The sequence below is a fragment of the Variovorax ureilyticus genome, assembly GCF_037889935.1.
Lineage (GTDB): Bacteria > Pseudomonadota > Gammaproteobacteria > Burkholderiales > Burkholderiaceae_C > Variovorax > Variovorax ureilyticus.
This window is the reverse complement of the sequence record NZ_JBBKZU010000012.1, coordinates 56,838-172,180: the sequence shown is the minus strand read 5'-3', so window position 1 is coordinate 172,180 and position 115,343 is coordinate 56,838. Positions and strand designations below refer to the sequence as shown.

The 115,343-nt window shown below is 61.2% G+C and carries 92 protein-coding genes and 6 pseudogenes (2 of these 98 cut by a window edge); 70 read left to right on the top strand and 28 right to left on the bottom strand.

The features are described from left to right. Positions 1 to 455 (bottom strand): annotated as a pseudogene (locus tag WKW77_RS24930) (ArsA-related P-loop ATPase) (its annotated part extends 445 nt beyond the left edge of the window); the annotation flags it as partial. A 294-nt stretch (positions 456 to 749) separates the two neighbouring features. Here WKW77_RS24930 and WKW77_RS24925 point away from each other — a divergent pair. The 5 genes from WKW77_RS24925 to WKW77_RS24905 all read left to right on the top strand — a co-directional run bounded on the left by WKW77_RS24925 (position 750) and on the right by WKW77_RS24905 (position 4,829). Continuing rightward, the gene (locus WKW77_RS24925; protein WP_340359579.1) at positions 750 to 1,310 is read left to right on the top strand and encodes a VOC family protein; all 561 of its coding nucleotides are present in this window, start codon (positions 750 to 752) and stop codon (positions 1,308 to 1,310) included. A 42-nt stretch (positions 1,311 to 1,352) separates the two neighbouring features. After that, the gene (locus WKW77_RS24920; protein WP_340359578.1) at positions 1,353 to 2,201 is read left to right on the top strand and encodes a fumarylacetoacetate hydrolase family protein; all 849 of its coding nucleotides are present in this window, start codon (positions 1,353 to 1,355) and stop codon (positions 2,199 to 2,201) included. Between the two features lie 49 nt (positions 2,202 to 2,250). Continuing rightward, a complete protein-coding gene (locus WKW77_RS24915; protein WP_340359577.1) occupies positions 2,251 to 3,219 on the top strand; it encodes a Bug family tripartite tricarboxylate transporter substrate binding protein in 969 nt (322 codons plus the stop codon). A gap of 21 nt (positions 3,220 to 3,240) precedes the next feature. Then, positions 3,241 to 4,023: an SDR family NAD(P)-dependent oxidoreductase gene (locus tag WKW77_RS24910; protein WP_340359576.1), complete on the top strand. Its 783-nt coding sequence runs from the start codon at positions 3,241 to 3,243 to the stop codon at positions 4,021 to 4,023. 71 nt (positions 4,024 to 4,094) lie between these two features. Next, on the top strand, positions 4,095 to 4,829 hold the full coding sequence (locus tag WKW77_RS24905) for an IclR family transcriptional regulator (protein ID WP_340359575.1): 735 nt from the start codon (positions 4,095 to 4,097) through the stop codon (positions 4,827 to 4,829). A 247-nt stretch (positions 4,830 to 5,076) separates the two neighbouring features. Here the strand turns inward: WKW77_RS24905 and WKW77_RS24900 are convergent. Next, a pseudogene (locus tag WKW77_RS24900) lies at positions 5,077 to 5,493 on the bottom strand (IS630 family transposase); the annotation flags it as partial. A gap of 82 nt (positions 5,494 to 5,575) precedes the next feature. Between WKW77_RS24900 and WKW77_RS24895 the strand changes: the two are divergent. Beyond that, positions 5,576 to 6,022 (top strand): annotated as a pseudogene (locus tag WKW77_RS24895) (transposase); the annotation flags it as partial. A 57-nt stretch (positions 6,023 to 6,079) separates the two neighbouring features. On the opposite strand, the gene WKW77_RS24890 reads toward WKW77_RS24895, so the two are convergent. Then, on the bottom strand, positions 6,080 to 6,301 hold the full coding sequence (locus WKW77_RS24890) for a hypothetical protein (RefSeq protein WP_340359574.1): 222 nt from the start codon (positions 6,299 to 6,301) through the stop codon (positions 6,080 to 6,082). Between the two features lie 525 nt (positions 6,302 to 6,826). On the opposite strand from WKW77_RS24890, the pseudogene WKW77_RS35040 reads away from it, so the two are divergent. The 6 genes and pseudogenes from WKW77_RS35040 to WKW77_RS24860 all read left to right on the top strand — a co-directional run. Next, positions 6,827 to 6,988: pseudogene (locus WKW77_RS35040) on the top strand (transposase); the annotation flags it as partial. Between the two features lie 109 nt (positions 6,989 to 7,097). After that, positions 7,098 to 10,361 carry a hypothetical protein gene (locus tag WKW77_RS24880; protein ID WP_422823268.1) on the top strand — a complete coding sequence of 1,088 codons (3,264 nt, stop codon included), beginning with the start codon at positions 7,098 to 7,100 and terminating at the stop codon, positions 10,359 to 10,361. 12 nt (positions 10,362 to 10,373) lie between these two features. Beyond that, positions 10,374 to 11,195 carry a hypothetical protein gene (locus WKW77_RS24875; RefSeq protein WP_340359571.1) on the top strand — a complete coding sequence of 274 codons (822 nt, stop codon included), beginning with the start codon at positions 10,374 to 10,376 and terminating at the stop codon, positions 11,193 to 11,195. A gap of 1,022 nt (positions 11,196 to 12,217) precedes the next feature. Further along, positions 12,218 to 12,940: a hypothetical protein gene (locus WKW77_RS24870; RefSeq protein ID WP_340359570.1), complete on the top strand. Its 723-nt coding sequence runs from the start codon at positions 12,218 to 12,220 to the stop codon at positions 12,938 to 12,940. Positions 12,941 to 13,020: 80 nt separating this feature from the next. Further along, entirely contained in the window at positions 13,021 to 14,313 is a 1,293-nt protein-coding gene (locus WKW77_RS24865; protein WP_340359569.1) for a hypothetical protein, read from the top strand. A gap of 110 nt (positions 14,314 to 14,423) precedes the next feature. Beyond that, entirely contained in the window at positions 14,424 to 14,717 is a 294-nt protein-coding gene (locus WKW77_RS24860) for a hypothetical protein (RefSeq protein WP_340359568.1), read from the top strand. 374 nt (positions 14,718 to 15,091) lie between these two features. Here WKW77_RS24860 and WKW77_RS24855 read toward each other — a convergent pair whose 3' ends face one another. From WKW77_RS24855 to WKW77_RS24845, 3 genes are read right to left on the bottom strand one after another with little or no spacing between them, the layout of a single operon-like run. Then, positions 15,092 to 16,057 carry a Bug family tripartite tricarboxylate transporter substrate binding protein gene (locus WKW77_RS24855; RefSeq protein WP_340359567.1) on the bottom strand — a complete coding sequence of 322 codons (966 nt, stop codon included), beginning with the start codon at positions 16,055 to 16,057 and terminating at the stop codon, positions 15,092 to 15,094. Continuing rightward, positions 16,058 to 17,458: a sensor histidine kinase gene (locus tag WKW77_RS24850; protein ID WP_340359566.1), complete on the bottom strand. Its 1,401-nt coding sequence runs from the start codon at positions 17,456 to 17,458 to the stop codon at positions 16,058 to 16,060. Continuing rightward, the gene (locus WKW77_RS24845; RefSeq protein ID WP_340359565.1) at positions 17,439 to 18,104 is read right to left on the bottom strand and encodes a response regulator; all 666 of its coding nucleotides are present in this window, start codon (positions 18,102 to 18,104) and stop codon (positions 17,439 to 17,441) included. The genes WKW77_RS24850 and WKW77_RS24845 overlap by 20 nt, the downstream gene beginning before the upstream one ends. Positions 18,105 to 18,279: 175 nt before the next feature. Between WKW77_RS24845 and WKW77_RS24840 the strand changes: the two genes are divergently transcribed. The 5 genes and pseudogenes from WKW77_RS24840 to WKW77_RS35035 all read left to right on the top strand — a co-directional run bounded on the left by WKW77_RS24840 (position 18,280) and on the right by WKW77_RS35035 (position 23,085). Beyond that, the gene (locus WKW77_RS24840) at positions 18,280 to 19,464 is read left to right on the top strand and encodes an MBL fold metallo-hydrolase (protein ID WP_340359564.1); all 1,185 of its coding nucleotides are present in this window, start codon (positions 18,280 to 18,282) and stop codon (positions 19,462 to 19,464) included. Between the two features lies 1 nt (position 19,465). Next, a complete protein-coding gene (locus WKW77_RS24835) occupies positions 19,466 to 20,476 on the top strand; it encodes a type 2 periplasmic-binding domain-containing protein (RefSeq protein ID WP_340359563.1) in 1,011 nt (336 codons plus the stop codon). Between the two features lie 93 nt (positions 20,477 to 20,569). Then, positions 20,570 to 21,553 (top strand): Bug family tripartite tricarboxylate transporter substrate binding protein, encoded by a 984-nt coding sequence (locus tag WKW77_RS24830; RefSeq protein ID WP_340359562.1) that lies wholly within the window; start codon positions 20,570 to 20,572, stop codon positions 21,551 to 21,553. Positions 21,554 to 22,128: 575 nt separating this feature from the next. Continuing rightward, positions 22,129 to 22,617 (top strand): annotated as a pseudogene (gene istA, locus WKW77_RS24825) (IS21 family transposase); the annotation flags it as partial. Between the two features lie 204 nt (positions 22,618 to 22,821). Then, positions 22,822 to 23,085, top strand: coding sequence for a hypothetical protein (locus WKW77_RS35035; RefSeq protein WP_422823262.1), 264 nt, complete (start codon positions 22,822 to 22,824; stop codon positions 23,083 to 23,085). A gap of 84 nt (positions 23,086 to 23,169) precedes the next feature. On the opposite strand, the gene WKW77_RS24815 is transcribed toward WKW77_RS35035, so the two are convergent. The 4 genes from WKW77_RS24815 to WKW77_RS24800 all read right to left on the bottom strand — a co-directional run bounded on the left by WKW77_RS24815 (position 23,170) and on the right by WKW77_RS24800 (position 28,228). Continuing rightward, a complete protein-coding gene (locus WKW77_RS24815) occupies positions 23,170 to 24,330 on the bottom strand; it encodes a M20 aminoacylase family protein (RefSeq protein WP_340359561.1) in 1,161 nt (386 codons plus the stop codon). A gap of 2 nt (positions 24,331 to 24,332) precedes the next feature. Next, positions 24,333 to 25,691, bottom strand: a complete 1,359-nt coding sequence (locus WKW77_RS24810) for a DUF3100 domain-containing protein (RefSeq protein WP_340359560.1) — start codon at positions 25,689 to 25,691, stop codon at positions 24,333 to 24,335. Between the two features lie 66 nt (positions 25,692 to 25,757). Beyond that, on the bottom strand, positions 25,758 to 27,290 hold the full coding sequence (locus tag WKW77_RS24805; protein ID WP_340359559.1) for an aldehyde dehydrogenase family protein: 1,533 nt from the start codon (positions 27,288 to 27,290) through the stop codon (positions 25,758 to 25,760). 17 nt (positions 27,291 to 27,307) lie between these two features. Continuing rightward, on the bottom strand, positions 27,308 to 28,228 hold the full coding sequence (locus WKW77_RS24800) for an NAD(P)-dependent oxidoreductase (protein ID WP_340359558.1): 921 nt from the start codon (positions 28,226 to 28,228) through the stop codon (positions 27,308 to 27,310). A gap of 99 nt (positions 28,229 to 28,327) precedes the next feature. On the opposite strand from WKW77_RS24800, the gene WKW77_RS24795 reads away from it, so the two are divergent. Beyond that, positions 28,328 to 29,284: a LysR family transcriptional regulator gene (locus WKW77_RS24795; RefSeq protein ID WP_340359557.1), complete on the top strand. Its 957-nt coding sequence runs from the start codon at positions 28,328 to 28,330 to the stop codon at positions 29,282 to 29,284. Between the two features lie 11 nt (positions 29,285 to 29,295). Here the strand turns inward: WKW77_RS24795 and WKW77_RS24790 are convergent, their stop codons facing one another. Next, entirely contained in the window at positions 29,296 to 30,204 is a 909-nt protein-coding gene (locus WKW77_RS24790) for a LysR family transcriptional regulator (RefSeq protein WP_340359556.1), read from the bottom strand. Between the two features lie 115 nt (positions 30,205 to 30,319). On the opposite strand from WKW77_RS24790, the gene WKW77_RS24785 reads away from it, so the two are divergent. The 8 genes from WKW77_RS24785 (at position 30,320) to tsaC (ending at position 38,390) form a co-directional block, all read left to right on the top strand. After that, positions 30,320 to 31,360 (top strand): transporter substrate-binding domain-containing protein, encoded by a 1,041-nt coding sequence (locus tag WKW77_RS24785; protein WP_340359555.1) that lies wholly within the window; start codon positions 30,320 to 30,322, stop codon positions 31,358 to 31,360. A 15-nt stretch (positions 31,361 to 31,375) separates the two neighbouring features. Beyond that, on the top strand, positions 31,376 to 32,611 hold the full coding sequence (locus tag WKW77_RS24780) for an ABC transporter permease subunit (RefSeq protein ID WP_340359554.1): 1,236 nt from the start codon (positions 31,376 to 31,378) through the stop codon (positions 32,609 to 32,611). A gap of 62 nt (positions 32,612 to 32,673) precedes the next feature. Further along, positions 32,674 to 33,744 (top strand): amino acid ABC transporter permease, encoded by a 1,071-nt coding sequence (locus WKW77_RS24775; protein ID WP_340359553.1) that lies wholly within the window; start codon positions 32,674 to 32,676, stop codon positions 33,742 to 33,744. Between the two features lie 21 nt (positions 33,745 to 33,765). Next, a complete protein-coding gene (locus WKW77_RS24770) occupies positions 33,766 to 34,524 on the top strand; it encodes an amino acid ABC transporter ATP-binding protein (RefSeq protein WP_340359552.1) in 759 nt (252 codons plus the stop codon). 24 nt (positions 34,525 to 34,548) lie between these two features. Then, entirely contained in the window at positions 34,549 to 35,370 is an 822-nt protein-coding gene (gene epsC, locus WKW77_RS24765; protein WP_340359551.1) for a serine O-acetyltransferase EpsC, read from the top strand. A gap of 11 nt (positions 35,371 to 35,381) precedes the next feature. Then, entirely contained in the window at positions 35,382 to 36,272 is an 891-nt protein-coding gene (locus tag WKW77_RS24760; RefSeq protein ID WP_340359550.1) for a VOC family protein, read from the top strand. Between the two features lie 170 nt (positions 36,273 to 36,442). Then, positions 36,443 to 37,807: an L-serine ammonia-lyase gene (locus tag WKW77_RS24755; protein ID WP_340359549.1), complete on the top strand. Its 1,365-nt coding sequence runs from the start codon at positions 36,443 to 36,445 to the stop codon at positions 37,805 to 37,807. A gap of 7 nt (positions 37,808 to 37,814) precedes the next feature. Then, entirely contained in the window at positions 37,815 to 38,390 is a 576-nt protein-coding gene (gene tsaC, locus WKW77_RS35030; protein ID WP_422823261.1) for an L-threonylcarbamoyladenylate synthase type 1 TsaC, read from the top strand. Positions 38,391 to 38,491: 101 nt separating this feature from the next. Here the strand turns inward: tsaC and WKW77_RS24750 are convergent, their stop codons facing one another. Then, positions 38,492 to 39,514 (bottom strand): alpha/beta fold hydrolase, encoded by a 1,023-nt coding sequence (locus WKW77_RS24750; protein WP_340359548.1) that lies wholly within the window; start codon positions 39,512 to 39,514, stop codon positions 38,492 to 38,494. Further along, on the bottom strand, positions 39,507 to 40,502 hold the full coding sequence (locus WKW77_RS24745; protein ID WP_340359547.1) for a Bug family tripartite tricarboxylate transporter substrate binding protein: 996 nt from the start codon (positions 40,500 to 40,502) through the stop codon (positions 39,507 to 39,509). The genes WKW77_RS24750 and WKW77_RS24745 overlap by 8 nt, the downstream gene beginning before the upstream one ends. Positions 40,503 to 40,671: 169 nt before the next feature. On the opposite strand from WKW77_RS24745, the gene WKW77_RS24740 reads away from it, so the two are divergent. Both WKW77_RS24740 and WKW77_RS24735 read left to right on the top strand, forming a co-directional pair. Then, on the top strand, positions 40,672 to 41,634 hold the full coding sequence (locus WKW77_RS24740; RefSeq protein ID WP_340359546.1) for a LysR family transcriptional regulator: 963 nt from the start codon (positions 40,672 to 40,674) through the stop codon (positions 41,632 to 41,634). A 372-nt stretch (positions 41,635 to 42,006) separates the two neighbouring features. Next, positions 42,007 to 42,930, top strand: coding sequence for a LysR family transcriptional regulator (locus WKW77_RS24735; protein ID WP_340359545.1), 924 nt, complete (start codon positions 42,007 to 42,009; stop codon positions 42,928 to 42,930). Between the two features lie 615 nt (positions 42,931 to 43,545). Here WKW77_RS24735 and WKW77_RS24730 read toward each other — a convergent pair. The 8 genes from WKW77_RS24730 to WKW77_RS24695 all read right to left on the bottom strand — a co-directional run bounded on the left by WKW77_RS24730 (position 43,546) and on the right by WKW77_RS24695 (position 51,719). Next, on the bottom strand, positions 43,546 to 44,580 hold the full coding sequence (locus WKW77_RS24730) for a hypothetical protein (RefSeq protein WP_340359544.1): 1,035 nt from the start codon (positions 44,578 to 44,580) through the stop codon (positions 43,546 to 43,548). 22 nt (positions 44,581 to 44,602) lie between these two features. After that, on the bottom strand, positions 44,603 to 45,715 hold the full coding sequence (locus WKW77_RS24725; RefSeq protein WP_340359543.1) for a branched-chain amino acid ABC transporter permease: 1,113 nt from the start codon (positions 45,713 to 45,715) through the stop codon (positions 44,603 to 44,605). Beyond that, a complete protein-coding gene (locus WKW77_RS24720) occupies positions 45,712 to 46,602 on the bottom strand; it encodes a branched-chain amino acid ABC transporter permease (protein ID WP_340359542.1) in 891 nt (296 codons plus the stop codon). The genes WKW77_RS24725 and WKW77_RS24720 overlap by 4 nt, the downstream gene beginning before the upstream one ends. Beyond that, on the bottom strand, positions 46,599 to 47,324 hold the full coding sequence (locus WKW77_RS24715; RefSeq protein WP_340359541.1) for an ABC transporter ATP-binding protein: 726 nt from the start codon (positions 47,322 to 47,324) through the stop codon (positions 46,599 to 46,601). Before WKW77_RS24715 ends, WKW77_RS24720 begins: the two co-directional genes overlap by 4 nt. Then, complete coding sequence (locus tag WKW77_RS24710; protein ID WP_340359540.1) at positions 47,321 to 47,992, bottom strand: ABC transporter ATP-binding protein; 672 nt, start codon at positions 47,990 to 47,992, stop codon at positions 47,321 to 47,323. The genes WKW77_RS24715 and WKW77_RS24710 overlap by 4 nt, the downstream gene beginning before the upstream one ends. 84 nt (positions 47,993 to 48,076) lie before the next feature. After that, positions 48,077 to 49,384 carry an ABC transporter substrate-binding protein gene (locus tag WKW77_RS24705; RefSeq protein WP_340359539.1) on the bottom strand — a complete coding sequence of 436 codons (1,308 nt, stop codon included), beginning with the start codon at positions 49,382 to 49,384 and terminating at the stop codon, positions 48,077 to 48,079. Positions 49,385 to 49,480: 96 nt separating this feature from the next. After that, positions 49,481 to 50,932, bottom strand: a complete 1,452-nt coding sequence (locus WKW77_RS24700; protein ID WP_340359538.1) for an aldehyde dehydrogenase family protein — start codon at positions 50,930 to 50,932, stop codon at positions 49,481 to 49,483. A 13-nt stretch (positions 50,933 to 50,945) separates the two neighbouring features. Next, complete coding sequence (locus WKW77_RS24695; protein ID WP_340359537.1) at positions 50,946 to 51,719, bottom strand: coniferyl-alcohol dehydrogenase; 774 nt, start codon at positions 51,717 to 51,719, stop codon at positions 50,946 to 50,948. Positions 51,720 to 51,923: 204 nt separating this feature from the next. Between WKW77_RS24695 and WKW77_RS24690 the strand changes: the two genes are divergently transcribed. Beyond that, on the top strand, positions 51,924 to 53,726 hold the full coding sequence (locus WKW77_RS24690) for a sigma 54-interacting transcriptional regulator (RefSeq protein WP_340359536.1): 1,803 nt from the start codon (positions 51,924 to 51,926) through the stop codon (positions 53,724 to 53,726). A 75-nt stretch (positions 53,727 to 53,801) separates the two neighbouring features. On the opposite strand, the gene WKW77_RS35025 is transcribed toward WKW77_RS24690, so the two are convergent. Further along, the gene (locus WKW77_RS35025; protein ID WP_422823267.1) at positions 53,802 to 54,170 is read right to left on the bottom strand and encodes a helix-turn-helix transcriptional regulator; all 369 of its coding nucleotides are present in this window, start codon (positions 54,168 to 54,170) and stop codon (positions 53,802 to 53,804) included. A 264-nt stretch (positions 54,171 to 54,434) separates the two neighbouring features. Here WKW77_RS35025 and WKW77_RS24685 point away from each other — a divergent pair, with 264 nt between their 5' ends. From WKW77_RS24685 to WKW77_RS24675, 3 genes are all read left to right on the top strand, one after another. After that, the gene (locus tag WKW77_RS24685; protein WP_340359535.1) at positions 54,435 to 54,689 is read left to right on the top strand and encodes a hypothetical protein; all 255 of its coding nucleotides are present in this window, start codon (positions 54,435 to 54,437) and stop codon (positions 54,687 to 54,689) included. 109 nt (positions 54,690 to 54,798) lie between these two features. Continuing rightward, complete coding sequence (locus WKW77_RS24680; protein ID WP_340359534.1) at positions 54,799 to 55,671, top strand: nuclear transport factor 2 family protein; 873 nt, start codon at positions 54,799 to 54,801, stop codon at positions 55,669 to 55,671. 16 nt (positions 55,672 to 55,687) lie between these two features. Further along, a complete protein-coding gene (locus WKW77_RS24675; RefSeq protein WP_340359533.1) occupies positions 55,688 to 56,068 on the top strand; it encodes an antibiotic biosynthesis monooxygenase family protein in 381 nt (126 codons plus the stop codon). Positions 56,069 to 56,242: 174 nt separating this feature from the next. Here the strand turns inward: WKW77_RS24675 and WKW77_RS24670 are convergent, their stop codons facing one another. Continuing rightward, positions 56,243 to 56,632 (bottom strand): nuclear transport factor 2 family protein, encoded by a 390-nt coding sequence (locus WKW77_RS24670; RefSeq protein ID WP_340359532.1) that lies wholly within the window; start codon positions 56,630 to 56,632, stop codon positions 56,243 to 56,245. Between the two features lie 424 nt (positions 56,633 to 57,056). On the opposite strand from WKW77_RS24670, the gene WKW77_RS24665 reads away from it, so the two are divergent. The 23 genes and pseudogenes from WKW77_RS24665 (at position 57,057) to WKW77_RS24555 (ending at position 85,147) form a co-directional block, all read left to right on the top strand. Continuing rightward, positions 57,057 to 58,799, top strand: coding sequence for a tannase/feruloyl esterase family alpha/beta hydrolase (locus tag WKW77_RS24665; RefSeq protein ID WP_340359531.1), 1,743 nt, complete (start codon positions 57,057 to 57,059; stop codon positions 58,797 to 58,799). Positions 58,800 to 59,238: 439 nt separating this feature from the next. Beyond that, positions 59,239 to 60,549 (top strand): MFS transporter, encoded by a 1,311-nt coding sequence (locus tag WKW77_RS24660; protein ID WP_340359530.1) that lies wholly within the window; start codon positions 59,239 to 59,241, stop codon positions 60,547 to 60,549. A 275-nt stretch (positions 60,550 to 60,824) separates the two neighbouring features. Beyond that, positions 60,825 to 64,385, top strand: a complete 3,561-nt coding sequence (locus tag WKW77_RS24655; protein ID WP_340359529.1) for an indolepyruvate ferredoxin oxidoreductase family protein — start codon at positions 60,825 to 60,827, stop codon at positions 64,383 to 64,385. A gap of 118 nt (positions 64,386 to 64,503) precedes the next feature. Then, positions 64,504 to 65,253 carry an electron transfer flavoprotein subunit beta/FixA family protein gene (locus WKW77_RS24650; RefSeq protein ID WP_340359528.1) on the top strand — a complete coding sequence of 250 codons (750 nt, stop codon included), beginning with the start codon at positions 64,504 to 64,506 and terminating at the stop codon, positions 65,251 to 65,253. 11 nt (positions 65,254 to 65,264) lie between these two features. Continuing rightward, complete coding sequence (locus tag WKW77_RS24645; protein WP_340359527.1) at positions 65,265 to 66,197, top strand: electron transfer flavoprotein subunit alpha/FixB family protein; 933 nt, start codon at positions 65,265 to 65,267, stop codon at positions 66,195 to 66,197. A 418-nt stretch (positions 66,198 to 66,615) separates the two neighbouring features. Then, a complete protein-coding gene (ilvD, locus tag WKW77_RS24640) occupies positions 66,616 to 68,319 on the top strand; it encodes a dihydroxy-acid dehydratase (protein ID WP_340359526.1) in 1,704 nt (567 codons plus the stop codon). Positions 68,320 to 68,346: 27 nt separating this feature from the next. Next, positions 68,347 to 69,240 (top strand): LysR family transcriptional regulator, encoded by an 894-nt coding sequence (locus tag WKW77_RS24635; protein WP_340359525.1) that lies wholly within the window; start codon positions 68,347 to 68,349, stop codon positions 69,238 to 69,240. Positions 69,241 to 69,483: 243 nt separating this feature from the next. Further along, entirely contained in the window at positions 69,484 to 71,004 is a 1,521-nt protein-coding gene (locus WKW77_RS24630; protein WP_340359524.1) for a CoA-acylating methylmalonate-semialdehyde dehydrogenase, read from the top strand. A 10-nt stretch (positions 71,005 to 71,014) separates the two neighbouring features. Further along, entirely contained in the window at positions 71,015 to 72,175 is a 1,161-nt protein-coding gene (locus WKW77_RS24625; RefSeq protein WP_340359523.1) for an acyl-CoA dehydrogenase family protein, read from the top strand. A 36-nt stretch (positions 72,176 to 72,211) separates the two neighbouring features. Beyond that, positions 72,212 to 73,111 (top strand): 3-hydroxyisobutyrate dehydrogenase, encoded by a 900-nt coding sequence (mmsB, locus tag WKW77_RS24620; RefSeq protein ID WP_340359522.1) that lies wholly within the window; start codon positions 72,212 to 72,214, stop codon positions 73,109 to 73,111. Between the two features lie 103 nt (positions 73,112 to 73,214). Further along, positions 73,215 to 73,997, top strand: a complete 783-nt coding sequence (locus WKW77_RS24615) for an enoyl-CoA hydratase (protein ID WP_340359641.1) — start codon at positions 73,215 to 73,217, stop codon at positions 73,995 to 73,997. Between the two features lie 18 nt (positions 73,998 to 74,015). Beyond that, positions 74,016 to 75,122 (top strand): enoyl-CoA hydratase/isomerase family protein, encoded by a 1,107-nt coding sequence (locus WKW77_RS24610; RefSeq protein WP_340359521.1) that lies wholly within the window; start codon positions 74,016 to 74,018, stop codon positions 75,120 to 75,122. Between the two features lie 15 nt (positions 75,123 to 75,137). Beyond that, positions 75,138 to 76,715, top strand: coding sequence for a PHA/PHB synthase family protein (locus tag WKW77_RS24605; RefSeq protein ID WP_340359520.1), 1,578 nt, complete (start codon positions 75,138 to 75,140; stop codon positions 76,713 to 76,715). A gap of 5 nt (positions 76,716 to 76,720) precedes the next feature. Then, on the top strand, positions 76,721 to 77,767 hold the full coding sequence (locus WKW77_RS24600) for an alpha/beta hydrolase (protein ID WP_340359519.1): 1,047 nt from the start codon (positions 76,721 to 76,723) through the stop codon (positions 77,765 to 77,767). 325 nt (positions 77,768 to 78,092) lie between these two features. Continuing rightward, positions 78,093 to 78,482: a hypothetical protein gene (locus WKW77_RS24595; protein WP_340359518.1), complete on the top strand. Its 390-nt coding sequence runs from the start codon at positions 78,093 to 78,095 to the stop codon at positions 78,480 to 78,482. Between the two features lie 135 nt (positions 78,483 to 78,617). Further along, positions 78,618 to 79,376 (top strand): 3-hydroxyacyl-CoA dehydrogenase, encoded by a 759-nt coding sequence (locus tag WKW77_RS24590; RefSeq protein WP_340359517.1) that lies wholly within the window; start codon positions 78,618 to 78,620, stop codon positions 79,374 to 79,376. A 35-nt stretch (positions 79,377 to 79,411) separates the two neighbouring features. Further along, the gene (locus WKW77_RS24585) at positions 79,412 to 80,596 is read left to right on the top strand and encodes an acetyl-CoA C-acyltransferase (RefSeq protein ID WP_340359516.1); all 1,185 of its coding nucleotides are present in this window, start codon (positions 79,412 to 79,414) and stop codon (positions 80,594 to 80,596) included. 3 nt (positions 80,597 to 80,599) lie between these two features. After that, on the top strand, positions 80,600 to 81,736 hold the full coding sequence (locus WKW77_RS24580) for an acyl-CoA dehydrogenase family protein (protein ID WP_340359515.1): 1,137 nt from the start codon (positions 80,600 to 80,602) through the stop codon (positions 81,734 to 81,736). A gap of 388 nt (positions 81,737 to 82,124) precedes the next feature. Further along, on the top strand, positions 82,125 to 82,700 hold the full coding sequence (locus WKW77_RS24575; protein ID WP_340359514.1) for a biotin transporter BioY: 576 nt from the start codon (positions 82,125 to 82,127) through the stop codon (positions 82,698 to 82,700). After that, positions 82,585 to 83,619 (top strand): annotated as a pseudogene (locus tag WKW77_RS24570) (AMP-binding protein); the annotation flags it as partial. The gene WKW77_RS24575 and the pseudogene WKW77_RS24570, both read left to right, overlap by 116 nt. Before the next feature lie 130 nt (positions 83,620 to 83,749). After that, a complete protein-coding gene (locus tag WKW77_RS24565) occupies positions 83,750 to 84,235 on the top strand; it encodes an AMP-binding enzyme (RefSeq protein ID WP_340359513.1) in 486 nt (161 codons plus the stop codon). Then, positions 84,217 to 84,399 (top strand): aminotransferase class IV, encoded by a 183-nt coding sequence (locus WKW77_RS24560; RefSeq protein WP_340359512.1) that lies wholly within the window; start codon positions 84,217 to 84,219, stop codon positions 84,397 to 84,399. The genes WKW77_RS24565 and WKW77_RS24560 overlap by 19 nt, the downstream gene beginning before the upstream one ends. Positions 84,400 to 84,730: 331 nt before the next feature. Continuing rightward, positions 84,731 to 85,147, top strand: a complete 417-nt coding sequence (locus tag WKW77_RS24555) for a hypothetical protein (protein WP_340359511.1) — start codon at positions 84,731 to 84,733, stop codon at positions 85,145 to 85,147. A gap of 564 nt (positions 85,148 to 85,711) precedes the next feature. On the opposite strand, the gene WKW77_RS24550 is transcribed toward WKW77_RS24555, so the two are convergent. Beyond that, entirely contained in the window at positions 85,712 to 86,002 is a 291-nt protein-coding gene (locus WKW77_RS24550) for a hypothetical protein (protein WP_340359510.1), read from the bottom strand. A 403-nt stretch (positions 86,003 to 86,405) separates the two neighbouring features. On the opposite strand from WKW77_RS24550, the gene WKW77_RS24545 reads away from it, so the two are divergent. Beyond that, positions 86,406 to 86,906: an H-NS family nucleoid-associated regulatory protein gene (locus WKW77_RS24545; RefSeq protein WP_340359509.1), complete on the top strand. Its 501-nt coding sequence runs from the start codon at positions 86,406 to 86,408 to the stop codon at positions 86,904 to 86,906. A gap of 287 nt (positions 86,907 to 87,193) precedes the next feature. On the opposite strand, the gene WKW77_RS24540 is transcribed toward WKW77_RS24545, so the two are convergent. Further along, positions 87,194 to 89,017, bottom strand: a complete 1,824-nt coding sequence (locus WKW77_RS24540; protein WP_340359508.1) for a TniQ family protein — start codon at positions 89,015 to 89,017, stop codon at positions 87,194 to 87,196. 223 nt (positions 89,018 to 89,240) lie between these two features. Further along, positions 89,241 to 89,522, bottom strand: a complete 282-nt coding sequence (locus WKW77_RS24535; protein ID WP_340359507.1) for a helix-turn-helix domain-containing protein — start codon at positions 89,520 to 89,522, stop codon at positions 89,241 to 89,243. 303 nt (positions 89,523 to 89,825) lie between these two features. On the opposite strand from WKW77_RS24535, the gene WKW77_RS24530 reads away from it, so the two are divergent. The 7 genes from WKW77_RS24530 to WKW77_RS24500 all read left to right on the top strand — a co-directional run bounded on the left by WKW77_RS24530 (position 89,826) and on the right by WKW77_RS24500 (position 94,890). Further along, positions 89,826 to 90,335: a hypothetical protein gene (locus tag WKW77_RS24530; protein WP_340359506.1), complete on the top strand. Its 510-nt coding sequence runs from the start codon at positions 89,826 to 89,828 to the stop codon at positions 90,333 to 90,335. After that, positions 90,332 to 91,600, top strand: a complete 1,269-nt coding sequence (locus WKW77_RS24525; RefSeq protein WP_340359505.1) for an AAA family ATPase — start codon at positions 90,332 to 90,334, stop codon at positions 91,598 to 91,600. Before WKW77_RS24530 ends, WKW77_RS24525 begins: the two co-directional genes overlap by 4 nt. 101 nt (positions 91,601 to 91,701) lie before the next feature. After that, positions 91,702 to 92,220 (top strand): hypothetical protein, encoded by a 519-nt coding sequence (locus WKW77_RS24520; protein ID WP_340359504.1) that lies wholly within the window; start codon positions 91,702 to 91,704, stop codon positions 92,218 to 92,220. Positions 92,221 to 92,298: 78 nt separating this feature from the next. After that, complete coding sequence (locus tag WKW77_RS24515; RefSeq protein ID WP_340359503.1) at positions 92,299 to 92,709, top strand: hypothetical protein; 411 nt, start codon at positions 92,299 to 92,301, stop codon at positions 92,707 to 92,709. 7 nt (positions 92,710 to 92,716) lie between these two features. Then, a complete protein-coding gene (locus WKW77_RS24510) occupies positions 92,717 to 93,547 on the top strand; it encodes a metallophosphoesterase (RefSeq protein ID WP_340359502.1) in 831 nt (276 codons plus the stop codon). Between the two features lie 3 nt (positions 93,548 to 93,550). After that, complete coding sequence (locus WKW77_RS24505; RefSeq protein ID WP_340359501.1) at positions 93,551 to 94,381, top strand: metallophosphoesterase; 831 nt, start codon at positions 93,551 to 93,553, stop codon at positions 94,379 to 94,381. A 47-nt stretch (positions 94,382 to 94,428) separates the two neighbouring features. Further along, complete coding sequence (locus WKW77_RS24500) at positions 94,429 to 94,890, top strand: hypothetical protein (RefSeq protein WP_340359500.1); 462 nt, start codon at positions 94,429 to 94,431, stop codon at positions 94,888 to 94,890. 685 nt (positions 94,891 to 95,575) lie between these two features. Here the strand turns inward: WKW77_RS24500 and WKW77_RS24495 are convergent. Together WKW77_RS24495 and WKW77_RS24490 are read right to left on the bottom strand one after the other, a co-directional pair. Continuing rightward, a complete protein-coding gene (locus WKW77_RS24495; protein ID WP_340359499.1) occupies positions 95,576 to 95,995 on the bottom strand; it encodes a helix-turn-helix domain-containing protein in 420 nt (139 codons plus the stop codon). Between the two features lie 130 nt (positions 95,996 to 96,125). Further along, positions 96,126 to 97,484, bottom strand: coding sequence for a hypothetical protein (locus WKW77_RS24490; protein WP_340359498.1), 1,359 nt, complete (start codon positions 97,482 to 97,484; stop codon positions 96,126 to 96,128). Positions 97,485 to 97,777: 293 nt separating this feature from the next. On the opposite strand from WKW77_RS24490, the gene WKW77_RS24485 reads away from it, so the two are divergent. From WKW77_RS24485 to WKW77_RS24455, 7 genes are all read left to right on the top strand, one after another. Next, positions 97,778 to 99,238, top strand: a complete 1,461-nt coding sequence (locus WKW77_RS24485; protein ID WP_340359497.1) for an SMEK domain-containing protein — start codon at positions 97,778 to 97,780, stop codon at positions 99,236 to 99,238. 203 nt (positions 99,239 to 99,441) lie between these two features. Further along, positions 99,442 to 100,656 (top strand): argonaute/piwi family protein, encoded by a 1,215-nt coding sequence (locus WKW77_RS24480; RefSeq protein ID WP_340359496.1) that lies wholly within the window; start codon positions 99,442 to 99,444, stop codon positions 100,654 to 100,656. A gap of 569 nt (positions 100,657 to 101,225) precedes the next feature. Further along, the gene (locus WKW77_RS24475; RefSeq protein WP_422823266.1) at positions 101,226 to 103,454 is read left to right on the top strand and encodes a type I secretion system permease/ATPase; all 2,229 of its coding nucleotides are present in this window, start codon (positions 101,226 to 101,228) and stop codon (positions 103,452 to 103,454) included. Then, the gene (locus tag WKW77_RS24470; RefSeq protein WP_340359495.1) at positions 103,451 to 104,935 is read left to right on the top strand and encodes an HlyD family type I secretion periplasmic adaptor subunit; all 1,485 of its coding nucleotides are present in this window, start codon (positions 103,451 to 103,453) and stop codon (positions 104,933 to 104,935) included. The genes WKW77_RS24475 and WKW77_RS24470 overlap by 4 nt, the downstream gene beginning before the upstream one ends. 19 nt (positions 104,936 to 104,954) lie before the next feature. After that, entirely contained in the window at positions 104,955 to 105,407 is a 453-nt protein-coding gene (locus WKW77_RS24465; RefSeq protein WP_340359494.1) for a hypothetical protein, read from the top strand. An 11-nt stretch (positions 105,408 to 105,418) separates the two neighbouring features. Then, positions 105,419 to 114,829 (top strand): calcium-binding protein, encoded by a 9,411-nt coding sequence (locus WKW77_RS24460; RefSeq protein WP_340359493.1) that lies wholly within the window; start codon positions 105,419 to 105,421, stop codon positions 114,827 to 114,829. Positions 114,830 to 114,893: 64 nt separating this feature from the next. Further along, positions 114,894 to 115,343, top strand: the 5' end (the start) of a protein-coding gene (locus WKW77_RS24455) for a glycosyltransferase family 4 protein (RefSeq protein ID WP_340359640.1). The gene runs 801 nt beyond the window's last position; 450 of the gene's 1,251 nt are visible here — the first part of the coding sequence; its start codon is at positions 114,894 to 114,896; the stop codon falls past the right edge of the window.

The window sequence follows — 115,343 nt, the reverse complement described above, 5'->3', positions numbered from 1 at the left end:
CGGTGGTAGGCGCCTGTGGCATCCATCAGCAGCAGGGAATGTCCGGTCGGCGCGGTGTCCAGCACCACGAAGGCGGTTCGCGCTTCGCCGACGATGCGCGAGAAGGCATGGAAGACGGCCACTTCTTCGGTGCACGGCGACCGGAGGTCTTCGAGCAAGAGGGCTTGCTGCTGTGCATCGAGACCGGGCGACCTGGTCGCCATGATCTTGTCGACATAGCGCTGGGTTTCGGCTTTTGGGTCGATGCGGTCCACACGCAAGCCCGCCACCTCGCCTTCCAGCGTTGCCGAAAGATGAGCCGCTGGATCAGTCGTGCTCAGGTGAACAGACTTGCCGCGTTGGATCAGGCCAAGGGCCAACGCGGCGGCCACGGTGGTCTTGCCGACGCCGCCCTTGCCCATCACCATGATCAGCCCGCGGTCCGCCGCGGCGAGTTCGTCCGCCAGGGCGTCCAAGCCGCGCAATGAGGCCTTGTCTTCGGGTGTCGCGGTCTCGCCAGACGGGTTCGGGGCGACTCCTTCCAATGGGGCTGGATGGCCGTTGTTGTGCTGGCAACCGAGTCGGCCGTGTTGGCACTGGCGCTGCGCGTTGTGAAGGTTTCTGCGCTCCGGTTGCCGTAGGAGGCGGGGCAACGGGCTGATTACTGGGCGATAGAGATCTTTGTTTTTGCTTATTTTGCAAAAACATAAATTCCTGCGGATGCTGGTGCCTATAATCGCATATGTTTTGCACATATTGCGAAAATTGACATGCACCAACAGACGCGATCGACGGATTTGACGTTCAGCCATCTGGGCTTGTTCGTCAGCGACCTGGCTGCCATGACGCGCTTCTACAGGGAGGCGCTGCAGTTCACCGTGACCGACGAGGGTGACCTGGGCAGCGTCCAGCTCGTCTTCCTGAGCCGCGATCCGGCAGAGCACCATCAACTTGTACTTGCCAGCGGCCGGCCGGCGGACTTGACGTTCAACCCAGTCAACCAGGTGTCCTTCCGTGTGCCCGACCTCGCGCAGCTGCGCCGCTTCCATGCGCGACTGATCCAGGCCGGCGCAGTCGACGTCGCGCTGGTGACCCACGGCAACGCGATCTCCATCTACTGCCGCGATCCCGAGGGATACCGGCTGGAGATCTTCATGGACACACCCTGGTATTGCGACCAGCCGCTTCGAGAACCCATCGACTTCGCGCGCTCCGACGAAGAACTGATGGCGCAGGCCGAGGCCATCGCCCGGCGTTTCCCCAAATTCATGCCACGCGCCGAGTGGCAGGCGCAGATCGCCGAGCGCATGCGCGCCGACCAAGCTGCTTGAGCGCGGGCCGCTTTCCATCTCATCAACATAAAGGCTTCTCTTGTGAAACTGATTTCCTTCCTGCTCCATGGCAAGCCCACCTTCGGAGCCGCCACCGATGGCAAGGTCCTGGACCTGGGTCCGCATTTCGCCGGCCGTGCCGCCGACCTTCGCGCGCTGATCGCAGCGGACTTGCTGCAGGAAGCGGACTCCTTTGCCAAGTCGCAGGCAGCCACGCTGCCCTTGTCGGATCTGGAGCTGCTGCCCGTCATTCCCAATCCCGGCAAGATCGTTTGCGTGGGCCTGAACTACGGCGAGCATGTTCGCGAGACCGGCCGCGAAGTCACCGAGAAGCCCGCTCTCTTCCTGCGTGTGGCCGACTCGCAGGTGGCGCACGGGCAAGACATCGTGCTGCCGCCCGAGTCGGGCCGGCTCGACTACGAGGGCGAGATCGCCATCGTCATCGGCAAAGGCGGGCGGCGCATCTCGCAGGCCGATGCCTGGGAGCACATCGCCGGCTACGCCTGCTACAACGACGGCAGCATCCGCGACTGGCAGACCGCCACCACGCAATGGACGGCGGGCAAGAACTTCTGGCGCACCGGCGGCTTCGGCCCCTGGATGGTCACGCGCGACGTGATCGCCGACGACAAGGTCATGACGCTGGTCACGCGCCTCAACGGCCAGGAGATGCAGCGCACCACCACCGACAAGATGATCCACAGCATCCCGGCCCAGATCGCGCACATCTCGGCCTTCACGCCGCTCGAACCCGGCGACGTGATCGTCACCGGCACGCCCGGCGGCGTGGGCGCCAAGCGCAATCCGCCGGTATGGATGAAGGCCGGCGACGTGGTGGAGATCGAGGTCGACGCCATCGGCGTGCTGCGCAACGGCGTGCGCGCCGAGTAAGCGCACCTCGCTGCTATCCCATTACCTTGACTAGAACCAGGAGACTCACATGAATTCCATGATCCGTCGCATCCTTGCCGCGACCATCGCGCTCGCCGCCAGCCTTGCGCAGGCGCAGAACTACCCGACCAAGCCCATCACCCTGGTGGTGCCGTATGCCGCCGGTGGCCTGACCGACCAGCTCGCCCGAGAGGTGGGCGTGTACATGAGCGACGTACTCAAGCAGCCCGTGGTGGTCGACAACCGCCCGGGCGGCGCCGCGCAGATCGCCGTGAACTTCATCAAGCAGCAGCCTGCCGACGGCTACGCCGTACTCGTTGGCGACGTGCCCTCTCTTGCCACCAACGTGGGTCTGTTCAAGAAGCTCTCCTACGACCCGCGCAAGGACCTGCAGGCGGTGACGCAGCTGGTCGTCTCGCCGGCGCTGGTGGTGGTGCCCACCAGCAGCCCCTACAAGACCTTTGAAGAGTTGGTGAATGGCGCGCGCACGAAGCCGGGCGGACTGACCTATGCCTCGCAGGGCGTCGGCACGGGCGGGCAGCTGTTCGGCACGCTGCTGTCCAAGCAGATCGGCGCGACCATGGCGCACGCCGCCTATCGCGGGTCCATGCCCGGCCTTGCCGATGTCATGAGCGGCCAGGTGGACTTCATGTACGACGCGGTGCCGACCAGTGGAGCTTTCGTCAAGAGCGGCAAAGTGCGCGCACTGGCCATTGGTTCCCCGCAGCGATCGACGCAGTTCCCGCAGGTGCCGACGCTCAAGGAACTGGGCTATGAAGCCATCGTTCCTACCTTCTGGTGGGGCGTGGCAGTGAAGGCCGGCACGCCGCCGCAAATCGTGGAGCGGCTCCAGAACGTCATCAACGACGCGATGCATTCGCCAGCCATTGCCGCGAAGTTCACGGAGCAGGGCGTGATCATCCAGACCTCCTCATCGAAGGCCTTCGGCGCCTACATCGACAGCGAGATCAACCGTTGGACCAAAGTCATGCACGAAGCGGGCATGCAAGCAGACTGACCGATCGACAAGAGGCAAGACATGAACCGTTTTGAAAACCAGGTGGCGCTCATTTCCGGCGGCCTCGGCGCCATGGGCATGGCCATTGCCCGCCGGCTGATCTCCGAAGGAGCTTGCGTCGTGCTGGGCGACCTTGCGCAGGACAGTGCCTCGAAGATCGCCGAGGTCTTTCCCGAGGTGCCGCGCCCCGATGTGGTCGCGCTCGATGTCAGCGATGCCGCCAGCTGGACGGCGGCGGTGGACCATGTCCTGAAGACGCACGGGCGCCTGGACGTGCTGGTGAACAACGCCGGCGTGGTGTCCACGCAATCCGTCGCCTTCGATGCCATCGACCTCGACGAATGGCGCCGTGTCTTCAGGATCAACGTCGACGGCAGCCTGCTGGGCATTCAAGCGGCCATGCGGGTGATGAAGGCGCCGCAGGGGCGTGGCGGCGCCATCGTCAACATGGGTTCGATTGCCGGCTATGTGGGTTCGAAGGAGGGCGGCACCTACGGATCGTCCAAGGCCGCCGTTCGCAACATGACGCAGCAGGCGGCCATCAGTGCCGCACGCAACGGCTACAACGTGCGGGTGAACGCTGTGCACCCGGGGTACGTCTGGACGCCGCTGATCGAGCGCAAGCTCATCGACCAGTTCGGCACCGAGGAAAAGGCCAAGGCCGCGGTCCGCGCGATGAATCCGATGAACCAGATCGTGGAGGCCGAGGACGTCGCGGCCGCCGTGGCCTTCCTGGCTTCGCCCGACGCGAAGATGATCACGGGCGCAGACCTCGTCATTGATGGCGGACGCTTAATTCAGTGAGAATCCGGCACTTGCCGAACCCGGCGGCTTGCCTTGCCCGAGCCGCATCCAAACCTTAGGAACTCCGCCACGTGTCCAGCCTGAATCGAATGCTTGCCGTTCTCGATCTCTTTTCGGGCGACAAGCGGGCCTGGACGGCGGAAGAGATGGCCGAGAAGCTGGGCTACACGCTGGCGACCGTCTATCGCTACGTGCGCGAGCTCAGCGACGCGGGCCTCCTGCGCGGTGACAGCGGTGCGACCTTCGTGCTCGGCCCCCGCATCATCGAGTTGGACTACCAGTTGCGCGTGGGCGACCCGCTGATCGGCGCGGCCCGTTCGCCCATGGGCAAGCTGGCGGCCACGACCGGTTGCGACGTGGTGCTGGCCACCGAATATGCGGGGCACATCGTGACGATCCACCACGAAACCGGCTCGGAGCCCATCAGCGCCAGCTACAGTCGCGGCCGGCGCATGCCCCTCTTCCGCGGCGCAACCTCGCTGGGGTTGCTTTCTGCCCTGCCGCGCCAGCGCCTGCGCAAGCTCCATGAGGCCGAGGAGGGCGCCCCCGATTGGGACGCTCTGCTCGAGCGCATCAAGAAGATCCGCCGCGATGGGTACGCCGTCACCATCGCCGAACTCGATCCGGATCTGGTCGGCATCGCGATCCCGCTCGTGAGCAACGAGCACCGTGTCGTCGCGTCGCTGGGCTTCATCATGTCGAAGGCGCGCTACTCGCTGACTGACGTGGGCCAGTCGGTTTCCATGCTCGAGAACTGCGCGCATGACATCCTTGCGCGGCTGGGCGCCAGGGTCACGCCCGCATAGGCAGGTTGCGGGCGAGGGGGCTGACGAATTCCGCTTTTCTGCAACTTGCCGGAATACATTCGCGCCCAGTGCCGTGCCAAGCACCGCCAGATGGGGCCCAGCTGAATGGCCTGCAGGAGTCCGGCGGGCGCGATGCGCAAACCCAAGGCCTTCGCGGGCATCGGCGCGACCATCCACATCGCGATCGAGCAGTTCAAGTCGCTGGCGGGTACCGATCTAGTTGTTGAGTTTCACTAGTCGACTGAACTCAGAAGAATTGGTGATGTCGGCGTTGGGGATTGTCGTACTTCCACTTCAGCGGCTTGGGGTCCTTGTTGTGCTGACGGATGTATCGCATGAGCTTCTTGTCCAGATCCTTGAGCGAGGTGAAGATGCCGCGGCTGATGACGTCACGCTGGATGCGCGAGAACCAGTTCTCGACCTGGTTGAGCCACGACGAGTAGGTGGGCGTGTAGTGGATCCGTACGTTCTCGTGTTCAGCCAGGAAGGCTTCGACCAGCTCGGTCTTGTGGCTGCTGACGTTGTCGCAGATGACGTGGATCTCGCGGCCTTGCGGCTGAGTGCCGACCACGTCGCCGAGGAAGCTGACGAACTGCCCGCTGGTGTGGCGCGGGGCGGTCATGCCAAGGACTTCGCCGGTGGCGGTGTTCAGGGCGGCGAACAAACATGTAGGAACTTAGGGATGGTGTTCAAAACACTGCCCCGCCATGTGCGGTGACGGCATGAGCAGACAAGACAATATCGGTATGAAGCAGCAAGACCTCGGCCTCAATCTGAGCACGCGACGCACGCGCAAGGCGGTGTTTCTCGATGAGATGGAGCGGGTGGTCCCGTGGCGCGATTTGGTGGCGTTGAGTGCCGTGCACGCACCCAAGAAGTCCACGGGCCGACCGCCGTTTGCTGTGGAGACGATGCTGCGCATTCACTTTTTGCAGCAATGGTTTGGCTTGAGCGACCTGGCCATGGAGGAGGCACTGTTTGAAGTCTCTCTCTACCGCGACTTTGCCGGGCTGGGCAACGTCGAACGCATTCCCGACCGCGTGAGCATCCTGCGCTTTCGCCATCTGCTCGAGGCGCACGACTTGGGCCCACAAATCCTGGCCACGGTCAACGCCACGCTGGCGGCCAAGGGACTGATGCTCAAGAGCGGCACCGTGCTCGATGCCACCTTGATTGCCGCTCCCAGCATCACCTTCGTTTGATTCATGCCGGGCACTATGCTCCGGAGTGGAGCTTGAGGCATTCGATGGCTAGGAGGCAGCCTTCCGCGCCTTCCGGCGGATAGCCTCCCGATAGAGCACAGCGCCAATCTCCCCTAGGACCTTCCAGTCGTCCTCAGTGAGGTGATCTCGTGCCAGATCCATCCACGTTGCCAGCTGGGCGATCGCGTCGTCCAAACCCGCATCGCTTCGCCGCATGTCCAGCATGAGCGAGTGCAGCTCAAAGATGCTGATGTTGCGGTGCGTCTCCATGTCCCCGACTCTGTTCCGCTCGTGAGCTTGAGGCATCCTGAATCACATCCAAGACCGGCCCGCCTGCTCTCAGCGCTCATCCCACTATCAGGCGCAATGCCACGACGAGAAAGACGCCCGCGATTACGAATTTGCTGATCCAGGGACTGCGCTTTTCCTCTCGCTGATGCGTGAGGTCTGCGCGATTGAGTGCTACGAAGCTGCTGAAGGTCTGGGTGTCGGTAGATCGGCTCATGTAAACAATTGTGTCTAAAAGACCGCAGGTCTCGAAGGAACAAATACACACCTTAGTTCTCAACCCAGAAAGAACCCGCACGAAGTGGGTTCAAAAGCAGCCCTGACTTGGAGGGAGAAGAGGAGAGGGACTCCGGGCCGGCGTTGGAGGGTGGTCGCACCGCCTGAACTAACTCTGAATGACCCTGCTTAGTCATCCAGTGTCTGACGTCTCCCCCTAATTCCGGACTTTTCAAAACTGGAGGTAAGGTGGCTTTTTCGGCCGGCCCGTGAGGGCAGGAAGGAGAAGCGATGAAGAGATCGAGATTCAGCGAGGAGCAGATCGCCTACGCGCTGCGGTTGGCCGAGTCGGGCACGCCGGTAGTCGATGTGTGCCGCCAGATCGGCGTGTCCGAAGCGACCTACTACACGTGGAAGAAGAAGTTCGGTGACCTAGGGGTACCCCAGCATCGCAGCACGCAGGCGCGCCGGCGGCACCTGGTACTCAGCGGCCGAGTCGTTCATCGAGTGGCCACCCCTCGGCCCGCGCGTCGAAGTGCTGCCGGAACCTTCGAGCGACCTGTTGAGTGCGCTCATGCTCAAGGGGGTGCCCCAGGCCATCGGGCTGTGCATGTTCAGGGAGCCCGCGCCCGAAGACAACGACCTGAAAATCATCCCTCTGACGTGGCGTTTTGCGCTGAAGTCAGGTGCAGGGGCATGGGAACTCACAGAAACCCATGAGGGGCCCCGGCTCGTGTTCAGCGGAGAGGTCGAAAAGGCCGCCGGGACGCTGCGCGAGGCATTGCGCCGCCTCGAGGCGGTCCCCCTGCAGAATAAGGGCGGCCGGGGCATTCCAGCGAGCAGTCTGCGCCGGTGGCGCTTGAAGTTGACCGCGTACTTCGTCCAGAAAACGGAAAAGGCAGTCAAGCAGGTCGAGTTGGCGAGTCCGGAGGTTGCGCTGGACTACGACCGCTGCCTGCATCCTTTGCTCGAATCGATCATCGTGCGCATGCGCCGGTACGGCGCGGCGGACAAGGAGGTGCTTCTCGATGCCGACCGGCGCCCACCGCCCGTGCTCAAGGCGAAGACGGCCGACGAGTTCCGCGCAGCCACCGACGACAAGCTCGATCCCTTCGGCTGGCTGATGCTCGACCGCCTGGGGCTTGGCGTGACGCTGCGGCTGTTCGATCCTTTGAGCGACACGTACCTCGATCACCGGGGGTTGCGCGCCCAGTTCACGAAGGCCGTGAACGAGCTTCGGCACGAGGAGACGCATGCGGATGCGCTCCGGCACCTCACTGTCGACTGGTTGCTTCGGCCGGGGCAGTTGCTGCGCGTCGAGCCATTCGCGGCGCGCCCCGGCGCGGACGGGTTTCCTAATTACGAGGACGAGGGCCCTTGGTTGCAAGACGCATCGCTTTCGATGCTGCACATCTCGGTGCGCCCGCGCATCAAGAAGCGATACGCCTACCGCGTGAAGGCCTTCGTTCCGGGCGCGGTGACCGGGGTCGGAGACCCGGTCCAGTGCGACGCCATGCGCCCCGAGGACAGCGCCGCGACGCCGATCGCCAGCACGGCCGACCTGGACAAGCTGGTGAAGGACTCGTCGTGGCAATCCCGCACAGCGAAGGGCGAGTGCATCGTGTTCATGCGGTACACGAACACCCTGAGCGGACTCGACGGCGAGGACCTGGCCCCGGGAGTGTGCGGGGATGAGGCCGGCGATGCGTTCGGACGCTTTCCAGTGGCCGGCTGGGGCGCGGACGACGATGAAGTCGACGGGCAATTCAAGCGCTTCTGGCTGCTGCTGTCGAACAGCATCAAATTCGAAGATGACGTCGAGAAGGCCAAGCAGGAGAAGGCGTTCGCAACCGCCTGGCTCAACTACAACCAGCGCTTCTTCGAACATTCTTCCGCCGCACCCTCGGACGGTCAGGTCACCTATGCCTATGCGGCGACGGAGTCGACGCAACCGGTCCTGGTCGCTCCCGATGTCTACGGACGAGCCACGGTGACCCTGCCGGAGGCGGACGGATACGCGCACCAGTTCGCCTATGTCGTGCGGCCGCAATGGCGTTACCGGGCCGTCCTCGAGACGGCAGGGTACGCAGTGCAAGCGCAGCAGGCGAGCCCGGCCGGCGTCGCCGTGGCGGCGGTCTCGCCTCCGTACGTGATCGGCACGGTCGCGCGCACGGCGCCCGTCGTGCCACCGGCGCTGATATCCCTCGGTCGCATCGGCGACCGGGTTTGGTGGAAACAAGGCAAGGACCTCATCGAGGTTCGTCGGGGCGAGGACGAACCGCCGGGTGCGCTCCGCCTGGGCAGCGATGCAGGCCTGAGCGCGGCGCTCCTTCTGCCGCATCACCCCGAGCGGCGGCTCGCGCGCGCCAATGTTCCCGCCCAGCGCAATCTCTCGCATGCGGGCGAGCTGTACACGCAAGTGAGCATGCTGGTCGACCCTGGCTGGTGCGAAGCAATCCTGGGCAAGGTGCCAGCGGAGCCGCCCGTGCGCGTGCAGGCCAACGTGGGGGACGACCAGGCCAGCGCCGAAGAGCTCGATACGCTCGCCGATCCCCTGCTGCCGTTCGAGCGCACGCGCCTGCGCCTCGTGAGCTTCCAGCCACACTGGTACCGCAACGTGGCCGTCGTTGCCGCGGCTTCGGGCACCGAGGTCTCCGTCCCAGCCGTGGGATATCTCCCGCAAGCCGCATCGCGTCTCGTACTGATCGACCGCAAGACGAAGACACAGTCGCTCGTCAAGGATCACCCCTGGCGTGGCCGCACGGTCGTCGATGCGAGCGGCGAAACAGACGTGGGCCTGGAGACGCTCGACCCCACCCCGCACGCCGCCATCACGTTGGCGATCCCGCTGCTGCGCTACCGCGACACGACCGACGACATCACGGCGAGCCTCTGGGAGGGCGACATTGCGACGGTGCCCGATCCCGGCGTCTCCTACCAGATCGACCTCATTGCGCCGGCGCGGCCGGGTGAGCCGCGCGAATCCGTGACGCCGATCGCACGGATCGTTCGCGAAGAAGTCAGCAAGGGCGATTTCTTCCGCATCCTGCCGATCTCGCGCGATTGGCAACTCACGTGCGAGATGACCGTCGCCGATGCCGACCGCGCACTGAAGGTGACGCTGTCACCGCTGGGTCGACCACTTCGTTCGACTTTCGGCAACGTCGATTTCCCGGGCGTCGAACACGATGCGGACGGCGCGCTTCGAGCACCCGGCGGCTGGTCAATCGCGTGGCTGTCGCGCCTTCTCGAGGCACTCGGAGGGGACGCCCTGGAGACTGCCGTGGACTACTGGCGTGACATCGAGCATGACGGCGTCGGCGTTGCGGACGACGAGACGGGCTTCTACGAGGCGCTGCCGGCGGCCTCGGTCGCCGCCATGAAGCTCACCCGCCCGACGACGCCGCAAGAGTGGACTCGACTGAAGGACACGCTCGCGCATTGGCAGTTGGTGAACGGCGACGATGCGCCAGGGATCAGGATCGCCAACCTAGTATTGCAGAAGCTGGCGCGAGTGTTCGATGATGAATGGCCGCTCCCGCAGGACGACTTCCTTCTGGAGATTCCATGGCTGACGACGATGGACGCGCCCGACCCGGTGGTCGTTCCATTGACGATGCTCACCGCGCCGCGCTTTCTTCTGCCCGAGCTGATGACGCGCGAAGACTTCGAGACCTTGACGCGCGACGCGCCCGACATGCTTGCACGCGCCGAGCAGCTCTGGAAAACGCAGAAGCAGCACGCGATGGGCGCACACCGCGTTGTCGTCACGGCGCAGCGCGGCGATGCCGTCCCGCTGAGGATGCTGCCGCTTCAACTTGTCTGACCGGGAGGCGACATGGCGATCGACATCTCGAAAAAGACTCAACTCGGCGCCGTCACGATTGTCGGCGGGCAGTTGAAGGAAACAGTGTTGTGGAGCCTCGAGGCAAGAGCGCGCCGCGTCCTGCCCGGAGAGCACAAGTTCGACGGTGCCACGCCGGGCTCGCATGGCCTTCGCAGCACATGGATCCGTGCGATGCCGCGCGGCCTGAAGGACATCGGCAGCGGCAAGGATCTCGCGTACCTCGATCCTGTGGTCGAAGAGGCGTTTGTGTCCGCCAGGAGAACGAATCAGGAGGTTGACTTCGAGATCGCGGGGGCAGCGCTCAAGGGATCGCTGCGCGGCGAGCAGCTCGCAGAACTGTCGGCGCAGCTCCCACATCCCCTGGCCTATCCGCGCGGCATCGATGTGCCGCCGTACGTCCTCGAGCAGGGGGCGCTGCGCCTAGAAGACGGCGCATTGGGGGGCCTCTTTGAAGGACGGCAGACGATCAGCGGGCCGGTCTTTCTTGAGCCGGGCGGCGTCGTGTTCACGTTGGACATCCCCGGCATGGACTTGCAGGGAGGATTGACGGGTGCAGCGCGCGCGCCCGACATCCGCACGATAGTCAAGCTGCAAGATACCGGGGGCGGCAAGCTCGTGCTCGAACTGCTCGACGATGCGCAGTCCTCCGACGGCGCAGCGCAATGGTGTGATTGGCTCGCCAAGCTGGGCGAGGTGCTGGCGGCGTCGCGCCGGACGGCATGGCTGCGCTCGGACCTCTTCCTCGGGCGTGCACGAACGAAAGAAGCAAGGGCTGAGCAACTGCCGCGGTTACCTCACGCTCGTGATCGATGACCTTGAGGATCATCATCTCTAGACGGCTTTCGTACCAGATTTGCTGGTCGGTCTGTGCCATCCAAAAGTAGCCCGGAATGTTCTTCTGCGAGCGATGCGCCCCTGGGGAGCGAACGCTCAGGAGCTTGCTTAGATCGATATGGCTCAAGACATCGATCTCTGCTCTGTCGACTGGCTCCTCGTTCTCCAAGATGAACGAGACACGAAGTTCGTCCATGAGACTCCCTTTGCCGCATGCAGGCCTAACGCGCAAGTCCAGATGCACTCACAGGCGTGAATTCGGAGCGGGAGCGCCAAGTGTGCAAATGCACGGTGGGGTGCCCACTGAAAAGTAGCCAATGGCTACTGAAGTCTCACTGAAGTTTAGGATGAGTCACTGAAAACTTCAATAAGTTCCTACAACGACGCGCTGTAGGAACTCAACGAAGATTTCAGTAGCTCCCTAGGAGCGCGCGCCAACTTGCAGGCTACTTTTCAGTGGTTTCGCTCAACGAAGATTTCAGTTTCCTACGGGGGCTTGCGCCGCTCCGTCAAAGCGCCTTGAGGCGTGGCAGGCGCGCCGCATGACGCAGGTTCAGTTTCGGGTTGAGACTGGCTGCGGAAGTTGTAGCCGGCAGATTCTTGCGACCGCTTCAGCGCGAGTAGCGGAAGAAGCATGCGAGGTCGGCCGCGTCCGAACGGACAAACCTATAGTGCTTGGCTCAATCCGACTTGTCGGTGCTCGCCATTGCCGTGTTGATCACTTGCGAGTGGCCGAGGTTAGAAAAGGCCCGTTTGCAGCGGCTCGCCTTGCCTTGGACGGCTGACGCAACGCTCCAAAAGGCGCGCTGCGCTCGCATCTCGCATTCCCCCTTTCCCCTGCGCATGCGGGCGCACGCGCCTCGCTGAGGCTCGGTGCCTGCGCTTGCATGGGCTTTGCGTCCCTGAATATGCGGGCGCAGCGCGGACGCAAACCATCGATGCGGGCGCAATGTCAGGCGCTTGCGGCTACATTCCACCAATCCCCTCTTGGAGCTTCATTCGTGCCTGACAAATCAGCTATGGACTGGCTGACGTTTATCTCCACCATGACCGCTGCTCTCGCTTGGCCCCTTGTCATAGGGGTAATCGCGGTAGCGTTTCGGGCGGAAATTCGAAACTTGGTGTCCGGCATGAAAAAGCTCAAGCTCGGCCCGGTGGAAGCCGAAATGTTTGAACGAGAAGCGCGTGAAGTGAGAAAGCTTGCGCAAGCGCTGCCACCTCGCGAACAAGTTCGCGAAGCGCAACCCGCTACTTCAGTTCAGCGCACACCTGACGGTAGGCACGAACTACCCAACATAGGAAGAGTGCCGCCGCGCGTCACAAAACGTGAATTCGACATCGACGAATTCCTGCTCGGTTTTCTGAACAATTCGGGCCATCCGGGTTCTCCCCGCTCGGCGATTGTCAACGTCTGGAGCGCGCTCGAAGACGCAATCCGTTCTCTGGCAGAACAGGTGGGCTCGCCCCCTGAAGCTAGCGTTGGCGTGATGCTGCTCGACTTGGAACGGCGCCGGGCGTTGTCAGGGGAGGAGATTGCCTTAGTAAGAAAGCTCTACGACCTTCGGGACGAAGCGCTCCAAACTGCAGCCAAAGTCATCACGGATGACGCTGCGCTTGATTACGTGGTCGCTGCCAGCACCATCCTAAGGAGGACAGGGCTGTCTGATAAACCCGGTCGGTCGGAGAACATTCGCAGTGTTCCGCTTGGTGTCAACGTTCGCTGAGGCCACACACTCGCTGAGCGAGCAGCGCGCGGGGATTTGGTCAATAGTGAGCATTCGGACGAGCTTTCTGAACTGAATATATGGGTCCCATCGCGCTCTTCGACAAGTCTTTCTTACAGGCATTGTCAGTGGATGAATCGGTTTGGTTCGATCACTTTTTCTATCCAAATGTGTGCCCGCTTTTCTACGTCGAGACTCTTGCCGACCTGACGAAAACGTCTGCAGGGCGATCCGGACGAGATGGTGCGGACGAGGTGCGAATCATTGCGGATAAAACTCCGACGTTGTCCGGAGCGCCGTGCGTTCATCATCGGGAACTCGCCTTGTCAAATTTGATGGGTCAGCGAATCCCAATGAACGGGCAGATTCCGATGGCTGGCGGTAGGCCCGTTCGCTCCCCCGACGGGAAAAAGGGAGTTGTCTTCGACCAATCACCGGAAGCCAAGGCGTTTGGTCGCTGGCAAGAAGGCGCGTTTCAAGAGGTCGAGAAACAATTCGCGCACGATTGGCGGCAAATGTTGACCGAGTTGGATCTCCCCGCGGTCGCTAACCGCATTAAGGCGCTGGGCATTGATTCAAAGCTATGCAAGACAGTTGATGACGCACATGCGATCGCCATCAAGCTCGTGAGGGAGAGATCCAAGCCGCACGAGCAAATGGCGCTTCTGTTCGCCTTCTTGGATGTACCTCGCGAGTATCACACCGACATAATTCGAAGGTGGTCCATCGATCAATACAGACCGCTCGCCGATTACGCCCCGTATGCGGCGCATGTGCTCTGCGTTGAGTTGTTCTTTCAGATTGCCCTTGGCGCCAACCTGATTTCTGCAGAGCGTGCGTCGAACAGAGTCGACATCGCGTACCTCTTCTACTTGCCATTCAGCATGGTGTTCGTGTCCGGTGACAGACTGCACCGCCTTTGCGCTCGCCCTTTTCTCAAATCCACTCAGGACTTCGTCTGGGCTCAAGACCTTAAAGCAGAACTTGGCCGTCAGAATGCAGAGTTTGGAAAGTTTCCGGTTGAGGAACGTGAGAAGGGGTTGATGAAATTCGCTCGCGCGCCGATTGGCTCGGAGGACGACCTGCTTCTCAAGCTCTGGGATCGCCACACGCCAGGTTGGCGCATGCAACATGCGGCGCCTGTGCCACTCTCGTCTGAATCTGAGCGGAAGATTGTCGAGCAGCTTGGCGATCTCACTTCGTTGCCCACTGATCCGACTCAGGTGACTGGCGACGGCGACGGCGACGTAGGGCCGTCAGAACTGGACCAAATGGCAATATCGCGCTTGGTGCCTAAGAAGAAGGGAAGTTGGTGGCTGCTTCCGAAGGACTTGGATGACAGGAAGCCGAATGCACCTGGCAGCTCGACATAGCCTCATACCTGTTCTGGCAAGGCTGCAGCCTGGCTCGTAGTACAGCCCCGGGGGGCAGGCCGCGAGCGTTAACCCCCGAATGGTCATCTATACAACCCCAGAAGGACGACATGAGCCCGCAGACGGAAGAGTCTCGTGAACGCAAGTACGCGGCACTGCTCGCGGAATTGCATGGAGAGTCGGAGCGTGCGTGCGCTATTGTGGGCGCAGCGTGGGTCTCGGACCCTCGAGAGGCATTCATGCGAGGCTGCGCAACGCTCAGCAACGACTTCGAGATGATACTTTTCATGAGCGGCGGCAAGGTTTCCAAAGGCGGCAAGGTCCCCGATAGCGGCCGCGTCTTTGCCGAGGGCGTCGACTTCGGCAATCCCCCTGCTACGCCAACAAGTGCACGCGTGTCCTGAACGAAGCACGCAGCGACTGAAAGAGAGTACAAAGGCAAGCCCGCAGTGCTGGAAACGCTGCGGGGCCTGCTCTTCATCAACGTGAAAGGAGCACGCGTTGCGATGCTCAGTAGGGAACTGCGGCACGGTAGGGTGCCGATCGCGAAACCCGTTCGGGGCGGCTGGGATGCGGCATGGCGCTGCAACCGGCACCAATGTGGCGTCTTGAAAGGTTGGCGTGGACTGCGGGAACGACCGTAGAGTGCAAGCTTTCGGACACTCCCACTGACCTGGCTAAACGACCGCTACCGCTGCGAGCCGGGCAGGGCGATCCGCCTGGTCAGTGCCCAAAGCAGCCGTCGCGCTCCAACCGCTTACGCACATCCCCAAGAACGCTACACAACGCGCAGCGACAGGCTGCGCGCGAGCTCGCGGAAGCGGCTCACCTGGGCTTCGACGTACGGCTCGATGTCCGGCGAGACGAGCGGGTGCGGCTCAAGGCCGTAGGAAGCGAGCAACTGCAGGAAGCGGGGACGGCGCAGCAGCGTGCGGAACTCGCGCGCCCACGCCGCGAACTCGCGTTCGCGAACACCCGGCCCCATGTAGAAGCCGCGCACGGTCGGCCAGACCAGGTCGACGCCTTGCTCCCGCGCCGTGGGCACGGACGCCAACTTCCCGGAAACGCGTTGCGGTGCCAGGACGGCAAGCACGCGGATGCCACCTGCAGGCACGGCCTGCAGCGCTTCGAGCATGTCGCCACAAAATACGTCCACGTGGCCGTCGCGCAGCGCGTCCAGCGCCTGGCCGCCGCCCTCGAAGGCGACGAAGCGCATGCCCCGGTGGTCCGCCCCGGCGGCCCGCACGAGCAAGGCCGCCTTGATCCAGTCCTGGCTGCCGACGGTGCCGCCTGCGGCGAACACCGCCGCCGCAGGATTGCGTGCAAGCGCACGCGTCAGTTCCGGCAGCGTGCGGAATCGGGACTCGCTCGGCACGGCGATGGTGCCGAATTCGGAACCGACCGTCGCAAGCCAGCGCACGTCGTGCACGTGGTGCGGCCCGAACTTGCCTTGGGCGAGGTTGACGAGGGAGCCTGTGGAAAACGCGACAAACTGGTGCGGATCGCTCCACTGCTCGCGCACGGCGTGGTCGAAGGCCACCGCACCGATACCGCCGGGGATGTAGCGGATGTCCACCTGGCCCGGCGCCTCCGTGAGGTCACTGCGGAAGATGTCGCGCAGCAGGTGGCAGCTGAGGTCGAAGCCGCCGCCCGGCTTGGCAGGGGCCATGCACGTGATGGGAATCGGGGCTGCGCGCGCGGCCATCGGGACGGCGGGAAGCGCCAGGAAAAGACGACGTCGCATTCAAGCCTCCTGCCCATGATGCGGTGGCACCGGCCACCAGATGGATGCACGCAAGCCGCGGCGGCACGGCCCCGCCTGCAGGCGCAAGCCGCCACCGTGCCGCGTGGCGATGGAGCGCGCGATCGCCAGCCCGAGACCCGATCCTCCGTCTCGGCTGCTCCTGAGGAACCGCGCACCGGCCGACGCGGCGACTTCCGCCGGCAGGCCCGGCCCCGTGTCCTCCACGACGACCGTCCATATGCGCGCATCAGCGGAAGCTGCGAGCGTCACGCTGCCGGCAGCCGTGTAGGCGATGGCATTCGCCACTAGGTTGACCACCGCTTCTCGCAACAGCTCGGGATCGCCCCACGCACGCGGCGCCTCTTCCTCCATGCCCAGGTCCAAGCCCTTCGCGCGCGCTGCCGGCAGGAACTCCCGCACCACGCCGGCCAGAAGTTCGTGCAATTCGATCCACTGCGGCTGCAGCGACGCTGCGTCGCTGCGCCCGAGACTGAGCAGCTGGGTCGTGCTGCGTGTAGCGCGTTGCAGCTCCGTCGCGAGCGCGGCGACGGCATCCCGCATCCGCGCTGGCTCGCCGACTCGCGCAGCATATTCCACCTGCACCCGCAGGGTCGTGAGGTGGGTGCGCAACTGGTGCGATGCATCGTCGAGGAAGTTGCGTTGATGCACCGCGAGATCATGCGCGCGCAGCATATGCGTGTTCATGGCCTCCGCCAGCGGGCGCACGTCGGCCGGCAGATCGTCGAGCGGGATCGGGGCCATGTCCGAGCCGGAGCGCGCCGAGAGCTCGCGCGACACTGCGGTGAGGGGTCGAAGTACGAACATGATGGCTCCTGCGGCGCACAGGACGGTCAGTGCGAGGAAGCCCATGCTGGACTCCGCCGTTTGCGTGAGCAGCACCCTCTTGAATTCGCGGCGCGCCTGCGTAGTCTCCGCGACCTGGATGATCACCGCATCGGTCGACGAGCCGGTCGAGCCCCGCGGTAGGTTGCGCATGTAGGCGGCTACGCGCACCGCATTGCCGAAGTAGGTGCCGTCGTAGAACTGCGGCACGCCCAGGCGAAGCGGCGCGGGCGGCTGCGGCAGGTCGGCGCTCCCGAGTTCCACCAGCCCGTCGGCCGTCGCGATGCGGTAGTAGACGGGACCGCTCGCGGTGAGCTCGAAGAACTCGAACAGGCGGTACGGCAGCTCAACCGAGAGGCCGCCCGACTGCGTCGAGACACTCGCGTCCACCGACTTCAAGGCCCCGAGCAGCGAGCGGTCGTAGGCGTTGTCCGCGGCCCGCTGCACGTCGCGCGCGGCCACCTTCAATTCGGCCAGGGTCAGCACGAGCAACGAAGGCACCAGCAGCAGCAACAGCGCCTGCGCGAGACGCAGCCGCCTAAGCCGCTTCCAGCGCATAGCCGAGGCCGCGGATGGTGGTGATGCGCACGCGCGCGCCGTCGAGGCGCTTGCGCAGGCGGTGCACGATCACTTCCACTGCTTCCGGATGGATGTCCTTCTCGTCGGAGACGACCCGCTCCAGGATCTGCTGCTTGGACATGGGCTCGCCGGCGTGCTGCAACAGCACGCGCAGCACGGCGGATTCGCGCGGCGTCAGGTTCAGCGCGTCGCCGCTGATCGCGAAGCGCTGGATGCCCAGGTCGTAAGAGAGCGGACCGCACGTGAGCCGCGCGGCTTCCGCACCGCGCGCGCGCCGCAGCAGGGCATGCAGGCGCACATCCAGTTCTTCCAGATCGAAGGGCTTGCCCAGGAAATCGTCCGCGCCCGAATGAAAGGCTCGCACCTTCTCCGCGAGGAAGTCCCGCGCGGTGAGTACGAGCACCGGTGTGTTTGCGTCCTGATCGCGCAGCACCTTGAGCAGCTCCTGGCCGTCCTGGTCCGGCAGCCCGAGGTCCAGCACGATGACGTCGTGCGTGCCGCGCCCGATGGACGCCAAGGCGCTGCGGGCGTTGTCCACCCAGTCCACGAGGATGCCGGCGTTGTCCAGCGCACGGCACAGCCATGTGCCGAGGCTTTGTTGGTCTTCGACGAGGAGGATGCGCATGCGGGACGGATTTTCGCTGACGCCACCCTAGCGGACGCTTCCTTTCAGCGCGCTTTCATCGGCAAAGACCCGCCGCCGGTGCCGCTTACCCGGGTTTGTCCCGATCACGGTGAAAGCAGATTGAAAGCGCCTGTTTCCTATCGTCCGCGGCTTTCAACACGCACTAGGAGACATCATGCACTCGCGCCCCAAAGTCGCTTTCACGCTCACCGCCACGGCGCTTTCCGCAGCCATCGCCCTCTCGGCCTGTGGTGGCGGCAGTGACGGCCTCACCCCGGCGCCGGCCCCGGCGTCGGCTCCTGCCCCGGCCCCGGCCCCGGCCCCTGCGCCCCCGCCTGACCCGCTTGCGAAGGCGCCTGATGCGGTGCGCATGACCTGGTTCGGCATCACCAACTGGCACTACCAGATCGGCGACCTCGGCGTGATGCTGGATGGCGAGGTGTCGTTCCCGGGCCGCAACCCCGATCCGACGATGGTGGGCAAGGCCTACGCCGCCCTGCAGAAGCACGGCACGGTGGACGTCCTGCTCGTCGGCCACGTGCATCCGGATCACTCGGTGAGCATGCCGGAGTGGGGCAAGCAGACGGGCAAACACATCTATGCACCCAAGCCGGTATGCGACGCGGCGGTCGCCTACGGGCTGCCCACCGACCAGTGCACCGCGATCAACGGCGGCGAGACCTTCCAGCTCAATGATTTCGTGACGATGCGCGTGGTCCGCTGGGTGCACAGCGTCAGCTGCGGCGTGTTCGACCAGGGCACGGACAACGCAAATGGTGGGGGCCCCTCGACCTATGGCTTCCTCTTCACCGTGCAGACCAAGGACAAGAGCAAGCAACTGACCTGGTTCGTCCACGACAGCGGCGCCGGCGGCGCGGAACTCGTGACCAACCGGATCGCGGGCGGCGTGGATTACGGCGCGCCCCTGAGCAACCTCGCCAAGGCCATGAAGGACGCGAAGCTGGATTCCTTCGAGCTGTGGGTGCCGGGTCCCGAGTCGCGCACAGTGGGACAGGCCCGCGTCATCGTCCCGGCGTTCAGCCCCAAGTATTTCATCCCGCACCACATCGACGAGCGCCCTTCTTCCACTGGTCCGTTCAACCTGCTCACCGGGCCGCAGTACCTGTACGACAAGGCCGACTTCCCGAAGCTGACCGCCTTCCTGGCCGCCAACAACATCCCGGAGTTCATCCCCGTCGGCTACATGGACGCCTGGACCTACGACACAAGCGGCGTGAATGCCATCGACAACGCCGACACCAAGGCGCTGCTGGGCCTGCCCGCCAGCGGCCCCGGGCCAATGGCCCTGGGGCCGAACCCGCGCGTCGGCACGGGCACCCTCGAGTGCACGGAAGACTGACGTGCTGCGCAAGAGAATTTGCAGCGGTGTCCTCGCCCTCGCGGGGACCGCGGCCAGCATCGCCGGGGCGCCCGCGCCGGCGCCCGCCCTGCTCGTCGTCGGATTGCCGGCGAATGCGGCTCCAAGCCTGGAGCATGCGCTGCAGGCCTGGTGCGCGCGGCTCACCGCAGACTCGCAAGGGCAACTGGCATGCCGCCCCGGCTTTTTGCGGCTCGCTTCCGGTAGCGGCTTGCCGGAAGCGCAGTCCGGACAGGTCGACCTTGCGGTCATCCAGCATTCGCACGAACCGCAACGCTTCGCCGCCAGCGGCATCGGTGACCAGCCTTTCCTGGGGCGATTTGCCGAGACCACGTCGGTGGCGTACCAGCGACTCTACGAGCGCTCGCCGGCCATGGCGAAGGAGCATCGCGGCACGAAGGTGCTGGCCATGTTCGTTGCCCCACCGGGCCTGCTGGTGACGCCGAAGGCACGCATCCGCCACTTGGAAGAACTCGCGCGCGCGGCGACACCCTCCGGCGAGCCCACCGCGGCATCCGCGTCCGTGCAGCTGGAAACTGCGATCGGCAATCTGCGCACGCCCGGTGCCGCATCGCGTTCGCAGTGGGCACTGGCCCGCCTTTCGGACCCTCCGCAGCCCGTGGAGCAGCGCTCCGTGCTCATGGTGCCCGGCGGCATCTTCAACACGAGCTACGCGCTTGCGGTGAACGACGCGCGCTGGAAATCGCTGGGCGCTGCGCAGCAGGCCGTGCTCGCGTCCCGCACCGCCGTCGACACGGCCGCCGCCCTGGGGCGGGACCTGGATGCGGCGGAGTGGAAGGCCAGCGGCAAGGCGCGCATCGCCGGCACGGCGTTCTTTGCGCCCCAGCCGGACCTGGAGGCTCAGTTCAAGCGCGCATTGCATCCTGGCGAGATGCGCTGGAGCCGCGAAGCAGCGCATGCGGGCCTGCGCGAGCCGTTGGCCATGCTGGCTGGCCTGCGCGCTGACATCCTCAAGCAGGAACTGAAGGAATAAGGCCGTTTGAAAGCGTGTTGAAAGCGCGATTGCGTCAATCTTCCCGGACCCGGCCCTCCGGCCGCAAGACGAACCATGGAGACCACCAGAAGCATGACTACCGCATCCCCCTTCTCGCGCCGCAAGGCGCTTGCCGTTGCCGCCGCATTGCTCGCCACCGTGCACGCTGCGCCTTCATTCGCCGCCGATGCCTGGCCGGCGCGTCCCATCCACTTCGTGGTTCCTTTCGGCCCGGGCGGCGCGAATGACCTGCTGGCGCGCGCAGCCGCCGACGGCGCGTCCAAGATCCTCGGACAGCCCATCGTGGTGGACAACAAGCCGGGTGCCGGCACCATCATCGGTACCGACATCGCCGCGAAGGCGGCACCGGACGGCTACACCTTCCTGATCAGCTCCGCCGGCGTGATCTCGAACAGCATGATCCGCAAGGTGCCCTACAAGGACGTCGACTTGGTGCCCGTGGCCATGATCGGCCTGGCGCCCTCGGTCATCATCGTGCCCGCGAACTCGCCGTACAAGGATCTGAAGGAGTTCGTCGCAGCGTCCAAGGGCGGCAAGGGCCTGCACTGGAGCACCGCGGGCGTCGGCAGCACGCCGCACTTCGTTGAGGGCATGATCACCACGGAATACGGTGCGAAGCTTGATGTCGTGCCGTACAAGAGTGGAAACGAGTCCGTGGCTGCCGTGCTGGGCAACCAGGTCGACGCCACCTCGGAAGCTAGCATCGTGGTGCTGCCGCAGCTCAAGGCCGGCAAGCTCAAGGCGCTGGCCACCACCTGGACCAAGCGCATCCCAGCTTACCCGAACCTGCCCACCGCCATCGAGCAGGGCTTCAACAACGTGGAGATCGCGCACTGGGCCGGCGTGCATGCGCCGGCCGGCACGCCGGTGGACGTCCAGGACAAGATGGCCGCTGCGGTCGACAAGGCGATGAAGGACCCCGTGGTGGTCGAGAAGCTGCGCGGCCTGGGCATCGAGCCGATCGGCGGCACCCGCGCTTCCTTCATCAAGTTCACGGAGGAAGAACGCGCGCGCCTGGGCAAGGTGGTCAAGGCCACCGGCATGAAGGACGATTGAGCGAGAGGGCGCGCTTTCGGCTCCCTGCGTCCTCAACCCGCCTCTGCCGGCGCCACCCGCGCGCCTTCGCGTTCGGACATGAGCAGTTGTCTCGGCCCGGATCGAAGAATCTAGGTCAAGCAATCGAACCGCCCGTAGTGCGAAGGCGCTGCCGATGCGGTCGTGGCCAAGTGGACCTTGGCGTACATCAAGTTGAACAACTAGTGCCTCCTGACCATTCGACAGGGCAGCGGAAGCGGACCTAGAGCCCATCCCGATCGAACGTCGAGTTGTTAGTATCCGGACGCTTTCTGGCCCATTGAAAGTCGATGCCCTGAAGACGATCTTTGCGGCCGAGATCAGTCGGCTTTCGCTGCACTGCTGCCAAGACGGCCTCTTTCTGCGGCACCGAGGCCGCGGCGTTTCTCGCCGCATTCGTCGAGGACATGACGTGCTCGGGGTTCGTCGCGCAAGCGATGCAGTGGCATCGCATCGCCGGCGCGGAATTAAAGACTGGCTGCCCCTGCCGCCAAATTCAAGGCCGACCTGCGCGTCGCTGACCGCAGGACTTCGGCCAGTCGCCCACAGCGCTTCGCTACAGCGCTGTCACCGACTACATCCGGCGCTGGCGGGTGGAGTCGGCAGCGAGTCCGGCCAAGGCGTTCGTTCCGATGAGCTTCGAGTTGGGCGAGGCCTTCCAGTTCGACTGAAATGTCGAAGCCGTGGTCGTCGGTGGCGTGTTCTACTACGTGCAAGTGGCGCACCTGAAACTGTGCGCCAGTCGAGCCTTCCGGCTGGTGGCCGACCCCAGCCAGGGCCACGAGATGCTGTTCGATGCCCACACTCGCTCGTTCCAGGCGCTCTGCGGCGTCACCCGGCGCGCCATCTACGACAACATGCGCACCGCCGCGGACAAGGTGCAGCGCGGCAAGCAGTGCACCGTCAACGCTCGGATCGCTGCCATGTGCAGCCACTACCTGTTCGACCCCGACTTCTGCAACGTCGCCTCCGGCTGGGAGAAGGGCGTGGTCGAGAAGAACGTGCAGGACAGGCGCAGGCGCATCTGGATCGAAGCCGCTAACCGAGCTACAGGTACGGGCATCGATCCTCAACAGGTTCACTAGTCTGGGAACGCCTGAGACTGTGCGCGTGGCATAGCTGCGTCTGGGGTAAGGGGAGGCTCGCCCTGAATTCGGGTTATGCAACAGCGCCGTGTCGACCGGTCGCACAGGGCCTGAAAGGCGATCGAGCCGCGGTCGCGAATCGCCTGCTCCAGATCGTGTGCGGCAATGACCATACGTTCCAGAACAAACGGCACGGTGTTTTCTACCGTCGGTGAAGCGGTCGAGAACGTACCGTGCGGTTTGCAACAGGGCGCTGAAGCGCTACGCCGTCAACAGTTCGCGTGCTTCGCGCTTTCCGATGAAGGAGGCGATGCGTTTGTCCAGGGTATCGAGTGTGTCGCGCGGAAAAACAGCGGCAACGGGTTTGCCGGTCGCGATCGCGTCTTCGATCAGCTTGATGGAGCATGGATCCTCTGCGAGATCCCGTAGCGGGCCGGAATGCGGACTTTCAGAGCCTGAAAGAGCAACCAATTTGACCCAGCCGAGCCTGCGCGGGTCACCCTTATGCGCCGGTCAGCCGCGGGGTAGCTCTTGCCGTGCTAAAGCGACCCAGTACGACGCACCAATAACGAGGGTCTCGTCATTGAAGTCGTAGTGGGGATTGTGCAGTGCCGCGGACGGGCTCGTGCCGTCTGCGCCCAGCCAAATGTAGGCCCCTGGCTTCGATTGAAGCATGAATGCGAAGTCCTCCGATGCCATGGAGGGCCTGCACCCGATCTGCACACCCGATTCGCCTGCGACCAATCGAGCTGCGGCGATGGCTCGGTCAGTTTCGCTATGGGTGTTCACGGTTGGCGGATATCGCCGGGTGTACTCGACACTGGCGGTCGCTCCGTTTGAATCCACGATGCCTCTCACGATTGAGCGGATAGCCGCTTCAATCCTGTCTTGAATCATTGGGTCGAAACACCTTGCGGTGCCCCGAATCGTGACGGCGTCCGGGATGACATTCCATGCGTCGCCACCATGAATCTGAGTCACGCTCACGACCGCAGCATCCATGGCGCTGAGCGTCCGGCTCGGAATGGTCTGTAGTGCCAACGTGATTTGAGCGACCGATATGAAGGGGTCAATGCCACGCTCGGGCATTGCGGCGTGCGAACCCCGTCCAGTGATGCAAATCTCAAACGTATCGAGCGCCGCCATCATGGGGCCGTGGTTGATGGCGAACTGTCCTGCAGGAAGGCCAGGCCAGTTGTGCATTCCATAGACGGCCTGAACAGGGAATCGGTCGAACAGCCCGTCGTTGACCATTGCACGTCCGCCGCCCTCGTTCTCTTCCGCAGGCTGGAAGACAAAGTGCACCGTGCCGCGAAGCTGCGGGTCACGCGCAAGCGCCTTCGCCGCACCAAGCAGAATTGAGGTATGGCCATCATGCCCGCATGCATGCATGGTTCCCTGTGTAGTCGATGCATGCCCGAACGTGTTGGCTTCGTGAACGGGAAGCGCATCCATGTCAGCGCGCAGAGCGATGGCGGGGCCCTCTCCCGAGACGAGCGTCGCTACGATCCCGGTCTTCCCGAGCCCACGTGTGACCACTAGGCCTGCTTCTTCAAGCTCCTTGGCCACCAGATCGGCCGTTCGATGCTCACAGAATGCCAACTCAGGATGGGCGTGAAGGTCTCGCCTCCAGCGAACCATGTCGTGAGCGATATCCGAATCGATAGCCGTCATTTTCAACCGCCGAGGGGATGATGCATGAAGAACTGCGCGATGATGGCCGCGCCGATAAAGGTGCCAAAGTTGGCCGCGAAGGACACCACGACGATTCTCCAGCCCAAACGGCGGAAGGCAGGAACATCCTTTGCAATCGACAGGCCTGCGAATGCAAGCAGAGGCGTGGACAGGGCAAGGAAGTTGATTTTCCCCGTCATTCCAGCGATTGCTGCCGAGCCAGGGAAGGCTGGGAACGTGAACGCCATGCCGACCAGCGAAACCCAGACGACTGCCGGTAAATTTCTTGAAGTGAGCCGGTAGAGGCTGTAGCCGATGATGACGACGCCAACGATGATGGCCATGCCGCCAAGGACCGCCGGGTCGAACGGTGATGTCTTGTAGGTAATCCAGTTTCCGGCAAAGGCGAAGCAGCCAACCAGAATCCAAGTGCAGACGAGTGCCGGCCAGCTCAGCGACGCCGCAGATTCATGCACGTCGCCAGCGATACGAGGTTCATCGTCGATGGTAGCTGCGCTGCGCCGTCCGATGAGAGGCTCCAGCTTGCCGTACGCCCAGATGGTGAAAGGAAGCGATAGAAAGAGCGTGAAGTACGTTCCAATGGTGGTCGTGATGAGGTTGCTCGCCGCTGCAAACGTCGCGACATCCTTGGCCACTTCGGGCGTCTGCTGGGCAGCGATAGAGCCCGCAGCGGCGGCCATCATGCTTCCCGACCCGACGCCAGCGCCCATCGCAAGCGCAAGTGGGTTGAATATGCCCGTGCTCGTGACCAGGCCAGCCACGATGGCGATGAAGACCGCGCCGAAGACCGTTCCCGTCAGATATTCCGCAAGGACACCTTGACCTTCAGGCGATTGCATCCCGTACTTTTCGCCGATGATGGCGAGGCTTGGCTCGCGCCCGACGGAGAACGTTGCACCGATCGCTTGACGCTTGATGCCCAGAAGCAGGGCGATGGGCAGGCCGAAGACCATGGTTCCGAAGAAGTGGCCGAACTCCTGGAAAACCAAGCCGAAGCCAGAGGCAGCGAGCTTCGGCAGCGACCCACCAACCAACAGTGCCAGCTTGGCGATGAACATCAATAGCGCCGGCTGTAGGATGGCCGCTGCGGTCTTTTGCAGCTCAACCCCTACTGAGAGACCAGGGGGGAGCCGTTTGCTCGCCAACCCGATCGCCGCTCCCATTAGGAGAGCCCACAGCAGCGGCAGCAGAACAATCTTTGCCGAGCCCAAAGGAATGTTCACGTTGCCAATGAACTCGGCGACAAGCACGAGCACAAAGGCGAAGACGAATAGTTTTGCCGTTCCGCTCGATTCAGTGGTGGGGGGTGAAATCGCGGCCGCAGAAGCAGTCGATGCCATTGAACTCTCCGGTGTTTTAGCAGATTGAACGGAGCCGCAGACTAGGCGCGGCTCCCGGAAGGCGAACTACTTGCTCGCGTCGAGGCTGGGCGCATACCCAAAGGCCTGCACGGGCTTCGCCGCTGTCTCGACCCAGACGCTCTTCACCTGGGTGTATTCGTGCAAGGACTCGATGCCAGAAGAGCGACCGTAGCCGCTGGCGTCATAGCCGCCAAACGGGGACGCAACGTTGATGACCTTGTACATGTTGACCCAGAAGGTGCCCGCCTTCACCTGTGCGGCTACACGATAGGCCCGCCCGATGTCGGAGGTCCACACAGCGCCGGCCAGGCCGAAGTCGCTGTCGTTGGCGATTGCGATGGCGTCCTCTTCGGTGTCGAATGGAATGGCCACCACAACGGGGCCAAAGATTTCGGTTTGCGCCACCGACATCTTGTTGTGGACGTTCTTGAGGATGGTGGGCCGCACCCAGTATCCGTTGTCAGTGGGCTCGCCGTTGGAGCCCTCTACAACTTCGGCCCCCTCCTTTACGCCGGCGCGAATCATTCCCAGCACGTGCTCGTACTGCTTCGAGTTCTGGATGGGACCCACCTCGGTTTCGGCGGCGGTCGGCTCGCCGACGCGGATTTGCTTGGCGCCATCGGCGACCATCTTGACGAACTTGTCATAGATGCTGCGCTGGACGAGTAGGCGAGAGCCGGCTACGCAGCTCTGGCCGGCGTTGCCGAAGATGGCGGCCTGCGCGCCGATCGCGGCACGCTCGAGGTTGGCGTCCTCGAACACGATGTTGGCGGACTTCCCGCCCAGCTCGAGCACGCAGGGGATGCCGCGTTGCGCGGAAGCCGCTGCGATCTTGCCGCCCGTCGCTGGGGAACCGACGAACACGACCTTCTTGACCGCGCGATGCATCAAGGCTTGCTGTCCGGTGGTGTGACCGTAGCCGACCAGCACGTTGAGAACGCCCTTCGGGATGCCGGCCGTCTCAATGAGGGAGGCGACCGCCAGCGAGCTGAGCGGGGTGAGCTCTGACGGCTTGAGAAGCACCGAGTTGCCCATGCAGATGGCCGGCGTGACATTCCAGCCGCACGTATTCAAAGGCGCGTTCCAGGGCGTGATTTCCAGGAGAACGCCGCAGGGCTCCCGGCGGGTGAAGTTCAGATGGCCGCTCGGAACCGGGATGACATTGCCGTAGACCTTGTCGGTCCACCCAGCGTAGTACTCGAACATCTCGGCCACGCGCAGCGCCTCACCGCGACAGTCGCGAATGGGCTTGCCGGCAGAAATCGACTCGAGCAGCGCGAGCGCCTCGAGGTTTTCACGAAGGATGCGCCCTGCGTTGTGCATGAGGCGGCCGCGCTCGGCATGGCTGAGCGCCGCCCAGGCCTTCTGCCCTTGAATTGCCGCTTCAGCAGCCTGGGCGACGACCTTTTCCCCTGCGTCCTTGTACGTCAGGAATTCCTTGCCGGTCGCCGGGTTGATGAGGCTGATGTCGGCGCCATCGCCCAGCAGAATCTCTCCGCCAACGTAGGAGCCGATCTTCCCGTCGGGGAAGAAGGGTGCGTATGCGGCTAGAAGCTGTTCCGTTGCGTTGCTGTTCATGTTGTCTCTTCCTTGTTTCAGGCAGCAGCCTTGGACTCACGGGTACCCAGCTCGACGATTCGGTTGAAGTCTTCGGCGTCGCCAATGGTTTGGCTGCTCTCTGCCCAGAGCTCGGCGACTCGCTTGGTGAGTGGCAGGTCCAGGCCGACGGCCGAGGTGAGTTCTTGCGAGAGGCGCACGTCCTTGCGCATGAGCTTCATCGTGAAGCCCGAGTCGAACTTGCCGTTCATGACCCACGTCGGGAAGCTGTGCTCGGTGACGAAGCTGCGCCCGGAGCCGGCATTGATGCCTTGCAGAAGACGCTCGACTGGCACGCCTGCCGCCGCGGCCATGCGGGTCACTTCACCAGCGACGAGGAGGTGCGAGGCGGTGAAGAGGTTGTTGGCAATCTTGGCGACATGGCCCGCGCCGACGCCGCCAATATGAACGCGCTTGGCGCTCATCGCCTTGAGGACAGGCTCTGCTTCCGCAAAGTCTTCGTCGGATGCGCCGATGACCATCGCCATGGTGCCGGTGATGGCACCCTTCGGGCCGCCGCTGACCGGCGCGTCCATCATCCGCATGCCGACAGCATGCAGTTGCTTGGCGAGAGCGCGCGTTGTGTCAGGGTGGGAGGTCGAGGTATCGACCACGATGACGCCTTTCTTCGCGTTCTCGATGATGCCGCCCTTGCCTGCGACCACTTCAGAAACGATGGCCGCGGTGGGCAGGGAAAGGACGACCAGTTCGACCTTTGCCATGACTTCAGCGACGGTATCGACCACCGTGACGCCTTCCGCTGCAAGCGACGCGCGGGTCTCGCTCGATGCATCCGTTCCCACGACTTCGTAGCCGCCACGCTGAAGGGAGAGCGCCATTCCGCGCCCCATGTTGCCCAGTCCAATCACGCCAATGGTCTTCATAAAGATGTCTTCCAAATTTGGTTGTGTGGGCGTCATGTGGCGCCCCGGAGCGGATGTTCCGTCGGCCGAGCGTGTACAACAATGTCAACATCAGTAGAATTTCGTTGACTACAGAGCAACACTCGGAGCGACGAAATGCCGGCACTGGGCAGCGGATTCATCGATGACAGGCGGGTTCGCTACCTCTACGAGGCGTCCACTTCCGGATCTGTCCGGGCGGCGGCTGACAAGCTGGACATGAATCCCTCCGTGGTCAGCAGGCAGATCTCGCAGCTCGAAGACGACCTTGCGGTTCCGCTCCTTGAGCGCATGGGGCGCGGTGTCCGCCCGACAGAGGCCGGCCAGATGCTTTGCGAGTACTACCGTCAGCATCGTGCGCACCAGGACGACCTCATCGTGAAGCTCCAGGAACTGCGCGGACTGGCCCGGGGCCACATCGACATCGTGCTCGGCGAAGGCTTCGTGAGCGACCTCATGGATGAGCCCCTCCAGGCATTCTGGCGGCGCTATCCGATGCTGACGGTGAGCCTGAGTCTCGCGGGCACGAATGACGTGCTTCGACGTGTTGCCGAGGATGACGCGCAGATCGGACTCGTCTACAACCCTCCCGTAAGTGCCGGTATCCGCTCGAGGGCGGCCATTCGTCAGCCCATGTGCGCCATCGTGGCTCCGGGCCATGCATTGACGAAGATGGAAAGGCAACCACTCCTCAAGCACATCGCGGAGCACCCCGTGGCCCTCATGCATGGCTCGTATGGGACCCGGCAGATCGTGGTCCTGGCGGAACAGATGGAGAAGGTTCACCTCGCACCGAAGCTGACGACGGACTCGATTTCCATCGTCAAGCATTTCTGCAAGGCAAAGTTAGGTGTGGGGTTGCTGCCAGCGTTCTCGGTGTCCCAGGAAGTTCAGGCGGGGGAACTCATCGCCATTCCCATCGACAACGCCATACTTTCCCGGGCCGAGGCGCACATCGTAACGCGCCTGGGGCGCAGCCTTTCTGCCGCAGCAAACCAGCTTCTGATCCAGCTGACAACCACCATGACGGCCTTCCGCAAGGACGACAAGCCAGCGTCCAAGTCGAAGCGATAGAACGCGGACAACTAGTCGCGATTCGTCTGAACCCCTTTGGAGCTCAGAAGCCTTTCGACGAACAACTGGACCGCAGGGTTTTTACGGTCTCCGCGACGGTAGGCCAATGAGATTCGGCGGCTCACTTCGGGCCGCAGCTTGACCGCTACCGTGCCGGGAATCGGGTGTGCCAACCGCAGGCCCGGGATCACGGAGATGGAGCATCCACCTTGGACCATTGCCCCGATGATTTCAAATCCTCGGCATTCGGCGTTGACGCGGGGTTCGTAGCCGGCCCTGCGGCACAGATTGGCGACGAACTCCGCGTAGAAACTGGACGCTGAGTCCAGAGCCCACTTCTCATCCTTGAGCTCGGCAACCGAGACCGTTGACTTGCCGGACAGGCGGTGGCCCCTTGGTAGGAGCGCGTACAGCATGTCGTTGACAACATGAACCTGTTCAACGGATCTTTCCTTGTGATTGAGCTGGATGGTGAGGTCGTCGACGAAGGCGATGTCTGCCCCCCAGGAGCCAAGCGCCGCCAGTCCATCGGCGGGCTCCATCTCCTCAAGCAGGACGTCGAGGTAGGGATAGTCCGCGGACAGCGACTCGATAACCGAGGGGAGAAGGGCGGCGGCGACCGTCGGGAACGTCGCCACGCGCAGCTTGCCCGCCACCTGCTTCTTGAGCAAAGCCAGGTCGGATTTCGCCTCGTCAAGCACGGTCAGCATCCGCTCGGTGTGCTCGACCAGCACTTCCCCGGCGACGGTCAGACGGACCCCTCGACCCTGCCGCTCGGTCAGGGCCAGGCCGACCTCTTCCTCGAGCTGAGCGAGCTGCTGAGAGACCGCCGAGGGGGTCAGATGGAGCGCCTGCGCCACTGCGGCCATCGTTTGGCGGCTGGACAGCTCTCGAAGAGCGCGTAGTCGAGCCAGGTCCATGGGCAACTCCTATTCGTCAATCTGCCTAATGTATATCTTAAAAATTGATCAGTAGACCTGAATCAAACGCGTTCCTACGATGCGCCTGTCTTTTCAACCTGTGCAAGAGGAACCCATGAAGTCACTAGTCAAAGCCGGCTGCCTTGCGGCCATCGCACAAGCATGCTTGGCCTTTGCGCCGGCGCACGCGGCCACGTCACTGCTCGACACCGTTAAGCAGCGGGGTGTCCTCAACTGCGGCACGGACAACGCCGCGCCCGGCTTCGGCTACCTGAACACGAAGACGGGGGAGATGGAGGGGCTCGACGTTGATCTGTGCCGCGCCGTCGCGGCCGCGGTCCTGGGCGATGCCAAGAAGGTCAAGTTCGTGACCGTCACGGACAAGAGCCGCTTCAACGCTGTGCAGACGAACCAGGTCGATGTCGTGTTCGCTCATACGACGGTCAAGCCTGCACGCGAGTCGGCCATCACCGTCGACTTCCTTCCCATCTATTTCTACGACGGGAACGCGGTCATGGTGAAGGGCAACAAGTTCAAGAGCGTGAAGGAGCTCAAGGGCGGCACGATCTGCACCACGCAAGGGTCGGCCACCGAGCAGACGCTCTCGGGGTACTTCAAGGCCCAAGGTTGGGGCAACACGACCAAGGTTCTGACGTTCGAGAACCTCGAAAAGCTGTTCGCGGCCATGGATTCCGGACGCTGCATCGGCATGAGCACCGACCGTTCTGCTCTCACCTCATGGCGCGCAAACGCCCCCAAGCCTGACGATTACTACATCCTGCCCGAGTCGCTGGACAAGTCGCCGTTTGCCGGCTTCGTCGTGGCGAACGACTCGCGTTGGCGCAATGCGCTCCGGTGGGTCACGTACGCGCTCTTCCAGGCCGAGGAAAGCAAGATCGGCTCGGCGGACGTCGCGAAGGCAGCTGCGTCCGAGGACCCGTTCGTTCGCAAGTTCCTCGGTGTGGACGGCAGCTTTGGACCCGACTTCGGGCTGCCGGCGGACTTCGTTTCGAAGGCCATCACCCAGGTCGGCAACTTCGGCGAAATCTACGAGCGCAACCTGGGGCCAAAGACCCCGAATCGAGTGGACCGCAAGGGCACCCTGAACGCGCCCTGGACCGAAGGCGGAGCCCTGTATTCGCCCCCGTGGATCTGACGTCGAGCTAGATACGTGCGCGGACTGCGTCCGCGCGACCAACCGAAGAGCCCCATGGACCAAATCGCAATGCCGCCTATCTCCACGGTCGAGCCGCCAGGCCCACCGCAGTTCAATGTGCGTCGGCTCACCTCATGGCTGAGGCAGGTCGCCGTTGTCGCAGCAGCTCTCGCCGTCCTGGCCTGGCTGGCCATCAGCATCAGAGCCGGGCTGGCGCGAAACGGGATCTCCTTCAACATGGGATTCCTCTTCGGCGCGGCGAACTTCGACATCGCCGAAGGCTGGGTCGTGACGCGCGACGGGATACGGGAGTTCGTTGCCAGCGACACGAACGCCGAGGCGCTTCTGGCCGGTTTCATTAACACGGTCAAGACCTCTCTGGTCTCGATCGCGCTTGCAACCGCGCTCGGCGTCATTCTCGGGGTGGCGCGTATCTCGCGAAACTGGCTCGTGCGACAGCTCAGCTTCGGCTTGGTCGAACTGGTTCGCAACACGCCGCTGCTGATCCAACTGGTGTTCTGGTACTTTGCCGTCATCCTGAAGATGCCTGCGCTGACCGAAGCGTCCCACTGGTTCGGGCTCTTCATCTTCAGCCAGCAGGGAATCTACATTCCTGGGCTCCAAGCGACCGGAGCCGGCTCGATCTGGTCGGTCTGGTGCCTGTTGCTGTGCGTGCTGATGGTCATCAGGGCAGCTTCCGCGAGCAGCGCACGCCATCGTCTCTTCTTGGCGATACCTGCTGTCGCACTGCTTGCGGCGACCTTTGCGCTCGGGTTCCCCTTCAAGCTGGAGTCTCCCGAAGCCTCAGGGGCCGGCGTCACGGGCGGCGTGGCGATGAGCCCTGAGTTCGCTGCGCTCCTGCTCGCGCTGAGCATCTACACCGCTGCGTTCATCGCCGAAATCGTCAGAGGCGCCATCCTGGCGTTGCCGCGCGGCCAGTGGGAGGCCGCCTCAGCGCTTGGCATGCCGCGCGGGCGCGTCCTGGCCGACGTCGTCCTGCCCCAGGTCTATCGGGTGGTGCTTCCGGCCTTCGCGAATCAGTACATCAGTCTCGCGAAGACGACCTCGCTGGGAATTGCGGTGGGTTTCCCGGACCTCTTCAACGTCTACGGAACAGTGGCGAACCAGTCAGGCCGAAACCTCGAAGGGGTCATCGTGGTGATGTTGGCCTATCTGGCGCTGAGCTGGGCCATCAGCGGTGCCGTCAATGTTCTCAACGCCCGTCTGCTTCGCAAGGGAGGTGCCAAATGACTGCCAACGCATCCGTGGTCAGGTGGGCGCGCCGAAACCTCTTCGCAGGACCCACGGACTCCGTGTTCACCGTCCTGCTGCTGCCAGCCTGCGTGTGGGCCGCCTACTCGCTGATGCACTGGGCACTCGCTACAGCAGACTGGACCGCCGTCACCTCGAACATCAAGGTGATGATGGTCGGAACCTTTCCCGTAGAAATGCTGGGTCGTGCATGGGGTTGGGTCATGAGCCTGAGCTTTCTCGCCGGTGCGACCATGGGCACCGTTGTGACCGCTCGGAAGCGCCTCATGGTTGCATGCGCAGTGACGCTCGCCGTCTGTGCGGTCTTCGCGGCCCAGATGAACGGCACCACACCAGTAAACATCGTGGCATGCGCTGCGCTGGCTGTTGGGGGGCTGTGGCTTACGTCGCGCGTTCCCGCGCTGCGGAAGTGGCTCGGCCTAGTGTGGTTCATCGAATTGATGACGACAGGTGTTCTGCTCCTGCCTGCAGGCTTCGACAAGCTGGGCGGCCTGATGCTTGGAGTCCTCATGACGCTTCTTGCGTCTGCACTGAGCATCCCACTGGGCTTCCTCCTCGCATTCGGTCGACGCAGCAAAATGGCTGGACTACGGGTGATATGCGTCGGATACATCGAGGTGATGCGCTCGCTGCCCCTCATCCTCATCGTGTACTGGATTTGGATTGTCACCCCGTTGGTCGCTCCGAGCTTCTCAGTCCCCGATGCACTGCGCGGTCTGCTCGGCTTCTCGCTGTTCTTTGCCGCATACGTTGCGGAGTACGTCCGAAGCGGCTTCCAGGCAGTGCCGAAGGGGCAGACCGAAGCTGCAGCATCTCTCGGAATGACACAGGGGCAAATCAACCGGGACATCGTTCTTCCACAGGCCCTCCGCGTAGTGACGCCGGCCCTCGTGGGTAACGTCTTGGATATCTTCAACAACGTCCCACTGCTTTTCATCATCGGGTTGACCGAATTCCTCCGAGCCGGGCAGATGGTTCTTGCCAACCCGCAGTCAGCCAGCAAGACGTACGAAATCTACGCCTTCATGTTCATTGTCTACCTCGGTGCCGCGTCCCTCATCACCTATGGCGCGCGCCGGCTTGAAGCACGGATGGCCACAGGCCATCGCTAGTCAACGATTGGGTCCACTGCCATGAACAGCATTGTCACTATCCAAGGTGTCGAAAAGTCCTTCGGCCCCGTTCAGGTTCTCAAGAGCGTCGACCTCTCCGTCACTCGAGGTGAGGTGGTCGTGATCATCGGGGCCAGCGGCTCCGGAAAGTCAACGCTCATTCGCTGCGTAAACGGACTGGAGGCATTCCAGAAAGGGCGAATCGTTGTTGACGGCCGCGAACTGCCATGCGAAGAGGACCGCGAACTGGGCGACGAGCGAATGCTAGGCGAGGTGCGAAAGGGCGTCGGCATGGTCTTCCAGCAGTTCAACCTGTTTCCTCACAAGACGGTTCTGGAAAACATCACCCTGGCCCCGATGCGAGTTCGTCGGAAAAGTCAGTCCGATGCTGAGGTATTCGGCATGAAGCTCCTGGAGCGAGTGGGCCTCAAGGACCATGCTGCCAAGTATCCGGGTCAGTTGTCAGGTGGGCAGCAACAACGCGTGGCTATCGCTCGAGCGCTCGCCATGGAGCCCCACGTAATGCTGTTCGACGAACCGACCTCGGCTCTTGACCCTGAGATGGTAGGGGAGGTTCTCGACGTCATGCGCGAGCTGGCGGCCGACGGCATGACCATGATGATTGTCACGCACGAGATGGGCTTTGCGAGAGAGGTCGCCAACCGGGTCGTGTTCATCGAGCGTGGTCGCGTACTCGAAGAGGGAACTCCGGGCCAAATCTTCGACAGCCCGCGCGAAGAGCGAACTCGTGCCTTCCTTTCCCGTGTGCTCAAGCACTAAGCACCTCAAGAATCACTACTCAAGATGACTGTCACACAGAATCAGCAACGCGACCCAGAGATGCAAGCAACTCTGTGGCGCACTCTCACCGACCAGGCGGAGACGCTCGCAACCACGTCGCCGGCGCTTGGCCCGTACATCCGAAGTTCTGTGCTCCAGCGAGAAGGCTTCGCCGATTGTTTGGCGCATGTGCTTGGCAGTGCACTGGTGCACGCTGCTCCTCCGGAAGTGGACTTGGCACCTGAGCTTTTGAAGCTCTACGCGCACAACCCGGGCGTAGTGGATGCGGCAGCAGAGGATCTGGTTAAGCTCGACGCCGTCAATCCCGCCTGCCCAGACCTCCTCACCGGTTTGCTGAGCTTCCGCGGCTTCCAGGCGCTCCAGGTGTACCGCCTTGCCCACGCCATGTGGCAGTCTGGGGAGAAGCAGTTCGGCGCCCTCGTTCAGAACTGGGGCGCGTTGAAGTATGCGATTGATATCCACCCAGGCGCCCGCATTGGGCGACGCGTGTTCATCGACCATGGCATTGGCTTGGTCGTTGGCGAGACGTCGGTGATTGAAGATGACGTCAACATATGGCACGGGGTCACGCTAGGTAGCACATTGACGGAAAGCGGAGACCGTCATCCGAAGATTCGTCGAGGCGCCACGATTTGCGCTGGTGCGACCATCCTCGGGAACATCGAGGTTGGTGAATTTGCGCTTGTCGCCGCAGACACCGTCGTTCTGAAGAACGTCCCAGCACGAACCGTGGTCGTGGGTGTGCCAGGAAGGCTGGCGGGCCCGGTGCCTGGCCGGCTCGACGCGATCGATGAAGCCGTGAAGCGACTAGCTACCACCGCATAGGAACTCTACTCATGCCCAATCAAACCTTTGGTATCGACCATCCCGTGGTCACGGTTCGCGACTTCGACAAGACGCGCGAGCAATTCAAGAAGCTGGGCTTTGCACCCAACCCTGTCGGGTATCACCCGTGGGGTACCGTGATGTCGCTGCTCATGTTCCGCGACAACTTCATCGAAATCATTGCCGTGCACGATGCCTCGAAGTTTGGAACGAACTCGGTAAACGGCTTTTGCTACGGGCGAAACGTTGGGCAGTTCACAGACCGTGTGGAAGGGCTGGGCTTGGTGGCTCTTCATAGCAAGGATGCGCGAACTGACCACGCGGCGCTGACCTCACGAGGCCTGAAGAGCCAGGGGTTGATTGACTTTCGGCGCGACATGAAGAAGCCCGACGGGTCGCCCGATGTCGCCATCGTCTCTCTCGGGCTGTTCCTCAATGAGGAGCAACGTGACGTTTCCAACTTCATTTGCCACCAGCATCGGCCTGAGCTCATCTGGGTGAAGGAGTGGATGAAGCATCCCAATGGCGTCAACGCAGTCGTCGCCGTTACCTACATTGCCAAGGAGCCGATGGACCTCGCGGCGCGCTACCGCGCCTTCTACGGCGATGCGGGCGTGAAGACTCTGGATGGGACGGTCGAAGCAGACAGTGGCTTTGGCGTCATCCGGATTCTGACCCCCCACGCGGTGGCGGAACGGTTAGGCCCGATACCCTTGCCGGATTGGAAGGGTGACACGAGTCCTCACGGCATCGCATTGAGCGTCTCGACTCCGGACTTCGACAAGCTGCCTGGAATTTGGGACCGAAGCGGCATCCAGTATCGCAGGAGCCCCGTTGGAACTTACCTGATTTCACCCGAACAATGCGGGAACGTCATCATGGAGTTCGTTCGTGCAAAGTGACGACGGGGTCGTGTTCAAGCGCCTTGCCACGCCGTAGAGAGAGGGCCTGTTGGACTTGGGATTGTTTGGTCCGTTGCTCCGCAAGCAACGGAGCAGTACTTCCTGTCACCTTGCTGCATTGAGTCGGCATTGGCAACATTGCCGGATAGTAACTTCGAGGAAGCCTGGCTGTGTCTCTAAGCGTATTCGACATCTTCAAGATTGGCATCGGACCTTCCAGTTCCCATACGGTTGGCCCGATGCGAGCGGCTCGCATGTTTGCTGAAAAACTTGCGACCGGGGGACTGCTAGCTAAAACCAGGCGGATTCGTAGCGAACTGTACGGTTCCCTGGGCGCAACGGGCAAGGGGCATGGTTCGGACAAGGCGACCATTCTGGGGTTGTGCGGTCACGACCCTGAATCGATCGACGTCGACGCGGTCCAAAAAATCCTCGATCAGGTCCGGTCGAGCAATTCAATATTGGTCGCAGGAAGCCACCGCATCGACTTTCACGAAAAGTCCGACATCTGCTTCTTCGCCAGCAAGAATCTGCCCCTTCATGTGAATGGCCTTCGGTTCATTGCACTCGACGACAAGGAAGTCGAACTTGATGTCCAGATCTACTATTCGATTGGCGGTGGCTTCGTCATCGACGAGTGTGGGGTCCGCGACGCCACCGCTGAAGACAAATCAGCTCCCATTCCTTTCAGCACCGGCGAGGATTTGCTTGAGGCCACCAAACGGCTCGACTGCAGCATCGCGGATGTGATGCGAGGCAATGAACGCAGTCTTAGACCATACGAAGAGACCGCGGCTGGACTACTCAAGATTTGGGGCGTGATGCAGTCGTGCATCGAGCGTGGCTGCAAGACCGATGGGGTGCTGCCAGGCGGCTTCAAGGTTCGCCGCCGCGCACCTGAACTGAATCGAACTCTCAGAGGGACATCCGACAGTGATCCGTTCGTGCTCATGGACTGGGTGAATCTGTTCGCACTGGCCGTCAACGAAGAAAATGCAGCGGGCGGCCGGGTCGTGACTGCTCCAACGAATGGCGCCGCGGGTATTGTTCCCGCTGTGTTGAGCTATCACATGCGCTTCAATCCATCTGCAACAGACAAGTCTGTGGAGGACTTTCTGTTGACCGCGGGAGCGATAGCCATTCTGTACAAGAAGAACGCCTCCATATCGGGGGCAGAGGTGGGTTGCCAGGGCGAAGTCGGAGTTGCCTGCTCGATGGCTGCCGGTGCTCTCTGCGCCGTCATGGGCGGCACACCTGAGCAGGTTGAGAATGCTGCGGAAATCGGCATGGAGCACCATCTCGGGCTCACCTGCGACCCGGTTGGAGGGCTCGTGCAGATTCCTTGCATCGAGCGAAACGCGCTGGCCTCCGTAAAGGCCATAAATGCTGCCCGCATGGCCTTGCGCGGTGATGGCTCACACCACGTCAGCCTCGACAAGGTCATCAAGACGATGCGCGAGACCGGGGCGGACATGATGACGAAGTACAAGGAGACTGCTCGGGGTGGTCTTGCTGTGAATATCGTTGCCTGCTAGGTTTCCTGTGATTCAACCCGCCGGCCTGTTGACCATCCAGGGTGCTGCCGCTGTGATACGCGGCGGCGGTGTAGTCGCCTATCCAACCGAGGGAGTCTTTGGACTTGGGTGTGACCCGATGAATGCGGCCGCCGTTCGACGCGTCGCGGACGTCAAGCAGCGCTCGGACGCGCAAGGATTCGTCCTGATATCGAGCTCACTCGGGCAACTCGAACGGTGGGTGGACTTGGGTTTGCTCAGCGAGGTTGCGCGAAAGGCGATTCTCGAGTCGTGGCCTGGCCCGATCACCTGGGTTGTGCCCGCCAAGCGAGGAGCTAAGCTACCCGCCTCAGGCGGGAGAACGGGAATTGCCGTTCGTGTCACAGCACATCGCGTCGCGTCTCGATTGTGCGAGGCAGTGGGCGGACCCATTGTGTCGACGAGTGCGAATCCCCACGGAGCTCCGCCGGCGCGCAGTTTGACGGACGTACTCGCGTACTTTCCGTCGGGCCTATTGGATGGGGTGGTCAACGGCAAGGTTGGCATCAATGCGGGGCCTTGCCAAATTCGAGATGCACTCACCCTCGCAGTCCTAAGATGGTAGGAAGAGCCTGAGTCATACGGACTGTGTGGCGTCCGCGATCGCCGCTACGAGAAGACGACGAATCAAGCCGAGGCGGCGCGGCCAGTTCGTCAACTCTCGGTTTAGGCGAGGAATTCCCGCAGTTCCCGGTCCCACAACTGCCAGTCCAGTCCGCTCGCAAGATGACCATACCGGCTTGGAATCTTGACGAACCTCACATTCACGTCTGCTGCTTTCAACTGATGCACCAATTCTGGCCCCCGGGACGCGGGGAAGATGCGGTCGTTGTCGCATAACGCGAGAAGCACCCTTGCTTTGATGCGGCTCAATTGATCAGAAACTCCGTAGTCGCCGATAGCCTGCCCGAGACTGACCAGCGACCACGGGTGGAATCCTTCGGCCCATTGGTGGGCGAGTTCATTTAGGCGCGCATCTACGTCTTCGTCTGAAAGACCTTGGTCGCGCAGCGCCTCATCCATGCAGTATTCGCGGAGTGTGTGAAGCCGCAATTGAACCAGCCACGGAACAATCGCGCCTTTCCCTGGGCGACCGCCGTCCCAGCCAGGCTCGGCACGAATCTTCTCAGCAAACGCACCACGTTCAGTCGTGCCCTGTCGAGCAGGACTCTCAAAGCCAGAAACCGCCACCACCAGCCGGTCGGTCCAGTCGGGATACTGTACCCCCCACTGAAAAGCCTGGATGCCCCCCATGGACGGCCCCGCTATCGCATAGAGGCTCGTCACTCCCATTGACTCCAAGAACACCCGCTGCAGGCGAACCGTGTCCGTGATCGTGACGCGCGGGAAGGAGTCGCCGTATGCCGCGCCGGTCGTCGGATCGATGCTGGCGGGGCCGGACGAGCCATAGCATGAACCAAGTGCATTTGTAGACACGACGAAAAAGCGATCGGTATCGATGGCTCGACCTGGACCGACCAGTTCCGACCATGAACCCTCGGCGGCCAGACTGCCTGGCATCACAAAATGGTGCCCAGTCGTATAGCCGTGCGTCACGAGCACCACATTGCTGCCGTCCGCGGCAAGTTCGCCCGTGTGGATGTAGGCGAGCTCCGCCTCCGGCAACTTCCCGCCCTTGCTCAAGACCAGGTCAGTGGTGCGAAAGGTTCCGGCGATCCACTTAGTCATTCGAAATTCCCAGCTTGCTGATCCAAGGCTTCCAGAAGGCTATGTCTTCTTGCAGGACGCGTTCATATTCAGCCGCATCAATGAAACGCGGCGTGAACAACGCGTTTCGCAGCGACTGTTGGAACTCCGGTGTTTCCAGACAGGACTTGGTCCATCCTTCTACCGCAGAAACGACTTCCTTGGGGCTGCCTGCTCTGGTAGCTATGCCAAGCCATCCGTAGCGCACGAAGGATTCATCGCCAAGAACCTCGACAACGGTCGGAGTATTGGGAAACTGAGGCAATCTCTGCTTCGTGAACACCATGATCGGCACCAATTTGCCCGACTCGACAAACTGAGTGACCGAACCGGCGACAAATATCATGGCTGGAATCTGACCGCCCACTAGCGCCGTGATTCCATTGGGCTCGGAAGATTGCGGTACGAGCGTCGCTTTGATTCCAAGCTTCTCGGCGAGCGCAGCGCTCATGAGGTGAGCTGGAGCTGCGATGGCGGGTATCCCGAGGTCAATACCGGAGGCGCTGGCCTTGGCGAAGGCCTGCAGATCTTTGACGCTGCGGATGCCCGATTGCGTGCTAGCCACCATCACAAATGGCGTGGTTCCGAAAATGGCCGCACCCGTAAAGTCCTTCTGCGAGTCGTACGGCTGCTTCTTGAATATGAATGGGGTGATCGACATCTGCGACATGCCTGCGATGAACAGGCTGTACCCATCGTTGGGCTGCTGCTTCATAACGCTCGCAGCGATGACGCCATTGGCACCTGGCCGGTTCTGCAGCACAAAGGGCTGGCCGGCAAGTGTTTGCTTTGACGCGCACTCCATCCAGGCCCGCGTTGCCACATCAGTACTTCCCCCGATCGGCAAAGGGCTGATCAGTTGCACAGGCTTTGAAGGGTATTTTTCGGCAACGGCCGAGGCTGAGAACGCGAGTGTTAAGCAGGCAACTGCGGCGGATGCAATCACCTGCGCCATGCTTAGACGGGTCATGTATTGTCTCCGGATGCCCTTGAAGGCTGATGTTGATGTATCCCAGAGGCTATCCAGATCGTCCGCCTGGCGCCAATACCGAATTCCGAAGGCAGCATAGCCGCGAGCTATCGCGCTCGCGCGCGGGTGTACGATGCCGCTTCGCGTGGTATGCAGGAAAGCCGGCCAAATGGAACTCAGACAACTTCGCTACTTCGTGAAGATCGCCGACATGGGGAGCATGTCCCGCGCGGCGCTCGCTCTGCATATCTCCCAGCCGTCGCTGAGCCAGCAGATCTCCCAGCTCGAAGATGAGATGGGTAAGCCGCTGCTGATTCGGTTGCCAACCGGTGTGCGAATGACCGTGGAGGGCGAGGTTTTCTATCGTCAGGCCTTGCAGATCCTCCGCCAGGTCGACGAAGTTCGCGCCGCCGTGACGGCTGCCAATGAACACCTCACGGGCCGAGTCACCATCGCGATGGCGCACACTCAAACTGCGCAGTACGCGCTCCCGCTGATACTTGAGGCGCGCAAGACGTACCCGCAGATCGATTTGGAAGTTTTTGACAACACCAGTAGCGACTTACTGCATGGCGTAGCCAGCGGCCGCCGGGACCTTGGCCTGCTCATCAATGAGGATGATGCGGCCCTTCTCGACTCCGAGCCTGTCCTTGAGGAAGAGATCCTTCTCATATCGCATCCCAGCCAAGTCCCGGCATCCTCGCCGGTCCTGCGCTCTGAGCTCGCGACCTTGACACTCGCCGTTCCTGCGCCGGAGCAGGTCTCGCGTGCACAGATCGAAGCGATTGGGGGAGTGCCCGCAGAAGGTGGTCTGAAGCTTGAAATTCCAAAGAATTGGATCGTGGCCAACTCCGCGGCCATCGTCCGGCAGGCGGTGTTACGCGGTGTCGCACACGCTTTTCAACCTTGGGGTGCCGTACGCGACGAGCTGACGCAGGGCCTCATCTGCGCGACGCCTATCTTGCCGCGCTTTGTGCGAACTGTGTACCTGAGTTCCGCTCGCGGCGCCAATGCATCCGAAGCGACGCGCGCGATTCGTCAATTGCTCATGGCTGTCGTTCAGGAACAGATTGACAAGGGTTTTTCGAGAGCCCGCTACCTCAGTCGTCCCTGCACTCCACCTGGCACTTGACGATGACTCGCTTCCCGTGCTCAGAGTGGCCCGCGGCAGCACCAGCGTCGGCGGCGATCGTATTCGGCTGCCGGAAGTAAAAAATTGATGATCAAAGCTTGACGACAGTCTCAGCTGTCGACCAAGGGTTAGCCCGGGCGGTGCGCGCTAAGTCGTTGTCACGCAACAGATCGAGGAGATCACATCGCCTGGCATTGCTGTTGCGATGTAGTTGGCAGATCCCTCAGTTCACTTCTGCAACGCATATGGCTCATTTCGGCCTGGGCGGTGCATCGTACTTGTGAGGTCGTTCGGCCGCGCGGAGAGACTCACCAGCGCTGCCGGAAGATGTGGCTCGTCGCCGTGCAACGAAGTTCTCCGGATTCAGATCAGATGGAAATCAAGCAACTACGCTACTTTGTCAAGATCGCTGATCTGCGAAGCATTTCCAAGGCGTCGAAGGCGCTCTATATTGCGCAGCCGTCGTTGAGTCAGCAAGTTGCGAACCTGGAATATGAATTGGGTCATCCGCTCCTGACGCGGTTGCCAACCGGAGTGCTTCTTACCGAGCACGGTCGGATCCTCTACGAGCACGCCCAACGCGTCTTGCGTCAGGTCGAGGACATTCCTACGGCACTAAGGACGTGCTCGGGAGGCCTGGTCGGAACCGTGGTCCTCGGATTGCCGCAGAGCAGTGCGGCTGGGTATGCGCTTCCTCTAATCGAAGAAGCCCAGCGACGATTTCCCGAAGTTACGCTGGAGATATTCGATGAGGTAGCCGGGTACATCCCCGGAGAGATAGACTGCGGGCGATTCGATTTCGGGATCGTGACAAATGACGAGGACGCCGGCATGCTCGAGTCTGCTCCCCTTGTAGACGAGGAGCTGTTTCTCGTTTCCCGACCGGATATGGCACCACTCACACCAACGATCACTGCTACGCAGTTGTCGAAGCTCAGGCTATTCTTGCCTAGCGTTGGCCAAGGATCCCGGGCTCTGGTGGATGCATTCTTGAAGCAGCAGGACACCGAACTTCCTCGTCTTCCAGTGCTCGTGAACTCTGTCAACACTATGCGACGGGCGATGCTCGCTGGCATCGCTCATTCCATTATGCCGTGGTCGGCATTGTCCGAAGAAGCCAGGTCGAATGTGTTTACTCTGACGCCGATGGAACCTTCGCTCGTGCGACGCATCTACATATCGAGGCCACGGAATTCTGCGCTGTCTAAAGCGGCTCAGGCGATATACCAACTGTTGATCGAAACCGCACGTGGCGAAGTGACAAGCGGTCGCTGGCGCGGCGTCGAATTGGTGTAATGCCGAGCCCTGTGTTCGACGAATCAGGTCCGGCGGCTTTGTCTCCTTGAGCGATCGAAATTAAGCATCATGGTGCGACGTAGGAGGAAGATAAGTAGGGCCACGCTCGCCAGACTCACCACCAAAGTGAAACCAAGGCTCGAATCCTCGTTCTTCGGGGCTGAAACCTTGACAGTGTGAGACTCACTTGAACCTGACCCTTCTCCGAAAGGGCTATAGATCGCTGATCCAGATCCAGCACTACTCTCGTCTATCACTGCAATTGGACTGTGGACCACCTCACTATCGATCGCGGAACTGCTGCCGATTTGGATAGACGTAATGCTGGCCCGTGGCTCCTCAGCCTGAGCGACCGACGCCGCGCAGAGGAAGATCAAGGGAATCCCGGCGATCACATTTGACGTCATGGGGTCTCCGTTTGGTTCTGACGCGATAAGCCTGTCTAGGCGGACGAAGTTCGGGAATTGACCCGGCCTGTCGGGCCGCTGCCACCGTCGATGTGACGGCATCGAACTCGGCAAACGACGACGCGGACTGAATACTCAGTCAACCTAGAGAGTCGGGCGGTTGTAGAGGCCGGCATGGGAGTTCGCTGGAACCTCCCTGTTCGGACGGCTACTGCGATTCGCAAGGAGCAGCGAAGAACTCGGCGAGCACCGTCGCCGGCGGTGCTTCTTGGACTGGCCGGTAGTTCAATCGGCATCCCGACTTCTCCAGGGCGGTCGAAATGGATGCCCAGTTCCTTGGGATCCATCCCGGCACGGTGAATGGGTTCTCCGGAAGGTCGTCGTAGATGCGTGCCCCGGTCAGCAGGCCACGAATCGAGTCGTAGTCGTACACTGCAAGTCCGGCGGTATCACGCTCAAAGGCGATGCTTCCCCAAGTTGCGAGGTTCTCCTCGATTGCACAGGTGCCCTGGTCACACGTCACTGTTGCCGGCCGGAGCGGAACCCCGCCAGGCTCGGCGCCAAGCACGGCGTAGAACTTCTTGAGTGCAGGTCCCGTCATAGGCACGGTGCTTCCGCCGAGGAAATGCCCTTCGGGTGTAAACAGCTGCCATGCGAACTGGTCCGATGCAGCAATTGCGTCGACGTACTTGCGCACGGCCGGCGCGATCCTGGAAACAACAGTCGGATCCGGCGGCAAGATGGCAGGCCTCAGGAAATTCGAGTTGCCTGGCGTTTGCGCGTAGGCGTAGTACACGCGCACAGCAGTGGCCGAGCCGCCCGCCTCATCTACAACGACCGCCAGCTTGAATGGCACTGTGTGCGAGTCCAGCACAAGATTCACCGTCATTTCATGGACGACGCGACCCGGCCCTCGGGTAGTCTTCACCGCACGAAGGGTTCCAGGTTGCACACCCAACCGCTGCAGCCACTGCGCCTCCTGGTCAACGAACCTCTTCCAAGCCAAGGGGCCACGCAGCGGGCCCGTACGAGGCGTGTCGATACGCGGTTCGTCCTTGAACACCGCCTGGAGCCCCTGCGCTTTGCCGCTCAGAATAGCCGGATACAAGTCGGTGGCCATCCGATCGGCGTCGGACGCCGCAGCCGCCAGAGAAAGAAGCGACAGCGAAGCCGTCACAATATTTGCCATCCGGCGCCGAGAGCGGTAGCCGCCGGGGCGATTCGAGTGTTCCTTGATAGTCATGGGATATGTCTCCTTGATGTACTCAGTTCAAACGCGAAGCCGTTGCGGCAACGGTGTGTGTGTCGCTCCTCTCCATTCCCCGGGACCCGCCGGCGCGGGGAACGCCGCTCAATCGGTAGCCCACCGGAAAGAGTTGGATTCCAAACCGCTGCTCGACTGCGCCCCAGAGGCCTTTCGGCGCGAACAGCGCGAAGGTGACAGCCACGACGCCAAGGCCGATGAGGTAATAGACGCCCGTCGCCCCGAACAACGTCTCGACAGCAAAGAAGAGCACGGCGCCAACGATCGGCCCCTCGTAGGTGCCGATGCCACCCACCAGGACCATGAATAGCATGTAGGCCGTCCATTGAACGCTGAAGTAGGTCTTCGGCTGGAAGGTGACGGCGGTGGCAAGCCAAAGGGCGCCAGCTGCGGCGCAACCGAATGCCGAGAGCACAAAAATCAGACGCTTCGCCTCTCGCACCCGGACCCCGATGGATGATGCAGCTTCCTCGCTGTCGCGGATCGCCTGCAAGGCGCTTCCTATCCGACTGCGCAGCAACGCGAACACACACCAAGCCAGCGCGACCATCGTGGCGAGCGCCATCCAGAAGCTGATCAGTCGACGTTGTTCACCGTCGTACTGCTGCAATGAGATCAAGGAAGTTCCGGTTTCGCCCTGCACCAGAGTGTCGAGGTTGACCAGCAAGTGCGTCAAAGCCGCAACCACCCACATTCCGATCGCGAACTCGCCGCCGCGCAAGCGAAGCATGAATCCCGAAATTGGTATCGCGAGCAATGCAACAAGCACTGCTCCCACCAGCAGTGCGGGATACGGCGCCATGCCCGCGTTGGCCAGACGCACCGCGGCATAGGCTCCAAGCCCGAAGAAAACCTGATGCCCTACTGACACCAAGCCCGCATAGCCGGCGAGCGCATTCCACATCAACGCCAGGATGCCGTAGATGAAAAGCGTGGTCAGCCGGTCGACCGAGCCGGGGCTCAGAAAGAAGGGCGCAAAGGCCAGGGCGATCTGAGCCGTGAGAACCAGGGCCAGGGAAATCTTGGCAAGCGGAGTCCAACGTTCGACCACTACGTCTCGAGAGCCCACCTGCTCTTGGCCAAGTGCTGATGACTGATTTGTCGAATTCATCATGTCGAAGACCTAACAATAAGATGCTTCAGGGGCCTTCCAGCGAGCACCAAGCGAACGAGAAGTACGACCAGAAAGAGGACGTGCCCTGCAATCAAGAAGCCTTGCGAATGCATGCCTGCACCAAGGCTCTGCGCCACGCCGAGCGCGATCCCACCAAAAAGGGTTCCCCAAAGGGAGCCACTACCACCGATCATGACGGCCTCGAAGGCAAAGATGAGCTGAGGAGCGCCCGCGTAAGGATCGACGGTTGCTCGCATGGCCAGGAAGGCGCCGGCGATACCGACAGTCATCATGGCGATCGCAGCGGCTGCGGCATTGACTGCCATTGAGTTCACACCGACCAGCTGCGCAGTCGCCGGGTCGTCTGCCACCGCACGAATTCGCCTGCCAAGCGCCGAGTGCGTCAGCATCAGGTGCAGCCCTCCGAGCAGCGCGATCGCAACGACCAACGTGATCAATGGCAGCATCCCCACGCTCAGCCCCGCGAGGTCGACCCCGTCATACGCCAGGTTGTCTAGGAACGGCGCCAACGAACGGGTGTCGGCGCCGAATGCGCTGAACAGCATGTTGTCGAACACGACCGCCAGCCCGAAAGTCGCGAGAATGGGCACCAGCTCCCCGGACCGTGCGCTACGGGCGAGGACCAGCCGGTAAAGGATCCATCCGATCGCGCCCATTACCGGAACGCAGAGCAGGAGGCCGACGAAAGGGTTCAGTCCCAGGCGATCTGCCAACCAATAGACGCCATACGCTCCCACGACGGCAAGGCTGCCATGAGCGAGGTTGATGATGCGCATCACGCCGAACATGAACGACAGGCCACAGGCTAGCAGTGCGTAGTAGCCCCCGAGGAGCACCCCTTGCAAGATCTGATTCACGACTGTCATACAGCCTCGCCGGATGCGGACACACGGTGTCCAAAGTAGTAGTCCATGACCTCTTCGCGCGTGAGCTCGTCAGTACGTCCAGAGGCGACTGCACGTCCTTCCAAGACACAAACGATCCGGTCCGCAACGTCAAAGGTGCGCTGGAGGTCCTGCTCAACGAGGATGAGCGGAGTTCCCGCCGTTGCAACGGTGGCGAGTGAGTCGTAGACGCCTTGCACCGCCAGAGGCGACAGGCCAAGGGACAGCTCGTCGAGCAACAGCACACGCGGGTTGGTCATAAGTGCGCGGCCGATGGCCACCGCTTGCTGTTGCCCGCCTGACAATGAGCCGGCCTGCGCCTTGAGCTTGGGCTTGAGTTGCGGAAGGGCTTCGACGACGCTCTCGAAATTCCAGCGCCCGCGGCGTCCGGCTGAAGTCGCAACTTTCAGGTTGTCCGCCACACTCATCGATCCGAACAACTTACGGCCCTCGGGAACCAACGCGATGCCCATCGAAGACCGTGCGTGCGCGGGAACAGCAGTGACGTCGATGCCGTCGAGGTAGACCCTTCCAGAAGATGCAGGATGGATGCCTGCGATTGTGCGAAGCAAGGTCGTCTTGCCCGCTCCGTTCGCCCCGACAAGAGCAAGTTTCTCGCCCTCGTCGAGCGACAGATCGATGCCTCGGACGGCCTTGAGCAGCCCGTGCTTCGCCTCCAGTGCCTGGACTTTCAGCAGCTTCATGCCCGTTGCCCTCCTAGGTATGCTTCAACGACCCGTGCATCGGAGAGCACCGCATCGGGCAACCCGTCCGCGATGATCGTGCCTGCGTCCATGCAGACGAGACGTTCCGTCACCTGGACCAAGAGGTGAACGATGTGCTCGATCCAGATGATCGTGATGTCGCGCGAGCGCAGCAGCCTGATAGTGCCAACCAGTTCAGCCGCCTCTCCGTCAGTAAGCCCGCCTCCTATCTCGTCGAGGAGCAAGAGCCGAGGGTTCGTAGCCAAGGCGCGAGTGAGTTCGAGGCGCTTGCGCTCCAGCAGGCCGAGCGTCTCAGCCCGCCGGTTCGCCACGGACAGCATGCCGCATACTGAAAGAGCGTCGAGGCTCCTGTCGTAAGCGTTCGAACGACTGAAGCCACCTCCATGCATAGCGGCCGTGAGCACGTTCTCGAAAACCGTCATGCCACCAAATGGCCGTGGCACTTGATGGCTTCGTGCCACACCCAGTCGGCAGCGGCGCGCTGCGTCCAACTCAGTGACATCGCGATCGCCTAGGAGGACGGAACCTGCCGAGATGGGCAGTGACCCTGACAGCGCGGCCAACAGGGTGGTCTTGCCCGCCCCGTTGGGGCCTACCACGCCCACGGCTTCGCCGGAGCGCACCGAAAAGTCGACGCCGTGAAGCACTCTGGTCGCCCCGAAACTCAGGACAATCCCGCGCGCGGAGAGAAGAGCCTCCCCCGAAGGGGAAGCAGAGAACTGAGACATCGATCAGGCGAAAGCAGAGGGTTTGCGGGCGACGGGAACCGCCGGATCTGAAGCGTTCTCGGTGATCACGTAGTCGAACTTGAATTTCGCCCCATCCGCCGCCTTCACCCATTGCGCGCCGATCATGTTCGTCGCCGACACGTTCGCTACAGGTCCCTTGGTGAAGTCGATAGGCCCCATCATCGTGGTGGTCTGCAGGCCCGCCAACGCCTTGGCAACCGCTGCCTTGTCCTTTGGGTTGGCCACCTTCTTGAGTGCCACGAACCCCGCATCGAGCAGCGAGAGCGATGCGCCCAACTGCTGATTCCACTGCTTTCCTGCTGCCTTCTCGTAGCCGTCGGCGAGCTGCACGCCGCTCACGCCCGTCAGCGTCGATGGATACGGAAAGTTCTTGTGCCAATAGGCCGCCACCGAGATGTTGTTGCCCAGTGGGCCCAGTACTTCGATCGTCGATGGAAAAAGACCTGTCTTGGCGGCCTGCACAACCTTCATGGTCCGGGCAAGGCCCTGCTGCGCCGCCTGGCGCCAGAAGGTGGCGAAGTCAGGCGGGATCGGGAACGTCATGAGGATCTCGCACTTCTCTGCCTTGAACTTGGCAATCTGTGCGGAGAAGTCGGTGGTGCCCGTTTCGTAGGGTCCGCCATCGATGATGGTGTAGCCGGCCTTGGCCAAGTCGGGCAGCATCGCCGCGCGAATCGCGTTGCCGTCTGCATCGTTCGGAAGAAGCGCAGCAACTCGCTTGTTGTTGGGCACAGCGCCCCATTGCGAGAGATAGGATTTGACGAAGTTGGAGACTCCGAAGGAGAACAGATATGTCCACTTGAATGGCGATGGCTCACCTGGCTTGGCTCCACGCCCGAAATAGAACGCTTCCCATGGCATCACGGTGGCCAGGCACGGAACGCCGGCCGCCTCGCAGGCGTCGGACACCGGGTTCACTACCTCCGGCGTGGAGGTCGTGAGCATCAGGTCGATCTTGTCGTTGTTGATCAGCGCCTTGGCAAGCTGACTCGCGCGGGCGGGGTCGGACTGGGTATCACGATCGAGGATCTCGACCTTGTAGGTCTTGCCTCCAATGGCGAGGCCGTTCGCAAGTGCTTTACGGGCCAGCTCGAGGACGTAGCCATCGCCTTCGCCAAAGCTGCCGAGCGGGCCTGTACGCGGGCTGATAAACCCAACTTTTAGCGTCTCAGTGCCTTGAGCTGTAGCCAAGGTTGGTGCCATCAGCGCCAAGCCGGCAGCGCCGGCCATTCCGAGCACCTCGCGCCGTGTAGCGGCGGGAATTCCCGCCTGGTCTTCGTTCGTTTGCATCAGAGTCTCCTACGTGGAATGCCGGCTTCATGGCCGCCGGTCTGGCACTTCGAAATCGCTCAGAGCTGCCGTATGCAGCCCTGAGACGGGCGCGAGCTAGAACGGGTAGTGGCGCGGCGTTGTCTGGACAGTGATCCACCGCAGGTCAGTGAACGCCTCGATGCCGGCGCGGCCGCCGAAACGCCCCCAGCCACTGGCCTTCACGCCGCCGAAGGGCATCTGCGCCTCGTCATGCACGGTCGGTCCGTTCACATGGCAGATGCCAGCCTCGATGCGTTGGGCAACACGCCAGCCTCGCGCCACATCGCGAGTGAACACGGCTGACGACAAACCGAATTCGTTGTCGTTGGCGCAAGCAATTGCCGCTTCCTCGCCTGGGACACGGACGATGGCCTTGACCGGGGCGAAGGTTTCTTCCCAGAAGATCCTCATCTCTGGCGTGACCTTGTCGAGCAGGGTGGCCGGCATCAGCGTGTTTTCAGCCTTTCCGCCGCATACGAGCACAGCACCCTTGTCCAATGCATCGTCGATCAGCGCGTTCACGCGATGCACGGTGGCCATATCCACCACCGATCCGAGCACAACAGGGCCTTTGCGCGGGTCGCCCAACGGTAGCGATTGGGCCTTGGCGGCGAGTTTCTCTACAAATGCGTCGGCCACACCCTCGTCGACGATGATGCGCTCGGTCGACATGCAAATCTGGCCGGAATTGGCAAAGGCAGCGAAAGCAGCCCCCGAAACCGCGGCATCGAGATCGGCGTCATCGAGCACCAGCAACGGTGCCTTGCCACCTAGTTCCAGAACCGAAGGCTTGAGGTGCTCCGCGCAGACACGAGCGATGATGCGTCCCACGTGCGTAGAGCCTGTGAAGTTCACTCGTCGTACCGTCGGGTGGGCGATGATGGCCTCGACCACTGCACCAGCATCGGCCGGCGCGTTGGTGACGAAGTTCACCACACCTGGCGGCAGCCCTGCCTCCTGCAACGCCTGAATGATGAGCCCGTGGGTTGCCGGGCACAACTCGCTGCCCTTGAGAACCACGGTATTGCCGCAGGCCAATGGCACTGCGATCGCGCGAACGCCGAGAATGACAGGAGCATTCCACGGCGCAATGCCGAGCACCACGCCTGCTGCCTGGCGGCTCGCCATCGCCAGGCTTCCGGGCACGTCCGACGGGATGAGATCGCCATTGATCTGCGTGGTCAGCGCAGCCGCCTCGACTAACATGCCCGCGGCCAAGTGCACGTTGAAGCCCGCCCACAGGCCAGAGGCGCCGGTTTCGGCCGCCATAGCTGCTGCGAACTCTTCTGCGCGCGCTTCGAGCGCATGAGCTGCCTTGAGTAGTAGCGCACGCCTTTCGCCGGGCGGAGTCTGCGACCACGAAGGGAATGCCGCGGCTGCGGCTTCGACGGCCGCGATCGCATCCTGCGGCGTTCCGGCTGGCGCCGTCGTTGCGATGCTTCCATCCAGGGGATTGGCCCGGGTGAACCTCGCGCCATTGCTCGACTGAATCGGTTCACCATTGATGAGCATGGAGATATTGTTCATGTCTCGATCTCTCTCAAAAGCCGTGCGTCTGGCACATCACGTTGGAGAACATGCCGCCATCCACTGGAATGTTGGTACCCCGAATCCACGCTGCCCCGTCTGACAGGAGAAATGCAACTACCGGTGCGATGTCCGCCGGCGTTCCTGGGCGGTCCATCGTGCGCATGTCCTCTTCCGCGCGACTTCCAAGCGTCTCGATGAAATCCTTGAGGATGGGCGTGTCGACAGGTCCAGGACTCACAGAGTTCATGCGAATTCCACGAGCGCGCCAGGTCCAGCGGTTTTGCATCGTCCAGACGATCAAGGCTTCCTTGGAAAAGAAGTAGCTGCGAGAGCCTTCAATCTCATGAGCCTTGCTGAAGGCTGCGATGTCTTCGAAGTCGAGATTCGCACTGGCGTCGATGGCTTCCTTGGCGTCCGGCCAACCCAGCCCGGCCAACGACGCGAGATTGACGATGGAAGCGCCGTCGGCGAGCTTGGTGACAAGTTGTGTGGTGAGGTATTTCAAGCCAACGAGATTGACGGCGAGCACCGCACTTACTGGCTTGGTGGGCGGCAGGCCGGCAACGTTCGCGAGGCCGTTGACACCTGCCGGCAGTGCCGCGACGAGAGCATCGATCGATGACTTGTCGGAAAGGTCCGATTGAATGAATTCCCCAACGGGCTTGGCCGGAGGATTGATGTCGACGGAGATGACCTTTGCGCCCTGTGAGGCGATCAATGAGGCTGTGGCGGCCCCGATGCCGGAAGCGGCGCCGGTCACGATGATGGTTTTGTCTTGAAGCATGCGTCCCCTTGTGGAATGGCAGTTGGCGATTTGCCCTGTTCATATCGCAACAGCAATGCCAGGTACCTGCCGGGCCACCACATCCTTTCCCGACAAGGACTTAGCGTTGGTGTCTCGGGATAACCCTCAATTCAGAGCAGATACTTTGATCAAAGATTGATGAACAATCTGTGATCTGCCTAATACTCCAGTCGAGGGTTTACCTTGAGACGAACCGCACCTTCACGTCTTTCGCTTTCCGAATTGCAGCGCCGCGCGCAGCTGACGCGCACGAGCGCAGACATCGATGAGGGCGCGACGCCGACCCTGCGGGATCTCACCGAGACGCTCGTGTTCTCGCCCGGCGACGGCCGGATCTGGCTCAATGACCAGCGCATCGTGCTATGGCGGTCGTCAACCTACGGGGCTCTGCGTCGCGAATTGATCGCCAGCCTCGGCCATGAACAGGCTCGCTCCTTATTGACCCGCGTGGGCTTTGCGGCCGGCGTTCGTGATGCGGAACTTGTACTGAACATGTGGCCGGACAGTGACGCGGCAAACTTGTTTCACGCAGGACCTCGCATGCACAAGCTCGAGGGAATCGTGCGTCCGGAGACGATTAGCTTCGAATTCGACATCGCCAAGGGTGACTTCTTCGCCGATTTCTGGTGGCACGACTCCAGCGAGGACGACGAGCACATAGCGGCTTTCGGCGTGGGAACGGAGCCTGCCTGCTGGATGCAGGTGGGCTACGCGAGCGGCTACGCGACCGCCTTCATGGGCAAAATGATCGTTTACCGAGAGGTCGCTTGCCGTTCAAGCGGCGCCGATGCCTGTCGAATCACGGGCCGTCCGGCGGAACATTGGGATAACGCAGACGACGACCTTCGCTATTTCGCAACGGACGCTTCAGCCGCACATGTGCGCCGGACGCTTGTTCCCGTTGTTTCAGAGATCAGCCGGAGAACTTCCTCCTCTGGTTCCAGAGATGGGCTCCCTGGAGAGACGGGTAGGCCCGAACTCATCGGCATTTCGTCTTCTTTCAGCACGGCACGTCACCTGATCGAGCGGGTGGCCCCCACCCAAGCGACGGTCCTCTTCACTGGAGCCTCTGGCGTTGGAAAGGAACTCTTCGCACAGACGCTGCATTCGATAAGCCCGCGCGCAGCGCGCCCCTTTATTGCTATCAATTGCGCCGCGATCCCGGACACCCTCATCGAGTCGGAATTGTTCGGCGTCGAGCGAGGAGCTTTCACAGGAGCGTCATCGTCAAGGCCGGGTCGTTTCGAGCGAGCGGCGGGCGGAACGCTGTTCCTCGACGAGATCGCCTCGCTGAGCTTTGTCGCGCAGGGTAAGCTGCTTCGCGCGCTTCAGGAGCGTTGTATCGAACGGGTCGGGGGCACCAAAGTCATTCCGGTGGACGTTCGAGTGGTCGCGGCAACCAACGTCTCCCTGCGCGACGAGGTAGCCGCGGGCCGCTTCCGTGAAGACCTCTACTTCCGCCTGAACGTTTTTCCCATCACGCTTCCACCCTTGAAGGATCGGCGCGATGACATCCCCTTGCTGATGGAGGCCTTCCTCAAGCGCTACTGCATACTGCACAACCGCGACGTCCCGGGCTTCACCCCCAAGGCAGTTCAGACCCTGCTTCAATATGATTTCCCAGGCAACATTCGCGAACTCCAGAATCTGGTCGAGCGCGGTGTCATCATGACGGGGCCCGATGAGCCGATCGACCTGCACCACTTGTTCAGAAGCGGTGAACTACTTGCGCTGCAGGTGCTCTCGCTCGGAGACAGCGGCAAACTCATCGAAGCAGCGCAGCCGTCGGAAGAATCCACTCGTCGTGCGTCTCCTTCCTCCAAAAAGGCGTCGAACACGGACTCGCAGCGCCCCAGCGGCAAGGAGGCGGCGGAGTACCGCCGGGCCCTCGTCTCGGCTCGCTACAACGTGGCCGAAGCAGCTCGCCGGCTCGGCTTGACGCGGGCGCAACTCGCCTATCGGCTCAAGAGGCACGGCTTGCTCTGAAGGATTCCCTTCGTCAACCCTTGGGCCGCAGGGTGATCCCGGATCCCATCGGAGTGGCGGTACCGCTCCGGCTGGTCAATACAGCCGATGCGCCTTTCGGAACGCTTCTGGCGTCACCCCCACCACGCGGCGAAAGAATTTGACGAAGTTGGTGGGCTCCGAGAAACCAAGGCGTTCTCCGATAGACACGGAAGTCTCCGGCGTATGCACGAGCAATCGCTGGACTTCCAATGCCAGCCTTCGATCGATCAAGTCCTTCGCCGATCGCCCCAACTCACTGCGGCAATTGCGGGTAAGAGAGCTTGTCGATATGCCCAAGCATCTGGCCAGCCCCTCAACCGTTGGTCTCCGATATACCGCTTCGTCAAGCTCCCGCTGGAACCGGCGGACGAGCGCTGTCCGCAACGATTCACCTCGGGCTTGCCTCGACGCCGAACGACTCATCCCGAGAAGAAGGCACAGGAGAAACTCCCTTGCCAGTGTGGCAGACAGCTCCGTGATCGGTGTCGAAGCCAGCTCCCTCTCAAGCATCCGAGTCAGCGACTCCACCGACTGCCGTTCCTGACCGTTCAAATCGAAACTGCTGGGCCAGTCGTCCAGTCGCAAAAGGGCCATTGCCGGAGGTCGAACCCTCGCCGCGACACTCGGGGCGAGAGCGGACGGCTGCACCAACAAGACATCGGCATCCAATCCGCGGCGAAGCTGCCATTGCTGAACCTGCCCTGGTCTTACAACGACGACTCGACCCGGGCACAGGTCAATGCGCTCGAAATCAACGAGGTGCGTTCCGATTCCGTCCCGGACGATCATCAACATCAAGAACTCCACCCGCTCGGCCGCTACAGGAACTCGCTCCCGCAGCGCATGCAGGGGGATGATGTCGATGCCGACGGGCTCCAGGCGCTCGTTCCTGAAGTGTGTATCTCGCATAACCTGCGCTTGCCCTTTCATCCTGCGTCCTGAGCGTTCGGTCCGAACTGCGCGATTTCTACCACGGCGCGCCGCATGCTCACCTTGGCCGCTGTGGCGCCTCCTGACAAAGTTATGGTGTGCACATGTTCTATTGAACCTAATGAAGACCTCTTTCCGCATCCCGCGTCGTCTCGCCATCCTCGCCCTGCTATGCGCCGGGCTTGCTGGCTGCGCATCCACCAACACTTCTCAGAAAGGCAGAAACGTGCCCATCCAACCTAAGCAGCAAGTCACCGCATTGCTCAAGGCCATCGAGACCGGCGAGGCCGCTCCAGTGGCCGTCGTGAACCCCGAAAAATACATTCAACACAATCTCGCGGTCGCCGATGGCCTGGCAGGCTTTGGGGCTGCACTGCAAGCTCTTCCGAAGGGCTCGGCGCGGGTCAATACCGTCCGCGTCTTCCGGGATGGAGACTATGTGTTCTCCCACACCGACTACAACTTCTTCGGCCCGAAGATCGGCTTTGATATCTTCCGATTCGAAGATGGCAAGATCGTCGAGCATTGGGATAACTTGCAGCAGACGCCTGCCACAGCAAATCCCAGCGGCCGAACAATGATTGACGGACCGGCGGTAGCCGCCGATCTCGACCAAACCGAGCCGAACAAGAAGCTTGTCGCCGCATTTGTCGACGACATCCTCGTCAACGGACGTCTGGATCGCCTGGGCGGCTACTTCGATGGCGACAACTACGTCCAACACAATCCGCAGATCGCGGACGGACTTTCGGGTCTTGGTGACGCACTTCAAGCACTTGCGAAGGCAGGCATCACCATGAAGTACAGCAAAGTTCACAAGGTGCTGGGTGAGGGGAACTTCGTTCTCGTTGTGAGCGAGGGGGAGTTCGCCGGGAAGTCAACCTCGTTCTACGACCTCTTCCGAGTTCAAGGCGGAAAGGTCGCTGAACACTGGGATACCATCGAGACGATTCCTCCCCGTGCTGAATGGAAGAATTCCAACGGCAAGTTCTGAAGGTGAGAGCGTTGGTATGAAGCATTGGCTGCTCGTTCTTGCTGCTCCGCTTGCCGTCGCGCTTTCCATCCTTCCCGCCGACGCGACAGCTGCGGATAGCGCCTCCGTGGTCGAGGTCGTGACTTTCCGTCTCAAGCCGGGTGTCAGTGCCGCCGAATTCGCGCGGGTTGACGAGCAGGTGGAGCTACAGCACGTTTCACAGCAGCCGGGCTTCATATCACGGGAAAGCGCCGTCGGCACCAACAATGATTGGCTCGTGATCGTGCACTGGCGTTCGGTCCCGGACGCCGAGGCATCTATGGGATCCTTCGAAAAGGCGCCCGCAGCCGCAAGCTTTATGTCGAAGATCGAGGGACCGACCATGAGCATGAAGCGATATCAGGCACCGCCGAAGTGAACCTCAGCAGAGCGCACTCTTGAAGCAGAGCACTGCTGTACGGGCCGCGCCGCCGATATCAGGAAGCCTATCCCCACCTGGTCTCGCTTCTCAACGAAGCGAAGGCCTCATCTTCAAGATGCCGTCAATTCGGGCGACGCTTGGGCCTTGGAGCACGCATCGAGCGCAGCGCCCCTAGAACATTCCGTTGCCATGTTCCGCAGTGGCTGGCACCACTTGAAGCACGTCCCAGTGCTCAACGATCTTGCCGTTCTCGAATCGGAAGATATCAATTCCGGCCCAGTCACGGTGTGGATCATTTGGCCACTCCTGGTGACAGTGCATCACCACAAGGTCATCCTCTGCAACGGTTCGTTTGAAGTGAACGCGCTTGCCGGGATATTCGCGCGCCATTCGTTCGAAGTAATCGATGAACGCGTCCTTGCCATCTGCTACGTGAGGATTGTGCTGAATATAGCTAGCCCCGCCGTATTGTTCCATTGCCTCACGAGGCCGACATTGATTGAACATCAGATCGTAGAAGGCTAGCGCCGTTTGGCGGTTCTGATCAGGGGTGGTAGTCATCGTCGAGGCTCCATTGGACTGCGGGTGGATGGACGGACCCAGGAACTTGGTCGTTGGAGGGCAAGGCTCAGTTGGAGCTACCTTGTCACGACTTTGCATCGGCGGTCAATACGATCGCGCGTAAATCGCGAGAACAAACCTTTCAATTCCAGACACCTTGGAAGATGGAGTGCCATCCGGGGTGCTTGCGCCGACGAGGCTCACCAACGGACCTTCGGATTCGAATGCACAGCAATCTTGAAGCAAGACGCAGTCGAGGCCCATAGGTACGGCGAATGCCGGGATCGGAACTTTGTATTGGCCGTGACCCCGAGATGCAGACTATTCTGGGAATGCGCACTCAAAGATCCGAAAGGAGTGCAAATGCGCAGAGTGCACGGACAACGCCGATTCACTACATTCCACACCGGTTTGAGGAGACAACATGACTAAATGGAACAGGCCTCGAGAGGCTCGCACCCCGTCCCGAATCCGAGCCATCGCCCTGCTAGGCGCGTTGTCCTGCTCGGCGAGCTGGTCGATCTCAGCAAATGCGGCGACCGCCACATGCGAGAGTCTCACATCACTGACTTTACCCAACGCGACGATCACATCTGCGCAGTCGATTCCGGCTGGCACATACACGCCTCCCGGCTTTGGCCCAATCACCAACCTCCCGGCATTCTGTCGCGTCGTGGGGGTGATTCGACCCACCAGCGACTCGTCCATCGGGTTTGAAGTCTGGATGCCGAAATCGGGTTGGAATCACAGGTTCACGCAGATCGGCAACGGCGGACTGGCCGGAACGTACGCACTCATGTATTCATCGACTTCCAGCATGATGCAGCGAGGTTATGCGATTGCGGGTACGGACGACGGGCACACTGCGACAGATCCGGCTTCCTGGCCCATTGGACATCCTGAGAAGGTGAAGGACCTGGCGTGGCGAGCGGTTCACGAGACAAGCGTAGCCTCCAAGCAGGTCATCGCCTCCTTCTATGGAACGGAAGCCAGATACTCCTATTTCCAGGGCTGCTCTACGGGGGGCAAGGAAGCATTCATGGAGGCGCAACGCTTCCCTGAAGACTTCGACGGAATCATCGGCGGGGCTGCCGCAATGCGGTATACCGACCTGATCGCCCGATTCGTCTGGGATGAGCAAGCTCAACTTAACGATCCGGCGGGGTATATACCGACCAGCAAGCTGCCTGCCATTCAGCGCGCCGCCCTCAACGCGTGTGATACGGTAGATGGGATCGCCGACGGCGTCGTGAACGATCCGCGGCAGTGCCGATTCGATCCTGGCGTTCTTCAATGTCCAGGCGCAGATAACGCGAGTTGCCTCACAGCACCGCAGGTCTCCGCATTGAGGAAGATCTACTCGGGCCCCGTCAATCCACGGACGGGCGAAAAGATAATCTTCGGATACGAGCCGAGCGGGGAGAACTCCTTCGGTACCCAGACGTGGACCGCTTACATCGCTGGGGCGAACGGACCTACTTCCGCTGCCCAGTACACGGTGATGAATTCATTCAACAAGTACCTGGTATTCGAGGACCCAAACTGGGACTTCCGGACTTTCGACTTCGATACCGGCGTGACGCAAATGCACCAGAAACTCGATCCGGTTCCGTTCGACGCCACGAGCGCCGACCTCTCCCGATTCCAGGAGCGGGGCGGCAAGTTGCTCCAGTACCACGGATGGATCGACTATTCCGTCTCGCCCCTCGAGTCGATCGACTACTACGAGCGAGTTCTTGCGACGCATACGCCGGGTAAAGGGAATGGGCGCGGCGAACGAGATGTGGCAATCCGGCGTACGCAGGACTTTTATCGCCTATTCATGGCGCCCGGCATGAATCACTGTGCGGGAGGAGACGGCCCGAACGCATTCGGACAGATCCTGTCATATGGGCTGATCTCCAATACGCCGCCCCCTAGCCATGATGCCGATCATGACATCGTGACGGCACTGGAAAACTGGGTGGAGAAGGGCATCGCGCCGGAAAAACTTATCGCGACCAAATACACGAGCGATGACCCAACGAAGGGGATTCAGATGCAGCGTCCGTTGTGCCCGTATCCACAAAAGGCAAGGTTCAAGGGCCAGGGCAGTGGTAGTTCCAACAGCGCTGAAAGCTTCACCTGTGAAGTCGACGAGGATGACCGTGGACGCAATAGCCAATAGCCAGGACCAGGTGGGACGTCGCTGAACATTCCAGCTCATATTGGACTGGTCCGACTAGTTTGTCGGACTGGTTCCGTCGCTACTAGGACTTCCACACCTTCAAGCAACCTCGAGGCGATGTGAATCGCATCGCGGAAGCGATTCACGAGGCGTCTCGTGGACTGCTGGTCGCGTGCCGTAGTGCGATCGGCGAGCACTGAACGAAGGGGGCGAGGGATGCCGCCGACAGATGCTACGACCGATCATCGATGCACCCACGCGGCACTGCGGAAGGTGACGGGGGAACCCACGTAGACCTGGGATCGACACGACGTGCTAACGCGGGCCTTCCGGACGCCTTGAGCTGAGAGGGCCCAGTGCTTGGGTCGCTTGGGTTCGTCCAGGAGGCCACTCCTCAAATCTTCCTAAGACCAACCTTTAGAAATCGGAGACAACACACATGGCAAACGGAACCACCGTCCGCATCAAGCCGGACTCCATGGCTTTGGACGAACGAACCTATGCAAAGGTCACGTGGCGACTGCTGCCTCTGCTCTTCCTTTGTTACATCGTCGCGTATCTGGATCGCGTCAACGTGGGCTTTGCCAAGCTTCAAATGCTCAGCGATCTCCAGTTCAGTGAGACCGTGTACGGGCTCGGCGCTGGCATCTTCTTCATCGGATATTTCTTCTTCGAAGTTCCCAGCAACCTCATCTTGCATCGGGTCGGTGCGCGTAGATGGATCGCTCGCATCATGATCACGTGGGGATTGATCTCCTCCGCGATGATGTTCGTCACTACTCCCACGATGTTCTACGTCATGCGCTTCCTGCTAGGCATCGCAGAGGCGGGCTTCTTCCCTGGCATCATCCTCTACCTCACCTATTGGTATCCGTCGCATCGCCGAGGCCGGATCACTTCGCTCTTCATGACCGCGGTACCTTTGGCTGGCGTGATTGGAAGCCCCATCTCGGGTTGGATCATGGAGCGGCTCTCCGGGGTCCATGGCTGGGCTGGTTGGCAATGGCTCTTTCTGCTGGAAGGGCTGCCATCCGTTCTGGTAGGCCTCCTGGTCTTGGTCTACCTTGAAGACGACATTAAGACTGCCAAGTGGCTAACGGATGCGGAGAAGACTTATCTGGCAGGCCAGATTCGCGACGACAAGGCACCTGAATGCAATCACTCTCTTGGGGACGCGATGCGCGACCCGAAGGTGTGGATATTGAGTCTCGTCTACTTTGGCGTTGTGATGGGCCTCTATGGCATCGGCTTCTGGCTGCCGACGCTGGTAAAGGCCACTGGCGTCAAGAGCGCGTTGGACATCGGACTGTTGTCGGCCATCCCCTATGCGGTGGCGACCGTAGCGATGGTGCTTGTGGGCCGCAGTGCTGATGCTCGCCGCGAGCGCCGGTGGCACTTTGCCATCCCGTGCGTGCTTGGTGCGGTCGGCCTGCTGATGAGTGCTGCCTATGCATCGAGCACGCAACTGGCCCTCATGTCGTTGACACTTGCCTGTGCCGGCATCATCACGGCACTGCCGCTATTCTGGAGTTTCCCAACGGCCATCCTCACGGGAACTGCCGCAGCAGGCGGGATCGCGTGGATCAATTCACTGGGCAACTTGGCGGGATTCGTTAGCCCCTACATGGTCGGATACGTCAAGGATCTCACTCAAAGCACCAACGCGGGCATGTACGCACTGGCGACTTCCTTGCTCGTTAGCGCTTTGCTCGTTCTGCTGTGCATTCCGGCGCGCCTGGTGAATCGATAGGCGGGAACAGAAACCAAGGCGGCAGGCAAGCGGGCATGGCCCTCTGGATTCATGTGACAGCGTCCACACGGAGACGTCGCGGCGCCACCGACTGCACAAAAACCTGTGATCTTCCGAAGTGGGCTCCGTCCGAAATCCCCGATTGATATCAAACAGACCTCATTGCATTCACGAATCCGACGCCAGAGTACTCCCTGAGTCTCAGCGTCACCCCGTCGAGCCGCTGCAACCAAGCTGCTCAGTGCTCTCAACCGAGGCTCGTACCCGGAGAAATAATGTCGAATACTTTCGAGCTTGCCAGCGTTGCGCTGGATGACAAGTACACATCGCAGAACGGCCGCATCTACCTGAGCGGCATCCAGGCACTCGTCCGCCTGATGTTTGTGCAGCGCTGGCGAGATCAGGCGCACGGGCTGAACACCGCGGGCTTCATTTCCGGATACCGTGGATCTCCGGTGGGAGGGCTCGATGAGGCGCTGTGGAAGGCGCAGGCTCATCTTGACAACAACGGCATCAAGTTCGTGCCGGGGGTAAACGAAGAGCTCGCGGCTACAGCGGTCTGGGGGACTCAACAGGTGCACCTGACCGGCGAAAGCAGGGTCGATGGGGTATTTGCGCTCTGGTACGGGAAGGCACCCGGCGTGGATCGTTGCGGTGATGTCTTCAAGCACATGAGTCACGCTGGCACATCACCGAACGGGGGCATCTTGCTGGTAGCCGGCGATGACCACGGAGCGTACTCCTCGACCCTGCCAAACCAGAGCGACCACGCCTTCGCCGCGGCCATGATTCCCATGCTCTATCCCCAGAGCGTCGAGGAGTACATCGAACTGGGTTTGCACGGCTTCGCGATGTCGAGATTTGCAGGACTGCCCGTGGGGTTCAAGGCGCTTGCGGACACCGTGGAATCTTCCGGTTCGATTGTCGCCGACATGGCGATGCCAGAGATCGTCCTCCCGTCGAATTTTGTCTTCCCCGACGGCGGCGTCCACGCGAGGCTGTCGACCGACACTCTTGGCGTGCAGGCTCGTAAGCAGGAAGCTCTGATGCAGGACTACAAGATCTATGCAGCCATTGCCTACTCGCGTGCCAATCGCCTGAATCGCATCACGATTGACTCTCCCCATGCGCGGCTGGGCATCGTTGCTCCAGGAAAGTCATACAGGGATGTGCTCGAGGCGCTGGAAGAGCTTGGCATTGATGAGCAAGAGGCGGCCAAGATTGGCATCCGTGTATTCAAGGTCGCCATGCCGTGGCCGCTCGAGCCGGACTCCATACGGGAATTCTCAGAAGGCCTGGAGGAGATTCTTGTGGTCGAGGAAAAGCGCCAGATTGTCGAGTATCAGTTGAAGGAGCACCTGTATAACTGGCGCGAAGACGTTCGCCCGCGCGTCATCGGAAAGTTCGATGAGGAGGGCGAGTGGGGCGCGCACCCGAGAGGGAGTTGGCTGCTTCCGGCGACAGCCGACTTTTCAGTAGCTCAGATCGCGCGCGTGATTGCTTCGCGCGTGGCGCGCTTTCACACGAGCAGTCACGTCAAGACGCGGCTGGCAATCCTGGACGCGAAGGATGCCGTGCTCGAGAAGGCGGGGGAGACCCCACCGCGGCCCGCGTGGTACTGCTCCGGCTGTCCGCACAACTCGTCGACAAAGGTTCCTGACGGAAGCCTGGCTTTGGCAGGTATTGGATGTCACGTGATGGCTACAGCCATCTACCCGAAACACAACCGCACAACCACGCACATGGGCGGCGAGGGTGTGCCATGGATCGGACAGGCCTGGTTCTCCAAGCGTCCCCATGTCTTCGCAAATCTTGGGGATGGAACCTACTACCACTCGGGTTCGATGGCGATTCGCGCGGCGGTGGCGGCGGGCGTCAACATCACCTACAAGATTCTTTATAACGATGCAGTCGCCATGACGGGCGGGCAGCCCGTGGACGGTCCCATCACGGTGAGTCGGATCGCCAATCAGTTGTCTGCGGAGGGCATCCGACGCATCGCCCTCGTCGCTGATGACCCAAGCCGTTGGGCCGGAAGACCTGGTCTCCCAGCCGACAGGCAAGAATTTCAGCTTTCGGTGCATCACCGCGACGAGATGGATGAAGTTCAGCGTCAACTACGGGACTTCCAGGGGCCGTCGGTTCTCATCTACGACCAGGTTTGTGCGGCCGAAAAGAGGCGTCGCCGCAAGAAAGGGAAGTTCCCCCCAGCGACTCGCCGTGTGGTCATCAACGAAGCGGTCTGCGAAGGCTGCGGAGACTGCGGTGAACAATCCAATTGCACTGCCCTCTTGCCTCAGCCTACGCCGTATGGTCTCAAGCGCCGAGTTGATCAAAGTGCTTGCAACGCCGACGAGTCGTGTCTCAAGGGCTTTTGCCCCAGCTTCGTGACGGTCAAGGGTGTCAAACCGAAACGCCTCGCGCCGGTTGTCGCGGCGAAGGAGGTTGGCGAGATTCGACTTCCGGAGCCCCCATTCCGGTCGCTGGAGCATAGTCACAACATTCTCATCACCGGAATCGGGGGAACTGGCGTCATCACCATCGGGGCGCTCATTGGAATGGCCGCTCATTTGGAAGGGAGGGGCGTCAGCGTCTTGGACATGACCGGCATGTCCCAGAAGAACGGGTCGGTGACCTCGCATGTGCGCATCGCCAACAATGCATCGCAACTGCGCGCGCAACGCATTCCTACCGGAGAAGCAGACTTGGTGTTGGGTTGCGACATCCTCACCTCAGGGGCACCCGATGCCATCTCTCGCATGAGACCAGGTCGTACCTACGCGCTCGTCAATACTTTTGAACAGCCGACCGGTAACTTTGCTCAGGAACCTGATTGGCAATTTCCTGCCGACCAAGTGCAGGCGTTGATCAAGGAATCGGTTGACGGGAACGTCGAATTCCTCGATGCCACCCAACTCGCGACGCGCTTGATGGGGGATGCAATCGCAACGAATTTGTTTCTGCTCGGATACGCGTTCCAGAAGGGGTACGTGCCGGTGTCAGCGCAAGCGCTTCTGAAGGCCATTGAGATCAATGCCGTCGCAGTCAAGTCCAACCAGGCGGCGTTTCTCTGGGGGCGCCGGGCAGCTACCGATCTGGCAACGGTACAACGAGAAGCATCGCCTGGCGAAGTGATCCAAGTCACGATGCCGAATACGCTGAAGGCGCTGATTGCCGATCGCACTCGCTTCTTGACAGGCTACCAAGATGCAGCATATGCGAAGGAGTTCAGCGATTACGTCGAGAAAGTCCGCCGCGTGGAGGAAGAGAAGCTGGGAACGCAGACGTTGACCAGGGCGGTCGCTGCCGGGTTGTTCAAGCTCATGGCCTACAAGGATGAATACGAGGTGGCCAGGCTCTATACCGATGGGCGCTTCCTCAAACGCCTTTCGGAGGAGTTTGAAGGCCGAGCAGAACTGCAGTTTCATATGGCACCGCCGCTGCTGGGAAAGAAAGATTCGCAGGGTCGGCCGGCGAAGAGCACGTTTGGGCCTTGGATGCTGCCTGCGTTGCGAGTGCTTGCAAAGTTCAAGTTTCTGCGAGGAACGGCAATGGACCCTTTCGGCCGCACCGCGGAGCGACGCATGGAACGTGAATTGGTCCGGGAATACCGCGCTACGGTGGATGACATTCTGCGCCGCATGCCAAATTTGAACGTCGAAGCCGCTCTTGAACTCGCGAGACTGCCAGAGAAGATGCGCGGGTTTGGACATATCAAGGAGGAGAACATCGTCGCCGCGCGTGTACGTGCGAAGGCCCTGTTGTCTCAGCTCGAGAAGGTACCGATGCCGGCAATGGCGTCGAACTCGAATATTGCGGAGAGCACTGCGCTGTAGCAGATGTGCATTACCAAGAGAAATTGGCAATTTGAGTTCAGATGCCTGAGGCCTGGAAGCCTTTCAGTAGGCTTCCGCCCCGCTCATTCCTTTGGAACTTCAATAGGACATCACGATCATGAAGATTCTCGTTTCCGTCAAGCGGGTCGTCGACTACAACGTGAAGGTGCGCGTGAAGAGCGACGGCACCGGTGTGGACATTGCCAACGTCAAGATGAGCATGAACCCCTTCGACGAGATTGCTGTCGAAGAGGCGGTTCGCCTGAAGGAAAAGGGCGTGGCGACGGAAATCATCGCCGTGTCCTGCGGCGACGCGAAGTGCCAGGAGACGCTGCGCACCGCGATGGCCATCGGTGCCGATCGCGGGATCCTCGTCGAGACCGCCGAAGAGCTGCAGCCGCTGGCGGTTGCCAAGCTGCTCAAGGCCCTGGTCGACAAGGAACAACCCTCGCTCGTCATCCTCGGCAAGCAGGCCATCGATGACGACAACAACCAGACCGGCCAGATGCTGGCGGCGCTGGCGGACCTGCCGCAAGCCACCTTCGCTTCGAAGGTTGAAGTCGCCGGTGACAAAGTGAGCGTCACGCGTGAAGTCGATGGCGGCCTGGAAACCCTCTCGCTGTCTCTTCCCGCCGTCATCACGAGCGACCTGCGCCTGAACGAGCCGCGCTACGTGACCTTGCCCAACATCATGAAGGCCAAGAAGAAGCAGCTCGATACCGTCAAGCCCGAGGACCTCGGCGTGGACGTCAAGCCGCGCCTGAAGACCCTGAAGGTGGCGGAGCCCCCCAAGCGCGGCGCCGGCATCAAGGTGCCCGATGTCGCCACGCTGGTGGACAAGCTGAAGAACGAAGCCAAGGTGATCTGAGGAAGACTGTCATGACCGTACTTGTTATTGCCGAACACGACCACGCCACGCTCAAGCCGGCGACCCTGAACACCGTGACCGCCGGGATCGCCTGCGGCGGTGATGTGCACGTGCTGGTGGCCGGTGCCAATGCCGCCGAAGCCGGCAAGGCTGCTTCTCAAGTCGTCGGCGTTGCCAAGGTGATCGTGGCGGACAGCCCGAGCCTCGCTGAAAACCTCGCCGAGAACGTGGCCGCCCAGGTCCTCGCGATCGCGAAGAACTACAGCCACATCCTGTTCCCCGCTACCGCCAACGGCAAGAACGTCGCGCCCCGCGTGGCCGCCAAGCTGGATGTGGCCCAGATCAGCGACATCACCAAGGTGGACAGCGCCGACACCTTCGAGCGTCCGATCTATGCGGGCAACGCCATTGCCACCGTGCAGAGCAGCGATGCGATCAAGGTCATCACGGTTCGTACGACGGGCTTCGACGCCGCAGCCGCCACGGGCGGCAGCGCAGCCGTCGAGAACGCAGAAGGCGTGGCCGACAGCGGCAAGAGCGCCTTCGTGGGCCGCGAAGTCACCAAGAGCGAGCGTCCCGAACTGACGGCTGCCAAGATCATCGTCTCGGGCGGCCGGGCTCTGGGCAGCGCAGAGAAGTTCACCGAAGTGATGGCCCCGCTGGCCGACAAGCTCGGCGCCGCGCTCGGTGCCAGCCGCGCCGCGGTGGACGCCGGCTACGCCCCGAACGACTGGCAGGTGGGCCAGACCGGCAAGATCGTGGCGCCGCAGCTGTACATCGCCGCCGGGATCTCCGGCGCGATCCAGCATCTGGCCGGCATGAAGGACTCGAAGGTCATCGTCGCGATCAACAAGGACGAGGAAGCCCCGATCTTCTCGGTGGCCGACTACGGCCTCGTGGCCGACCTCTTCACGGCCGTGCCGGAGCTTCTGGAGGCGCTGTAGCCATGGCATTCCTTCGTCAATGTCTACATGTCGTGCGCGCGCTGAGCGGCGAAGAGTCTCCACCTCCGCTGACCCACCGATCGGGCGCCCGTCCCACGAGCGCTCTCGGCAGGGCCTCGGCCACTTGCAGCTTGCCCTCCAGCAGCCATCAATGGAATTTTCTTCACGACCACGAGGAAAGCAGCGCTCCTCATCCAGTTGTGACAGGCAATTCGGTGTGCATTCAATCGCCCGACCAGGTCAGTTCTCCCAAAGTCTGAGGAGCAGGTGCGAGTCTCACATTGTCGACTGCGCATGTTGCATTCACCGTCTTCTGTCGGTCGTCGCAGCGAGGCTTCGAAGAGGCAATAGGTTGCAAAGAAACCATTGGACATCTCCGCAAGTCGTCTCGCTTCACTTTCATATCTAGGAGGAAACAATGGACACGAAACCGATCCAGATCAACCGCCGCAGCGCCAACATCGTCGAAGGCAAGAGCCGGGCGCCGAACCGGTCGATGTTCTATGCCATGGGCTACGAGGAAGCCGACTTCAAGAAGCCGATGGTCGGCGTCGCCAACGGCCACAGCACCATCACCCCCTGCAACTCGGGCCTGCAGAAGCTGGCCGACGCGGCCATCGCGGGCATCGAGGAAGCCGGCGGCAACGCGCAGGTGTTCGGCACGCCGACGATTTCCGACGGCATGGCGATGGGCACCGAAGGCATGAAGTACTCGCTGGTGAGCCGCGAAGTGATCTCCGACTGCATCGAGACCTGCGTCGGCGGCCAGTGGATGGACGGCGTGCTGGTGGTCGGCGGCTGCGACAAGAACATGCCCGGCGGCATGATGGGCATGCTGCGCGCCAACGTGCCGGCGATCTACGTCTACGGCGGCACCATCCTGCCGGGCCACTACAAGGGCCAGGACCTGAACATCGTGAGCGTCTTCGAGGCCGTGGGCCAGAACGCGGCCGGCAACATGAGCGACGAGGACCTGCTGGAAATCGAACGCCGCGCCATCCCCGGCACCGGCTCCTGCGGCGGCATGTACACCGCCAACACCATGTCGAGCGCCTTCGAGGCGCTGGGCATGTCGCTGCCCTACTCGTCCACCATGGCGAACCCGCACGACGAGAAGCAGAACTCGGCCAAGGAATCGGCCAAGGTGCTGATCGAAGCCATCAAGAAGGACCTGAAGCCGCGCGACATCGTGACCAAGAAGGCGATCGAGAACGCGGTCGCGGTCATCATGGCCACCGGCGGCTCGACCAACGCGGTGCTGCACTTCCTCGCGATCGCGCATGCGGCCGGCGTGGACTGGACCATCGACGACTTCGAGCGCATGCGCAAGAAGGTGCCCGTGATCTGCGACCTGAAGCCCAGCGGCAAGTATCTCGCGGTCGACCTGCACAAGGCCGGCGGCATCCCGCAGGTCATGAAGGTGCTGCTGAACGCCGGCCTGCTGCATGGCGACTGCATCACCATCTCGGGCCAGACCGTCGCCGAAGTGCTCAAGGACGTGCCGGACCAGCCTGCTGCCTCCCAGGACGTGATCCGCCCCATCCACAATCCGATGTACGCCGAAGGGCATCTGGCGATCCTCAAGGGCAACCTCTCGCCCGAAGGCGCGGTCGCCAAGATCACCGGCCTCAAGAACCCGGTCATCACCGGTCCGGCGCGCGTCTTCGACGACGAGCAATCGGCGCTGCAGGCGATCCTCGACGGCAAGATCAAGGCCGGCGACGTGATGGTGCTGCGCTACCTCGGCCCCAAGGGCGGCCCCGGCATGCCGGAAATGCTGGCGCCGACCGGCGCGCTGATCGGCGCCGGCCTCGGCGAAAGCGTCGGCCTCATCACCGACGGCCGCTTCTCGGGCGGCACCTGGGGCATGGTGGTCGGCCACGTGGCGCCCGAGGCTGCGGCCGGCGGCACCATCGCCTTCGTCAACGAAGGCGATTCGATCACGATCGATGCGCACGAACTGAAGCTCGAGCTCAATGTGCCCGAGGCCGAGATCGCCAAGCGCCGCGAAGGCTGGAAGGCTCCCGCCCCGCGCTACACGCGCGGCGTGCAGGCCAAATTCGCGTTCAACGCCTCCAGCGCCAGTTGCGGCGCGGTGCTTGACCGATTCGAAGGCAAATAGGCCAAACGTACAAACCTACGGTCGGCCATGGATTGGGATCACCTGCGCTTTTTCCTGGAGCTTGCTCGCTCGGGCACGTTGATAGGCGCGTCTCGGCGACTTGCGGTAGACCACACGACGGTGGCGCGGCGCATCCAAGCGCTTGAAAAGCAGGTTGGCACCGCCCTGTTCTCCCGCGAAGCCGATGGACATCGACTTACCGAAACGGGACGTCGGTTGCAGCCGCAAGTGGAAGCAATGGAGAGTGCATATCTCACGATCGAGAGTGCAACCTCTGCCGCCGATGAGGGGCTGTCGGGCCTGGTGCGAATTGGGGCAACGGAAGGCTTCGGCGCAGTGGTCCTTGCTCCACAACTCGCGCTATTCGCGCGCCAGCATCCCAAGCTGGTGATAGATCTACTGGCCATGCCGCGCTTAGTGCACTTGTCGCGCCGCGAAGCGGATATCGTGATCTCGCTGGAGCGACCGGTGCGTGGACCGGCTGTGGTGGCCAAACTGACCGACTACACGTTGCGCCTCTACGCTTCGAAACGCTATCTCTCTCAGCACCAACCCATCACCTCACGCGACGACCTCCGAGGCCACACTTTCGTCAGCTATGTTGACGACCTGCTCTTCAGCAAGGAACTGCACTATCTCGACGAGTTGTACCGTCCCGAGCACTTCGCGCTTCGCAGCACCAGCATCCTCGCGCAGTATCGGGCTGTGGCGGCAGGCGCCGGGATTGCAGTGCTGCCGGCGTTTATCGCGGAACCCGATGAAACGCTCGTTAGCGTCTTGCCATCGCTGGCCAACTTTACACGCACTTTTTGGATCTCCATGCCTCAGGAGACAAAGCACTTCGCACGAATGCGTGCGATCTGGAATTTCCTTCGCGAGACAGTCGCCAACCAGCAGCCTTTACTGCTGATGAGCCCCTGACGGTAGTCAATAGTGCGGGAGCACTCTCAATGGCAACCAGGGGCTACTACTGGAAAAGCAGTCGTTCGGCGCAAGTCCCTCATTCGGGAAAGATTCGCCATCGACTTCGGAGTGCTGCTGAACGGGTTCGGCCTGCAATTCTGCAGATGCCGGATGCAATTCTGTTCATTGTTTAGCTAATTGCGCGGCGCTAGCATCAAGGACGTCAGTAGCACATCTACTGCTTCTCAGGAGACAAGGTTCATGGACGCCACCACCACGCCCGCGACAAAGGTCGCTACCGTCAAGCTGCTCATCGGCGGCAAGTTCGTCGAGTCGAAGGCCACCGAATGGCGCGACATCGTCAATCCGGCCACGCAGGAACTGCTCGCCAAGGTGCCGTTCGCGACGCCGGCCGAGGTCGATGCCGCGGTCGCTTCCGCCAAGGAAGCCTTCCAGACCTGGCGCAAGACACCGATCGGCGCTCGCGCCCGCATCTTCCTCAAGTACCAGCAACTGATCCGCGAGAACATGGCCGAGCTGGCCGCGATCCTCACGGCCGAACAGGGCAAGACCCTGCCGGATGCCGAGGGCGACGTGTTCCGCGGCCTCGAGGTGGTCGAGCATGCGGCCGCGATCGGCAACCTGCAGCTCGGCGAGATGGCCAACAACGTCGCCAACGGCGTCGACACCTACACGGTGATGCAGCCGCTCGGCGTCTGCGCCGGCATCACGCCCTTCAACTTCCCGGCGATGATCCCGCTGTGGATGTTCCCGATGGCGATCGTCACCGGCAACACCTTCGTGCTGAAGCCCTCCGAGCAGGACCCGATGGTCACGATGCGCCTGTGCGAACTGGCGCTCGAAGCCGGCATCCCGGCCGGAGTGCTCAACGTCGTGCACGGCGGCGAGGCGGTGGTCAACGCGATCTGCGACCACAAGGACATCAAGGCGATCTCCTTCGTCGGCTCGACCAAGGTCGGCACCCATGTCTACAACCGCGCCACGCTGGCCGGCAAGCGGGTGCAATGCATGATGGGCGCGAAGAACCACGCCATCGTGATGCCCGACGCCAACAAGGAGCAGACCCTCAACGCACTGGCCGGCGCGAGCTTCGGCGCCGCGGGCCAGCGCTGCATGGCGGTGTCGGTCGCGGTGCTGGTCGGCGAGGCCCAGAAGTGGGTACCCGAGCTGGTCGAGAAGGCCAAGACGCTGAGGATCGGCGCCGGCACCGAGAAGGGCGTCGACGTCGGCCCGCTGGTGTCCTGCGCGGCCTACGACCGTGTCAACGGCCTGATCGAACGCGGCGTGGCCGATGGCGCGACCCTGGCGCTCGACGGCCGCAAGCCCACGGTGCCCGGCTACGAGAAGGGCAACTTCGTCGGCCCGACGGTGTTCGCCGACGTCAAGCCCGGCATGACGATCTACGAGCAGGAAATCTTCGGCCCGGTGCTGTGCCTGGCCAACGCCGAGAGCATCGACGAGGCGATCGAGATGATCAACGCCAATCCGAACGGCAACGGCACCGCGATCTTCACGCAGTCGGGCGCCGCGGCGCGCCGCTTCCAGGAAGACATCGATGTCGGCCAGGTCGGCATCAACGTGCCGATCCCGGTGCCGGTGCCGATGTTCTCGTTCACGGGTTCGCGCGCTTCCAAGCTCGGCGACCTGGGCCCGTACGGCAAGCAGGTGATCCTGTTCTACACGCAGACCAAGACGGTCACGGAGCGCTGGTTCGACGACAGCACCGCGCACGGCGTCAACACGACCATCAGCCTCAAGTAGGGTCGTACGCATGGACTTCGAGCTTTCCGAAGAGCAGCGCGCCTTTGCCCAGACCGCGCGCGAATTCGCACGGCACGAATTCGCGCCGCATGCGGCGCGCTGGGACGCCGAGGCGATCTTCCCGAAGGACGCCATCGCCAAGGCGGGCGAGTTGGGATTCTGCGGCCTTTACGCGCCTGAAAGCATCGAGGGGCTGGCGCTGCCGCGCCTCGATGCCACGCTGGTGTTCGAGGAGATGGCCGCGGTCGATCCCTCGACCACGGCCTTCATCACCATCCACAACATGGCGACCTGGATGCTCGGCACCTGGGGCGGCCCGGCCGTGCGCGAGCGCTGGGGCGCGGACCTGACCAGCGGGCGCAAGCTGGCCTCGTACTGCCTCACCGAGCCCGGTGCCGGGTCGGATGCCGCTTCGCTCAAGACGCGCGCCGAACTGCAGGGCAACGAGTACGTCATCAACGGCGGCAAGGCCTTCATCTCCGGCGCCGGGTCGACCGACGTGCTGGTGCTGATGGCGCGCACCGGCGGCGGCGGCGCGGGCGGCATCTCGGCACTGGCGGTACCGGCCAATGCGCCCGGCATCAGCTATGGCAAGAAGGAGCACAAGATGGGCTGGAACAGCCAGCCCACGCGCACCATCGATTTCGACAACGTGCGGGTGCCGGCCGTGAACCTGCTCGGCAGCGAAGGCGAGGGCTTCCGCATCGCGATGAAGGGGCTCGACGGCGGGCGCATCAACATCGCGACCTGCTCGGTCGGCGCGGCCCAGGGCGCGCTCGACGCGGCCCGGCGCTACCTGCATGAGCGGCAGCAGTTCGGCAAGCCGCTGGCGAGCTTCCAGGCGCTGCAGTTCAAGCTGGCGGACGTGGCGACCGAGCTGGTGGCGGCACGCCAGATGGTGCGGCTGGCCGCGAGCAAGCTCGATGCCGGCCATGCCGACGCCAGCACCTATTGCGCGATGGCCAAGCGCTTTGCGACCGATGCGGGCTTCACGGTCTGCAACGACGCGCTGCAACTGCACGGCGGTTACGGCTACCTGAGCGAATTTCCGCTCGAGCGGCTGGTTCGCGATGCCCGCGTGCACCAGATCCTCGAAGGCACCAACGAAATCATGCGCGTGATCGTTGCGCGAAAACTTCTCGAGCCAGATGACGCGGGCGATATTCGCTGACGTTTGGCTTACAGATAATTCCTCGGAGAGAGCGTCGTGAAAGTTGCATTTGTAGGATTGGGCAATATGGGTGGGCCGATGGCGCTCAACCTGCACAAAGCTGGATTCCAGGTGCGTGCCTTCGACTTGTCGATTGCAGCTTGCGATCTTTTGCGAGGCCAAGGCGTATGCATTGCCGAATCAGCCACTGCTGCTGCCTTGCCTGATGTGGATGTCGTGGTCAGCATGCTTCCTGCCAGCCACCATGTCGAAGCGCTCTATCTTGGAGATGGAAGCGCGCCGGGCCTCTTGGAGATGATTGCCCCAGGGACGTTGGTCATCGACAGCAGCACCATTGCTGCCTCCAGCTCGCGCAAAGTCGCGAAGGCGGGCGAGAAACGCGGCATTGCGGTCATCGACGCACCTGTCTCGGGCGGAACCGGCGGCGCCATTGCCGGCACCCTGACATTCATGGTCGGCGGGCACGCTTCACACCTGGAACGCGCACGTCCATTGCTCGAGAAAATGGGCTCGAACATCTTCCACGCGGGCGAAGTGGGGGCAGGCCAAACGGCCAAGATCTGCAACAACATGCTCCTGGGTGTCCTGATGATCGGCACCTCCGAGGCCATCGCGCTGGGTTTGGTTAACGGCCTAGACCCCAAAGTGTTGTCGGAGATCATGCGCCGTAGCTCGGGCGGAAATTGGGCGCTGGAAAAGTACAACCCGCTGCCGGGTGTGATGGAGAACGCGCCGGCTTCCAAGGGCTACGTCGGCGGCTTCGGGACCGACCTGATGCTGAAGGACCTTGGCTTGGCGCAGGAGAACGCAGCGGCTGTAGGCGCGTCCACGCCTCTCGGCGGTCTGGCGCGCAACCTGTACGCCGCCCACAGCCTAACGGGCCACGGCGCATCGGACTTCTCTAGCGTCATCAAGTTGTTTCAGAACAGAAGCTGAACTGCGTTCCGAGTGAGGTCCCTCCCTCAGCGGGCAGTACGGACACGAGTTCGGATCCGTATGAATGGATTTCGTGCATGCGCTGCACCTTTTGGAGAATCGAATGTCGGAATATATAGGTCTCGATCTTGAAAAGCGCGGACATGTAGCGCTTGTCACCCTTAGAAATCCACCTGCCCATACCTGGACGCAAGAAAGTCTCTCGGCACTGACAAAGCTTGTCGGTGACCTGGAGCGCGACCCTGATATCTATAGCTTGATCATCACAGGCGACGGAGAAAAATTCTTCTCTGCCGGCGCTGATCTCAAAGCATTTGCAGACGGGAACAAGGCGACCGCACGCAGCATGGCGCGCCGCTTCGGTGAAGCCTTCGAAGCTCTTGCCAACTTTCGCGGCTTGAGCATCGCGGCAATCAACGGGTTTGCGATGGGGGGCGGGCTCGAATGCGCCCTGGCCTGCGATCTGCGCATCTGCGAAGAACACGCGCAGATGGCTCTGCCAGAGGCGGCGGTCGGCCTGTTGCCCTGCGCGGGCGGAACGCAATGGCTGGCATGGAATATCGGCGAGAGCTGGGCCAAGCGAATGGTCCTTTGCGGGGAGCGCGTGAATGCCCCGACTGCGCTTCGTCTGGGATTGGTTGAAGAGGTGCTGCCACGCGGAAAGTCGCTTGAGCGTGCGTTGGAGCTGGCGAAGTCAGTGGAGCGGCAAAGCCCGACCAGCGTTGCAGCATGCAAGAAGCTCATTCAAAGTGCCCGCACCCAGTCGCCCAACATTGCATTGGCCGCTGAGCGGGAGGCATTCGTTGACCTTTTTGATACCGAGGACCAACGGGAAGGCGTGGGCGCGTTCTTGGGCAAGCGGGCTCCGCAATGGCGTAATCGCTGATGGTTTCGGAAGAGTGAAATGCAACGCAGCGTGTTGTTCAATGAGATCTCGACTGCGTGTGGCAGACGATTTGGCCATGCGACGCTGAACTCGCCTGCCACGCTCAACGCGCTATCGCTTGAGATGATCGACCGCCTGGGTCCGATGCTCTCACTGTGGGCGGACGACGCCAACATCGCCGGAGTCGTGATCGACTCTGTGGGGGACAAAGCGTTTTGTGCCGGCGGGGATCTTCAGTTGCTCTATGCTTCAATGAAGGAAACTCCACCAGGGGAAATCCCGCTGGAAGCGGCCAGGTTCTTTGAGCGGGAATATCGCCTCGACTACCAGATTCATACTTACCAAAAGCCAGTTCTTTGTTGGGCCCACGGAATTGTGATGGGCGGCGGAATAGGGCTCCTTGCAGGGGCGTCGCATCGCGTAGCCACGCCGCGAACGCGACTGGCAATGCCGGAGATCTCAATAGGCCTCTACCCGGATGTTGGGGGGAGTTGGTTCTTGCGTCGGTCACCGGGAAAGTCTGGCTTGTTTCTGGCGTTGACAGGTGCGTCCATAAATGCAGCCGATTCTCGATTCGTAGGTCTAACCGATTTTGTGGTTCCTCAAGAACAGAAGGAACACGTATTGACGGCCATTGCAGGTTCAAAGTGGTTCGACAACACCGAACGGAACTCGGCACAGCTTAGTCACATCGTGCTCGACCATTCGGAGCACGGCGAGCTTGCTGAATCGAACATTCGAAAGCACTTCGATCTCATCGATTCGATAGTCGGCCATGACACCTTTATCGATCTCGCTCGTCGGCTGCAGATCTTGTCTCAGGATGAGGACACCTGGCTTTCGGGCGCCGCGACGAACTTCGTCAAGGGCTCACCGACGTCCGCGGCGTTGGCGTTTGCACTTTGGCGACGCGTGTTGCACATGTCCATGGCCGATGTGCTTCGTCTTGAGTATCACGTGTCGGTGGCCTGCGCCCGGTTCGGCGATTTCGCTGAAGGTATCCGTGCCTTGATCATTGACAAAGACCGTAATCCGCGATGGCGGCCGGGCACGCTTGAGGAAGTCAGTGAGAGCTATGTCCAGTCGTTCCTTCAGCCACCGCACCCTTTGGCCGATTTGCTCTAAGTAGGACGAACCGTCATGAATCCCGAGAGCTTGCAGCGTCTGTTTGACAACTGGGCCAGAACTTGGCTATCGCAGTTCCGTTCCGATGAAACTGCCGCCAGTCCATTGTCAGATGATCCCAGATTCAAAGACCCTTCGTGGACAGCTACGCCGTATGGACAGTTCCTGCTCAAATGGTATGAGGCGGCAGCGCGCACGGCGAAGGAAATCGGGAACTTTGGAACAGCCTTACCGCCACACCAGAAGAGCGTCTGGAACTTTTACGTCCAGTATGCCATCGACGCGCTCTCGCCTTCGAACTACTTCCTGACCAATCCGCAGGCTATACAAAGGGCGGCGGACACCCGAGGTGAAAGCATCTTGATCGGTGTCACGCGCATGCTTCAAGATCTGCAAAGGAATGCGCTGCCGGCGACCAGTGACATGGAGACCTTCAAGGTCGGGAAAAATCTGGCGCCTACTTCCGGATCGGTGGTCTATCAGAACGAGATATTCCAACTCATCCAGTACGAGCCTTTGGCGACGAGAGTCAACGCGGTTCCGTTGCTAATCGTGCCCCCGTGCGTCAACAAGTTCTATGCTTTTGACCTGAATGAGCAGAAGTCGTTCGTTAGGTTCCTGCTCGAGCAAGGGCACAACGTCTTCATTATGTCCTGGAGGAACCCACGCGCTGGGGAGACGCATCACAGTTGGGCCGACTACGTGTTCGATGGCGTGCACAAGGCAGTGGAGTTAACTTGCGAGGTAGGAGATTCGGCCAAGGTAAATCTGATGTCATGGTGCATCGGGGGAGCATTGGCTGCGTCGGCGATCGGCGTAATGAATCCAAACGAGAAGAAGAGAGTCGCATCTGCCACGTTTCTGACAACGCTTGTTGATTATTCAGATCACGGCGAGGTTGGCATCTTCATCGACGAGCCGCAGGTCTGTGCCTTCGAGCCCCGAGTGCGGATGAAAGGAGTGATGCCAGGCCAGGATTTGGCTAAGGCAATGGCGATGCTCCATGCAAATGATTCGATCTGGAACTTTTACGTTAACAATTACCTGCTCGGTGACAACATCCCGCCGTTCGACGTTCTGTACTGGAACAGCGATACCGCGAACATTCCTGCTGACCTCTATCAGTACTATGTCGAAAACATGTACTTGAAGAATTTGATGCGTGTGCCTGGCGCTCTTTCCCTACGCGGGCGCAAGATGGACGTAAGCAAGATCGATGTACCGTGCCTCTTTGTCTCCGCGAGTGAAGATCACATCGTGCCATGGCGGACCACGCTATTGGCGTTGGAGCTGGTATCCGGTCCTTCAGAATTTCTCTTGACAGAAGGTGGGCATGTCTCTGGAACGGTGATCAACCATCCGGCGAAATCCAGAAAGAGTTATTGGGTGAATGGGCCGAGAACCATGGGTCCGGACGCTTGGAAGGAGGGTGCCGAGCGTCGGCAAGGGAGCTGGTGGCCCGAATGGTGTAGTTGGGTCTCGAGAATCGATGATAGGCAGATTGCGGCACCCAAAGAACTCGGAACTGATACGTGGCCGGCGTTGGAGCCCGCGCCGGGTTCTTACGTGGTTGAGCAGGTTCCTCAGGGCTGATTTCAATGAGGAACTTCGACGCCAACGGACCCTTCCGCACCGCTTTGCCCAAGGTAGCGGTGGATTACTTTCGTGTACCCGGCATTGATCCAGCCGTTACCATTCACCTCCGGCACAAGCGCTTGGCAGGTGACTTGCCTCGCGGCGAACACCCTGTCGTCATATTCGTTCATGGCGCTACTTATCCGGGCACAGTCGTTTTCGACCATGCCATGTTTGGTGGCGGATCGTGGCTTGACTACATGGCGGTGCACGGGTTTGATGCGTATTCGTTCGACGTTCGGGGCTACGGGCTGTCTTCGCGCCCTGCGGAGTTCGGCGAGGGAAGTCGTCGTGGACTTCCCTATGCGCGTACCCCTGATGCCATAGCAGATCTGAAGGCTGTGGTCGATTTTGTTCGCGCGCGCACCCCGAGGTCCAAGGTGAACTTGGTCGGATGGTCATGGGGCACTGCGATCGCCGGAGGATTCGCTTCAAAATACGGTGAGCTTGTGCGACACATCGTAATGGTTTCACCGTTGTGGATTATTCGAAACTCGCCAGTGTCGGCAATGTCGCGCTGGATGACGTCGGCAGTGCCAACCTTGCTACAGAGTGGGGACCTTCTTGGCGCATATCGCAGCATTTCGAAGTCCGAAGCGCGACGACGATGGGTACGCGGCTTGGAGCCCGACGTGGCTGAGCAATTGATGCCACGTGCAGAGTTCGACGGTTGGTGGCGGGCGCTTGCGAACGTTCAGGGGAATGATGACGAGTCAAGCGAATCGGTGGAGGCACCCAATGGCGTAATGGCAGACTTGGTCGATGTCTGGTCTGCAGGTCAGGCAACCTATACCCCTGAGAGTATTTCATCGCCGACTTTGCTGCTGGTGGGGGAATGGGATGTGGATACGCCGGCCTACATGGCACAGGAGATCTTCTCGCGTCTGAAAGGGGCCTCTTACAAGCGGCTGGAGGTACTCGCGCGCGGTACCCATTCCATGGCTCTTGAGGTGAACCGTGTCGATCTCTATCGCCGGACCCGTGAGTTCTTGCAGACACGTTTCATTTGAGTTGGTCCTGTGGTCGATAACGGGCCACGTCCCGGGCGACGCGCAGGTTGGCAGCGATTCGGCGCGCCTCGCACGAAGGCTGCCGACAGGATGTTTGATACAGAACCTTTCCGGTTGGGTCAGGATCGCAGCGGGGAAAGCTATGGAAGATGCGGGGTCTGCCGTTGGGGCCAGGAGTCCCGCAACGGACTTTTCGGCGCTCGCCGCATTGGCCTCTTGGGCGATTGAAACTTATCGGATCGAACTGGCTTTGGACTGTGAGCGATTTGGACGGCTTTCGCCAAGCGCCCTCCTGCGTACCGTTGAAGGGCGAGACGGCGAGCAAATGCTTCTCCGGACCTATCCATGCCAGGGCGTCTTATGCCTTGCCGAATCAGACGAGGATCGCCTCACGCAACTTGCTGCTGTCTTGGCGGTGGGTTCCATGGCGATATGGCCTGCAAACAGCGCCGTGATGCTAGTTGCTCAGTTGCCTGACGCGGTAAGCCAATGGATTCGTCTGGTAGATGATTGGACGATTGCGAACTTCAATGCCGTGCTGCATCACGGTGGGGAAGATGGTTTTCGGCAGGTGCAGGACAAGATTTCAGAACGAGGTACCCCAATGATTGGCTTGCAAACGATCAGGCCCGGTTCGGCTGATATTCGACTCGACGTTCTTGTAGTCGAGCGACCCTCAGACGTCGAATACGCGCGTGACTGGAAGTTCGTGTGAGCGATGAACCTTCGCTGCTCGGGCAGTAGGCGTCAGATGATGGTCCTCAGCTGAGAGCGTCATGGGCTCGCAGCATGAGGTGCATCGCCGCAATCTTGAACACCGCGTGGCAGCTAGAAACCAAAGGAGCATGAATTGAGAATTGATACGAACGTCTTTCTTGTAACGGGCGGGGCCTCTGGCCTTGGCGAAGGCACGGCACGCATGCTTGCCGCCAACGGCGGCAAGGTCGTGGTTGCAGACATGCAGACTGACAGAGGAGAAGCCGTCGCGCATGACATCGGCGGCGTGTTCGTGAAGTGCGACGTTTCCCAGGAAGCCGACGGTATGGCCGCAGTGGCTACCGCCTTAGCACTAGGCAAGTTGGGCGGCCTAGTCAACTGCGCCGGCATCGCACCAGCCGAGAAGACAGTGGGCAAGAACGGAGCGCACGCCATGAATGTTTTCAGCAGGACACTCATGATCAATCTGCTTGGCACCTTCAACATGATCCGCCTCGCGGCAGACGCCATGTCCAGGAACGAGCCCGAGCCGACGGGAGAACGTGGGGTGCTGATCTCCACCGCCTCGGTTGCGGCCTATGACGGACAGATTGGACAGGCCGCATATAGCGCATCCAAAGGTGGTGTGGTCGGGATGACGCTACCAATTGCGCGCGATCTGGCGCGGCTTGGGATCCGCAACATGACGATTGCGCCCGGGATCTTTGGCACGCCAATGCTCTTCGGCATGCCGCAGGAGGTCCAGGACGCATTGGCTGCCAGCGTACCGTTCCCCTCGCGGCTTGGCACTCCTGCGGATTACGCCAAGCTAGCGAAACACATCATTGAGAACGACATGCTGAATGGCGAAGTCATTCGCCTTGACGGCGCAATCAGATTGGCTCCGAGGTAGGCCATATCCCAAACCCAAAACTCATCAGGAATGCCATGTCTGAAATCATTGTTATCCTCGGCGCAGCCCGTACCCCGATGGGCGGCTTCCAAGGCGACTTTTCTTCTCTCGCGGCGCACGACCTCGGCGGCGTGGCGATCAAGGCTGCCATCGAGCGTGCGGGCATCAGCGCCGACAGCGTGGGCGAGGTGCTCTTCGGCAATTGCCTGATGGCGGGCCAGGGCCAGGCGCCGGCGCGGCAGGCGGCCTACAAGGGTGGCCTGCCCGACAGCGCCGGCGCGGTCACGCTCAGCAAGATGTGCGGCTCGGCCATGAAGGCGGCCATGATGGCGCACGACATGCTGCTCGCGGGCACGCACGAGGTGATGGTGGCCGGCGGCATGGAAAGCATGACCAACGCGCCCTACCTGATGCTCAAGGGCCGTGGCGGCTACCGCATGGGCCATGACCGCATCTTCGACCACATGATGCTCGACGGCCTGGAAGACGCCTACCAGCCGGGCCGCTCCATGGGCACTTTCGGCGAGGACTGCGCGGCCAAGTACAAGTTCACGCGCGAGCAGCAGGATGCGTTCGCGATCGCCAGCGTGGAGCGCGCGAAGGCGGCCACGACGTCGGGCGCCTTCAAGGCCGAGATCGCTGCAGTGACCGTCAAGGGCCGCGGCGGCGAGACGGTGATCGAGATCGACGAAGGTCCGGGCAAGGTCAAGGTCGACAAGATCCCGACGCTCAAGCCGGCCTTCAAGAAGGATGGCGGCACGATCACCGCCGCGTCGAGCTCGTCGATCAACGACGGTGCCGCCGCGCTGGTGATGATGACCGAGAGCACCGCGAAGAAGTACGGCGCGAAGCCGATCGCGCGCCTCGTCGCCCACACCACGCACGCGCAGCAGCCCGAGTGGTTCTCCACCGCACCGGTCGGCGCGGTCGCCAAGCTGTTCAAGAAGACCGGCTGGGGCGTGAAGGACGTCGACCTGTGGGAAGTCAACGAGGCCTTCGCGGTGGTGCCGATGGCGCTGATGCACGAGCTGTCGGTGGCGCACGACATCGTCAACGTGAACGGCGGCGCCTGCGCGCTCGGCCACCCGATCGGCGCGAGCGGCGCGCGCATCATGGTGACGCTGATCCATGCGCTGCAGCAGCGCGGCAAGAAGCGCGGCGTCGCGACGCTGTGCATCGGCGGCGGCGAGGGTACCGCTGTGGCTATTGAATTGATCTAAGCCATGCTGTTGACACCTGACCAGGAAGCCATCCGCGAAGCCGTGCGCGCCTTTGCGCAGGCCGAGCTGTGGCCGAACGCGCCGCAATGGGACCGCGACCGCAGCTTTCCCAAGGCGGCCCACGAGGGCCTGGCGGCGCTGGGCGCCTACGGCATCTGCGTGCCGGAGGAAGACGGCGGCGCGGGGCTCGACTACCTCACGCTCGCGCTGGTGCTCGAAGAGATCGCTGCTGGCGACGGCGGCACCAGCACAGCGATCAGCGTGACCAACTGCCCGGTCAACGCGATCCTGATGCGCTACGGCAATGCGGCGCAGAAGAAGAGATGGCTGCAGCCGCTCGCGCAGGGCACAATGCTCGGCGCCTTCTGCCTCACCGAGCCGCAGGCGGGCAGCGATGCCTCGTCGCTGAGCACTACGGCGCGCAAGGACAAGGACGGTGATGGCGGCTGGGTGATCGACGGCGTCAAGCAGTTCATCACCAGCGGCAAGAACGGGCAGGTCGCGATCGTGATCGCGGTCACCGACAAGGGCGCGGGCAAGCGCGGCATGAGCGCCTTCATCATGCCGACCGATGCACCGGGCTACAACGTCGCGCGTCTGGAAGACAAGCTGGGGCAGCATTCGAGCGACACCGCGCAGATCAACTTCGACGGCTGCCGCATCCCGGCCGAGAACCTGATCGGTCAGGAAGGCGAGGGCTACAAGATCGCGCTCGGCGCGCTCGAAGGCGGGCGCATCGGCATCGCCGCACAGAGCGTGGGCATGGCGCGCAGTGCCTTCGAGTTCGCGGTCCACTACGCGAAGGAGCGGCAGGCTTTCGGCGGTTCGATCTTCGACCAGCAGGCAGTGGGCTTCCGGCTCGCAGAATGCGCGACGCAGATCGAGGCGGCCCGCCAGTTGATCTGGCACGCGGCCAGCCTGCGCGATGCCGGCCTGCCGTGCCTGAAGGAAGCAGCCATGGCCAAGCTCTTCGCGAGCGAGATGGCCGAGCGCGTGTGCAGCGCCGCGATCCAGACGCTGGGCGGCTACGGCTACGTCAACGACTTTCCGTTGGAGCGCATCTACCGCGATGTGCGGGTGTGCCAGATCTACGAAGGCACTTCGGATATCCAGAAGCTGCTGATTCAGCGTGAGCTGTAGGCGCAAAGGGAATGCGAGGCGCAAGTGCGGAATGAACCCGTCTACAACTTGGCCAAGCGACCGATAAAGGTGACTGGTTGCCGTTTTTCCGCCCGCGCTGCGCGGAAAGAATCGCGTCTTTTTGATCGGGTCGCCATTGAACTCGAACGACGGACTGACCCTTGGGTCGTTGCCGCGTATGGGGCATCCCATCTTCCATGGGCAATGACAGCGACCAGACGACGCCCACGGCGCCTCGCACCGAGTCGATCTGGTGCGCTGGCACCTCAGGTGGTGCGCAAGCAGCAGTCGTCGGAGCGCGTTGTCGACACGCTAGACGCCCATCTCGGCCCTGAGGCGATCACCATTTCAAGAACTTGATCCAACCTTCAACCCATATGCGATCACCATGACAATTGCGCCTTCCACCACTTCGTCCCGCACTCTCGCGCATGTCGCGCTCTTCGCTGCGTCGATCGCAGTCATGGGGATGATCCCCAAGATCGACTTGCCGCTCGGTATCCCGATCACCCTACAGACGTTAGGAGTAATGATGGCGGGCTGCCTGCTTGGCGCAAGGCGCGGTTCCCTTGCGGTCGGCCTCTTCTTGCTTGCGGTAGCGCTGGGGATGCCGCTGCTGGCCGGGGGACGTGGCGGCTTGGGCGTATTCGTCGCGCCATCGGCCGGATTCCTGATTGGATGGCCGCTCGGTGCGGCGGCGAGTGGTTTTGTGATGCGCCGACTGTCGCACCTTCGAGGCCGCGCGCTGCTGGCTGGCGCCTTCGTTTCGGCTCTGGTTGGCGGTATCGGCGTCGTCTATGTCTTCGGCATTGCCGGCCTCGCGTTGATCGCCAAGCTCTCCGTCCAGCATGCCGCACTGGCCAGCGCGGTGTTCATCCCGGGTGACCTGCTCAAATGCGCCATCTGCGCAGTCGTCGTGCAGACGGTGGTGCGCGGTTTGCCGCATTGGCGCTTGGCCGAGTGAGGGCTGCCGGCGCCGTTTGACTATGCTGGATCCAGATCATGCGAGCGAGCGCTCGTTCGCCGGTGGCGCTGCAGGCCTTGCTGCGCCGCCCGAGTTCGAAACAGTTCACGAACCGATCGCTTACTGGGCCGCCCGCACGCCGAAGGCGACGGCCATCGACGATGGATCGATGCGCGTGAGCTTTGAGGCGCTTTGGGATCAGATCGACGCCACCGCGCGATCAAGGTCCCGACCGATTGCACCATCACCCGTGTGGGTCGACGACGCAGGAACGCCGGGCGAGCAACTCGTCAGCTTTCTGAGGATCCTCGCTGCAGGACATGCCGCCGCGGTCGGCGATCCCGACTGGTCACCAGAGTTGCGATGCAAGGTCACAGAGTTGTTGGCCGCATCGTCCATCGGGGCGCCGACGAGCGACCTGACGCTTCCCCCGGGCTCGTTCTACGTGGGCTTCACGTCTGGTAGCACGGGCGTCCCCAAGGGCTTCGTGCGAAGCCACCGCTCGTGGACGAGCAGTTTCGAGGCCTGCCTCGAAGCATTCGGTCCGGCTGTGCGCACCCCGTTGCTGGCGCCAGGACGCCTTTCGCATTCGCTGTTCCTGTTGGGTGCACTCATGGGCTTGTGGAGCGGAGCGGGGGTGCGCCTGCAATCGCGCATCTCCGCCGACGCCGCGCTCCAGACGTTTCGTCGGGGCGATGCACGAAGTCTCATCGTCGTGCCCAGCCAGCTCATCCTGATGCTCGAGCACGCGCACCGCAACGACCCTCGGCCCATCGAAATGACTCAATTGGTGATGATCGGGGGCGCAGCATGGCCGCGCGCCCGCATTCCTCAGTTGCAGGCGCTCTTTCCCAACGCACGCATCGTCGAGTTTTATGGCGCTTCCGAGACCAGCTTCATCGCCTGGACTGATAGCCGTGTCGACCTGCCAGCGACGGCCGTGGGGCGGCCGTTTGCGAGTGTGCAGCTGCGCATCGATCCGGTGGGTGGGGCACGCGAAGATTCGGCATCCCGATGCGTCCCCGGGATTGATCTATGTGCGAAGCCCCATGGTGTTCACAGACTATGTGACACCCTCACTGGTTCGCGGTGCGACGACCTTGCGCGACGGCGAGTGGCTGTCCGTGGGCGACATGGGCCACCTCGATGCCGACGGTCTGCTCCACCTGCTGGGCCGGCAGCAGCGCATGTTCGTCGTACAAGGAAAAAACCTTTTCCCCGAGGAAGTGGAGCAGGTCCTGGCCGACTATCCATCCGTTGCGGCAGCTTCGGTCCAGGCTGTGCCCGATGGAGTTCGCGGCATGCATGCGGTGGCGGTACTGGAGTTGGTTCAGCCCATCGATCGCGCGACCCTCGCAGACTGGTGCAGGGCTCGCCTGGAGCCCTACAAGGCGCCACGCCGGGTCTATGTTTGTGCCGACTGGCCACGCACGACGGGCGGTAAGACCGACCATGCCGCCTTGGCGCGATGCCTGGCCGCAAATCCGGAGGGACCTGTGCACTGGCAAGCATTGCCTTGGCGGCTTTCGAGCTGATCCTTCCGGGCATCGGCCGGGCACAGACGTTGGCGGCAGGAAGGATCGCCGAGAAGATCATTCGGGTCGAAGAACTGGCGCTCGCGGAGGGCATTGCCTTTCTGAACAGCCTGCGCGGCTGGATCGACGTGCAGCTGGATGTCGGGTGTCCAAATCGGAACTGAAGTTGCCAAAAAGTGGCATTGAAAAAGTAAAGGTAGCTGCGCACGATTCGGTCATTCGACTGGAACAACCGAAATCCGCAACCGGCCTGCGATGAGCGAGCGGCTTTAGTTCAGAAGGATTGAGATATATGAATACTAAAGAAATCGAATGTCTTGAAGCAGTGGACCTCTTTCTCGGACTGGTCGCATTTCGAGGTTCGGCACGGTGACCGGCGCAGATCGAGGCCATCGCACGGGCCTGACCGACAAGTGCGAACGGGAAATAGAGACGGAGCCACATAGCTTGGATAGCCGAGCATCCCAAGCAGACGCCAGGACGTTCCTGGGCGCCGTGGCCAACTTCTTTCGCAGGAACGCCGGCGTGGGGGCTCCCGAGCCGATGGCCGCCGCAGTCCCGGCACACCGGATATCCGATGTGGCCCACTGCGCACAGCTGGCGGCGAAGGCGCCCCTCTACAAGCACTGGAACGCGATCAAGGCCGATGGCATCACTGCGTCGCAGTTCATTGCTTTCCTGCAGCCTCTCGCCGACCTGGACGGCATCACAGTCTCGTACAGCTACAGCGACGAGGATGGCGTGGAGCACGTCTACAACCGCAGGCGCGGTGAACTCGGGAGTGCAGATCCACTTTCCCGAGCGATTCAGGAAAAGAAGCTATCCAAAGAGAAGGCGCTGACCTTCGCGTTGAATGAGGAGGGCCGGGTGTGGATCGAAAGCAACTTCATCGATCTCAATGACCTGAAGTAGAAGCTTGAGGCCCCCGAGGCCCTCAACAAGACCGCGTAGTTGTGTCGTGCTGGTCCGATTGGTCCGCTCAAAGAACTGCATTGACACAGAAAAAAGCCCGAGCTGGACTGAGATAGGCGTATCGTATCTTGGGATTGCGCGAACGCAGCATCCTGATCTTCGCTGACGGGCAAGAAGACCTGCCAGCTTGCATCCCATCCTGGGCGCTAACGATGAAATCCTGCGGTCGCTGATACGGGAGGGATACTTGGAGGTCCTGCCTGCACGGGGCGCGGCGGCGAAATTGGGCGCATCGGTAACTCAGGCGAGCAGTAGTATGGGCCGCTCGCTCGCCGGGACTCGCATGTTCATGTTCGACCTGTGCGAACGCACCTTCGCCCTGGGAGCACCCGACGCAGCCGATCGATTTCGAGGGCTTTGCGGGAAGCGCGAGACGGCGACTCGATGCTGGCGTTCGCCGAACTGGCCATCCTGGAGGCGACTGTTGGACAAAGAGGGTCGCGAACTGCCCCGGACATTGGTTGCCGCCCCGTTGGTGATCAGCGAGCTTCATCCCAGCATCAGTCATGTGGTGGAGAAAGCGCCAACTGATGGGGCGCTCGAGATCACCCTGGTCCAAGCATCGCCAACGTACGCAGCGAGCGTCGTCGCCGAATTCGCCGGCGACGCACCGGTGATATTGCGACGGCTGCACGAATTTTTCCGCAAGTCGGCAATCGGGTCGTGCGATTCGTGGCGAAGGCTCCCCTGCACCCAGCCGACGGTGATTTGGAAGGGCAGCCCCTCGTCCTCTCGCTCGATTTCGAGCGGAGAGAGGTGCTTGCGAAGGTCATTGCGCTCGAATTCACTCTCCAAGATCTCCTGAACCAAACGTCGGTTGTCCAGTACCTGAATGACGTGAGTGGGCCGCTCTACGTGGAAGCGTTCAGCCGTGATTTGGTGTCGAGATATGCGGAAATCTTCTGCAGGCGGGAAACGGGGCAAGAGTGGTGCTGCCCAAGCTGCCGCGCTCGGTGATCGGACTAGCGACGATCACCCCGCGAGCTGGGGTCCACATGGCGGGACGAAGTCGCCGGGCTCCGCTTGGCAATAGAGTGAATGTGTGCAGTGAACAGCGGGCCGAGCAGTGGGACTCTCGATCTTCGAGGATGCCGCTGCCACAGCGTACACTTCGACGCGTCTGGAAACTGCCAAAAAGTCAGAGCGGTCTATTTAGGGCTAAGCTGCGGGCCTTGATTCACTCAATGAGGCGTTTATCGTGACTCGAACCTACGATCAAATCCAGAAGAAAATTGCGGCACTACAGAGGGAGGCTGAGTCGCTTCGCAATAAGGAAGTCGATGGTGTCGTGGCCCGGATCAAAGTTGCGATCGAACACTACGGTCTGACCGCTGAGCAACTCGGATTTGGCACACAGGCCGGCAGTGCGAGGAGGGGGAAGGCTCAAAATGCTATCGCGGCTTCGAGTCCGGCGGCGAGGTATACAGATGGGAATGGCAAGACGTGGAGCGGTAGAGGTCCGCGCCCGGGATGGCTGAAGGAGGCCCTTGCCAATGGAAAGTCCCTCGAAGATCTCTCGATTGCAGCCAATCCTGCCAAGGCGAAGTCGTCGTCTCCGAAGTCTTCGCCAAAGAAGCGAAAGGCCAAGCAAAGCTATAAGGATGACGCCGGTCACTTCTGGTCCGGCTTTGGGCCGCAGCCGGGCTGGCTTAAGGAGGCAATTGCTTCGGGACGCAGCCTCGAAGAGTTCGTTGCCTGAGTGAAGTTCGTGGCGGAGGGATGCAAGGACCGCCAACTTCACCTGATCCGCGCATCCCGATGCTGCTGCCAATTCGCCGCTCCCGGCCTTCGATCTGCGTTGCTCGCGAGCAGGAGTTTGTGAGGCAAATGCGCCGAAGCATTTCCATCGTGCAACGGGCTACCCCGTGTCGGCGAAATCGTGCGCCCGGAAGCCTACCTGGTCGCTTCCCAAGCGCAGCATGCCGCATCCTTGAAGAGCTTGCCGTCCCAACGGCGTGGCAGCGGTAGTTAGATGCCGCGGAGGTCTTAGGCCAGCGACTCACCGCGAGCACGAGCATACTCCTCAATGCGCCTCTTTCCCTCTGCTCGCAGAACGGCCTCCATTGCAGGCATGATCCTCTCTACCATCGCTTTGTATTTGGATCTTCTCCTCAGACAACCGCGTGTAGCCTTGGAAGCGGGTGACTGTCGCCAATCTCCAGAGGTGGCGTCTGCCCACATCCACGCAGCTGCATAGCGGCTTCGGCCGTGTGGACGCCCTCGCGATACCCCTGCTTGCTGGCAAAGAGTCCTCCACCTGGCTGGCGAAAAGTCGCGTGCGCGGCAAAGGGCTTCTCGGCGCGCCTTGTAGTCAATCCGATCTGGAGAGCGACTCAACGAGGTGGCCCACATGCACAGTTCTAGTGCGAATTCCGGATACATGCCATTTCTGCGCAGACGTACGGTGATGTCGCTCGCCAAGTAGCGGGTGGAAGATGGTAGGTCCAAAGCGTGTATCACTCGCGACCATGGAAGGCCCAGCAACTTGACGGCCACCATCGAGCAGAAGAGCCGCGCGCGCTCCTCCGGCACGCCATCAAAGAAGCAACGAAAACGCGCAAATTCCTGTTCAGGAAAGAGCTGAGGAATGTGCTTGGCTTCGTATCTCAAGGCGCCTGGCTGGCCTGCTTTGGCCGAACGCGCTGCGATCATGTGATTGAAATCCGTCCACAGATAGAGTCGATCCTCAATCTGCACTCGGACGCGGTCTGGAAGCGGGAAATAGTTGGCGACAATCCACCTGCGCTTGTGCGCCGCCAGCCGATCCGCAGCCGCACGAATTTCCTCCGCGACCAGTTCGGACGTTCTTGCTTTGACGATTTCCAGGGCCTTCGGCACGACGGCTGCCATCAAGAAGGAGTCTGTGGGTGCCCCATTGATGTAGGTAGGCAAACGCGGTCGGCAATGTGCTGGCAGAGCCTGTCGGCGTTCGAGGATTTCTTTGCGCTGCTGGATGTGCGCAGCGACTGCTTCGTCCACGGGCGCTTCCAGATGTCCGAAATCTTCGACTTCCAAAGTAAACAAGAGAAGAGCACATGTAGCCCTCATCTCATCAAAGAACTCGCGCGTGGTCGGAGCCGGTTCAGGAGATACACCGTTCTGAAGAATCCGATCAATGAAGCATTGTGCGGCCAACGTCGAGGGCGACGCTTTCGGCGCTTCAAGTTCAATGAAGGAGCACGCACAGATCCGCGATGCTCGTGCTTTCCCTTTGGTCTGAGGGAATCGCGCGTTGTTGCAGAGAATTGGCTCCGGCACGCAGTCCAGCGATATTGGACACAAGCCTGTCGTTTGCCCGTGCCGAGGGCGACCTTGGCAGATCGGACATCTATGGAGCAGCAGGATGCCATGGCGCACACATGCAAACGACCAAGGAAGCTTCCAATGACTGAGCCAGATTCCTCTGGACTCTCGAAGGCAGATCGGGCACAGGTGTGAACCCTTGAAGTATCCCCACTCACTGCACGCGTGCCTGCTCAGCGCGGCGCCTAGGCTAGGTGAGGGCTCTCGAAAATCCTTGAGTACCGATCCTGCATATCGGCTGAAGAGGAGATCGGCGACCTGCGCATCTGGTAGGCCGGTCACGAAGGAAAAGCGCCTGAGTGCGTCCTCGGCCAGTACGACACCGTATCCAGTCAGCGGATCGAGGCACCCAGACGAAATCCCCAATCGAACGAGCATCTGGGGCAGCGTGACCCCGTAGAGGTTTGCGAGTCGATCGATGAAGCTAGGAAGCGTCTCGCCACGAACGTACGCAAGGCGCAGGACCAGTTGACGGTCGGACGGCAATGGAATACTGATGGGCATCATCGTCCCCTTCGCTCTCAACGCGGCGCTCTTGGTACCTCGTTGTATGGCACAAAGTATGTGCGCACAGGTGCGAGGTTTCAAGACCACGCGTGAGATCAATATCGCTCGACGGCGACTTGATCATCTGCGGAAGGGAAGACCCGATGTGAAGACAGCGAACCGTCACCACCGTTACCTTTGACCGGTAGGGTGGGGCGCTTGGGTCTGGAGGATCGGACTGGAACTAACGGCCACTGTCCGACCGCTTGGCAGCTCGCAGCTCTTTGCGGTATCGCTTGTCTACTGCGTGGATCAAGTCGCCGGGTTCCACTTGTAGTCCCTTGGCAAGCCGGAATAGGCTTGTCAATGACGGACTGGTCTTGGCCACTTCAAGCTTGGCGAGGAAAGAGCGGTTTACATGACCCTCGTAGGCCAGCGCGTCTTGGCTGATTTTGATGGCTGCTCTCCGGGCCTTGAGCTCGGCGGCGAATGCCCGAAGTAGAGCAGGATCTTGATTGGACCGCATGCGACTAATCTCGCCGCACAGGGTTTTCTATGCACCCTGTTCTATAACCCAAAATCACATCGAGCCGAACATTCTTACGATTCGTGTTGCCCTTAGACATCACGTGGGTGACTGACAGATCGAACGCAACGACCCTTCCGCAGTTCTCGGTCCGCGACCACGCCGGGAAAATGGGATTTCCCCTCTGGAGCAGCGTTTTTTATGGTACCGTTGAAGGGTAGATGCTCCGTCCCGATTCCGGCTGGAAAGGGAGCTTGGGCGACCTTCGCCGGCTGGAGCGGTGCTCTCGGTGGAGGTGCAATCGTGAGCGGTGCCCTCTCGTTGAAAGCGCGCTTCCCATATATGTTTGCAGGCCAGCATGCGGGCCTGACTTTCTATCGTGGGTGGACTCCTGTCCTGGCTCGTGTGAGCGTGCGGATTGACGCGATCCTTCCTGCAGGCAAGCTCGGGTTCCGTTGGGTGCAGATCCGCGCGGATCAGGGTTGCGGATTCTTTGTCTACACTCTCGCAAGACGTCAGGCGCTTGTGTTGAATCTCCAAGGGAACACCAGGCGGGCCCTCGCGTTCGAAGCGGAGGACCTCGTCGCTCCGCCCGTGGCCGCAGAACTGGACCTATTGGTGCTGGACGCGGAGCGGGTCACCAGTACTGCGTGCATGGTGTGCGGCCACCGAGCCGAACTCGGATTCCATTTCGGTTGCGCGGTCACTTTTTGCGAGCGGCATACGCCGGCCTCCCTCAATCTGCGTGGTGAAGAGGGCCTGGAAGGCTTCTGGCGGGAATCGATCGAGTGGGAGGAGGTCGCTTCGACATGAGTGGCAGCCGATCAAGCGCAGGCGATGAGGCGCCGGAAGGTTATTCATGGCACAGAGTCGAGCCACTGCCCGGAACCTATCGCTATATAGAACTTCTGTTGCCGTCAGAGGTGAAGGAGGCGCGCCTTGTGGCTGAAGTGTTGGAATCGGAGCGGCTGGCAGCTTCGAGTGTGCGCGTTCGGACCGAAGAACCGAAGGCTGCACCTTCGCCTACCTCGGCGGCCCAGACGCCGAGTCCTCAGAACGCTGAAAAGTTCATCAAGATATTTGAGAAAGGCGTGGCGAGACGCAACCGTGCTCGTCGCCATCAGGTTCTTGAAGCCCGCGAGATTTTGCGTGTGTTGGACCGGATCGGGACCGTGAGGAATAAGGATGACCGCAAACGCGAATTCGAGCTCATGGATCGAGTCACAGCCCTTGGAGCCCTAAGGGGGATCGCGAATCCCGCGTTTCGACCAGCCAGATGGGAGCGCTCCGTGTCGCATCTACGGGCGTCTCATCCGCACTTCCGCGCCGTCACCGATTTTGTCTGCGAGCATGTGGTGCTGTCGGCCTCCAGCAAGGAGCCGCTCTATGTGCCCCCGATCCATATCTGGGGACCGCCCGGAATCGGCAAGTCTCATTACGCCAACGACCTTGCGCTGGCGCTGGAAGCACCGCTGCGCCGGCAATCTATGGAGAATGCGCAGACGACGTCCCTGCTCCTCGGAACAGAGCGGCATTGGAGCAACGCGGCACCTGGAGCAGTGTTTGAGCAGATCGTGCTGGGCCAGTACGCGAACCCTGTCTTCCTCATCGATGAGATCGACAAGGCGCCGATACATGCCTCGTACGACCCTCTCGCTCCTTTGCACTCGCTTCTGGAGCCGCTCACGGCTTCGACGGTCCGGGACGCTGGGCTGGACATCACCTTTGACGCAAGGCTGGTCATCTATATCGCTGCGTCGAACAATCCTCACAAGGTTCCAGAGTCCTTGCGATCGCGATTCACCGAGTTCGAGATACTCCGTCCGCGAGGTGAACATGCTCTTCAGATTGCGCAGGTTGTGATGCGCAACACAGTGGAGAGGCTCTCGGTTCCCAACTTTGCCGTGCCCGAGCCACGGTTGGCATTCAAGCTCGCGCATCTGGATCCGCGGGCCATCCGCAAGGCTGTTCAGTCCGCCGTCGCCCGGGCGGTCTTGAATGAACGTAGGCACCTCAGGATTTCTGATTTCTCTGCGGAAGAGCTTGATGAGGAGGGGAGCCCTCCGGTTCTTCACTGATCTGCCGGGCTTTGCCGCGCCCAGGGACGCGGCGGCGGGCCGGCGGCCCGCGATGGGGATTGGGATGGCGTCTCTACTTTTTGGGTCAGGAGCTAAGGGAGATGGAAGGCTACACACCAGGCGCTCTGCAGGCGCGCTTCCCTTACATGTTCCCACTGGAAGGGGAGGAGCGTCGCCGTGCCTACACGTTCTATCGAGGCTGGATGCAGCCCTTGGCGCTAGCCTGTGAAGACATCGACAAGCTGCTCGGCATGGACAAGCGCGCTTTCTACTGGACGCGCTTGCGTGAGAAGGTCGGCGCGCCAAGCCTTGGGTATCGTATGGAAGGCCAAGCGCGTGTCGCCACCAACATCCATCGGCCGACCGACGTTGTTCGGCACGCCGGTGAGTCGGCGGAGCGCCACGCCCCGGTGGCGCTGGCGATCAATGAGAGGATCCTGCAGCTCGAAGTTGAGCTGAGGTCTCGTTGCATCGTCTGCGGCGCCCTGTCCGAGATTTGCAACGACCGAGGGCCGTGGGCGTCGCTTTGCCCAGCGCATCGCGCTGAAGACGACGGGCCTGACGCTTCTATGGGGTCGGTTTGGGAATCCGCGCGAACGCACGAAGAAGGCCGCAAGTGATCCTCTGCTTCTCAACTTCGACGCCGTGCGGCGACCGCAATGGAATTGGCATCCCCCGGCGCTCGTCGGACCTCTGAGATGACCAAAGAAATCTATGGGACCGCTGCCGAGACGAAGGCTCTGCTGCGTGACGGGCAGACGTATCGTCTCGAGCGCTTACGGGCGGAAGACATGATCACGGTCGATGAGGCCGCCTCGCTCATGAGGGTGAATGCTTCGGTGATCGAGGGCTGGATTCGGAACTGCAGGTGCATCGGGCTTGCTGGCCCACACGGCGCGATGGTGGTACCGCAATGGCAGTTCGAATCGTCCCTCTGGTCTTCGATTCGCCGCATTGGGCAATCGCTGGGCACGCAAGACCCTTGGCAGATCCTGGGCTTCCTGGAAACTTCGGCTCCGGCGCTGGACGGACTCACGCCGCGGGCGGCGCTTGAGCAGGGCGTCCCCATCGGTCGGGTCTTGAACGTGGCCGTCGCAGATACCCATTGAGCACATCATGAAGCTGCTTGTCCTGTCCGACATCCACGCGGAATTCGAGGCCTTTGAGGTACCGAAGGGACTGGACTACGACGTGGCGATCCTGGCGGGGGATATCGTCGCTCCCGGACGCGTGGCGGCACCCTGGATGCGAGGCTCCGCGGGTTTTGGCAACAAACCCATTGTGCAGATCGCCGGAAATCATGAGTACTACGAGTCGGTGCTCGAACGTGAAGAAGCCGAGATGCGCCGTCAGGCGAAAGAGCAGGGCGTGTACTTCCTCAACTGCGATGAGCTCACCCTGGAGGGTGTTCGATTCCTGGGCTGCACGTTGTGGACCGACTTTCGCCTGCGAATCGACGATCCTGGGTTCGCAGGGCAGCCGGTCCGGTTGCTGTCGGACCGATACCGCTCGATGACGGAATGTTCGCGGTATCTGGCCGACTACTCGGCCATCCGTGTCGAAGATCCGACCACTTCAAATTCGCGCGGGTCGCGGCGCCTGGTGCCGATAGACACCCTGCAGATACATCGGCGGCACCGCTCGTGGCTGCGCAGGAAGTTGGCCGAACCGTTCAAAGGGTCGACAGTGGTTGTGACCCACCATGCGCCGCATCGGAAGTCGCTTGCGCCTCGCTATGCCGAAGATTGGTCTTCCGGCGGCTTCGTCAACGAGATGCTGCCCGAATTCTTCGAGGTGCCGGTCCTTTGGGTTCACGGACATGCCCACGACAGCTTTGACTATCAGATCGGCAACTGCCGCGTCGTGAGCAATCCGCGCGGCTACATGAACTGGCACGGGGAGTTCGAGAACGCGCGGTTCAACCCAGGCTTGGTGGTGGAGATTTGAGTCATGAAATTGCTGATCCTCTCGGACCTGCATCTCGAATTTGGCGCTTTCGAAGTACCTGACGTCGAGTTCGATGTTGCCATCCTGGCTGGCGACATCGCGGTCCCCGGGACCAAAGCAGTCAATTGGATCCGTCGCGCAGCGAACTTTGGCGAGAGCAAGCCCGTGATCTTCGTGCCAGGCAATCACGAGTTCTATGCGGACGTGCTCCCCAGTGGTCTGGCCAATATGCGGCGGGCCGCAGCCGGTACCAACGTGCATGCGCTCGACTGCGACGAGACAACGATCGGCGGTGTTCGTTTCTTAGGATGCACCTTGTGGACCGACTTCGCACTTCGGATTGATACGGCCGATGGCCTCAAGGTCGATGTCGAGCGTACAGTCAGAGAATCGGGCGACGTGATGTCCGACTACAAGACGATCCGAATCCTGCAGAATCGAGACACCAAAGGCGTGCCGAGCAAGGAGAAGCCGTTTAAGCGAGCTCTAACACCCGCAGACACGATAGCTCTTCATCATCGTCATCGTGAGTGGCTTGCTGACAAGTTGATTGAGCCGTTCGACGGCCCGACCGTCGTAGTCACGCATCACGCGCCTCATCGCGGGTCATTGGCGGCGTGCTACGCGTCCGATTGGGTGTCGGGCGCCTTCGTGAGCGAGCTGCCAGAGCACCTGTTCGAAGTACCCGTGCTCTGGGTACATGGTCATGTGCATAGCAGTTTCGACTACCGGGTGGGCAATTGCCGTGTGCTCTCGAACCCGCGCGGCTACATGAATTGGCATGGAGAGTCCGAGAACCACGATTTCAATCCAGGCTTGGTGGTTGAAATCTGATCCCGCCGGTTCGCGTTGAGGGGCGAATATCATTGAAGGAGTTCGGCATGAGCGAAGACCAGAAGTCGAGCGACGGTCAGCACCAGGAAGATGTGTGGTTGCACATGGCGCATCTGAAGATGCTTGCCAAGGTTCTGAAGAATGTTGCCTTGGTTCTTCACTGCACCGCCCTCGATCGCCTGTGCCGAACCGCTGGCTTCACCGATTACCCGGACGCGCTACACCATCCCCGGGCCCTGGGTATCACGTTCGATGATTGGTGCGAGAGGCTTGCACAGGAGTTCGGAATGCCTCTCGATGAAATCCTTTCGGACGAGGAATCGGGTGAGTGGTTCGCCCGGCTTTTCGTCCAGCGTGGGCGGACCGCCGCGCTTGAGCGGGGGCACTCAACGGAGTATCCGCAACGGCGCCCCGAGGCGTTGGAGGAAGATCTGGAGGACCAATCGATTTCAAATCTGGCCAACCATGAGAGGACGGTTGTGGACTCGATCCGACGGCGGGAGAGGTGAGGAGCAGACGGTCGGGTTGGCATAGTTCGGGCCAGAAACCGTGATTCCCCGAGGAGGGGCAACTACCTCACGGCGGATCTAGAGGCTACGGCGCAGCGAGTTGCCTCAGTAGTCGTGCCAGCGCGCCCGAAGATCCGCGCTACAGTCGCAACCTCGGTCCAGCCCCACGCGGATCCAGCGCAGCTTCTCTCTTGCGAACGTCATGACGCCCTGGAACCCTGCTTGAGTCGCAACAACTGCGCTGAGGTTCGCGTTGCACCGAAACCACGCAACCAAGAGCACCCCCGCAGCCGCCGAAACGAAGCCGACCGACTTACCGGCGTCGTCGCGCCAATGCGGTCGAGGTCCAGCGGCCAACTTTCAAAGCAGACGCCCCTCGTCCATTCGACGAACGGAGGCCGCCTGCTGCAGAATGTGATTGTCATGATGACTGAACCCGCCCAACTGTCAGACGAGGATCTGCTCGACAGAGCTCACCAACTACGGCTCCTGGCGTTGCGCGGGCATGCCGAGGCGCGCGGTCCCGCCCACGAGCATGAGCGCGAAGTTCGGCGTCGCTTTGGAAGCGGCACGACCATCGGGGCTCCTCTAGAGCATCCGGTGAGCCGGCGACCATTCTGGAGGTTCTGGTAGGCGAGGGCGGCTCGATCGCGCGATTCGGCGGTCGAGCAAACGGTGGAGTGGGTTAGCCACCGATTTTCTGGAGTGCTGCGTTTCTGCTCAGGGAGCGGGCTTCCGCGAGTCGAAGCAGTTGCTCCGCGTTCGGCCGCGACTTACCTTGCTCCCAGAGGTAGATAGTGGCGCCGCTCATGCCCACGAGCTTGCCGTAAGCGGCAGCAGACAACCCCAGCTTGGCTCGATGCGCCGCCAGTCTCGCTGCACTGAACCGACGCGGAGTGGCGCTTCCCGGGCGTTCCACTGTCCGAGAAGATGCCTGGGCCGCCTGCTTGAGCTTCTTGTCCAGTTCAGAGACCTGCCGCCGCAACTGGGCGATCGCGCTGCGGTACTGCACGCTCGCCTTCCTCAGGCTGTCGATTTCCGCGCGGACCTCCTTACGAGCGATGCGTGAGATTTCCGACTTAAGTACTGATGCGATGTTCGTCATGGAAAGACATTCTGCACCCAGGCGAGGATGCCTACGGAGCCGCCTTGGGAGGCCGACTTAGACTGGCAGCGGTCGTTCGCATTGGCAAGGCCATTGGCAGCTGCCGTCGGAACCGACGTTCGAACCCACCTCAGGGCTTCGGCGCCCGCACGTCCTGCTTCCACGCCGGCAGGTCGTTATTCAACGGCTTGGAGCCTTCAAAGATCATCATCGCCGTGACCTCGCCGTGGCCAGCTCCAAACTTGTCTACTGTCTCGTCAACAAGCCACGAGTGCGCCTCCGAGATGCGCGGCACCAGATAGTGGACATAGAGTGCCGCGACCAGTGACTCTGACTTGAACTCCAGGATGGCGCGCTTGTTGCGCTCGCGCCGCAGGTCTGATGACTCGCAGCCCACCTCGGCATCCATCGCCAGATGGATGATGCCAATGCCTGCAGATCGAACTTGCCTCTCGGCTTCGACCAACCTGTTTTTGACATGCCGGGCCTTTTTCTCGATGGACTCCACTGCGGTGCACTGCCAAGTTACGACCGAGGCGTATCGCACTTCGTCCATAAATCGCGGGTCGCGGTCATCAGGTTCGCCGCCGGCCGCAAGGTGGTAGCCACTTTCTCGGACCTGCCTGCCGCTCAACAGGCGCGCCATCTTCGTGCCAAAGTACAGCGAGCTGCTGCGTGTGTCCGCACGAACGGCCGGAAGATTGGCGGGCTTGATCTCTCCCTCACCGAACTCGTCACGCCAGGGGTAGGCGCCGGGGAGCACCAATGGGCTGGCAAGAAAGCGGGATAGCCGCTCCGCGAGATAGCCTTCGGGCACATCCTTCAGCTCTCTTGTGTAGGTCACGTCAATATGCAGAGAGAGACGGCGTGCGTCAATGATGGCGGCGACCTGCCTGAATATCAGGCGATGCCTCGCTCGTTCCTCCAGTTCGTACTGGCCTTGTCGTAGCCGCTTGAGCTCAATCGCTACAGGCTCGGCCACACCGGGCACGAACAAATGCAGGTCAGGTGTCTTGGCTTGGCCCGGCGCCTCCGGGACGAACTTGACCTCCAGCCCGTCGGCAGCATAGTTCCCGCCCATGACGAGTTCCAGCATTGGGCCGTCAGGCGCTGTGCTCGCGTCGGCCAGCATCCGCCGTGCACGCTCTGCTGCTCCGTCGACCCTCGCGAGCTCGTTGACGTTGACTCCAAGCTGCTTGATCCACGGGATACAGCGCGAGGCGAAGGCGATGTCATACGTCCGTCTGCTGTCGAGTAGCGATTTAGCCTGTGCAAGAAACGAAGCCACCAGATCCGGGCCGAGATCTGGCAAATCTGGATCAAGCCCTAGGTTCTGCGGCGCCGCCGTGAAATCCCGGTAATGCGCCTGCGCTCCCTCAATGCGGCGCCAGAACGCAGGGGCATCCCCGCTCACACTGGCAAGCCAGTGCAATGCCACTTCTACATCCCGGTCCTGTTCAATACCAGCAGGCAGCGGCCTCAGCGCCATTTCCCCGTCCCTTCCACCCTTTCATCTGTCGGTGTCGCCGTAGCTGCAGTTTCCATGGCGTAATGGCACTGGTGATCCCCCGCCCGGCAGAGGATCTTCTTTGCCCGCCTGCTCGCTGGTCCATGGCGACTGCGGTCGGATGAATGCGGTATTCCCCTACTTGATGTCGGTCGAACAATGTGCTGCATCCGCGATGCGTCGAAGATCACCGAGGGGCGCATCGCCGGCAGGCAAGGGTCCATAGTTCCAACGTCACTGACAATACCCACATACGAACTCTAGGGTTGGCACGATTGAAGCACCTGGATCTGCTCAACGAGTTTCGAATAGCGATGTCGCAGCTGGCTGCGCAAGTCGAGGCCGCGTCCGCCATGCAGATGTACGACATCCATAAGGTCTCCGAAAACCTCATTCTCGGGGTCCTGAGGGAACTGTACGAGTGGCGGCAACTCCGGAATCTGAACTCGACTGAGCGCGCGAACTTTCCCGGGATTGACCTCGCCGACGATGTGGCCGGCGTCGCCGTCCAGGTCACCGCAACGCCCACGCTCGACAAGATCAAATCTACGATCGAGACCTTCCTGGCGCACGGACTCGACAAGAAGTACCGACGTGTCGTCGTGTACGTCCTGGGCCGCAAGCAGGCAAGCTACTCCCAAGACGCTATCGATCGTGCCGCGAACGGCCGGTTCAAGCTCGACACCGCCACGGACATCTTAGACTACCGTGATGTTTGCGGAATCGCCTCACACGTGGACCCAAAACAGTTGGTCGCGGCACTGGAGGTGGTTCGGACCTACCTGAGGGGTGGGGTGGCGCGGGGGCTTGGCGAAGAGGACTTCAACCCCTTGACCTCGCCTCCCGAGCGCGTGAACCTGAACCTCGTAGAGGTGTACTTCCCCTCGACGTTGTACATCGCTGAACTAAGCGATGACCTCGAAGCCTTTAAGTCGAAAAAGGTGCGCAACGAGAGGAAGACGTTCGGGGAAGCCGTCAGGAGTCTGAACCTGCGCGTACCGTCGGACTACGAGGTGTCGGGACGCCAGCTGATCACGTTTCATCAGCTCGACGACAAGCAAGGTCCGTTCGCACAGCTGATCGAGCTGGGCACCGTGACGCCACTGCAGGCGCGCGAGTTCTACGGCGCAAACGAGGATCGTGAGCGCGTCTTCAAGTCACTGCTTCGATTCACGATGCAGCAGAAGCTCTACAAGCACGGTGTGCGATGGATGCACGAGGACAGCCTGTTCATCTTCGTGCCGTGGGCCAATGGCGACCTGCTCCGCGAAGAGAATTGGGTTGGACAGCGAGCGTCAAAGCGCGCGGTCTACGAGCGCAAGCTGAACAAGAAGGACCCGAATAAGACCTTCCTGTGCAAGCACCTGGCCTTTGCAGCGGACTTCATTTTCAGCGCTGGCAGGTGGTACGTCGCCCTGACGCCAGATTGGTACTTCAGCTTCGGAGACAACTTCAGACGATCAGCCTTCGCGGATGCCAACCTGAGCTGGCTCAAGCGTAAGGAGGTCAACAGCACCGTTGCTGGCCATTTTCGGTTCCTCACCGCTTGGCTGTCGGCCTTGGATCAGGACGATCTCTTCGAGTCCATCAAGTCGCCTGCGGCGACCCTGTCGCTCGGCGAAACGGTCTCATTCTCGAACCATCCAGCACTGCTAGATGATACGTGGCTTCCTTTGCGGGACGAATCGGACGACAGCGAGGAGGCCCAAATCTTTGGCCTGTTCGACAAACTATGAATCTTGAGCACATCGAAGAGCCTCGACTTCGCTTTCAGAGCGGCGAGCATATTTGTCCCCGTCGCGGCATCACTGCGTATGGAGCCTTCGACCGTTCCATGGGGACGAGGCGGACTGATGTGATTCTGGGGAGCGTTGGCAGCGCAACCTGCAATGAGGCCCTGGATCGCTGGGTGACAAGATGTGCGTCCGAAATTCCTGGGATGGAAAACGCCAAGCAACCCAACCTCCGGGTCATGTTCCCGGGCATGAGCCTGGGTCATGGTTTCGACGCGACGCTCAAGTTCAGTCAGGACCTAGCACGAACGATTAGGAAGAGCGAGGTCGACGACATCGTGGCGATCGCAGACCGGCGAACTCGTGTGACCAAGGCGATCGAGCTGTACTACGAGCACATTAAGTTTCTCGCGCAGAACCGCCCAGTGGATGTCGTGGTCTGCGTGATACCCGATGCACTGTTCAAGGTCATCTCCACTGACGAACGGGGTCCAGCAGAAGAAACGCTGGAAGCAAGCGTCGAGGTCGCTTCCGAGTTGAACTTCCGCCGAGCACTGAAGGCGCGAGCCATGCACCTCGGCAAGCCGCTCCAGCTTATTCGATCGGCATCGCTTGAGAGCAATAAACGTGGCCAGCAGGACGATGCCACCAAGGCATGGAACTTCTGCACCGCGCTGTACTACAAGGCGGGCCCTCGCGTGCCTTGGAAGCTGCAGACCGACGATCGACGGCCAAGCTCGTGCGCTGTTGGCATCGCCTTCTACCGAAGCCGCGACCGACAAGTGTTGAACACGAGCCTGGCGCAGATCTTTGACGAACTCGGCAACGGGCTGATCCTGCGCGGAACACCCGTCGACATGTCCCGGGAGGATCGCACGCCGCACCTGAGCGCCAACCAGGCGTACGACCTGCTGACGGCCGCACTAAATGAGTACCGCGTGGCGCTGCGCGCCTACCCGGCGCGGATCGTCGTTCACAAGTCGTCCAACTTTTCGGCAGACGAAGTCGACGGGCTGACGAGCGCGGCGAGCGATCTGAGGATCGACACGGTCGACCTGGTCACCGTAATGGACTCGAAGCTGCGGCTGTTCCGAGAGGGCAACTATCCGCCGTACCGAGGTACGCGCATCGAGATGGACGAGGATCGGCACATCCTCTACACGCGTGGCTCGGTTTGGTACTACCAGACCTACACAGGGCTCTACATTCCGCAACCGATCGAGCTTCGAATCGTTCGCGCGGAGGAGTCGCCCTCCTTTATCGCTCGCGAAATCCTTGGGATGACCAAGATGAACTGGAACAACACCCAGTTCGATGGGAAGTACCCCGTCACGCTCGGATGCGCGCGCAAGGTCGGCGAAATCATGAAGTATCTGGAAGACAACGACTCACCGCAGATTCGGTATGGGTTCTACATGTAGGGCGTTCGTCTGGCGAGTAGACCTTCGTAATTCCGCGTCGCTGGGGCCAGTGACCGCTTTGGGATAGTCAGCGTGAGTCTGGTCTGCTGGTATGTCAGGCAGCAATCGCTGCAAGTCAGTCTTAAGTTGCCCAACAGCGAGCTTTGCACTGGCTCCAAAGTTGACGTGGGAGTCCGAATTTACGGCGAGAAACTGCGGCAGTGCAGCAAGCCGGGCGGGTCTGTTGTTCCAGCAAGCCACGGCCGTCGACATCACGATCGTCCAAGGACATCCACCTTCGCCAAGAATAGCTCAACGCGCGGCGAGTTTCTCAGCGCCAAAGGCCGACGTCGGCCGTCCAGCGGTTGTCTCAATTAGCTAGAAACGCGCGAGACGGGACAATTCCTCAACATGCATGTAGAGCGAAAGTTCCTTTGTTCGCCGATCTGGCGGGTCGAACTTCGCGCCTCTCATCATTCTTGTGGATGCCGCGTAACTTTCAGTCCCCTATGTTCGTGCTTGTAAGTCAGGCTCGGTTCAGCTACGTTACCTGACCAACCAAAACGAACAAACGAGGGGCCCAGATGGGTATGGTGGAGAGCGCCTTGCTCGCGCAGGGTGGGGTAGCCGTTGCCGTCAATCCCAACAGAGTTGGAACGTCCTGGACGAGGGAAGGGCTGTCGGCGCTGTGCATCATCGCCCGCTACCACCAGGTCGGCGCCGACCCTGCAACTCTTTTTCACCAGCTTGGCCTGGCAGCCTCCGACGCTTGTGACGTTCAGGTCCTTTTGCGAGCGGCAAAGCACCTGGGCCTGAAGGCGAAGCACTCTCGGTCCTCTCTGGAGCGTTTGCCCATGACGCCATTGCCGGCCCTGGCTATTGTTCGGACCGCCGACGATGAATTTAGGGTTGTCGTTTTGGCCCAATGCGATGGGCAGCGCGTCCTCTTGCAGGACCCAGGCGCTTCAACTGCAAGACCACCAATCATCGAGTCGCTGGAGGTCTTTTCGGCGAAATGGACCGGCGAGTTGATCCTCATCACCAGCCGCGCGAGCCTGGTCGGCGAACTGGCGAAGTTCGACTTCTCTTGGTTCATCCCGAGCCTCGTCAAATACCGCCGCCTGCTGGGAGAGGTGCTGGCGATCTCGTTCGTGCTCCAGCTCTTCGCGCTGACTAGTCCCCTGTTCTTCCAGGTGGTGATGGACAAGGTGCTGGTGCATCACGGCCACACCACGCTGGACGTGCTGGTCATCGGGCTGGTGGTGGTCGTGGTGTTCGAAAGCGTGCTCACCGGCCTGCGGTCCTACGTGTTCAGCCACACCACCAGCCGCATCGACGTCGAACTCGGCGCGCGGCTGTTTCGTCATCTCGTGCAGTTGCCGTTGGCCTACTTCCAGGCCCGCCGCGTTGGCGATTCTGTGGCGCGCGTGCGCGAGCTGGAGAACATCCGCAGCTTCCTGACTGGCAATGCGCTCACCGTGATGCTCGACGTGGTGTTCTCGGTCGTCTTCATCGCGGTGATGCTGTTCTACAGCGTGCCGCTCACGCTCATCGTGCTCGCGAGCCTGCCGCTGTACTTTTGCCTGAGCCTCGCGGTCGTGCCGGTGCTGCGCCGGCGCCTGGACCAGAAGTTCGCGCGCGGTGCCGAGAATCAGGCGATGCTGGTCGAGGCCGTCACCGGCATCCAGACGGTCAAGGCGACCGCGCTGGAGCCGGCTTTTGCCCGCCGCTGGGACACCCAGCTCGCGGCCTACGTCTCTGCGAGTTTCCGGACGCAGAACCTCGCGGCCTGGGCGCACGAGGGCGTCAACCTGATCGGCAAGCTGGTCAATGCCGCGACGCTCTGGTACGGGGCGCACCTGGTGATGAACAACGATCTCACCGTCGGCCAGTTCGTCGCCTTCAACATGTTTGCGCAGCGAGTGGCGCAGCCGATCATGCGCATGGCGCAGCTGTGGACCGACTTTCAGCAGACGGGCATTTCGATGGCGCGGCTCGGCGACATCCTCAACACCCGGACCGAAGTGCCGCCGAGTGCCACCGCGCAGCTGCCCGCGCTCAAGGGGCGCGTGACGCTCGATGCCATCACCTTCCGCTACCGGCCCGAGGCGCCGCCGGTACTCAACGGCGTAAGCCTCGACGTGCGGCCGGGCGAAGTCATCGGCATCGTCGGTCGTTCGGGTTCGGGCAAGAGCACGCTGACCAAGCTCGTGCAGCGGCTCTATACGCCGGAGCTGGGACGGCTGCTGGTCGACGGCATCGACATCAGCCTGATCGACGCGGCGCAGTTGCGCCGTCAGGTCGGTGTGGTGTTGCAGGAGAACTTGCTCTTCAATCGCAGCGTGCGGGAGAACATCGCGATCGTTGATCCAGCCGCGCCGATCGAGGTGGTGATGCAGGCGGCGCAACTTGCCGGCGCGCACGACTTCATCAGCGAACTGCCGGAGGGCTACGACACGGTGGTGGGTGAGCAGGGCTCGGGACTGTCGGGCGGCCAGCGCCAGCGCATCGCGATCGCGCGGGCGCTGTTCACGCAGCCGCGCATCCTGATCTTTGATGAGGCCACGAGCGCGCTCGACTATGAAAGCGAGGCCATCGTGCAGCGGAACATGGCGCATATCTGCCGCGGGCGAACGGTGTTCATCATCGCGCACCGGCTCTCCGCAGTGCGCAACGCGAATCGCATCATCGTCATGGACAAGGGGCGGATCGTCGAGGGCGGCACGCATGAGGCGTTGCTGCAGAAGCCCAAGGGCATCTATGCGCACCTGTGGGCCATGCAGGCCGGTGGCCGGCCGAGCGAGGAGAGCGTGCAATGAGTCAGCAAGCCGTGCAAGACGTGCCTACCGGCGCTGAAGCAGCCAACTCACCTAAGGCGCGGCATCCGGTTTTCGACCTGCTCGCGCGATACCGTGCGGTGTTTCGCGCTGCTTGGCAGCACCGGGACGAACTCGCCGGGCCGAAGCGCTTGTCCGACGAAGCGGCGTTTCTTCCGGCTGCGCTGAGCTTGCAGGACACGCCCGTGCACCCTGCGCCGAGACGGTTGGCGTTTGCTTTGATCGCGCTGTGCTTCATCGCACTGATGTGGGCCATCTTCGGCAAGGTCGACATCGTTGCTGTGGCACAGGGCCGGGTCGTCGTGAGCGAGCGTACCAAGCTCATCCAACCGCTGGAGCGCAGCGTCGTGCAGCGCATTCTGGTGAAGGACGGCGACCGCGTCGAGGCCGGGCAACCGCTTGTGGAGCTTGATCCGACCACGGCAAGCGCGGACAAGGCCAGCATCGACGAGCAGTTGAAGTCGGCGCAGTCGGAGGTGCTGCGAACGCGGGGGCTGCTGCACGCAATGGCGGTCGGGGTGCAGCCTACGCTGAATGGTACATCCGATCTCACCCGCGACTGGAGCGCTTTGGACACCGCAGGCGCCAACACCTTGCTCGTCTCCGAGTGGAGCGACATCAACGCCAAGCTTGCCAAGGCAGCTTCTGAGATCGATCGGCGTCGCGCTGAAATCGTGACGGTACGCGAAATGGTCGGCAAGCTCGAAAGCACCTTGCCGATCGCTGTCAAGCGCGAGGCCGATTTCAAGCAGTTGGCGGATCAGGGTTTCATGTCCAGCCATGCCAACCAGGACCGCACGCGCGAGCGCATCGAGCTCGAACGCGACCTCGCTACGCAGCGGGCGCGCCTCGCTGAGGCGAATGCTGCCTTGCGGGAGAGCGAAAACGCCCGCACAGCGTACATGGCCGAAACGCGGCGCAGCCTGCGCGAGCGTGAAGCGGCGGCGGACCTCAAGCGCCATCAGAGCATGCAGGAGCTGGCGAAGGCCCATCAACGCGAGCGCTTGACCACGCTCAAGGCGCCGGTGGCGGGCGCGGTGCAGCAGCTCGCTACGCACACGGAGGGCGGCGTCGTCACCGAAGCCCAGCCGCTGATGGTCATCGTGCCCGATGGCGCGCGCATCACCGCCGAGGTGACGCTGGAGAACAAGGACATCGGGTTCGTCAGTGCGGGCCAGACGGCGGCGATCAAGCTGGAGACCTTCCCGTTCACCCGATACGGCACCGTCGACGCGACCGTCAGCCGCGTGACCGCTGATGCGGTGGAAGACGAGAAGCGCGGCGCGATCTTCCCGGTGACTCTGGCCCTCGCTGCGACCACGATCGATGTCGACGGCAAGCCGATCCGGCTCAGCCCGGGGATGAACCTGACAGCGGAGATCAAGACGGGCAAGCGTCGAGTGATCGAGTTCTTGCTGAGCCCAGTACAGCGCGCGACATCCGAAAGCCTGCGGGAACGCTAATCAGTTGGAGAAATTTTGCATGAAATCTATAGAAAAGCTTTCATTTGCGATCTTGATATTAGCCATCTCCTTCTCTGCAAGTGGAGATCAAGCATCGAAAATAGATTCTGGTTTTTGCCAAAGATTGGCCAAGCATCTCGTAAGAAAGCCCGGCGCACCTCTGCCGCTGAGCGTGGAAACTTCACAGGGTGAAGGAAGAGTCATCCGATATAAATCTATTGATTTGGATGGCGATGGGAAGTCGGATGATTTGCTTCAAGACTGCGGCAGTCCGAGTGACGGCACTTGCGTTTTGGAAGTTATCGTTTCATCGGGTTCGAAATATTCATTTTCGACCTCTCCATTTGCTCTAGTCAAATTCGAAAATCGATATGTGGTCGTCGTGGGCGATACATATCCCACTCGAAGTCGGTCGCGATCGGCTTATCAGTTGACGGCAAAAGAAGCTGAACTTGTTTGCAAGAAATTCTAGGAGAACATGAAATGCAATACCAGTCCCTGGGTGCTACTGCTTACGCAGATCTAATTGTTCGCCTAATAAGCGCATTCGAAGGGCACGAGCCCGCTGCCAGAGATATTGGCGATCGAAAAGCCACAATTGGATGGGGATATACATTCAACAGAAATGACAACGTTGCATTATGGACGGCAGCGGGCATAACGCTTTCCGCAGCAGATTTGGCTGCCTTGGCGGCAATTGACGCAGCACCGGCCAACCAAAAAACTAGCTTGGCGCTTTCTACATTCAAACGCTCGCTTAGCCGCACGGAAGCTCAATCGCTACTCGAGCAGACATATACCAGCTACGAAGGCCCAGCCCTCTCACTAGGAATGCCCCTCTCGCTTGAACGAGCGGCCTTCGTTTCACTGACTTACAACCGTGGGGTATCTCGTGCGAATTCGATGACCGCGTTTGCGGCAGCAATTCAAACCTCTGACAGAGCTGAAGCGTGGTATCAAATTCGTTATGGTGCGCTTGGAAATCCTGCGCCGAAGTTTCTCGATGGTGTCGCAAAAAGACGATTTGTTGAGGCTCAGATTTTCGGTTTGTATGACAATCCAAATTCGGTTTCTGATGCGGAGGCGAGGCAGACGCTTGAAATGCTGACTGAGCATAGAGTCGAAATATATAAGCACGAGTCGCGTTTTGGGATTCCTCCTGATGGGTCGACGGCTAACAGAAACATGATAGCCGTCGCGAACGGGGATGCAAATATTAGCGCTATCGTTTCGACGCAATCGATTTTCGATGCTTTGGTGCCGGCTCGGGACAAATTTATTGCTTGGGTAAATTCATTTTTACCTTCGGATCGGCAAATTGTTGCTGCAACCATCAATCCAGCGGCGACTTATTATTTGGGCGAGGGGGCGCCGGGCGTAACCTCCAGCCTCGATGCACGACTAGATGACGGAAAGGCTCAGGGGCTAGCTCTTGAAAACAACGTCCTCGTTGGTGGCATCGGAGACGACCTGATGATGGGCGGCTCCGGTAATGACATTCTGATTGGGAGGGGCGGCGGCGATGTGTTGGACGGTGGAAAAGGCGCGGACCTCATATATGGTGGCAGTGAAGACGATCGTATTATCGGTGGCGAGGGCAATGACACTCTCTACGGTGGAGATGGAGACGACGTTTACATTTGGAACACGGGAGACGGAAATGATACGATCGTTGATGATGGTGGCGGTACACTAATTATTAACGGAAGCAATTTTTCGTTTTCAAAAGGGACGTTGACCAAAGACCAAAACGCCAATATTTGGCGCGATAAAACTGGAAATGTGGCTTTGACCCACAATAGTCCATGGCGGATCGAGCTGGCCGATGGGACCGTCATTCAGCTTGGAGAAAATTTTGATCCGGAAAAATGGGGTATCACTCTCAAAGACTCGACCGAGGGACCCCAGCCAACGAACACCTATACTGGGGATTATGAAAAAGCCCTAAAGGCGGACGGCCATACCTATTTGATTGACGGGTCGAATTACGCTGGCTCGGGCGAAGATGCCGATTCGTCCGACATTCTTTTCGGTAGTGAAGGCGGTGACTTTGTTCGTGGCCTTGGGGGGGCCGACGCTTTGTTTGGGTATGGCGGTAACGACCTGATTCAGGGCGGAGAGGGAGCCGACATCCTAATGGGCGGGCTCGGCGCCGATACCTTGAACGGCGGTGCAGGAAATGACGTCATTTATGGCTCCAGCAATGGAACGGTCCTCCAGCCTACGGACGTCAACTACGCGCCACCGTCGCCTCAATTCGCCAACGTCGATGGTTATGGATTCAGCTGGGTGGTCGAATCGCCCGGGCGCGACGAAGACGGAGTATGGGGTCACTACATCTCCGATACCGTCCAAAGAGACGTCCAAGCCAATGATCAAGGCAACACGATCGATGCAGGAGAGGGCGACGATGCTGTGCTGGCAGGGACCGGCGACGACAGCGTGCATGGCGGCGAAGGCGGCGATGACATACATGGTCTCGCTGGTGATGACGAGCTTGATGGCGATAGCGGTGCCGACCGGATTTACGGCGACGGAACCGTCATTGTCGGGACTCTCTACAACACGGAAGCGGCATTGCATGGCAGCGACCTGATTGATGGTGGAGCCGGCAATGACACGCTACTGGGCCAAGGCGGCGATGACGCCATCTATGGGGGAGCTGACGACGACAAGCTTTGGGGGGACGATCGGGACACGAGCGACACCCCCGCAGACATTCACGGGGATGACTATCTGGACGGTGGGTCTGGCGCAGACGAACTCGTCGGAGGTGGGGGCAATGACGTTCTGTTTGGGGGCAGTGAGGACGACAAGCTTTGGGGCGATTCAGGCGCAGCCTCGGTCGGAGCGGCTGGCTATTTCGCTCTTGGCAGACACGGAGACGACTATTTAGACGGCCAAGACGGCAATGACTATGTTCAGGGGGAGGGAGGAAACGACATTCTGTACGGCGGCACCGGAGATGACACGCTTGTCGGTGACGATGATGAGGCCCGCTTGCCTGGTGCGTCCCAGGGAGAGGACTTCCTCGACGGTGAGGATGGCGATGATCTGATGCAGGGAGGCGGTGGCGGCGACACGCTTTTGGGTGGCGCGGGTGCCGACACACTGGACGGAGACGCCGAAGAGCTTCAGTTGTCAGGCGAACTCCATGGCGACGACTACCTTGATGGTGAAGCCGGCGACGACGTATTGGTAGGACGGGGCGGGAACGACACGCTGATTGGCGGTGACGGCAACGATGCTCTGCAGGGCGACGCCGCCGAGGAGTTCACTGCGGGTCAATTTCATGGCGACGACTACCTTGAGGGCGGAGACGGCAACGACAGCCTATGGGGCCTAGGAGCGAATGACACGCTGATCGGAGGATCGGGTAACGACTACCTCGCGGGTGATGGATCGTCCGGCGACCTTGGCCCGCAGTTTCATGGCGACGACTATCTCGAGGGCGGCGATGGCAATGACGCGCTATACGGGGGCGGGGGGAACGATGTGCTTTCCGGGGGCGCAGGCGCCGACGAACTGCACGGGGGGGCCGGTGATGACGTGTATCAGATCGTCGCTGACGAAACCACCGATGGCATATTTGGCGACACCATCACGGACAACGAGGGCACGGATTCCATTGAACTCTATGGCGTTAATCTTGAGGATATAGAGGTAAGCCAGACGGGAAGCGCGGCGTCAATCGCTTGGGGTCCTGGACAAGGAATCCACATAGCCGATGCCGCAACGACCAGCATCGCTGAGGTTCTCACCGACACGGGTGCTATTTCCTTTCAAGAGCTGTTGGGACAGCGCCTTCAAGCTTCAACGAACATCACCACCGCCCAAAACGATGGCCGAGTGATGGGAGGAGCGAAAGGCGACACCCTAGTTCTCACGGGAAAAGGCAACCGCATCTGGGGCGGACGTGGAGACGACAGCATCTACTTGAACTCCGCCAGCGGCAACACGGTCGCGATGAACATCGGCGACGGGATAGACGTAGTCTCGGCCGTTCGTCGTGCCGCAGCCGTCGGAAGCGAGCCACCTACGCAGAACGTTCTGGAGCTGTCCGATGGCTTCGACGAAAGTCAGATCCGGATCTACCGTGTCGGCCCTCAGTCCTTTGTACTCTCGCTGAACAGCGAAGGCGACGGTATCCGGTTCACCGCAGTCCCCGGCTCAGACGGATCCATCCCTTCGGGCGACCAGCCTTTCGATTCGATCCGCCTGGTTGATGGAGCCGCCATCAGTTGGCAGCAGATCGTCGATCGCGGGATCGCGACGCTACCAACCGCAACGGAGGGAGACGACAACTTAACCCTCTCGCCGATCTCGGACGTGATCTACGGATTCGGCGGCAACGATCGGATCGAAGGCCTCTCGGGCAATGACACATTGGATGGAGGCGCCGGCGATGACACCCTCCTCGGGGGCGTCGGGAATGATGAGCTGCGCGGCGGCACAGGCGTCAATTCCCTGTTTGGCGGCGATGGTGATGATCGCCTCTACGGAGGCGACTTGGATTCGTATGACCTTCTGGAAGGGGGCGAGGGAAGCGACACCTACTATTTCCGAGCAGGCAATCAGAATGGCGTCGATGGAAAGGCGCTGGATAGCTCGCAATCCTCCAGCGACACCTATCGCGTACGGGACAACGGTGGCATCGGAGGATGGTCGCCTCAATCGTGGTACATCACGGATCAAGGGGGAACCAATGACCAACTGATATTCGAGACCGCGCTGGTCACCAACGCAAACACCAAGGTGACGTCAACCGGCAATGGCTTCAGGCTCAACACTTGGAACGTCTCGGTGTATCTTGAGAATGCGCTCGACGCCAATGGCAATCTCGGGACAGGCAGCATTGAGGCAATCGTCTTCAAGAATGGGGTGACGTGGACGATGGGGCAGTTGCGTGCAATGTGCCTTCAGTCGACCGCAGGCGACGACAGCCTTGTTGGCTTCGCTTCGAACGACTCCATTGACGGCGGAGCAGGTGCAGACTGGATCGAAGGGTATAGCGGCAACGATACCTTGCTCGGTGGTGCTGGCTACGACACCCTTGCCGGAGGCGAAGGAGATGACACCCTGGACGCTGGGACTGACGGTGCAGTGCTGTCAGGTGGAACCGGAGCGGATACCTACATGTTGCGTCGGGGCAATGGTCAGATCCAGATCTCGGGGGCAGTAGCGGGCGACGATGCGATGGCCGGCGTAGACACACTGCTCGTCGACGGCACGCCCGGGGACGTCACCATCTCCTACACCCAGCTTGGCGGCGACTACAACGAATCGCCGGATCAGATCGAAGTCAAGTTCACGGATGGTTCTGCATCCGCAACCTTCAGCCTCATTGGGGCGCACGAAGGTGAGTCAGAGGCCGTTGAACACATCGCCTTCAACGATGGGACGACCATCGATGTGGCGAGCTGGGTCGCTTCCTTGATGGGCCAACCAACGATGTTCGGCGACAACATTCAGTTGAGTTCGCTTTCCGAGCTTTTCGACGGAGGGGAAGGGAACGACTCGATCTCTGGCGGGAACGGCAACGACTCTCTATACGGTTCGGGGGGAGATGACTTCCTACAAGGCGGTGCCGGAGACGACATCCTGGACGGTGGTGCAGGTGATGACTTCATTGCACTTGGTACCTCGTTGGACCTCATCTACCACCGCGACGGCCACGATACGGTTGTATTCGGTGCCGGCTATGGTCACGACGAGGTGGGCTATGGAAGCGATGCAACGCTCTTGCTCAAAGAGGGCGTCTCCACGGCGGACTTCACCATCAAATGGAACGCAGCGAGCTTCCGATCGAGCTCAGGTGACTACAACTATTCGGCCAACTGGCAAGCCGAGGTCGTCCTGTCATTGACGGGCGGCGAAGACAGCATTCAGTTTGAGTACACGAATATCCGCTCTGGCCTTGGCGTTGTCGTGTTCTCAGACGGAACACACTGGACCGGGTCTGATGTCTATGCGCGTGCGAATGTCGCGACGGAGGTCGGCGATTTGCTCGTCGACGCAAACCACGTTGGCTTGCTTGCAGGTGGCGGCGGAAACGACACCCTTCTGGGCTTGGAAAGTGACAACATCCTAGACGGTGGCAGTGGTGATGACCTGCTTTATGGCGGAGATCAGAACGACCGTCTGATTGGCGGTTCAGGAAATGACCTTTTGGTGGGCGGCAGGGGGGTCAATACCATCGTCTATGCGCTGGGCGATGGGTTCGATACAGCGACCGTACTTCCATCCGCATATGAGCCTACGCAGACCATTCTCGAGTTCGCTGAGGGCATCGACCCTGCGGTGGTCCAGGTCCAGCGCGATACCAACAATCTTCGATTCGTCGTTCAAGGAAGTGGGGGGATTGAACTCCAAGGAATCAACGTCATCGAGGATATGGCGGTGGAGGCGCGCTTTGCTGACGGAACTGTATGGGGCCGGCAGCAACTGATTGATCGGGTGCTCACGGGGGCATCGGGTGCCGACGTGCTCGGCGGGTTCAACAATCGGGATGATCTCATCTCCGGCGGTGCCGGCGACGATGTCCTTTCCGGGTTCGCGGGAAGTGACACCTTGAACGGGGGTGAAGGAAACGACACGCTGTACGCCAGTGAGGCCGATACATCGACTTGGTACCAGGCCACGGCATCAGACGTTGACGTTCTGATAGGTGGAAGTGGGGACGATCTTCTCTACGCTGGATATAGGGCGTCGATCTACGTGTTTGAGCCGGGCTTTGGGCACGACACGGTTCGCTACCAGGGGCCTTCCAGAAGTTCCGCGCCGGCGGCGGCTCTCTTCAAGGCGGGCATTGGGCCCACGGACGTTGTTTGCTCTCGCGGACCAGACTATGCCTTGGTCCTATCCGTGCCTTCAACGGGCGACACAGTCCGGATTGAAGGGTTCTTCTTGAGCAGCGACTACACGGCGGACCCGAGTCCGTGGGCACCGTTGACCGAAATTCGCTTCGAAAGTGGAGAGATCTGGAGCGCCAATGACATCGTCAGCAGGCTTGTGATGATCCCCACGTCGGAAGGTGACCTGCTCTTCGGCGCGGACAACGGCGTGGTGATTGATGGGCTTGGAGGCGACGACAGGATCTTCGGCGGTCTGGGTGACGACACGCTGATTGGTGGCCAGGGCAACGACACGCTCATGGGCTATGGTGGACACGACAGAATTGAGTTCGGGCGCGGGGACGGTCTCGATGTGCTTGACGACGTTCAAGGTGCCGATCTGGTTTTGGGTAGCGACATCCAGGTTTCCGACGTCACGCTGACGCGTGACGGTGACGACCTGATCATCTCGATGGATGGTGGCGAAGATAGCGTCTGCGTGATCGGCTTTCTGGCGGGCGCAAATCAACTGAATGTCAGATTCGCCGACGGGACGATCTGGGACGCGGAGTCGATGCTCAACGCTGTGGCCAGCATCTATGGCACGTCCGGGAACGATTCGATTGTCGGCACCGGATCGGCCGATCGAATTTTCGGCCTCCAGGGCAACGACACGCTGGTGGGAGGAGGCGGAAACGACTATCTGGATGGAGGCGCCGGAAACGACACCATGCAAGGAGGCGGCGGCGACGATACCTACATCGTCGACAGCACGTCGGACCTCGTCTCAGAGAGTTCCAATGCGGGCTACGATGTGGTCAGGGCTTCGGTGTCCTACACAGCCTCGAGCAATGTCGAAGTGGTTGAGCTGACCGGCACTGCAAACATCAATGCCACCGGCAACTCTCGCGACAACGAACTCATCGGGAACGAGGGTAATAACGTTCTCAATGGCAGCAGCGGCGCCGACTACATGGAAGGCGGACTGGGCAACGACACGTACGTGGTCGACAACGTCAATGACTGGGTCGAAGAGGACTTCGATCAAGGCATCGACACCGTTCAATCAAGCATCACCTACTCGCTTGGGGAAACCCTTGAGAACCTGACCTTGACGGGTTCCGCTGCGATCAACGGTGAGGGCAATGGGCTAGACAACGTGTTGACCGGCAACAGTGCTTCCAACGTGTTGTATGGCGATGCCGGAAATGATACCTACGTGGTCGGTGCCGGCGACACGATCGTCGAGTACGTCGACGAAGGCATCGATACGGTCCAGGCGAGCGTGTCCTGGACTCTCGGCGACAACCTCGAGAACCTGACTCTGACCGGAACCACTAGCATCTCAGGCGCCGGCAACGAACTCAGCAATGTTCTGATGGGCAACAGCGCAGCGAACAGCCTGAATGGCGGATCGGGAGACGACACGATCGACGGTGGGTCGGGCAACGACACTATGGTGGGTGGTACGGGTGACGACACGTACTTCGTTAACGCGACTGGCGATGTCGTGACCGAGTTGGCCGGAGAGGGGATGGATGAGGTGCGAGCAAGCATCACCTATACCCTTGGCAATGACGTCGAGAGCCTAGTCCTTACCGGCACGTCGACGATCAACGCAACCGGCAACACGCTTTCGAACAACCTGACTGGAAATAGCGCAAACAATACGCTTGATGGTGGCGCTGGCGACGACACCATGGTCGGTGGAGCTGGCGCCGACACGTACAAGGTCGACAGCGTTGGCGATGTGATCGTCGAGCTGAGCAACGAAGGGACTGACGCGGTGCAGGCGAGCGTGACATACACGCTCTCCTCGAATATCGAGAATCTCACATTGACCGGCACGGGAACTATCAACGGCACCGGGAATGAGCTGGACAACGTGTTGACCGGGAACACCGTTGCCAACATCCTCACTGGAGGAGCAGGCAACGATACGCTCGACGGCGGTACTGGGAACGACACGCTGGTCGGAGGTCTTGGAAACGACACCTACAAGGTGGATGCCACCGGCGATGTCGTCACCGAGGCCGCTGGAGAGGGTCTCGACACGGTGCAATCGAGCGTCACCTATACCTTGGGCAACAACGTCGAGAACCTCACGCTGACAGGATCCAGCACGCTGAGTGCAACCGGCAACAACCTGGACAACGTTCTCGTCGGCAATACCGCCAACAACACGCTCACCGGAGCTGCCGGCAACGATACGCTTGATGGAGGTACTGGCAATGACACGATGGTTGGCGGAACGGGTGACGACACGTACTACGTGAATATTTCAACCGACGTCGTGACCGAGAACGCCAGCGAGGGAACGGACACGGTCATCTCCGCGGTCACCTATACGCTCGGCAACAACGTCGAGAACCTCCAGCTCCAGACCGGCAACATCAATGGGACTGGAAACGCGCTGGACAACGTCCTGTACGCAGGCGCCGGGAACAACACGCTCAATGGACAAGGCGGTACAGACACCGTCTCCTATCTCTACGCGGCCAGTGCAGTGTCGGTCAGTCTTGCCAGCACGTCGGCCCAGGCAACCGGTGGCTCCGGCAGCGACACGCTGTCCAATCTCGAGAACTTGACCGGTAGCAACTACAACGACAGCCTGACGGGCAGTACCGGTGCGAATATCCTGCGAGGAGGGCTCGGCAACGACACGATCAATGGGGGCACCGGCGCGGACAGCTATCTGTTCGGCCGGGGCGATGGCCAGGACACTGTGACCGATGCCGACAGTACCGCTGGCGTGACGGATGCCCTGAAGTTCGATGCCGGCATCTCCATCGATCAGATCTGGTTCAGGCAGGTCGGCAACAACCTCGAGGCAAGCATCATCGGCACGAACGACACCGTAACGATCAGCAACTGGTACTCGGGAGCTCAGAATCATCTCGAACAGTTCAAGTCTTCCGACGGCAAGGTCTTGTTGGACAGCCAGGTCCAGAATCTGGTTCAGGCCATGGCAAGCTTCTCGCCACCGGCCGCAGGTCAGGTCACACTACCGCCCGAGTATCAGAGCACTCTGTCCAGCGTCATCGCTGCAAACTGGCAGTGAAAAACGCAAGCATGAGCCCATCGCTGATGGTGATCGAGAGGGATGACTTGGGGGTGTGCGCTCGATGCGTGTGCTGGTAATCCATCAGAATTTCCCGGGTCAGTTCCGCCATATCGCGCAGGCCTGGGCATCCCGGAAGGGGTGGCAGGTGATCGGGATCGGTCGAGAGACCGCTCCGGGTTTGCAGGGCGTCAGATGTCTCAAGTACAGGCCGCATCGCTTGCCACACAAGATGCAGCATCCGTACCTGAGGTCGATGGAGTCTGCGGTGCTGCATGGTCAAGCGGTCGCGCGCTTGTTGCAGAAGCTCAAGTCGAGCGGTTTCGTGCCCGATGTGATCCTGGCGCACCCCGGGTGGGGTGAAACCATGTATGCCAAGAGCATCTTTCCGAAGACGCGACTCATCCATTTCTGCGAGTGGTACTACCAAGCCAAGGGAGCGGATTTTGGCTTTGATCCAGAGTTCCCTTCGCACCTGGACGACGAACTCAGGATCCAAACCTGGAACGCACTG

Excerpts from the sequence above, each read along its gene's own strand:
- WKW77_RS24925 (WP_340359579.1), top strand. The coding sequence starts at position 750 with ATGCACCAACAGACGCGATCGACGGATTTGACGTTCAGCCATCTGGGC.
- WKW77_RS24915 (WP_340359577.1), top strand. The coding sequence starts at position 2,251 with ATGAATTCCATGATCCGTCGCATCCTTGCCGCGACCATCGCGCTCGCC.
- WKW77_RS24910 (WP_340359576.1), top strand. The coding sequence starts at position 3,241 with ATGAACCGTTTTGAAAACCAGGTGGCGCTCATTTCCGGCGGCCTCGGC.
- WKW77_RS24890 (WP_340359574.1), bottom strand. The coding sequence starts at position 6,301 with ATGGAGACGCACCGCAACATCAGCATCTTTGAGCTGCACTCGCTCATG.
- WKW77_RS24875 (WP_340359571.1), top strand. The coding sequence starts at position 10,374 with ATGGCGATCGACATCTCGAAAAAGACTCAACTCGGCGCCGTCACGATT.
- WKW77_RS24865 (WP_340359569.1), top strand. The coding sequence starts at position 13,021 with ATGGGTCCCATCGCGCTCTTCGACAAGTCTTTCTTACAGGCATTGTCA.
- WKW77_RS24860 (WP_340359568.1), top strand. The coding sequence starts at position 14,424 with ATGAGCCCGCAGACGGAAGAGTCTCGTGAACGCAAGTACGCGGCACTG.
- WKW77_RS24855 (WP_340359567.1), bottom strand. The coding sequence starts at position 16,057 with ATGCGACGTCGTCTTTTCCTGGCGCTTCCCGCCGTCCCGATGGCCGCG.
- WKW77_RS24850 (WP_340359566.1), bottom strand. The coding sequence starts at position 17,458 with ATGCGCTGGAAGCGGCTTAGGCGGCTGCGTCTCGCGCAGGCGCTGTTG.
- WKW77_RS24845 (WP_340359565.1), bottom strand. The coding sequence starts at position 18,104 with ATGCGCATCCTCCTCGTCGAAGACCAACAAAGCCTCGGCACATGGCTG.
- WKW77_RS24840 (WP_340359564.1), top strand. The coding sequence starts at position 18,280 with ATGCACTCGCGCCCCAAAGTCGCTTTCACGCTCACCGCCACGGCGCTT.
- WKW77_RS24830 (WP_340359562.1), top strand. The coding sequence starts at position 20,570 with ATGACTACCGCATCCCCCTTCTCGCGCCGCAAGGCGCTTGCCGTTGCC.
- WKW77_RS35035 (WP_422823262.1), top strand. The coding sequence starts at position 22,822 with ATGACCATACGTTCCAGAACAAACGGCACGGTGTTTTCTACCGTCGGT.
- WKW77_RS24815 (WP_340359561.1), bottom strand. The coding sequence starts at position 24,330 with ATGACGGCTATCGATTCGGATATCGCTCACGACATGGTTCGCTGGAGG.
- WKW77_RS24810 (WP_340359560.1), bottom strand. The coding sequence starts at position 25,691 with ATGGCATCGACTGCTTCTGCGGCCGCGATTTCACCCCCCACCACTGAA.
- WKW77_RS24805 (WP_340359559.1), bottom strand. The coding sequence starts at position 27,290 with ATGAACAGCAACGCAACGGAACAGCTTCTAGCCGCATACGCACCCTTC.
- WKW77_RS24800 (WP_340359558.1), bottom strand. The coding sequence starts at position 28,228 with ATGACGCCCACACAACCAAATTTGGAAGACATCTTTATGAAGACCATT.
- WKW77_RS24795 (WP_340359557.1), top strand. The coding sequence starts at position 28,328 with ATGCCGGCACTGGGCAGCGGATTCATCGATGACAGGCGGGTTCGCTAC.
- WKW77_RS24790 (WP_340359556.1), bottom strand. The coding sequence starts at position 30,204 with ATGGACCTGGCTCGACTACGCGCTCTTCGAGAGCTGTCCAGCCGCCAA.
- WKW77_RS24785 (WP_340359555.1), top strand. The coding sequence starts at position 30,320 with ATGAAGTCACTAGTCAAAGCCGGCTGCCTTGCGGCCATCGCACAAGCA.
- WKW77_RS24770 (WP_340359552.1), top strand. The coding sequence starts at position 33,766 with ATGAACAGCATTGTCACTATCCAAGGTGTCGAAAAGTCCTTCGGCCCC.
- epsC (WP_340359551.1), top strand. The coding sequence starts at position 34,549 with ATGACTGTCACACAGAATCAGCAACGCGACCCAGAGATGCAAGCAACT.
- WKW77_RS24760 (WP_340359550.1), top strand. The coding sequence starts at position 35,382 with ATGCCCAATCAAACCTTTGGTATCGACCATCCCGTGGTCACGGTTCGC.
- WKW77_RS24750 (WP_340359548.1), bottom strand. The coding sequence starts at position 39,514 with ATGACTAAGTGGATCGCCGGAACCTTTCGCACCACTGACCTGGTCTTG.
- WKW77_RS24745 (WP_340359547.1), bottom strand. The coding sequence starts at position 40,502 with ATGACCCGTCTAAGCATGGCGCAGGTGATTGCATCCGCCGCAGTTGCC.
- WKW77_RS24740 (WP_340359546.1), top strand. The coding sequence starts at position 40,672 with ATGGAACTCAGACAACTTCGCTACTTCGTGAAGATCGCCGACATGGGG.
- WKW77_RS24735 (WP_340359545.1), top strand. The coding sequence starts at position 42,007 with ATGGAAATCAAGCAACTACGCTACTTTGTCAAGATCGCTGATCTGCGA.
- WKW77_RS24730 (WP_340359544.1), bottom strand. The coding sequence starts at position 44,580 with ATGACTATCAAGGAACACTCGAATCGCCCCGGCGGCTACCGCTCTCGG.
- WKW77_RS24725 (WP_340359543.1), bottom strand. The coding sequence starts at position 45,715 with ATGATGAATTCGACAAATCAGTCATCAGCACTTGGCCAAGAGCAGGTG.
- WKW77_RS24720 (WP_340359542.1), bottom strand. The coding sequence starts at position 46,602 with ATGACAGTCGTGAATCAGATCTTGCAAGGGGTGCTCCTCGGGGGCTAC.
- WKW77_RS24715 (WP_340359541.1), bottom strand. The coding sequence starts at position 47,324 with ATGAAGCTGCTGAAAGTCCAGGCACTGGAGGCGAAGCACGGGCTGCTC.
- WKW77_RS24705 (WP_340359539.1), bottom strand. The coding sequence starts at position 49,384 with ATGCAAACGAACGAAGACCAGGCGGGAATTCCCGCCGCTACACGGCGC.
- WKW77_RS24700 (WP_340359538.1), bottom strand. The coding sequence starts at position 50,932 with ATGAACAATATCTCCATGCTCATCAATGGTGAACCGATTCAGTCGAGC.
- WKW77_RS24695 (WP_340359537.1), bottom strand. The coding sequence starts at position 51,719 with ATGCTTCAAGACAAAACCATCATCGTGACCGGCGCCGCTTCCGGCATC.
- WKW77_RS35025 (WP_422823267.1), bottom strand. The coding sequence starts at position 54,170 with ATGAGTCGTTCGGCGTCGAGGCAAGCCCGAGGTGAATCGTTGCGGACA.
- WKW77_RS24680 (WP_340359534.1), top strand. The coding sequence starts at position 54,799 with ATGAAGACCTCTTTCCGCATCCCGCGTCGTCTCGCCATCCTCGCCCTG.
- WKW77_RS24675 (WP_340359533.1), top strand. The coding sequence starts at position 55,688 with ATGAAGCATTGGCTGCTCGTTCTTGCTGCTCCGCTTGCCGTCGCGCTT.
- WKW77_RS24670 (WP_340359532.1), bottom strand. The coding sequence starts at position 56,632 with ATGACTACCACCCCTGATCAGAACCGCCAAACGGCGCTAGCCTTCTAC.
- WKW77_RS24665 (WP_340359531.1), top strand. The coding sequence starts at position 57,057 with ATGACTAAATGGAACAGGCCTCGAGAGGCTCGCACCCCGTCCCGAATC.
- WKW77_RS24660 (WP_340359530.1), top strand. The coding sequence starts at position 59,239 with ATGGCAAACGGAACCACCGTCCGCATCAAGCCGGACTCCATGGCTTTG.
- WKW77_RS24655 (WP_340359529.1), top strand. The coding sequence starts at position 60,825 with ATGTCGAATACTTTCGAGCTTGCCAGCGTTGCGCTGGATGACAAGTAC.
- WKW77_RS24650 (WP_340359528.1), top strand. The coding sequence starts at position 64,504 with ATGAAGATTCTCGTTTCCGTCAAGCGGGTCGTCGACTACAACGTGAAG.
- WKW77_RS24645 (WP_340359527.1), top strand. The coding sequence starts at position 65,265 with ATGACCGTACTTGTTATTGCCGAACACGACCACGCCACGCTCAAGCCG.
- ilvD (WP_340359526.1), top strand. The coding sequence starts at position 66,616 with ATGGACACGAAACCGATCCAGATCAACCGCCGCAGCGCCAACATCGTC.
- WKW77_RS24635 (WP_340359525.1), top strand. The coding sequence starts at position 68,347 with ATGGATTGGGATCACCTGCGCTTTTTCCTGGAGCTTGCTCGCTCGGGC.
- WKW77_RS24630 (WP_340359524.1), top strand. The coding sequence starts at position 69,484 with ATGGACGCCACCACCACGCCCGCGACAAAGGTCGCTACCGTCAAGCTG.
- WKW77_RS24625 (WP_340359523.1), top strand. The coding sequence starts at position 71,015 with ATGGACTTCGAGCTTTCCGAAGAGCAGCGCGCCTTTGCCCAGACCGCG.
- WKW77_RS24615 (WP_340359641.1), top strand. The coding sequence starts at position 73,215 with ATGTCGGAATATATAGGTCTCGATCTTGAAAAGCGCGGACATGTAGCG.
- WKW77_RS24610 (WP_340359521.1), top strand. The coding sequence starts at position 74,016 with ATGCAACGCAGCGTGTTGTTCAATGAGATCTCGACTGCGTGTGGCAGA.
- WKW77_RS24605 (WP_340359520.1), top strand. The coding sequence starts at position 75,138 with ATGAATCCCGAGAGCTTGCAGCGTCTGTTTGACAACTGGGCCAGAACT.
- WKW77_RS24600 (WP_340359519.1), top strand. The coding sequence starts at position 76,721 with ATGAGGAACTTCGACGCCAACGGACCCTTCCGCACCGCTTTGCCCAAG.
- WKW77_RS24595 (WP_340359518.1), top strand. The coding sequence starts at position 78,093 with ATGCTTCTCCGGACCTATCCATGCCAGGGCGTCTTATGCCTTGCCGAA.
- WKW77_RS24585 (WP_340359516.1), top strand. The coding sequence starts at position 79,412 with ATGTCTGAAATCATTGTTATCCTCGGCGCAGCCCGTACCCCGATGGGC.
- WKW77_RS24580 (WP_340359515.1), top strand. The coding sequence starts at position 80,600 with ATGCTGTTGACACCTGACCAGGAAGCCATCCGCGAAGCCGTGCGCGCC.
- WKW77_RS24575 (WP_340359514.1), top strand. The coding sequence starts at position 82,125 with ATGACAATTGCGCCTTCCACCACTTCGTCCCGCACTCTCGCGCATGTC.
- WKW77_RS24565 (WP_340359513.1), top strand. The coding sequence starts at position 83,750 with ATGGTGTTCACAGACTATGTGACACCCTCACTGGTTCGCGGTGCGACG.
- WKW77_RS24540 (WP_340359508.1), bottom strand. The coding sequence starts at position 89,017 with ATGATGCCCATCAGTATTCCATTGCCGTCCGACCGTCAACTGGTCCTG.
- WKW77_RS24535 (WP_340359507.1), bottom strand. The coding sequence starts at position 89,522 with ATGCGGTCCAATCAAGATCCTGCTCTACTTCGGGCATTCGCCGCCGAG.
- WKW77_RS24525 (WP_340359505.1), top strand. The coding sequence starts at position 90,332 with ATGAGTGGCAGCCGATCAAGCGCAGGCGATGAGGCGCCGGAAGGTTAT.
- WKW77_RS24520 (WP_340359504.1), top strand. The coding sequence starts at position 91,702 with ATGGAAGGCTACACACCAGGCGCTCTGCAGGCGCGCTTCCCTTACATG.
- WKW77_RS24515 (WP_340359503.1), top strand. The coding sequence starts at position 92,299 with ATGACCAAAGAAATCTATGGGACCGCTGCCGAGACGAAGGCTCTGCTG.
- WKW77_RS24510 (WP_340359502.1), top strand. The coding sequence starts at position 92,717 with ATGAAGCTGCTTGTCCTGTCCGACATCCACGCGGAATTCGAGGCCTTT.
- WKW77_RS24505 (WP_340359501.1), top strand. The coding sequence starts at position 93,551 with ATGAAATTGCTGATCCTCTCGGACCTGCATCTCGAATTTGGCGCTTTC.
- WKW77_RS24500 (WP_340359500.1), top strand. The coding sequence starts at position 94,429 with ATGAGCGAAGACCAGAAGTCGAGCGACGGTCAGCACCAGGAAGATGTG.
- WKW77_RS24495 (WP_340359499.1), bottom strand. The coding sequence starts at position 95,995 with ATGACGAACATCGCATCAGTACTTAAGTCGGAAATCTCACGCATCGCT.
- WKW77_RS24490 (WP_340359498.1), bottom strand. The coding sequence starts at position 97,484 with ATGGCGCTGAGGCCGCTGCCTGCTGGTATTGAACAGGACCGGGATGTA.
- WKW77_RS24480 (WP_340359496.1), top strand. The coding sequence starts at position 99,442 with ATGGAAAACGCCAAGCAACCCAACCTCCGGGTCATGTTCCCGGGCATG.
- WKW77_RS24475 (WP_422823266.1), top strand. The coding sequence starts at position 101,226 with ATGGTGGAGAGCGCCTTGCTCGCGCAGGGTGGGGTAGCCGTTGCCGTC.
- WKW77_RS24470 (WP_340359495.1), top strand. The coding sequence starts at position 103,451 with ATGAGTCAGCAAGCCGTGCAAGACGTGCCTACCGGCGCTGAAGCAGCC.
- WKW77_RS24465 (WP_340359494.1), top strand. The coding sequence starts at position 104,955 with ATGAAATCTATAGAAAAGCTTTCATTTGCGATCTTGATATTAGCCATC.
- WKW77_RS24460 (WP_340359493.1), top strand. The coding sequence starts at position 105,419 with ATGCAATACCAGTCCCTGGGTGCTACTGCTTACGCAGATCTAATTGTT.